112 protein-coding genes, 1 other RNA gene and 2 pseudogenes (1 of these 115 only partly in view) are annotated in these 109,569 nt (G+C 72.8%); 63 read left to right on the top strand and 52 right to left on the bottom strand.

Features of this window, described 5'->3' with window-relative positions:
* A partial coding sequence (locus tag NFU81_RS09395) for a P-loop NTPase family protein (RefSeq protein ID WP_251487368.1) occupies positions 1–1,577 on the bottom strand: 1,577 nt, incomplete at its 3' end.
* Complete coding sequence (locus NFU81_RS09400; RefSeq protein ID WP_251487849.1) at positions 1,574–2,833, bottom strand: glycosyltransferase family 4 protein; 1,260 nt, start codon at positions 2,831–2,833, stop codon at positions 1,574–1,576. The genes NFU81_RS09395 and NFU81_RS09400, both read right to left, overlap by 4 nt.
* 236 nt (positions 2,834–3,069) lie before the next feature.
* Between NFU81_RS09400 and NFU81_RS09405 the strand changes: the two genes are divergently transcribed.
* Positions 3,070–3,531, top strand: a complete 462-nt coding sequence (locus tag NFU81_RS09405) for an FAD synthase family protein (RefSeq protein WP_251487371.1) — start codon at positions 3,070–3,072, stop codon at positions 3,529–3,531.
* Here the strand turns inward: NFU81_RS09405 and NFU81_RS09410 are convergent.
* A complete protein-coding gene (locus NFU81_RS09410) occupies positions 3,509–4,183 on the bottom strand; it encodes a CDP-alcohol phosphatidyltransferase family protein (RefSeq protein WP_251487851.1) in 675 nt (224 codons plus the stop codon). The two genes, NFU81_RS09405 and NFU81_RS09410, sit on opposite strands and share 23 nt — an antisense overlap.
* 829 nt (positions 4,184–5,012) lie before the next feature.
* Between NFU81_RS09410 and NFU81_RS09415 the strand changes: the two genes are divergently transcribed.
* Both NFU81_RS09415 and NFU81_RS09420 read left to right on the top strand, forming a co-directional pair.
* Entirely contained in the window at positions 5,013–5,810 is a 798-nt protein-coding gene (locus NFU81_RS09415; RefSeq protein WP_251487374.1) for a polysaccharide deacetylase family protein, read from the top strand.
* Positions 5,810–7,036, top strand: coding sequence for a YVTN family beta-propeller repeat protein (locus NFU81_RS09420; RefSeq protein ID WP_251487377.1), 1,227 nt, complete (start codon positions 5,810–5,812; stop codon positions 7,034–7,036). Before NFU81_RS09415 ends, NFU81_RS09420 begins: the two co-directional genes overlap by 1 nt.
* 22 nt (positions 7,037–7,058) lie before the next feature.
* Here NFU81_RS09420 and NFU81_RS09425 read toward each other — a convergent pair whose 3' ends face one another.
* The 3 genes from NFU81_RS09425 to NFU81_RS09435 are packed head-to-tail and all read right to left on the bottom strand — an operon-like array spanning position 7,059 to position 9,658.
* Complete coding sequence (locus NFU81_RS09425) at positions 7,059–8,153, bottom strand: serine hydrolase domain-containing protein (RefSeq protein WP_251487379.1); 1,095 nt, start codon at positions 8,151–8,153, stop codon at positions 7,059–7,061.
* Positions 8,119–8,313: a hypothetical protein gene (locus NFU81_RS09430; protein WP_251487381.1), complete on the bottom strand. Its 195-nt coding sequence runs from the start codon at positions 8,311–8,313 to the stop codon at positions 8,119–8,121. Before NFU81_RS09430 ends, NFU81_RS09425 begins: the two co-directional genes overlap by 35 nt.
* Before the next feature lie 40 nt (positions 8,314–8,353).
* Complete coding sequence (locus tag NFU81_RS09435; RefSeq protein ID WP_251487383.1) at positions 8,354–9,658, bottom strand: multidrug effflux MFS transporter; 1,305 nt, start codon at positions 9,656–9,658, stop codon at positions 8,354–8,356.
* 69 nt (positions 9,659–9,727) lie between these two features.
* Here NFU81_RS09435 and NFU81_RS09440 point away from each other — a divergent pair, with 69 nt between their 5' ends.
* Positions 9,728–10,741, top strand: a complete 1,014-nt coding sequence (locus tag NFU81_RS09440) for a Gfo/Idh/MocA family protein (protein WP_251487385.1) — start codon at positions 9,728–9,730, stop codon at positions 10,739–10,741.
* A gap of 9 nt (positions 10,742–10,750) precedes the next feature.
* Here NFU81_RS09440 and NFU81_RS09445 read toward each other — a convergent pair whose 3' ends face one another.
* From NFU81_RS09445 to NFU81_RS09470, 6 genes are all read right to left on the bottom strand, one after another.
* On the bottom strand, positions 10,751–11,059 hold the full coding sequence (locus tag NFU81_RS09445; protein ID WP_251487387.1) for a 4a-hydroxytetrahydrobiopterin dehydratase: 309 nt from the start codon (positions 11,057–11,059) through the stop codon (positions 10,751–10,753).
* A 414-nt stretch (positions 11,060–11,473) separates the two neighbouring features.
* Complete coding sequence (locus tag NFU81_RS09450; protein WP_251487389.1) at positions 11,474–12,688, bottom strand: cytochrome P450 family protein; 1,215 nt, start codon at positions 12,686–12,688, stop codon at positions 11,474–11,476.
* Positions 12,685–13,227 carry a GTP-binding protein gene (locus tag NFU81_RS09455; protein WP_251487391.1) on the bottom strand — a complete coding sequence of 181 codons (543 nt, stop codon included), beginning with the start codon at positions 13,225–13,227 and terminating at the stop codon, positions 12,685–12,687. The genes NFU81_RS09450 and NFU81_RS09455 overlap by 4 nt, the downstream gene beginning before the upstream one ends.
* A gap of 109 nt (positions 13,228–13,336) precedes the next feature.
* Positions 13,337–13,750, bottom strand: a complete 414-nt coding sequence (locus NFU81_RS09460) for a DUF742 domain-containing protein (RefSeq protein WP_251487394.1) — start codon at positions 13,748–13,750, stop codon at positions 13,337–13,339.
* Positions 13,747–14,172 carry a roadblock/LC7 domain-containing protein gene (locus NFU81_RS09465; protein ID WP_251487397.1) on the bottom strand — a complete coding sequence of 142 codons (426 nt, stop codon included), beginning with the start codon at positions 14,170–14,172 and terminating at the stop codon, positions 13,747–13,749. Before NFU81_RS09465 ends, NFU81_RS09460 begins: the two co-directional genes overlap by 4 nt.
* The gene (locus NFU81_RS09470) at positions 14,169–15,521 is read right to left on the bottom strand and encodes an ATP-binding protein (protein ID WP_251487399.1); all 1,353 of its coding nucleotides are present in this window, start codon (positions 15,519–15,521) and stop codon (positions 14,169–14,171) included. Before NFU81_RS09470 ends, NFU81_RS09465 begins: the two co-directional genes overlap by 4 nt.
* 265 nt (positions 15,522–15,786) lie before the next feature.
* On the opposite strand from NFU81_RS09470, the gene NFU81_RS09475 reads away from it, so the two are divergent.
* Entirely contained in the window at positions 15,787–17,085 is a 1,299-nt protein-coding gene (locus tag NFU81_RS09475) for an ArsB/NhaD family transporter (RefSeq protein ID WP_251487403.1), read from the top strand.
* An 11-nt stretch (positions 17,086–17,096) separates the two neighbouring features.
* Here the strand turns inward: NFU81_RS09475 and NFU81_RS09480 are convergent, their stop codons facing one another.
* The 4 genes from NFU81_RS09480 to NFU81_RS09495 all read right to left on the bottom strand — a co-directional run bounded on the left by NFU81_RS09480 (position 17,097) and on the right by NFU81_RS09495 (position 23,472).
* Entirely contained in the window at positions 17,097–18,308 is a 1,212-nt protein-coding gene (locus NFU81_RS09480; RefSeq protein ID WP_251487407.1) for an ROK family protein, read from the bottom strand.
* Between the two features lie 82 nt (positions 18,309–18,390).
* A complete protein-coding gene (locus tag NFU81_RS09485) occupies positions 18,391–19,011 on the bottom strand; it encodes an ATP-binding protein (RefSeq protein WP_251487409.1) in 621 nt (206 codons plus the stop codon).
* A 394-nt stretch (positions 19,012–19,405) separates the two neighbouring features.
* Positions 19,406–22,594 (bottom strand): GH92 family glycosyl hydrolase, encoded by a 3,189-nt coding sequence (locus tag NFU81_RS09490; RefSeq protein ID WP_251487412.1) that lies wholly within the window; start codon positions 22,592–22,594, stop codon positions 19,406–19,408.
* A gap of 239 nt (positions 22,595–22,833) precedes the next feature.
* Positions 22,834–23,472 carry a helix-turn-helix domain-containing protein gene (locus NFU81_RS09495; protein WP_251487415.1) on the bottom strand — a complete coding sequence of 213 codons (639 nt, stop codon included), beginning with the start codon at positions 23,470–23,472 and terminating at the stop codon, positions 22,834–22,836.
* A gap of 405 nt (positions 23,473–23,877) precedes the next feature.
* Between NFU81_RS09495 and NFU81_RS09500 the strand changes: the two genes are divergently transcribed.
* Genes NFU81_RS09500 through NFU81_RS09510 form a run of 3 tightly spaced genes read left to right on the top strand, consistent with a single transcriptional unit; the run spans position 23,878 to position 25,993 of the window.
* Positions 23,878–24,639 carry a helix-turn-helix domain-containing protein gene (locus NFU81_RS09500; protein WP_251487419.1) on the top strand — a complete coding sequence of 254 codons (762 nt, stop codon included), beginning with the start codon at positions 23,878–23,880 and terminating at the stop codon, positions 24,637–24,639.
* Positions 24,640–24,660: 21 nt separating this feature from the next.
* Positions 24,661–25,188 (top strand): hypothetical protein, encoded by a 528-nt coding sequence (locus tag NFU81_RS09505; protein ID WP_251487421.1) that lies wholly within the window; start codon positions 24,661–24,663, stop codon positions 25,186–25,188.
* 58 nt (positions 25,189–25,246) lie between these two features.
* Positions 25,247–25,993: a VOC family protein gene (locus NFU81_RS09510; protein WP_251487424.1), complete on the top strand. Its 747-nt coding sequence runs from the start codon at positions 25,247–25,249 to the stop codon at positions 25,991–25,993.
* A gap of 196 nt (positions 25,994–26,189) precedes the next feature.
* On the opposite strand, the gene NFU81_RS40795 is transcribed toward NFU81_RS09510, so the two are convergent.
* Positions 26,190–26,324 (bottom strand): hypothetical protein, encoded by a 135-nt coding sequence (locus NFU81_RS40795; protein WP_274038105.1) that lies wholly within the window; start codon positions 26,322–26,324, stop codon positions 26,190–26,192.
* An 82-nt stretch (positions 26,325–26,406) separates the two neighbouring features.
* On the opposite strand from NFU81_RS40795, the gene NFU81_RS09515 reads away from it, so the two are divergent.
* Together NFU81_RS09515 and NFU81_RS09520 are read left to right on the top strand one after the other, a co-directional pair.
* Positions 26,407–26,991 carry a TetR/AcrR family transcriptional regulator gene (locus NFU81_RS09515; RefSeq protein WP_251487427.1) on the top strand — a complete coding sequence of 195 codons (585 nt, stop codon included), beginning with the start codon at positions 26,407–26,409 and terminating at the stop codon, positions 26,989–26,991.
* Positions 26,992–27,083: 92 nt separating this feature from the next.
* Complete coding sequence (locus NFU81_RS09520; protein WP_251487429.1) at positions 27,084–28,100, top strand: alcohol dehydrogenase catalytic domain-containing protein; 1,017 nt, start codon at positions 27,084–27,086, stop codon at positions 28,098–28,100.
* An 85-nt stretch (positions 28,101–28,185) separates the two neighbouring features.
* Here the strand turns inward: NFU81_RS09520 and NFU81_RS09525 are convergent, their stop codons facing one another.
* Complete coding sequence (locus NFU81_RS09525) at positions 28,186–29,577, bottom strand: glycoside hydrolase family 16 protein (protein WP_251487432.1); 1,392 nt, start codon at positions 29,575–29,577, stop codon at positions 28,186–28,188.
* Between the two features lie 502 nt (positions 29,578–30,079).
* Between NFU81_RS09525 and NFU81_RS09530 the strand changes: the two genes are divergently transcribed.
* Positions 30,080–31,609, top strand: coding sequence for a glycoside hydrolase family 64 protein (locus NFU81_RS09530; RefSeq protein ID WP_251487436.1), 1,530 nt, complete (start codon positions 30,080–30,082; stop codon positions 31,607–31,609).
* A gap of 139 nt (positions 31,610–31,748) precedes the next feature.
* On the opposite strand, the gene NFU81_RS09535 is transcribed toward NFU81_RS09530, so the two are convergent.
* Entirely contained in the window at positions 31,749–32,999 is a 1,251-nt protein-coding gene (locus NFU81_RS09535; RefSeq protein ID WP_251487439.1) for a PP2C family protein-serine/threonine phosphatase, read from the bottom strand.
* Positions 33,000–33,273: 274 nt separating this feature from the next.
* On the opposite strand from NFU81_RS09535, the gene NFU81_RS09540 reads away from it, so the two are divergent.
* The gene (locus tag NFU81_RS09540) at positions 33,274–34,476 is read left to right on the top strand and encodes a glycoside hydrolase family 12 protein (RefSeq protein WP_251487442.1); all 1,203 of its coding nucleotides are present in this window, start codon (positions 33,274–33,276) and stop codon (positions 34,474–34,476) included.
* 143 nt (positions 34,477–34,619) lie between these two features.
* The gene (locus tag NFU81_RS09545) at positions 34,620–35,540 is read left to right on the top strand and encodes a hypothetical protein (RefSeq protein WP_251487445.1); all 921 of its coding nucleotides are present in this window, start codon (positions 34,620–34,622) and stop codon (positions 35,538–35,540) included.
* A 382-nt stretch (positions 35,541–35,922) separates the two neighbouring features.
* On the opposite strand, the gene NFU81_RS09550 is transcribed toward NFU81_RS09545, so the two are convergent.
* From NFU81_RS09550 to NFU81_RS09560, 3 genes are all read right to left on the bottom strand, one after another.
* Complete coding sequence (locus NFU81_RS09550) at positions 35,923–37,824, bottom strand: right-handed parallel beta-helix repeat-containing protein (RefSeq protein WP_251487447.1); 1,902 nt, start codon at positions 37,822–37,824, stop codon at positions 35,923–35,925.
* A gap of 394 nt (positions 37,825–38,218) precedes the next feature.
* Positions 38,219–39,448, bottom strand: a complete 1,230-nt coding sequence (locus tag NFU81_RS09555) for an epoxide hydrolase family protein (RefSeq protein ID WP_251487449.1) — start codon at positions 39,446–39,448, stop codon at positions 38,219–38,221.
* A gap of 57 nt (positions 39,449–39,505) precedes the next feature.
* Positions 39,506–39,964, bottom strand: coding sequence for a nuclear transport factor 2 family protein (locus NFU81_RS09560; protein ID WP_251487452.1), 459 nt, complete (start codon positions 39,962–39,964; stop codon positions 39,506–39,508).
* A 244-nt stretch (positions 39,965–40,208) separates the two neighbouring features.
* Between NFU81_RS09560 and NFU81_RS09565 the strand changes: the two genes are divergently transcribed.
* On the top strand, positions 40,209–40,544 hold the full coding sequence (locus NFU81_RS09565) for a hypothetical protein (RefSeq protein ID WP_251487454.1): 336 nt from the start codon (positions 40,209–40,211) through the stop codon (positions 40,542–40,544).
* Positions 40,545–40,574: 30 nt separating this feature from the next.
* On the top strand, positions 40,575–42,059 hold the full coding sequence (locus tag NFU81_RS09570; protein ID WP_251487459.1) for an MFS transporter: 1,485 nt from the start codon (positions 40,575–40,577) through the stop codon (positions 42,057–42,059).
* Between the two features lie 27 nt (positions 42,060–42,086).
* Here the strand turns inward: NFU81_RS09570 and NFU81_RS09575 are convergent, their stop codons facing one another.
* Together NFU81_RS09575 and NFU81_RS09580 are read right to left on the bottom strand one after the other, a co-directional pair.
* Positions 42,087–42,719, bottom strand: a complete 633-nt coding sequence (locus NFU81_RS09575) for an NAD(P)-dependent oxidoreductase (RefSeq protein WP_251487473.1) — start codon at positions 42,717–42,719, stop codon at positions 42,087–42,089.
* 77 nt (positions 42,720–42,796) lie between these two features.
* Entirely contained in the window at positions 42,797–43,759 is a 963-nt protein-coding gene (locus NFU81_RS09580) for an EamA family transporter (RefSeq protein WP_251487476.1), read from the bottom strand.
* Between the two features lie 87 nt (positions 43,760–43,846).
* Here NFU81_RS09580 and NFU81_RS09585 point away from each other — a divergent pair, with 87 nt between their 5' ends.
* Positions 43,847–44,755 (top strand): LysR family transcriptional regulator, encoded by a 909-nt coding sequence (locus NFU81_RS09585; RefSeq protein WP_251487478.1) that lies wholly within the window; start codon positions 43,847–43,849, stop codon positions 44,753–44,755.
* Positions 44,752–44,961: a dehydrogenase gene (locus tag NFU81_RS09590; protein ID WP_251487479.1), complete on the top strand. Its 210-nt coding sequence runs from the start codon at positions 44,752–44,754 to the stop codon at positions 44,959–44,961. The genes NFU81_RS09585 and NFU81_RS09590 overlap by 4 nt, the downstream gene beginning before the upstream one ends.
* Before the next feature lie 9 nt (positions 44,962–44,970).
* Here NFU81_RS09590 and NFU81_RS09595 read toward each other — a convergent pair whose 3' ends face one another.
* Positions 44,971–45,462, bottom strand: coding sequence for a tetratricopeptide repeat protein (locus NFU81_RS09595; RefSeq protein ID WP_251487480.1), 492 nt, complete (start codon positions 45,460–45,462; stop codon positions 44,971–44,973).
* Positions 45,463–45,709: 247 nt separating this feature from the next.
* Positions 45,710–46,159: a hypothetical protein gene (locus tag NFU81_RS09600; RefSeq protein ID WP_251487481.1), complete on the bottom strand. Its 450-nt coding sequence runs from the start codon at positions 46,157–46,159 to the stop codon at positions 45,710–45,712.
* A gap of 221 nt (positions 46,160–46,380) precedes the next feature.
* Between NFU81_RS09600 and NFU81_RS09605 the strand changes: the two genes are divergently transcribed.
* The 3 genes from NFU81_RS09605 to NFU81_RS09615 all read left to right on the top strand — a co-directional run bounded on the left by NFU81_RS09605 (position 46,381) and on the right by NFU81_RS09615 (position 49,412).
* Positions 46,381–47,724: an AfsR/SARP family transcriptional regulator gene (locus NFU81_RS09605; protein ID WP_251487482.1), complete on the top strand. Its 1,344-nt coding sequence runs from the start codon at positions 46,381–46,383 to the stop codon at positions 47,722–47,724.
* A 384-nt stretch (positions 47,725–48,108) separates the two neighbouring features.
* The gene (locus NFU81_RS09610; RefSeq protein ID WP_251487483.1) at positions 48,109–48,705 is read left to right on the top strand and encodes an RNA polymerase sigma factor; all 597 of its coding nucleotides are present in this window, start codon (positions 48,109–48,111) and stop codon (positions 48,703–48,705) included.
* On the top strand, positions 48,702–49,412 hold the full coding sequence (locus NFU81_RS09615) for a hypothetical protein (RefSeq protein WP_251487484.1): 711 nt from the start codon (positions 48,702–48,704) through the stop codon (positions 49,410–49,412). Before NFU81_RS09610 ends, NFU81_RS09615 begins: the two co-directional genes overlap by 4 nt.
* A gap of 64 nt (positions 49,413–49,476) precedes the next feature.
* Here NFU81_RS09615 and NFU81_RS09620 read toward each other — a convergent pair whose 3' ends face one another.
* From NFU81_RS09620 to NFU81_RS09630, 3 genes are all read right to left on the bottom strand, one after another.
* The gene (locus NFU81_RS09620) at positions 49,477–50,355 is read right to left on the bottom strand and encodes a GNAT family N-acetyltransferase (protein ID WP_251487487.1); all 879 of its coding nucleotides are present in this window, start codon (positions 50,353–50,355) and stop codon (positions 49,477–49,479) included.
* A 340-nt stretch (positions 50,356–50,695) separates the two neighbouring features.
* Positions 50,696–51,098: RNase P RNA component class A (gene rnpB / locus NFU81_RS09625), an RNA gene on the bottom strand.
* Positions 51,099–51,123: 25 nt separating this feature from the next.
* Complete coding sequence (locus NFU81_RS09630; protein ID WP_251487488.1) at positions 51,124–52,569, bottom strand: RNB domain-containing ribonuclease; 1,446 nt, start codon at positions 52,567–52,569, stop codon at positions 51,124–51,126.
* A 99-nt stretch (positions 52,570–52,668) separates the two neighbouring features.
* Between NFU81_RS09630 and yaaA the strand changes: the two genes are divergently transcribed.
* Complete coding sequence (yaaA, locus tag NFU81_RS09635) at positions 52,669–53,445, top strand: peroxide stress protein YaaA (RefSeq protein ID WP_251487490.1); 777 nt, start codon at positions 52,669–52,671, stop codon at positions 53,443–53,445.
* A gap of 355 nt (positions 53,446–53,800) precedes the next feature.
* Positions 53,801–54,433, top strand: coding sequence for a bifunctional 4-hydroxy-2-oxoglutarate aldolase/2-dehydro-3-deoxy-phosphogluconate aldolase (gene eda / locus NFU81_RS09640; RefSeq protein ID WP_251487492.1), 633 nt, complete (start codon positions 53,801–53,803; stop codon positions 54,431–54,433).
* Here the strand turns inward: eda and NFU81_RS09645 are convergent.
* The 4 genes and pseudogenes from NFU81_RS09645 to NFU81_RS09660 all read right to left on the bottom strand — a co-directional run.
* Positions 54,408–55,016 (bottom strand): annotated as a pseudogene (locus tag NFU81_RS09645) (histidine phosphatase family protein); the annotation flags it as partial. The gene eda and the pseudogene NFU81_RS09645 sit on opposite strands and share 26 nt — an antisense overlap.
* A gap of 15 nt (positions 55,017–55,031) precedes the next feature.
* Positions 55,032–55,772, bottom strand: coding sequence for a zinc ribbon domain-containing protein (locus tag NFU81_RS09650; protein ID WP_251487854.1), 741 nt, complete (start codon positions 55,770–55,772; stop codon positions 55,032–55,034).
* Entirely contained in the window at positions 55,769–56,641 is an 873-nt protein-coding gene (locus tag NFU81_RS09655) for a Nif3-like dinuclear metal center hexameric protein (protein WP_251487494.1), read from the bottom strand. The genes NFU81_RS09650 and NFU81_RS09655 overlap by 4 nt, the downstream gene beginning before the upstream one ends.
* Before the next feature lie 70 nt (positions 56,642–56,711).
* Positions 56,712–57,764, bottom strand: coding sequence for an ABC transporter substrate-binding protein (locus NFU81_RS09660; protein WP_251487496.1), 1,053 nt, complete (start codon positions 57,762–57,764; stop codon positions 56,712–56,714).
* Positions 57,765–58,014: 250 nt separating this feature from the next.
* Here NFU81_RS09660 and NFU81_RS09665 point away from each other — a divergent pair, with 250 nt between their 5' ends.
* The 4 genes from NFU81_RS09665 (at position 58,015) to NFU81_RS09675 (ending at position 60,589) form a co-directional block, all read left to right on the top strand.
* Positions 58,015–59,190: a hypothetical protein gene (locus NFU81_RS09665; protein WP_251487498.1), complete on the top strand. Its 1,176-nt coding sequence runs from the start codon at positions 58,015–58,017 to the stop codon at positions 59,188–59,190.
* Between the two features lie 137 nt (positions 59,191–59,327).
* Complete coding sequence (locus NFU81_RS40800) at positions 59,328–59,450, top strand: hypothetical protein (RefSeq protein WP_274038106.1); 123 nt, start codon at positions 59,328–59,330, stop codon at positions 59,448–59,450.
* A 119-nt stretch (positions 59,451–59,569) separates the two neighbouring features.
* Positions 59,570–60,136, top strand: coding sequence for a DUF234 domain-containing protein (locus NFU81_RS09670; RefSeq protein ID WP_251487502.1), 567 nt, complete (start codon positions 59,570–59,572; stop codon positions 60,134–60,136).
* 9 nt (positions 60,137–60,145) lie between these two features.
* On the top strand, positions 60,146–60,589 hold the full coding sequence (locus tag NFU81_RS09675; protein WP_251487505.1) for an ASCH domain-containing protein: 444 nt from the start codon (positions 60,146–60,148) through the stop codon (positions 60,587–60,589).
* Between the two features lie 6 nt (positions 60,590–60,595).
* Here the strand turns inward: NFU81_RS09675 and NFU81_RS09680 are convergent, their stop codons facing one another.
* Together NFU81_RS09680 and NFU81_RS09685 are read right to left on the bottom strand one after the other, a co-directional pair.
* Positions 60,596–61,819, bottom strand: coding sequence for a sensor histidine kinase (locus NFU81_RS09680; protein ID WP_251487508.1), 1,224 nt, complete (start codon positions 61,817–61,819; stop codon positions 60,596–60,598).
* A 283-nt stretch (positions 61,820–62,102) separates the two neighbouring features.
* Positions 62,103–62,843, bottom strand: coding sequence for an SDR family oxidoreductase (locus NFU81_RS09685; RefSeq protein WP_251487512.1), 741 nt, complete (start codon positions 62,841–62,843; stop codon positions 62,103–62,105).
* Positions 62,844–62,964: 121 nt separating this feature from the next.
* Here NFU81_RS09685 and NFU81_RS09690 point away from each other — a divergent pair, with 121 nt between their 5' ends.
* On the top strand, positions 62,965–63,588 hold the full coding sequence (locus NFU81_RS09690; protein WP_274038108.1) for a response regulator transcription factor: 624 nt from the start codon (positions 62,965–62,967) through the stop codon (positions 63,586–63,588).
* 16 nt (positions 63,589–63,604) lie between these two features.
* Here the strand turns inward: NFU81_RS09690 and NFU81_RS09695 are convergent, their stop codons facing one another.
* The gene (locus tag NFU81_RS09695; protein WP_251487515.1) at positions 63,605–63,916 is read right to left on the bottom strand and encodes an MFS transporter; all 312 of its coding nucleotides are present in this window, start codon (positions 63,914–63,916) and stop codon (positions 63,605–63,607) included.
* 164 nt (positions 63,917–64,080) lie between these two features.
* Between NFU81_RS09695 and NFU81_RS09700 the strand changes: the two genes are divergently transcribed.
* The 4 genes from NFU81_RS09700 to NFU81_RS09715 all read left to right on the top strand — a co-directional run bounded on the left by NFU81_RS09700 (position 64,081) and on the right by NFU81_RS09715 (position 67,106).
* Positions 64,081–64,719 carry a class I SAM-dependent methyltransferase gene (locus tag NFU81_RS09700; RefSeq protein WP_251487518.1) on the top strand — a complete coding sequence of 213 codons (639 nt, stop codon included), beginning with the start codon at positions 64,081–64,083 and terminating at the stop codon, positions 64,717–64,719.
* A gap of 75 nt (positions 64,720–64,794) precedes the next feature.
* Entirely contained in the window at positions 64,795–65,739 is a 945-nt protein-coding gene (locus NFU81_RS09705) for an N-acetylmuramoyl-L-alanine amidase (RefSeq protein WP_251487521.1), read from the top strand.
* Positions 65,740–65,877: 138 nt separating this feature from the next.
* Positions 65,878–66,693 (top strand): hypothetical protein, encoded by an 816-nt coding sequence (locus tag NFU81_RS09710; protein ID WP_251487524.1) that lies wholly within the window; start codon positions 65,878–65,880, stop codon positions 66,691–66,693.
* Positions 66,694–66,818: 125 nt separating this feature from the next.
* Positions 66,819–67,106, top strand: coding sequence for a hypothetical protein (locus NFU81_RS09715; RefSeq protein WP_251487527.1), 288 nt, complete (start codon positions 66,819–66,821; stop codon positions 67,104–67,106).
* 15 nt (positions 67,107–67,121) lie between these two features.
* Here the strand turns inward: NFU81_RS09715 and NFU81_RS09720 are convergent, their stop codons facing one another.
* The 3 genes and pseudogenes from NFU81_RS09720 to NFU81_RS09730 all read right to left on the bottom strand — a co-directional run.
* Positions 67,122–68,159, bottom strand: a complete 1,038-nt coding sequence (locus NFU81_RS09720; protein WP_251487858.1) for a prenyltransferase/squalene oxidase repeat-containing protein — start codon at positions 68,157–68,159, stop codon at positions 67,122–67,124.
* A gap of 59 nt (positions 68,160–68,218) precedes the next feature.
* Entirely contained in the window at positions 68,219–68,953 is a 735-nt protein-coding gene (locus NFU81_RS09725) for a class I SAM-dependent methyltransferase (protein WP_251487529.1), read from the bottom strand.
* 428 nt (positions 68,954–69,381) lie between these two features.
* A pseudogene (locus NFU81_RS09730) lies at positions 69,382–70,753 on the bottom strand (glycosyltransferase family 4 protein); the annotation flags it as partial.
* Positions 70,754–70,825: 72 nt separating this feature from the next.
* Between NFU81_RS09730 and NFU81_RS09735 the strand changes: the two are divergent.
* A complete protein-coding gene (locus NFU81_RS09735) occupies positions 70,826–71,416 on the top strand; it encodes a TetR family transcriptional regulator (RefSeq protein ID WP_251487535.1) in 591 nt (196 codons plus the stop codon).
* A gap of 78 nt (positions 71,417–71,494) precedes the next feature.
* Here the strand turns inward: NFU81_RS09735 and NFU81_RS09740 are convergent, their stop codons facing one another.
* Positions 71,495–72,355 (bottom strand): SDR family NAD(P)-dependent oxidoreductase, encoded by an 861-nt coding sequence (locus NFU81_RS09740; RefSeq protein WP_251487538.1) that lies wholly within the window; start codon positions 72,353–72,355, stop codon positions 71,495–71,497.
* A 111-nt stretch (positions 72,356–72,466) separates the two neighbouring features.
* Between NFU81_RS09740 and NFU81_RS09745 the strand changes: the two genes are divergently transcribed.
* A complete protein-coding gene (locus NFU81_RS09745; RefSeq protein ID WP_251487542.1) occupies positions 72,467–73,357 on the top strand; it encodes a helix-turn-helix transcriptional regulator in 891 nt (296 codons plus the stop codon).
* A gap of 183 nt (positions 73,358–73,540) precedes the next feature.
* Entirely contained in the window at positions 73,541–74,155 is a 615-nt protein-coding gene (locus tag NFU81_RS09750) for a response regulator transcription factor (protein WP_274038109.1), read from the top strand.
* Positions 74,156–74,164: 9 nt separating this feature from the next.
* Here the strand turns inward: NFU81_RS09750 and NFU81_RS09755 are convergent, their stop codons facing one another.
* The 4 genes from NFU81_RS09755 to lanKC form a co-directional block, all read right to left on the bottom strand.
* Positions 74,165–75,994 (bottom strand): ATP-binding cassette domain-containing protein, encoded by a 1,830-nt coding sequence (locus NFU81_RS09755; protein ID WP_251487549.1) that lies wholly within the window; start codon positions 75,992–75,994, stop codon positions 74,165–74,167.
* Positions 75,987–77,663 carry an ABC transporter transmembrane domain-containing protein gene (locus NFU81_RS09760; RefSeq protein ID WP_251487552.1) on the bottom strand — a complete coding sequence of 559 codons (1,677 nt, stop codon included), beginning with the start codon at positions 77,661–77,663 and terminating at the stop codon, positions 75,987–75,989. Before NFU81_RS09760 ends, NFU81_RS09755 begins: the two co-directional genes overlap by 8 nt.
* Before the next feature lie 92 nt (positions 77,664–77,755).
* The gene (locus NFU81_RS09765) at positions 77,756–77,878 is read right to left on the bottom strand and encodes a SapB/AmfS family lanthipeptide (RefSeq protein WP_251487556.1); all 123 of its coding nucleotides are present in this window, start codon (positions 77,876–77,878) and stop codon (positions 77,756–77,758) included.
* Between the two features lie 69 nt (positions 77,879–77,947).
* Positions 77,948–80,611, bottom strand: a complete 2,664-nt coding sequence (gene lanKC / locus NFU81_RS09770; protein ID WP_251487559.1) for a class III lanthionine synthetase LanKC — start codon at positions 80,609–80,611, stop codon at positions 77,948–77,950.
* Positions 80,612–80,987: 376 nt separating this feature from the next.
* On the opposite strand from lanKC, the gene NFU81_RS09775 reads away from it, so the two are divergent.
* From NFU81_RS09775 to NFU81_RS09805, 7 genes are all read left to right on the top strand, one after another.
* The gene (locus NFU81_RS09775) at positions 80,988–81,842 is read left to right on the top strand and encodes a helix-turn-helix domain-containing protein (protein ID WP_251487561.1); all 855 of its coding nucleotides are present in this window, start codon (positions 80,988–80,990) and stop codon (positions 81,840–81,842) included.
* A 16-nt stretch (positions 81,843–81,858) separates the two neighbouring features.
* On the top strand, positions 81,859–82,053 hold the full coding sequence (locus NFU81_RS09780) for a DUF397 domain-containing protein (RefSeq protein ID WP_251487564.1): 195 nt from the start codon (positions 81,859–81,861) through the stop codon (positions 82,051–82,053).
* 99 nt (positions 82,054–82,152) lie between these two features.
* Positions 82,153–83,412, top strand: coding sequence for an SCO2321 family membrane protein (locus tag NFU81_RS09785; RefSeq protein ID WP_251487566.1), 1,260 nt, complete (start codon positions 82,153–82,155; stop codon positions 83,410–83,412).
* Complete coding sequence (locus NFU81_RS09790) at positions 83,412–84,032, top strand: SCO2322 family protein (protein WP_251487568.1); 621 nt, start codon at positions 83,412–83,414, stop codon at positions 84,030–84,032. The genes NFU81_RS09785 and NFU81_RS09790 overlap by 1 nt, the downstream gene beginning before the upstream one ends.
* Complete coding sequence (locus NFU81_RS09795; protein ID WP_251487570.1) at positions 84,029–85,132, top strand: energy-coupling factor transporter transmembrane protein EcfT; 1,104 nt, start codon at positions 84,029–84,031, stop codon at positions 85,130–85,132. Before NFU81_RS09790 ends, NFU81_RS09795 begins: the two co-directional genes overlap by 4 nt.
* A complete protein-coding gene (locus tag NFU81_RS09800; RefSeq protein WP_251487573.1) occupies positions 85,129–86,742 on the top strand; it encodes an ABC transporter ATP-binding protein in 1,614 nt (537 codons plus the stop codon). Before NFU81_RS09795 ends, NFU81_RS09800 begins: the two co-directional genes overlap by 4 nt.
* The gene (locus NFU81_RS09805) at positions 86,739–87,563 is read left to right on the top strand and encodes an ECF transporter S component (RefSeq protein WP_251487575.1); all 825 of its coding nucleotides are present in this window, start codon (positions 86,739–86,741) and stop codon (positions 87,561–87,563) included. The genes NFU81_RS09800 and NFU81_RS09805 overlap by 4 nt, the downstream gene beginning before the upstream one ends.
* A gap of 76 nt (positions 87,564–87,639) precedes the next feature.
* On the opposite strand, the gene NFU81_RS09810 is transcribed toward NFU81_RS09805, so the two are convergent.
* The 3 genes from NFU81_RS09810 to NFU81_RS09820 all read right to left on the bottom strand — a co-directional run bounded on the left by NFU81_RS09810 (position 87,640) and on the right by NFU81_RS09820 (position 91,053).
* A complete protein-coding gene (locus NFU81_RS09810) occupies positions 87,640–88,209 on the bottom strand; it encodes a hypothetical protein (RefSeq protein ID WP_251487576.1) in 570 nt (189 codons plus the stop codon).
* Positions 88,206–88,925 (bottom strand): hypothetical protein, encoded by a 720-nt coding sequence (locus tag NFU81_RS09815; protein ID WP_251487580.1) that lies wholly within the window; start codon positions 88,923–88,925, stop codon positions 88,206–88,208. The genes NFU81_RS09810 and NFU81_RS09815 overlap by 4 nt, the downstream gene beginning before the upstream one ends.
* A gap of 79 nt (positions 88,926–89,004) precedes the next feature.
* The gene (locus NFU81_RS09820) at positions 89,005–91,053 is read right to left on the bottom strand and encodes an MFS transporter (protein WP_251487583.1); all 2,049 of its coding nucleotides are present in this window, start codon (positions 91,051–91,053) and stop codon (positions 89,005–89,007) included.
* 179 nt (positions 91,054–91,232) lie between these two features.
* Here NFU81_RS09820 and NFU81_RS09825 point away from each other — a divergent pair, with 179 nt between their 5' ends.
* From NFU81_RS09825 to NFU81_RS09835, 3 genes are all read left to right on the top strand, one after another.
* A complete protein-coding gene (locus NFU81_RS09825; RefSeq protein WP_251487586.1) occupies positions 91,233–92,282 on the top strand; it encodes a peptidoglycan-binding domain-containing protein in 1,050 nt (349 codons plus the stop codon).
* A gap of 169 nt (positions 92,283–92,451) precedes the next feature.
* Positions 92,452–93,012, top strand: a complete 561-nt coding sequence (locus NFU81_RS09830) for a hypothetical protein (RefSeq protein ID WP_422665171.1) — start codon at positions 92,452–92,454, stop codon at positions 93,010–93,012.
* A 120-nt stretch (positions 93,013–93,132) separates the two neighbouring features.
* Entirely contained in the window at positions 93,133–93,783 is a 651-nt protein-coding gene (locus NFU81_RS09835) for an HAD-IA family hydrolase (protein WP_251487589.1), read from the top strand.
* 31 nt (positions 93,784–93,814) lie between these two features.
* Here NFU81_RS09835 and NFU81_RS09840 read toward each other — a convergent pair whose 3' ends face one another.
* Entirely contained in the window at positions 93,815–94,396 is a 582-nt protein-coding gene (locus NFU81_RS09840) for a TMEM165/GDT1 family protein (protein WP_251487594.1), read from the bottom strand.
* A gap of 669 nt (positions 94,397–95,065) precedes the next feature.
* Here NFU81_RS09840 and NFU81_RS09845 point away from each other — a divergent pair.
* The gene (locus tag NFU81_RS09845) at positions 95,066–95,752 is read left to right on the top strand and encodes a DedA family protein (RefSeq protein WP_251487596.1); all 687 of its coding nucleotides are present in this window, start codon (positions 95,066–95,068) and stop codon (positions 95,750–95,752) included.
* Positions 95,753–95,908: 156 nt separating this feature from the next.
* On the top strand, positions 95,909–97,327 hold the full coding sequence (locus NFU81_RS09850; protein ID WP_251487598.1) for a family 2B encapsulin nanocompartment shell protein: 1,419 nt from the start codon (positions 95,909–95,911) through the stop codon (positions 97,325–97,327).
* A gap of 90 nt (positions 97,328–97,417) precedes the next feature.
* Here NFU81_RS09850 and NFU81_RS09855 read toward each other — a convergent pair whose 3' ends face one another.
* The 4 genes from NFU81_RS09855 to NFU81_RS09870 all read right to left on the bottom strand — a co-directional run bounded on the left by NFU81_RS09855 (position 97,418) and on the right by NFU81_RS09870 (position 101,397).
* Positions 97,418–98,167 carry a bestrophin-like domain gene (locus NFU81_RS09855; protein WP_251487600.1) on the bottom strand — a complete coding sequence of 250 codons (750 nt, stop codon included), beginning with the start codon at positions 98,165–98,167 and terminating at the stop codon, positions 97,418–97,420.
* A 19-nt stretch (positions 98,168–98,186) separates the two neighbouring features.
* Entirely contained in the window at positions 98,187–99,035 is an 849-nt protein-coding gene (locus tag NFU81_RS09860) for a hypothetical protein (RefSeq protein WP_251487602.1), read from the bottom strand.
* Between the two features lie 258 nt (positions 99,036–99,293).
* Positions 99,294–100,535 carry a site-specific integrase gene (locus NFU81_RS09865; RefSeq protein WP_251487603.1) on the bottom strand — a complete coding sequence of 414 codons (1,242 nt, stop codon included), beginning with the start codon at positions 100,533–100,535 and terminating at the stop codon, positions 99,294–99,296.
* A gap of 361 nt (positions 100,536–100,896) precedes the next feature.
* Entirely contained in the window at positions 100,897–101,397 is a 501-nt protein-coding gene (locus NFU81_RS09870; protein WP_251487605.1) for a helix-turn-helix domain-containing protein, read from the bottom strand.
* Between the two features lie 213 nt (positions 101,398–101,610).
* Here NFU81_RS09870 and NFU81_RS41250 point away from each other — a divergent pair, with 213 nt between their 5' ends.
* The 17 genes from NFU81_RS41250 to NFU81_RS09950 form a co-directional block, all read left to right on the top strand.
* A complete protein-coding gene (locus tag NFU81_RS41250; RefSeq protein ID WP_422665172.1) occupies positions 101,611–101,829 on the top strand; it encodes a helix-turn-helix domain-containing protein in 219 nt (72 codons plus the stop codon).
* A complete protein-coding gene (locus NFU81_RS09875; RefSeq protein WP_251487607.1) occupies positions 101,826–102,077 on the top strand; it encodes a hypothetical protein in 252 nt (83 codons plus the stop codon). Before NFU81_RS41250 ends, NFU81_RS09875 begins: the two co-directional genes overlap by 4 nt.
* Positions 102,078–102,166: 89 nt before the next feature.
* On the top strand, positions 102,167–102,607 hold the full coding sequence (locus NFU81_RS09880) for a hypothetical protein (RefSeq protein ID WP_251487610.1): 441 nt from the start codon (positions 102,167–102,169) through the stop codon (positions 102,605–102,607).
* Positions 102,604–102,903: a hypothetical protein gene (locus tag NFU81_RS09885; protein ID WP_251487613.1), complete on the top strand. Its 300-nt coding sequence runs from the start codon at positions 102,604–102,606 to the stop codon at positions 102,901–102,903. Before NFU81_RS09880 ends, NFU81_RS09885 begins: the two co-directional genes overlap by 4 nt.
* Complete coding sequence (locus NFU81_RS09890; RefSeq protein WP_251487615.1) at positions 102,900–103,616, top strand: hypothetical protein; 717 nt, start codon at positions 102,900–102,902, stop codon at positions 103,614–103,616. The genes NFU81_RS09885 and NFU81_RS09890 overlap by 4 nt, the downstream gene beginning before the upstream one ends.
* Positions 103,613–103,834 carry a hypothetical protein gene (locus NFU81_RS09895; RefSeq protein WP_251487617.1) on the top strand — a complete coding sequence of 74 codons (222 nt, stop codon included), beginning with the start codon at positions 103,613–103,615 and terminating at the stop codon, positions 103,832–103,834. Before NFU81_RS09890 ends, NFU81_RS09895 begins: the two co-directional genes overlap by 4 nt.
* Complete coding sequence (locus NFU81_RS09900) at positions 103,831–104,265, top strand: hypothetical protein (protein ID WP_251487619.1); 435 nt, start codon at positions 103,831–103,833, stop codon at positions 104,263–104,265. The genes NFU81_RS09895 and NFU81_RS09900 overlap by 4 nt, the downstream gene beginning before the upstream one ends.
* On the top strand, positions 104,262–104,618 hold the full coding sequence (locus tag NFU81_RS09905; protein WP_251487622.1) for a hypothetical protein: 357 nt from the start codon (positions 104,262–104,264) through the stop codon (positions 104,616–104,618). Before NFU81_RS09900 ends, NFU81_RS09905 begins: the two co-directional genes overlap by 4 nt.
* Entirely contained in the window at positions 104,615–104,905 is a 291-nt protein-coding gene (locus NFU81_RS09910; RefSeq protein ID WP_251487625.1) for a hypothetical protein, read from the top strand. The genes NFU81_RS09905 and NFU81_RS09910 overlap by 4 nt, the downstream gene beginning before the upstream one ends.
* The gene (locus NFU81_RS09915; RefSeq protein WP_251487628.1) at positions 104,905–105,351 is read left to right on the top strand and encodes a hypothetical protein; all 447 of its coding nucleotides are present in this window, start codon (positions 104,905–104,907) and stop codon (positions 105,349–105,351) included. Before NFU81_RS09910 ends, NFU81_RS09915 begins: the two co-directional genes overlap by 1 nt.
* An 80-nt stretch (positions 105,352–105,431) precedes the next feature.
* Positions 105,432–106,295, top strand: a complete 864-nt coding sequence (locus NFU81_RS09920; protein ID WP_251487631.1) for a hypothetical protein — start codon at positions 105,432–105,434, stop codon at positions 106,293–106,295.
* 3 nt (positions 106,296–106,298) lie between these two features.
* On the top strand, positions 106,299–106,976 hold the full coding sequence (locus NFU81_RS09925; RefSeq protein ID WP_251487633.1) for a zinc finger domain-containing protein: 678 nt from the start codon (positions 106,299–106,301) through the stop codon (positions 106,974–106,976).
* Positions 106,973–108,706 (top strand): DNA cytosine methyltransferase, encoded by a 1,734-nt coding sequence (locus tag NFU81_RS09930; protein ID WP_251487637.1) that lies wholly within the window; start codon positions 106,973–106,975, stop codon positions 108,704–108,706. Before NFU81_RS09925 ends, NFU81_RS09930 begins: the two co-directional genes overlap by 4 nt.
* Entirely contained in the window at positions 108,703–108,897 is a 195-nt protein-coding gene (locus tag NFU81_RS09935) for a hypothetical protein (protein ID WP_251487640.1), read from the top strand. The genes NFU81_RS09930 and NFU81_RS09935 overlap by 4 nt, the downstream gene beginning before the upstream one ends.
* A complete protein-coding gene (locus tag NFU81_RS09940) occupies positions 108,894–109,292 on the top strand; it encodes a hypothetical protein (protein ID WP_251487643.1) in 399 nt (132 codons plus the stop codon). Before NFU81_RS09935 ends, NFU81_RS09940 begins: the two co-directional genes overlap by 4 nt.
* Positions 109,293–109,359: 67 nt before the next feature.
* Complete coding sequence (locus NFU81_RS09945) at positions 109,360–109,536, top strand: hypothetical protein (protein ID WP_251487646.1); 177 nt, start codon at positions 109,360–109,362, stop codon at positions 109,534–109,536.
* A gap of 16 nt (positions 109,537–109,552) precedes the next feature.
* Positions 109,553–109,569, top strand: the 5' portion of a protein-coding gene (locus NFU81_RS09950) for a hypothetical protein (RefSeq protein WP_251487649.1). It continues 598 nt past the right edge of the window; 17 of the gene's 615 nt are visible here — the first part of the coding sequence; the start codon lies at positions 109,553–109,555; the stop codon falls past the right edge of the window.

Below are 109,569 nucleotides of genomic sequence, written 5' to 3' on the forward strand. Positions count from 1 at the left end.
GGTCGGCGCAGCCCGAAGCGGCGCCCGGTGCCGGGCTCCGCGGGGTGCAGGACGACGCCGAGGACGGCGGCGCCGGCGGCGTCGACCAGTTCGCGTACGCGTTCCAGGTCGGCGCGGTGCACGGCCCGCGGGTCGCACACCACGACGACGCCGTCGACGCGGTCGGCCAGCGCGACGGCGTCGGCGTAGGCCAGGACGGGCGGCGCGAGGACGACGACGACGGAGCCGGGCTCGTCGGCCTCGGCGAAGAGCCGTCCGGCCGGGGAGGAGGTCAGCGCGCGGGCGACGTTGCGCACCCGGCGTCCCGGCACCAGGTCGAAGGAGCCGGACTCCCCCGCGTCGATGGGGATCTGCAGCCCCGCGGGCCAGCCGCCCTCGCCGAGGCCCGGCGCCCTGGCCCAGCCGGGCCGGGCGCCGTCCGCGGTGCGCAGCCGGGCGGACAGCGCGGGGGTGCGCAGGTCGGCCTCGACGAGCAGCACCTCCATGCCCATCTCGGCGAAGGAGGCGGCCAGGTTGACGGCGACGGCCGCGGGCGTCTCGCCGGTGCCGCGCGGGGCGACGACCAGCAGGCGGCGGCTCTCGGAGAAGCGCTTGTCGTGGGTGAGCCGGAAGGCGACCGCGCGGTACTCCTCGGCGAGCCGCCCGTCGCCGCGCCCGCCGGCGAGCAGGGTGCCGGTGCCGTTCGCGGCGGCCCGGCCGCGCAGCCGGGGCAGGGTGCCGAGCACGGGGGCGCCCAGCGCGCGGGTGACCTCGGCGTCGCTGCGCACGGTCGGGTCGAAGACCAGCCGCACCCAGGCCAGCAGCAGGCCGAGCGCGATACCGACGCCGCCGCCGAGGCCGAGCATCATCGACAGCCCGGGTCCCGAGGGCGCGGAGGGTGCGATGCCCGGCTTGATGACCACGCCGGGCGTGGTGTCCAGGGCGCGCAACCCGCTGATGTCGGAGTTGAGCTGGGTGATCCGGCTGAGCAGGTTGGTCTGCGAGGAGACCAGGGTGCCGACGACCTGGCTGCTCTTGGCGCGGGCGATCTGGTCGAGCAGGTCGTTGCGCTGGGTGACCATCGGGTCCAGCTGGGACTGGTAACTGGTCACCATCCGCGCGACGGTGGCCTTCGTCTGCGCCTGCCGGTCGTCCAGGTAGGCCTTGGTGAAGGCGTTCACCCAGTCCGCGGCGTGCTCTGCGGTGCCGGCCGTGCAGGTGAAGCGCAGCACGAGGGTGTTGGGCGGGTTGGTCACCTGGAGGCACTTGGACATCGTGGTGACCGGCGACCCCGCGGTCTTCGCCGCCGCGGCGGCGACGGTGCTGCTCAGCGCGCTCTGCCGCTCGGTGCCGATGTCGATGTTCTTGTCGGCGGTGGCCCCGGCCACGAAGGGGTCCTCGATGGCGGCCCTGACCCGCACCTCGCTGGTCGCCGTGTAGCTGTCGGCGCCGCTGAAGGCGAGGTAGGCGCCGCCGAGCAGGCCGATCAGCAACCCGGTCACCAGCAGCGCCCGGTAGCGGATCAGCTGGCGGAACTGGTCGCGCAGCAGGTCGGGTTCGTCCTGCGACGGCTGCTCTGCCCGCGTCACGTCGGTCACTTGGCCTCTGCCCCCTCGTCTTCCCCGGCCCCGGGCTCGCCCGCGGCCGCCCTGCGCGGGTGTTCGCCCAGCGCCTCGGCGAGCAGCGCGTCGATCCGCGCCAGGCCCGCCTCGCGACTCAGATGCTCGCGTACGTAGACCGGTCCGCGCGCCCCCAGCGCGTCGGCCCTGCCAGGATCATCGGACAGTGCGCGCACCGCGTCCAGCAGGGCGCGCGGGTCTTCCGGGGCGACCACGAGGCCGGCGCCCGAGCGCTCGACCTCCGCCGCGGTGCCGCCCGCCGCCGCGACCGAGGCGAGCACCGGGCGCCCGGCGGCGAAGTAGGAGGTGAGCTTGGACGGGATGCTCATGTCCAGCACCGACGCCCGCTGGGTGACCGCCAGGACGTCGGCGGCGGCCAGCACATCGGGGAAGTCCGCGTCGTCGGCGGGTGGTGCGAACTGCAGGTTGGGCAGTCCGCCCGCCAACTCCCGCAGCACCGAACGCTGGTTGCCGTCGCCCATGAGCACGACGAGCAGGTCCGGGTCCAGCCGGGCGGCCTCGACCAGGACTTCCAGGCCCTGCTTGAGGCCCATGTTGCCCGAGTGCAGCAGCACGGTCCGCCCGGGCCGCCAGCCGAGCCGGGCGCGCATCTCCTCCCGGGGGCGCGAAGGGCTGCGGACGTGCGACCAGTTGGGCACCAGCCGTATTCGCTCCTCGGGCACCCCGAGGGCGGCGACCTTCGGGACGAACGTCTCGTGTATCACCCCGACCAGGGTGGCCCGGCGCAGGGCGTACGACTCCGCGGCCCCGGCCGCCGCGGCGACCCGGCCGCCGCCGCGTATCCCGCTCTGCCTGGCCGCCGCGCCCATCAGGTCCTGCACCACGGGGACGTACGGCACGCGGTACCGGCGGGCCAGCCGGGCGCCGAGTATCCCGCCCGCCAGACTGGGGAGTTGGGCGACGACCGCGTCGGGCCTGCCCATCGCGGGCGGGGCGTAGACGCCGTGCGCGAGCACCGACGCCTCGAACAGCGCCCGGCGCACCGCGGTCTGCCGCGGCGGGACGGTGTGCCGCCGCCGGTGCACCCGTACCCCGGCGCGCTCCTCCTCCGCACGCCACACCCCCGCGTAGGCCGGATCGACCCGCCACGCCGGGTAGTGCGGCATCCCGGCGAGCACGTGCACCTCGGCGCCGCCAGCCGCCCAGTGCTCGGCGATCTGGGTGGCGTAAGGGCCTATTCCGGCGTGCTCGGGCGCGTAGTTGGTGGAGACCAGCAGCAGTCGGCGGCGCGTGCCGGAACCGGCCACGGCGTGTTCCTTCCCCCCAGACGAACAACCCACAGACGAACAACTGCCCACACTAGCCGTTCACCGGGGCATCACGCCCGGTGTTGCCAAGCGTTGGACTTTGGCAAATCGCCGCTTGACCGCGCGGCGGCCCGGCTATCGTCTGAGACTCCGCAACGCCGGGGAGCGTTGTACGGTTTTTCGTGCGACTGGGGGGTCGTGTCATGACACAGCGGATCGGTACGCACCGGGTCGGCTACGCACCGGGGGTCTACGACCTCTTCCACGTCGGGCACCTCAACATCCTGCGGCACGCCCGCAGCCAGTGCGACTACCTCGTGGCGGGCGTCGTCTCCGACGAGATGGCCCAACTCGCCAAGGGCCGGAGCCCGGTGGTGCCGCTGGTGGAGCGGCTGGAGATCGTCCGCAGCGTGCGGTTCGTGGACGCCGCCTTCGTGGAGACGGTGCCCGACAAGGTCGAGACCTGGCGGCAGGTCAGGTTCGACGTGCTGTTCAAGGGCGACGACTGGCGCGGCACGGACAAGGGCCTGCGGCTGGAGCGGGACTTCGCGGCGGTGGGGGTGGAGATCGTCTACTTCCCCTACACCGTGCACACGTCGAGCACCCAGCTGCGCCGGGCGCTCGACGTGCTGACCGAACCGGTCAGACCCTCCGAAGCTCTCTGAACCACTTCGTGAGGAAGGCCGCCAGGAAGACCGCGTGCACGGCGAACAGCGCGAGGTAGGCGTACCGGAAGGCGTCCTGGCTGCCGAGCAGCAGGAAGACGGCGCAGAAGACCCCGTAGTCCACGGGGAGCAGGGCGACGGCCCGCAGCCGTGACGGCACCGGGGCCGCCCCCGGGGCCGCCTTCGGCTTGAGCTTGTCGGTGAGCAGGCCACCGAAGAAGATCATGACTGCGGCGAGTTGGAAGCCGAGCGGGAGCAGGAGCCAGGTGTCGCCCGGGAGGGCGAAGTGGCGGTAGAAGGTGATCAGCACGGCCGCGTGCACCGCGGTGATCTTCGCGCAGTCCACGACGTGGTCCAGCCACTCGCCCGCAGGGCCGCCCGTGCCGAGCAGCCGGGCGAGCTGGCCGTCGGCCGAGTCGAAGGCGAAGCCGAGGGCCAGGGCGGCGTAGACCGCGGCCGCCAGGCCCCACGACGGTGCGGCCACCGCGAGCGCGGCGATGCCGCCGCCGCTGAAGGCCGCGCTCACCAGGGTGACCTGGTTGGGCGTCATCCCGGCGCGGTACGCCCCCGCCGCGAGCACCCGCCCTGCGGGCCGGTTGACGTACCGCGAGTACAACGACACGCCTTTGGCCGCTTTCTGCGCCGCCGCCAGGCGCCTCAGCGCCTGGCGATACGTCATCGCCTCCGCTGCGGACGCCGCGGACGCCGCGGACGCCGCGGACGCCGCCTGCGGCGCCGGGTCAGCCGGTGTCGTCACCTGATCCCCCACTCGCTTCTCCTCCCACCCCACCGCCGCGTTGCGGCGGGCCTCCACCACCACTGGGCGCGGCCCTTTGCGCACCCAGCTCCCCCACCGGCCGGTGGCCCGTCTCCGGCAGAAGCAGCCCCCTTCGGCCGGAGACGACCCGCGCCCCGGTCGGCGCTGGTCGCGCAGTCCCGCCCCCAGAGCCTCGCCTGGGGATACCCCCAGCGCCGCCTGACAAGCACCGCCCTCCGCAGAGGCACCCCCCACCACCCCGAAAACCGCCGCCCTCGGCACGAGAGGGCAACCACCAGGGGCGCGACGAACTGCGCGACCAGCCCACCACTCGCCGGTGGTCCGGCACGAACCGAACAGCCCCCTTCGGCCGGAGACGACCCGCACCCCGGTCGGGGCTGAGCGCGCCGTTCCTCCCCCAGAGCCTCGCCTGGGGGTACCCCCACCCGAGCTTCGCCTGGGGCCACCCCCAGCGCCGCCTGAAAACGCTCACCCTCTCCGTCAGAGGGCAGCCCTCAGGGGCGCGGGGAACTGCGCGCGCAACCCGCCACCAGCCGGTGGTCCGGCACAGACCGGGCAGCCCCCCCGGGTCGGGGACGACCCGTGCGCCCACGATGGGCAAAATCATGATGCCAGGGGCACGGCCCCTGGCGATGCGGCATTCGTGGGATCGTGCGGCCCCATCGGTCGGATAAATAAGACATTAGGCCCTAAAGTGACGCCGATGTCGATCTCTCGCCGCAACCTCCTCCAGGTGACCGCCTCCGAGGCGCTGCTGTCCGGCTGCACCGGCGGCAGGGCCGCCTCCACGGGGCCGGATCCCGCGACGCCGCCTGCCGCGGGTGCGCCGTCGGCCAAGAGCGGTGGCACGCCCGTGCCCGGCAGCACGACGGCGGGCCCGCTGCCGCCGCTGCCGCCCGGACTGCCCGACCAGATCGAGCACGGCCCGCGCACCCGGCCGCAGCTGGCCCTCACCTTCCATGGGCAGGGCGACCCCGCCCAGGCCGAAGCGCTGCTGAAGGCCGCCGAGCGGGCCGGCGCGCGGATCACCGTGCTGGCCGTCGGCAACTGGCTCGACGCGTATCCGCAGCTCGCCGCCCGCGTCCTGGCCGGCGGGCACGAGTTGGGCAACCACACGCAGACGCACGGCGACATCGGCGCCATGGACGCGGCCGCGGCCACCGCGGAGATCGAGGGCTGCGCCCGCCGGCTGCGGAAGCTGACCGGCACGCCGGGCCGCTGGTTCCGGCCCTCGCAGGCCCGGCTGACCACCGCGCTGGTGCTCTCGCTCGCGAAGAAGGCGGGCTACCCGCACCTGCTGTCGTACGACGTGGACCCGCTGGACTACACCGACCCCGGCCCGGAGGCGGTCCGCTCGGCCGTGGCCGAAAAAGCAGGACCCGGCTCGGTGGTCTCGCTGCACTTCGGGCACGCCGGCACCGTCGCCGCGCTGCCGGGAATCCTCGACGACCTGCACCGCCGCGGCCTGCGCGCGGTCACGACCTCGGAGCTGCTGACCTGATGCGCCGTCACTTCAGTCCCCTGCGCCGCGCGGCCGTCACCGCCGCGGTCACCACCGCCGCCGTCCTGGCCGCAGGGTGCGGCGACACCGGCACCCGGTCGCCGGCCCCCGCCCCCGCCGTGGCCGCCGTCGTCGCGCAGGCCTCCGCCGCCGCGTCGGCGGCCAAGGCGCAGCGGCTGGCCGCCGCCGCGCACCCGGGGCTGGCCGGCATGCCGCCGCTGGTCGACCAGCGCGACGTCTACGCCGCCGACCGCCCCAACGCGCTGTCCCCGGTGGTCCGGAACTTCCCCTCGCTGGTCTACGTGCCCAACAGCGAGTCCAACACCGTCTCGGTGATCGACCCGAAGACGTACAAGGTGGTCAGGACCATTCCGGTGGGCCTGCAGCCGCAGCACGTCGTGCCGTCGTGGGACCTGAGGACCCTGTGGGTCAACAACGACGTCGGCAACAGCCTGACCCCGATCGACCCGGCCACCGGCAGGGTCGGCGAGCCGGTCGACGTACACGACCCGTACAACCTGTACTTCACCCCGGACGGGAAGTACGCCATCGTGATGGCCTCGCTGGACCGCCAACTGGTCTTCAGGGACGCGCACACCATGGCGGTCAGGAAGGTCGTGCCGGTGAGCTGCTACGGCGTCAACCACGCCGACTTCTCGCCGGACGGCCGCTACTTCATCGTCTCCTGCGAGTTCTCCGGCGAGCTGCTGAAGGTCGACACCGCCGCGATGAAGATCGTCGGCCAGCAGCGGCTGCCGATGGAGGGCGCGATGCCGCAGGACGTCAAGATCTCGCCGGACGGCAGCACCTGGTACATCGCCGACATGGTCGCCAACGGCGTCTGGACGATGAACGGCGACACCTTCTCCAAGCCGGTGCTGCTGCCCACCGGCAAGGGCGCGCACGGCCTGTACGTCTCGCGCGACTCGAGGTACCTCTACGTCACCAACCGCGGCGAGGGCTCGGTCTCCCTGCTGGACTTCGCGACCGGCAGGCTCGTCACCAAGTGGCACATCGACGGCGGCGGCAGCCCCGACATGGGCGGTGTCTCCGCCGACGGCAAGGTGCTGTGGCTCACCGGCCGCTACAACGCCGAGGTCTACGCCCTGGACACCGCCACCGGCCGCACCCTGGCCAAGATCCCGGTCGGCTCGGGGCCGCACGGGCTGGCCGTCTACCCGCAGCCGGGCCGCTACTCCCTGGGCCACACCGGCATCTTCCGCTGAGCCGGCGAGGGGCCGCGCGCGGTCAGATCCCGGCGGGCAGCGCCCGGGCCAGCCGGGTGGCCGCGGCGGCCCGCGGCGCGCTGCCCTGGGTGTGCCGGACCGGGTGGACGGTGTTGGCCAGCAGCACCAGGAAGGCGCCGGACGCCGGGTCCAGGACCAGGCAGGTGCCGGTGAAGCCCGTGTGGCCCAGGGCGCCGCGCCCCGCGAGCTCGCCCATGAACCAGGGCTGGTCGGTCTCGAAGCCGAAGCCGGGCGTCAGCGGCAGGGTGCCGTCGAGCAGGGCGGCGGCGAAGAGCGCCAGGTCCCAGGCGGTGGAGAAGAGCCCGGCGTGGCCGGCGACCAGGCCCATGGCGTACGCGTTCTCGTCGTGGACGGTGCCGCGCACCATGCCGCGGTCGAGCTTGCCCCAGGGCCGCCGCTGGTCCTCGGTCGCCGCGGTGCGGCGCTGCCAGGACGGCGGCGGCGCGAAGCGGGTGGAGCGCATGCCCAGCGGCCTGGTGATGCCGTCGGCGACCAGCCGGTCCAGCGGGCGGCCGGTGACCTGCTCCAGCACGGTCTGGGTGAGCAGCAGGTTGAGGTCGGAGTAGCAGCGCTGCTCGCCGGGCGGGGTACGGGGCTGCTCGGTGGCCAGCGCGGCGAGCCGCTCCGCGGGGCCGGGGAGGTCGTAGAGCGGCAGCTCGGGTTGCAGCCCCGAGGTGTGGGTGAGCAGGTGGCGCAGGGAGATGCCGGGCTGCAGACCGGGGACGTACGCGCTGACCGGGGCGTCCGGGTCCAGGGCGCCGGCCTCGATCTGCTGGACGGCCACGGTCGCGGTGAAGAGCTTGGTGAGCGAGGCCAGGTCGAACACCGTTCCCTGCCGCATCGGCACCCGCTGCCCGGCCGGCAGCTCCACTCCCCGGCCGGACGGCGCGTCGTACGACCCGTAGCGCACCGCCCAGCCGACCGCCTCGTGCAGCGCGACGACACGGCCGCGCCCGGCGAGCACGACCGCGCCCGCGCACCACGCGGGGCCGGCCGCCGTGTCCAGCGCGGCGGTCAGCTCGGGGACGATCCTGCCGATCTCGTCGGCGTCGAGACCCGCCTCAGGGCAGGTACCTCTCGACAGCGGCGGGGCCATGCTCCTCCAGATCCTTGCGGGCCTTCTCGATCAGTTCCGGGGTGATGTCCCGGCCGGAGGCCATGACCAGGTCCTCCGGATCGACGGTGCTCTCGGCGCCGGTGTGCAGTGAGCTGTCGGCTGTCTTGAACGCCCAGGTGCGTTCGTCCGGATCGGACATCGCTTCCTCCTGATGGCCTCAGGCCGTTCCCCGCGTCGGCCTACGATCCCTCCACCGTACGTCGGCGCGGGACGCAGAGCCCGACGAAGGCCGCGCAGGCGATAAGTGTGCAGGTCAGCTGCGTGACGGCCATCGGGACCGCGGTGTCGTCGCCGGCGATCCCGGCGAGCGGCGCGATGAGCGCGCCGATCAGGAACGACGACGTGCCGATCAGCGCGGAGGCGGACCCGGCGTTGCGCTTGGTACGCAGCAGCGCCTGGGTGTTGGTGGTGGGCAGCACCAGGCCCATCGACGCCATCAGGACGAACAGCGCGGCGGCGACCTCGGCGAGCGAGGCCCTGCCGAAGACGCCGGTGGTCAGCAGCACCAGAGCCACGGACGCGGCGGTGATCAGTGCCAGGCCGACCGCGAGCACCCGGTCCATGGGGACCCGGCCGACCAGCACCTTGCCGTTGAGCTGGCCGATGCCGACGATACCGATGGAGTTCAGGCCGAACAGCAGGCTGAAGGTCTGCGCCGAGGCGCCGTAGATGTCCTGCACGACGAAGGACGACGCGGACACGTAGGTGAACAGGGCCGCGAAGCCGAAGCTGCCCGCGACGACGTAGCCGGTGAAGACCCGGTCGGCGAGCAGGCTGCGGAAGGCGCTGAAGGTGCCGGCCAGCTCGCCGGAGTGCCGCTCCTCTGGCGGCAGCGTCTCGCCGAGCCAGCGCCACACCACCGCGGTGAGCAGGATGCCGATGGCGGTGCAGACGACGAAGACGCCGCGCCAGTCGGTGAGCCGCAGGATCTGGCCGCCGATGACCGGGGCGACGATCGGGGCCACCCCGGAGATGAGCATCAGGGTGGAGAAGAAGCGCGCCATCTCCACCCCGTCGTAGAGGTCCCGCACGATCGCCCGGGAGATCACGATGCCGGCCGCGCCGGCCAGGCCCTGCAGCAGCCGGAAGCCGACCAGCAGCGGGGCGGTGGGCGCCAGGGCGCACACGGCGGTGGCCAGGACGTAGACGACCATGCCGATCAGCAGCGGGCGGCGGCGCCCGAAGCGGTCGCTGAGCGGGCCGACCACGAGCTGGCCGAGCGCCATGCCGGCCAGGCAGGCGGTGAGGGTGAGCTGGACGGTCGAGGAGTTGCTGTGCAGGGCGTCGGTGACCTGGGGCAGCGCGGGCAGGTACATGTCCATGGACAGCGGCGGCAGCGCGGTGAGACCGCCGAGGACCAGGGTGACGAGCAGGCCGACGCGGGCCTGGCGGCCGGCGGCGGGGGTGAGGGTGGCGGAAGCGGTCGGGGCGTTGGCCTGAGCGGGGGTTCTCGGCCCGGCGTCCTGCACGGTGGCACTCTCCATCAGGGTCGTTGAATCGTTGCCTATTCTTTCAGTGATCGGGGACGCCGAGACCACGTTTATGAGGCATCGATGAGTGACGTGCAGCGCACAATCCGCTGGGGCATCCTGGCGACCGGCGGTATCGCCGCGACCTTCACCGAGGCGCTGGCCACCGTGCCGGGCGCCGAGGTCGTCGCGGTCGGCTCGCGCAGCCAGGAGGGGGCCGAGGCCTTCGCCGAGCGGTTCGGAATCCCCCGGGCGTACGGCAGCTGGGCAGAACTGGCCGCGGACGACGCCGTGGACGTCGTCTACGTGGCCACCCCGCACTCCGCGCACCGGGCGGCGGCCGGGCTCTGCCTGGAGGCGGGCAAGGCGGTGCTGTGCGAGAAGGCGTTCACCATCAACTCGCGCGAGGCGCGCGAGTTGGTGGAACTCGCCGAGGAGCGCGGGCTGTTCCTGATGGAAGCCATGTGGACGTACTGCAACCCGCTGATACGGCACCTGGCCGCGGTCATCGCCGACGGGGTGATCGGCGAGATCCGCAACATCTCGGCCGACTTCGGCTTCGGCGGCGACTTCCCGCCCGACCACCGGCTGCGCGACCCCGCGCAGGGCGGCGGCGCGCTGCTGGACCTGGGCGTCTACCCGGTGTCCTTCGCGCAGCTGCTGCTCGGCGAGCCGGACACCGTGCAGGCCTGGGCGCACCTGACGCCCGAGCGCGTCGACGACAACACCGGGATACTGCTCGGCTGGAACGACGGTGCGCTGGCCACCTTGACCTGCACCTTCGCCGCGGACACCGGGGCGCCGGCGACGATCACCGGCACCCGGGGGCGGATCGAGATCCCCGAGGGCTTCTTCAACCCCGACCGCTTCACCCTGCACCGGCAGGGCGAGGCACCGCACACCGTGCACTTCGCCGACGTCACGGACGACGGCCTGGCCCGCGGCACGATGCGGTACGAGGCCGCCGAGGTCACACGCTGCCTCCAGCAGGGGCTGACGCAGTCCCCGCTGGTGCCGCTGGCCGGCTCGCTGTCGGTGATGCGCACGCTGGACGCGGTGCGCGAGCAGATCGGGGTCCGCTACCCCGGGGTCGACTGACCCCCGCTCCTACTGCGCGCCGTGGCCCGGCGCGACGGCGTCGATGCGGGCGGCCAGACCGAAGTCCTTGTCGGTCAGCCGTCCGCCGGCGGCGTGCGTGGTGATCGCCACGTGCAGCGTGTCGTAGCCGAGGGTGAGGTCGGAGTGGTGGTTCAGCTCCGCCTGGATGCCGGCGATGTGCACGGCGAAGATCGCCGCGGGCAGGTGCGCGAGCCGGTACGTCCGCTGCAGCGTCCGCCCCTCCTCCACCTCCCACCCGGGCAGCTGCCCGAGCCGCTCCTCGATCTCTTCCGCACTCAGCGCATCCGCGTATGCCATGCCTTCATCGTCCCACGCCCCCACGGACCTGCCACTTGCGCCGACAGCGCGCCCTCCGCCCGGTGGCCGTGCAGAGGCCCTGAGCGCAGGCGGACGCAGGCCAACAGGGGCGCGAGGAACTGCGCGCGCAACCACCACGCACCGAAAGGTGCAAGCCCACCGCAAGGGGCAGCCCCCCAGGGGCGCGGGGAACTGCGCGACACGCCACGACGGCGCAGTAGGCAAGCAACCCACCGCAAGGGGCAGGACCTGAAGGGGCGCGAGGAACTGCGCGCCCAACCACGACGCACCGAAAGGTGCAAGCCCACCGCAAGGGACAACCCCCAGGGGCGCGAGGAACTGCGCGCCCAGCCCGGACGGCGGGAAGGAGGCGACGCCACCGCAGGCGGCACCGGTCCCCCGGAAGGAGGAGAGCTATTCCTCCGCCGGAGGCGGTGGCTTGGGCGCCCACGGAGTGAAGTGCACCGGGAGGGTGGTCAGGGAGCGCTGGAAGGGACCCGGGCGCCATGGCAGCGTCGTGGCCGGGCGGCCGAGCCGCATGTCGCACAGCCGGCTGGTGAGCTGCTCGACCGCCGAGATGGCGATGAGAAGGGCCGGCTGCCGCGCCGGACAACTGTGCGGCCCCGCGCTCCACGCGAGATGCGCACTCTCGCTCGCCCCCCACGCGTCGGTCGCACCGCCCGGCGAGGACTGCCCGTTGGCCGCCGCGTAGGAGACCAGCACCAGCTGGCCCGCCTCCAGGGCCACCCCGTGGAAGGTCGTGTCGTACCGCACGTAGTAGCCGGACGACGTGGACTGCGGCGGGTTGCGCCACAGCACCTCGTTGATGGCCTCGTGCGCGGTCATGGCGCCGGCGTAGACGGAGCCGTCGTACCGCGGGTCGGCGAGCATGTGCAGCAGCGTGTTCGCGATGAGGTTCGCGGTGAACTCGTAGCCCCCGCTGAAGGTGACGGCGATCTGCATGACGGCCTCGGCGTCGTCGAGGCCGGCCGGGTGCTGCAGGAAGTACGAGGTCAGGTCGCGCTGCGGGCGGCGGCGCCGGTCGGCGACGAGGGCGCCGATCATCTCGTTCAGCTCGGCGGTCGCGGACTGCGCGTCCGCGCCGGAGGCGAACATCGACGCGAGCCGGTCGGCGAGCACCTCGCCCTCCGCGTCGGGCACGCCGAACCAGGTGTTGAACACCCGCAGCGGCACCTGCCTGGCGTACCCGGTGACCAGGTCGGCGCTGCCCGCGGCGGCGAACCGGCCGATGAGGGTGGCGGCGGCGTCGGCGACCTGGTTCTGCAGCAGGTGCGGGCCGAGCAGGCCGAGGCTCTCGCCGATGACCTTGCGGTGCCGCGCGTGGGTGTCGCCGTCGGAGAAGACGACCGAGGGCCGGTAGGCGAGCACCGAGCGGACCGGCGAGTCCTCCGGGATGGTGTCGGGCCAGGGCCGCGGGTCCTTGGAGAAGGTGTGCGTGTCGCGCAGCACGTCGAGTGCCGCCTGGTAGTCGGTGACGAGCACCGCCTCCGCGCCGGGGGCGATCTCGACCCGGGCCAGCGGCCCCTGCAGGCGCAGCTGTTCGTAGTGGCGCCCGGGATCGGCGGCGAAGTCCTCGCCGTACAGCGCGGGCAGCGTACCGGCGGTCATGGCGCGTCCTGGGTCAGTCGGGACAGTACGTACTCGCCGAGCGCGATGAGCGTGCCGATGCTGTCGCGTCGGTTGCGGGCGTCGCACTGCACGAGCGGCGTCTCGGGCGCCAGGTCGAGATGCCGGCGCAGCACCTCGTCGCTGTGCGCGGGTGCGCCGGGGAAGCGGTTGACGGCGACGGCGTAGGGCAGGCCCTGCTCCTCGACCATGTCCATCACCGGGAAGGAGTCGGCGAGCCGCCGGGTGTCGGCCATCACCAGGGCGCCCAGCGCGCCGCGGGCGATGTCCTGCCACAGCGGGAAGAAACGCTCCTGCCCGGGCGTGCCGAACAGGTAGAGCACCAGGTCGCCGGGGACGGTGAGCCGGCCGAAGTCGACGGCGACGGTGGTCGTGGCCTTCTCCGGCAGGCCGCGCAGGTCGTCGAGCCCCGCGCTGGAGGTGGTCATCACCTCCTCGGTGTGCAGGGTGGGGATCTCCGAGAGGGTGCGGATCAAGGTGGTCTTGCCCACGCCGAAGGGGCCGGTGACGACCAGCTTCATCAGGGTCTGCCCGGTCGAGGGCAGGTACCGGACCGTTCCGGGGCCCGGCTCGGGTCTCGACTCGGTCCGCGGCTCTGGCCGCGGTGCTGCGACCGGCGCGGTCGCCGGTTCAGGGGAGGGCACGGAGTCCAACGAGCAGCCTCTCGATGAGCGTTCGGTCGATCGCCTCGGCCTTGGGGACCGGGGACCGCGCGAGCAGGTGACCGCCGCCGACCAGGTCGGCGGCCAGGAAGACGGTGGCGCTGACCGGCAGGCCCAGGTGGGCCGCGCACTCCACCACGGTCAGCGCGCCGGGGCGCAGCAGTGTCCACAGCCTGCGGTGTTCCGGCCCGAAGTCCATCTCGGGCGGCCGCTGGTCGGTGGACACCAGCACGGTCAGCCGGTCGAAGTCGGCGGTCCCGCGCGGGCGTTCGCGGCCGCCGGTGGCCAGGTACGCCGGGACCAGGCGGCGGCCACGGCCGCCTGGCGTCCCGGGTTCCGGCGCGGCGGCAGCTCCTGAGGTGCCGGGCCTGCCGGGTGTCATGGCCGGCCGGCTGCGTCCGGCTCGCGGGCGGGTGCGCTCATCGCCCTGGCCAGCGCGGCGACCTGCACCTGCATCTGGTAGGCGATGTTGCCGAGTTGGGTGTCGGGTGCCGCGAAGACCGCGAGCGAGGTGTTCTGGCCCGCGGGCACGACGATGGCGAAGCCCTGCTCGGACTCCACCACGGTCTGCGCCAGGCGCGGCGCCTCGATCTCGGTGAAGGCGGTGGTGAAGGCGCGGGCCGAGGCGTGCAGGGTGGCGGTCATCGCGGCCACCCGCTCGGCGGCGGCCCGGTCCAGGCCGGGTGAGGACCCTTCCAGCAGGCCGTCGCCGGTGGCGATCAACGCGTGCTGGACGCCCGGGAGTTCGAGCAGCGGTTCCAGCACCCAGGCCAGGTCCTCGGCCATGGGTCGGCGGGTGGTCATGAAGGGTTGTCTCCTTGCTTGTCTGCTGCGGCGGTTCCCCCGGCCGCGGTCGTGCCGCTCCCTGCTGCGGACCTGCCGCTGCGGGTGCCGTCCTGGAGCGCGCCCCACAGCGCGCCCGCCTGCTCTGGTGTGCGCGCCACGGGCGCCTCCGCGGCCGGCGGCACCGGTGCGACGGGGCGTGCGGCGGCGGTTCTCGGGCTGCGGCGGCGGCGCGAGGGCAGCGGAGTGGCCTCGACCACCGTTCCCTCGTCGTCCGCCGGGTCCTCGGCGGGCCTGGCCGGGGCCGCGGTCTCGGCCGGGGCGGGCACCAGCACGGACAGCGTGTGCTCCTCGTCGAGTACCGTCAGCAACTCGGCTGGCACCCGCAGCATCGCGCGGACCCCGCCGTAGGGCGAGGACTCGACGTGGCAGGAGAAGCCGTACTGCCGCACCAGCCGGCCCACCACGGCGAACCCGGCCTGCGGCGGGTTGCCCAGTTCGGTCAGCAGCAGCACCTCGGGGCCTGCCAGCAGCCGCCGGGCGCGGGACAGCGTCTCCTCGTCCATGCCGATGCCGCCGTCGTCCACCACGATCAGCGCGCCGCGCCCACCGCTCTGCTGGATCGTCACCGGCACGGCGGTGTCGGGGTGCGAGTACGAGGTCGCGTTGGCGAGCAGTTCCGCGACCGCGATGGCCAGCGGTTCCGCGGCCCGTGCGACCACCGCCAGGCGCTGCTCGCGCAGGTGGTTGGACATCTTGATGCGGGCGTAGCCGGCCACCCGGGACTGCGCGCCGATCACGACCTCGGCGAGCGGCGAGTCGCTGCGGGCCAGTCCCGGCCAGGCCTCGCAGAGCACCGCGGTGGCCTGAATACGCCGTAGCGCCAGCTCGTTGCGGAAGTCGAGTTCGAGCAGCCGGGGGTCGTCCAGCTCGTGCTGGAGGTCCTGCAGCACGCTCTGCGTCTGGTAGAGCAGCGACTGCACCTTCGCGGTGGCGCCGCGCATCGCGGCCCTGGCGGCCGCGTCGACCCGGTCGCGCTCGCCCGCCGCGGCGGCGCCGGTCGCCGACAGCACGTCCCGCATCGCCTTGGCCAGCGTGGCGTTGGCCTCCTGCGGGTGCAGCAGGCCGGGGACGGGGGCGTGCTCGTGGGTCAGCGCGAGCACGGCGGCCGGGATGCGGTCGGTGGCGAGAAAGCGCAACTCCTCGATGGCGACCCGCAGTTGCTCCTCGGCGTTCTTGGCCCGCACCTCGGCGGTCTGGACGGTGGTGCGCGCCATCCGCACCAACTGGCGGTCCCGCACGTGTCTGAGGCCCGACCAGATGCCACCGACCACGGCGGCGACGAGAACACCGATGAATGCATAGAGCACGACGCGACCCCACCCTGGAACAGTCTTGAAGCGTGATTATGCCGTGGCGAAATCCCGCCACAAGGTTTGGCGTCAAAATTCGTCGCAGATTCGTGTGGTTCCGAAGGGTGGGGCACCAGGTCCGGATACCGGACGGTCACCGATCGACACGAAGGCGCCAAGAGGTGTCAAGAACGCGTGTAGATCGGGTAAGTTGGCTTGCGGTGTGCCGGGAAGTCTGGTCGGCGATGCGAGAGAGCTCTCTTCGTCGGCGGAAGGCGGTCCCATGCACGACTGGCACTCCTGGGCGGCCGTCGCCGTCTTCGCCGGCAGCTACGCGCTGATCATCAGCGAGCGGATACATCGGGTCGCCGCGGCCCTGGGCGGCGCGGGACTGATGCTGCTGGTGGGTGCCACCGACGACACCTCGGCCTTCTACTCGGTGGACTCCGGCATCGACTGGAACGTCGTCTTCCTGCTGATGGGCATGATGATGATCGTCGGAGTGCTCAGGCGCACCGGGCTGTTCGAGTACCTGGCGATCTGGTCGGCGAAGAGGGCCAGGGGGCGGCCCTTCCGGGTGATGGTGATGCTGGTGGTCATCACGGCCGTCGCGTCCGCGCTGCTGGACAACGTCACCACGGTGCTGCTGGTCGCGCCGGTCACCCTGCTGATCTGCGACCGGCTGGCGCTGCCCGTGGCTCCGTTCCTGATCGTGGAGGTCTTCGCCGCCAACATCGGCGGCCTGGCGACCCTGGTCGGCGATCCGCCGAACGTCATCATCGGCAGCCGCGCCGGGCTGACCTTCAACGACTTCCTGGTCCACCTCGCCCCGCTGGCCGCCGTGCTGGTGCTGGTGCTGATCGCGCTGGCCCGGGTGCTGTTCGGGCGGGAGCTCACCCATGACGCCGACCTGACCGCGGCGGTGATGGCCATGGACGAGCGCGCGGCCGTACGCGACCCGCGGATGCTCGCCCAGGGCCTGGCCGTACTGGCCCTGGTCGTCGCGGCGTTCGCGCTGCACCCGGTGCTGCACCTGGCGCCCAGCGTGGTGGCGCTGCTCGGCGCGGGGCTGCTGGTGGCGATCACGACCGTCGACACCGGCGAGGTCCTGGCCGAGGTCGAGTGGCCCACGCTCGCCTTCTTCGCGGGGCTGTTCGTGATGATCGGCGGCCTGACCGGGACCGGCGTCATCGCGCAGGTCTCCGACGCCCTCGCGAGCGCGGTCGGGGACCGGGAGGCGGGCGGTTCGATGCTGGTGCTCGGAGCCTCGGGGGTGCTGTCGGGGGTGGTGGACAACATCCCCTACGTCGCCACCATGGCCCCGGTCACCGCCGACCTCGTACGGCACCTCGGCGGCGGCTCCGGCGACGCCATGTGGTGGGCGCTGGCCGCCGGCGCGGGCCTGGGCGGGAACGCCACCGCGATCGGCGCCTCGGCCAACGTCGTCGTCCTGGGCATCGCGGAACGCGCGGGCAGGCCCATCTCCTTCTGGCAGTTCACCCGTTACGGCCTGGTCGTCACCGCCGCCACCCTCGGGGTGTCCGCGCTCTACCTGTGGCTGCGCTACTTCGCCTTCACCTGAGGGCCGCGCCCTCACGCCAGGGGCCGGCCCGAGCCGAGCGGGTCGTCGAGCAGCGGGGCCATGGCCAGTTCCGCCGCACCGACCAGCGGGGCGCGGTGGGCGAGCGCGGACCTGCGGTGGGTGTAGGGGGCGCGGCTGCGGGCCAGCCCTGTGGTGGCGCTGTACAGCTCGATCTGGTCGAAGGTGGCCTCGTAGATGTCCTGCAGCCCGCCGCCGAAGATCACCAGCCGGGGGCTCAGCACAGCGGCCAGGTTGCCGAGCCCGATCGCCAGCCAGCGGGCCGCGTCGTCCAGAGCGCGCACCGCCCGCTCGTCGCCGCCGGCCGCCGCCTCGACGACACCGGACAGCGAGTGGTCGTAGGGGACCTGGAGGCCGGCCGCCTCGATGATGACGTCGGTGCCGATCTCGGTCTCCCAGCAGCCGCGGGCACCGCAACGGCACTGCCGGCCCCGCGGGTTGACGATCATGTGGCCGATCTCGCCCGCGTAGCCGCGCTGCCCCGGCACCGGCCGCCCGCCGCAGAACAGGCCGCCGCCGACCCCCACGTTGGCCGAGATGTAGACGAAGTCGTCGTAGCCGCGGGCCGCTCCGCGGGCGTGCTCGCCGAGCGCGCCCAGGTCCGCGTCGTTGCCGACGGCGATCGGCACCTGTGACCAGGGCTGGGGCAGCCGCTCACTGAGGGCCGCGGCGAGCGGCTCGTCGGTCCACTGCAGGTTCGGCGCGAAGCGCACCAGGCCGTCCGCCCGCCGCACCAGGCCCGGCACGGCGATGCCGATCCCTGTGCAGTTCCCCGCGGCGGCGGCCGGCTCACCCAGCGATTCGACGAGGCCGGCCAGCCGGGCGACGGTCTCCTCGAAGGCGGCGGGGCCGTCGGTCGGCGGCAGCAGGGTGTGCTCGGCGAGCACCGTGCCGCCCAGGCCCACCCGCTCGGCCCTGATCCGCTCCACGCCCACCTCCAGGGCGATCACCTGGGCGCGCTCGGGAACGGGCAGCACCATCGGCGACGGGCGGCCGGCGGAGCGGTGGGTGCGCGGGATCTCCTCGCGCACCAGCCCCGCCCGGGCCAGGGCGGCGACCAGCGCGGCGGTCGTGCTGCGGTTGACGCCGGTGGCCCGGGTCAGCTCGGAGCGCGAGACGGCGCCTTCGGTGTGGACCCGGCGCAGCACCACGCTCAGGTTGTGGTGCCGCACCTCGGCCTGCGGAGGACCCGCGGGTACGGACATGGCGGCCTCCTCGCCGTGGGGGGTCGCGCGCGGACGCGGGTCGGGCGGCGGGGCCGCGGGGTGGCGCGGTCGGGCGGGGCGCTCAGGCGGGCGCGGGGCCGGCGAACTCGGCCCAGGCGAGGGTGCCCGTGGGGCCGACGTGGCGGCCGTGGGCCTGCGCGAGTGCCTGGACCAGCGCGAGGCCGCGCCCTCCGTCGCCGGGGTCGCGCTGCAGCGGGGACGCGCACGGGCCGCCGTCGGTGATCTCGACCCGCACGGTGCCGCAGGGCAGCCGCGACATGTGCAGGCAGACGGCGGGCAGCGCGTGGTTGAGTGCGTTGGTGACCAGTTCCGATATCACCAGCACGACGTCGGAGGCGGTCTCCTCCGGCAACTGCCAGCGGTCGAGCACGGCCTGCGCGGACCTGCGGGCGTCGCCGCCGGCCTCGGGGCGGTGCGGTAGCGGAAGGCAGCCGATCCCGGAGTCGGTGTCGGTGTCGGTGTCGGTTCCGGAGTCGTGGTCCGTTCCGGAGTCGGTGTCCGTTCCGGGGTCTGCGGCGGATTCCGTTCCGGCGCCGGATTCAGTGCCGCTGCGAGCGGGGTGCGGTACGCCGCCCCGGGAGCCGGCCGGCCACGCGAGGTGTGCCTGGCCGCGACCGGCCCACTTCGGCGAGGAAGCCGAGCGGACGGCCGAGGGTGCTGATTCGGGAGAAAGGATGCGCATGTCGGGTACCTGGGCATGTAGGCGGGTCCCGGTCCGCCGCCGGTCGGCGGTGGCTCGGCACTGGATGCGTGACGCTCTGCGTCGGAGCCGGTTTCGTCACCTCGTACGGGCGCGGTGGCGGCACATGGCCACGGGCGCGTACCACTACTGCTTCCGCCTGCGGCCTGATTTGTTGTCGATCACCACAATACGACTAATTACGAAAAACACACCCGCCTGACTGCCCGAATGTTCCGATCGAGCGCCCGAAAGGGCATCACCGCAGGTCAGCTCGGTACGGGCAGGCACGAAAGACAGCCGGCCCCCGCGTACCGGTGGGTATGTCCGTCCGGTACGCGGGGGCCGTCGGTCGCTGTCGGTGACCGCCCGCTGCGGTGGGTTCACCGCGACGCGGTCACCCGGCGTCCTCCGGGCACAGGTGCAGCGCCAGGACGTTGCCGCCGGTGACGGTCACGTGGACGCGGCCCAGCGTGCCGACGTCCCCGCTGTTGGCGACCCGGAAGTCGCTGCCGGCGTTCTCCCCGTTGTGGAAGGCCGCGTCGTCCAGCGTGAAGGTGGCGGTCTTCCAGGTGTCGGTGCCGGTCTTGGCCACCGAGGGCGACTGCTTGTACGCACCCGAGGTCGCGTCGTACTGCAGGCTCCAGCTGCCGGTGCCGTGGTCGTAGTAGTCGATGGTGACGGTCGCCTGGTAGGCGCCGCCGGGGACGATGGTGTTGTCGACGTCGAAGTACTCGAAGGGCGAGCCGTCGGTGGTGGAGCGCCCGCTGCGGCCGCCGAGGGTGACCGGCACGGTGTGCCCGTCGCCGTTGTCCCGGAAGCGCAGCCCGCACTCGGTGTCGGTGGCGCCCAGCGTGTCGCAGGCCGTCGCGGCGCCGTCCGCGGCCGGCACGGTCACCACGACCGCGCCGCCGGGCAGCGCCGTGCCGTCCGCCGCACGGAAGGCGACCTTCACCGGGTGGTAGCCCGAGGGCGTGTCCGCCGCGACCGCGACGGCGACCGGCACGGTGGCGCGGTCGGCGTGCCGCAGGTCGAGGGTGCCCGACGACGGGGTCACGGTGACCCCGGGCACGTCGGAGGAGGCGGTCCAGCGCACCGTGCCCGCGTGCCCGGCGAGGCCGGAGACGCCCACCGTCGCGGGCAGGCTGCTGCCGCCGGCCAGCACCTGCGTGCCGGTCGGAGTCAGGTAGCCGACCGCGGGCACCTCACCGGTGCGGTACGACGGCGGCGCCGCGTCGGCGCCGGTGGCCCAGCGGGTGTCGGGCCGGGTGGACAGGTCGACGTCGAGGGAGCCGCCGCGGGTCGCGAAGGACGCGGGCAGCGCGGTGGACTCGAAGTGCCGCCCGTCCAGCCGCATCCCGGTGACGTAGGGCGCGTCGTCCGCCGCCTTCGGCGCGTCGATCGTGATCCGGTGGCCGTTGCCGAGGCTGATCACCGCCCGCTTGACCAGCGGGCTGTTGAGCGCGAGCGTCGGGGTGCCGGGGGTGGCCGGCATCATGCCGAGCGCGGCCCACACGTATTCGGAGGACAGCGCCCCGTTGTCGTCGTTGCCGGGCAGCCCGTCCGGCGCGGTGGTGAACAGCTCGGTCTCGAACCGCCGGGTGACCTCCTGGGTCTTCCACGGCCGGCCGACGTAGTCGTACATCCACGGGGTGGTGGTGTCGATCTCGTTGCCCGCCCAGTCGTAGGGCGCGTTGCCGCCCGCGTTGAGCTGACCGAAGTAGTCGTCCAGGCGCGCGGCCACCCTGTCCTTGCCGCCCATCGCGGTGACCAGGCCGGCGATGTCCTGCTGCGCCGAGAAGTTGTACTGCGCCGCGTTGCCCTCGTCGTAGCCGTCCTGGCCGAACGCGCCGGCCGGCGGGGCCTGGAAGCCCGGTCCCGCGGGGAAGGCGCCGTTGTCGTCGCGCGGGCGCAGGTAGCCGGTGGCCGGGTCGAAGATGTTCTGCCAGTTGTTGCCGCGTACCGCGTACTCGGCAGCCGTCGCGCGGTCGCCGATCCCGGCGGCGAGCCGGCTGATGGTGAAGTCGTCGGTGGCCCACTCCAGGGTCTCCGAGGCGCCCTGCAGGCCGTGGTCGCCTTGCGAGGCGCTGTTGTTGGGCGCGTAGCCGAGCCGTACGTAGTCCTCGATCCCGGGGCGCTCCACCCAGCCCCAGCCGACCTTCTGCGACTGCGTCGCACCCTTCTTCATGATCGGCAGCGCATCCTTGACGTCCACACCGGTAGCGCCGAAGGCGACGTACTGCGCGAACAGCGGGACGCCGTTGTCGCCGTTCATGACGTTGCCCGTCATGTTCTGCGACGGCCACTTGGGCCACCAGCCGCCCTGCTGCTGGGCGTCCCGCAGCAGGGAGTTGGCCATGTCGCCGGCCTTGTCCGGGTAGAGCATCGTCTGCAGCGGGGCCAGCGAGCGGTAGATGTCCCAGTCGGAGAAGGTGGCGTACTGGGTGTGGCCGCGCGGGACCTGGTGGATGACGTCGTCGAACCCGATGTAGCGGCCGTCCACGTCGTTGAAGACACTCGGCGACTGCAGCGAGCGGTACAACGACGTGTAGAAGGTGGTCAGTTCGTCGTCGGAAGCACCGCCGACGGACACCTTGCGCAGGGCGTCGCGCCAGGCGTTCCCGGTCTGCGCCTGGACCTTGCCGACGCTCCACCCCGGTATCTCGGCCTCGGCGTTGGCCGCGGCACCGGACGTACTCACGTACGACATGCCGATCTTGGCGGTCACGCTGCGGTCGGTGCCGGTGTCGAAGGTGAGGTAGGCGCCGGAGCCCGAGCCGGTCGCGGTGCCCGCGCCCGGCGTGACGGCCGTGGCGCCGCTGCCGGTGCCGCCGCCGCGCTGCCAGGTGCCGTGGGCGGTGAACGGGCGGTCGAAGGTGATGTCGAAGTACATCGTGTACCGGCTGTTGTTGCACAGGCCGTGCGGTGTGGTGGTGCCGGAGATCTCGTGGTCGCTGACCACGTTCACCTCGGCGGCGTAGTCGCCGCCCAGGTTCGTCCCCGACTTGACCAGCACCTGGGCCGGCCCGCCGCCGGCCGGGTAGCCGAAGGTCGCGATGCCGGTGCGGGCGGTGGCACCGATGTCGACCTGCACGTCGGAGTCCTGCAGATGCACGTCGTACGAGCCGGGCGCCGCCTGCTCGTCGTCGTGCGAGAAGTGCTCGGTGCGCGCGGCGGGGTCACTGCCGACGTCGCCGGTCACCGGCAGCAGCGGGATGTCGCCGAAGGACGAGCAGCCGCCGGAGAAGTGGTCGAGGCTGAAGCCCTTGATGGCGGTGTCGGTGTATCCGTACCCGGTCGGCGCGGAGGTGGTGTCCGGGCTGAACTGCATCATCCCGAAGGGCGCGGTGACGCCGGGGAAGGTGTTCTCCCAGTCCACGCCCTTCTGGGTGCCGATGAACGTGTTGACGTAGGCGGTGGGGTCCGCCACGAGGGCGGTGCCGCCCCCGCCCCCGCCGGTCGGCCCCGCGGCCAGCGCCGACGGTACGGCCAGCAGGCCGAGCGCGGTCGCCGCCGCGGCGACGACGGCCAGGCGCCTGCGGCCGGGGCTGGCGGTGTCGCGGTGTTTCTCTCGGTGTCGGTACACGTGAGACCTTCCCTGTCACCCTGCACGGCTCTCTCACGAGGGCGGATGTTGTCAAATAACTCTCTTGACAACGTTGTCACCCCCACGCGCCCCGAGTGTTCCCCCACCCCTGAACCCCGTCAACCCCCCTCGCCCCACCCCGCGGAAGGCGTCTCCGGAGACCCACGCCGTAACCGCGGCCCCGCCCGCGCGAGGAGGCGCGGACGGCGCGGGCGGGGTGGCAGGACCGGGGCGGGCGGTCAGGTCGACGCCGCACGGCGGGAGCCGGAGTGCCTGCGTTCCAGGACGACGACCGGGCAGTTCAACGCCCGGGCGATCCTGGCCAGGTCGGCGGGGGTGGCGCTGCGCCGGCCGGACTCGACCTCACCCATCAACTGCTCCGAGATGCCGACCAGTTCGGCAAGCCGCCGCTTCGTCAGGCCGCTCTTCTCACGCGCCCAGGTCACGGCCTCCGGCTCCTGGTGCAGGCTGCGCGGACGCTCCCGCCTCCGCCCGCCCCGACCCGCACCGGACACCTCGTCACTGTCACCCTCGACCGCACACTCGGCCCACACGAGTTTCCCGACCCCCTCACGGCCGCTCACTCCCCAGCTCCCGCCGGTGAGCGCATCCACCAACGCCAGGCCGCGCCCGGACTCGGCGTCCGACGACGGCTGCCGCAACTCCGGCCTGCGGCTGCTCGCGTCATGCACCTCGATGAGCAGTCCGCCGTCGGGCAACGGCCGGAACCACGTCTCGACCAGGGTGTCCTCCGGGCCGTGCGCATGCCGCACGGCGTTGGTGACCAGCTCCGACACCACCAGTTCCGCGACGCCCGCCAGCCTGTCCATGCCCCACGCCTCCAGGTGCCACAGCAGCAGCCGCCGCGCCCAGACCACGCTGCGCGGGTCACGACGCCACCGGTACACCCGAGTTAGCGGCACGGCGCCCTGAACGCATTGACCACCACCCGTCGGAGCACCCACGAACTCGGTTGACTCTCCCGCCAATTCGAGAGCATCAGCCAGACGCGAGATGAACGAGTTCCCGCCGTCGGTGCTCAAGTAGCACGGCTTGCCGTCCTCACCCGTCCACGGCAGCGCCCGCAGCGGTTCCGGCCCGACTCCTCCCCTACCGCCGCTCACGTCGTGCTCCCGCGGGGTTCCTCACTGCATCGCATCGCTCATACCCCTAGACTGACGCCGAAATGTCGCCTCACGTAACGTCATTGGCGGTGTCGGAACGGCGACATCGGGGGCGTCATTTCGGTGCCATTGCCGCCGTCAGAGAGCTAGCGTGAACCCATGGCCACACCCAACAGCGCCCTGCGGGCGACCCGCATGGGCCTCCTCATGTCCCAGGACGACTTCGCCCGTGCCCTGCGCGAGGCCGGCCAGCGCGCAGGGGAGCCCAACGACGCGTCCAAGCGGCTCGTGCAGCGCTGGGAGGCGGGGATCTCCCTCTCGCCGCGACCGGCGTACGCGCGTGCCCTCGAAACCATCACCGGCCTGCCCATAGAAGCCCTCGGATTCGCACTCGCCGTTCCCCAGGCCCGCGTGAGCAGCGACGGCAACGGCGGCTACGACCTGGACAACCCGCCCACCGGGATAGCAGCCGTCCACGGCATGCCGACCACGCAACCGGCCCCACGGGGCAACTACTCAGGGATATGGCTCTCCCGCTACGAGTACGTCTCCTCCAGCAGGGACAACCAGGTCTTCACCGGCCTGCACCACGTGGTGATCCTCCAGCACGCCAACCGCCTGACCGTACGCAGCCTGCCCGGCTCGTCGGACTCACCGCTCACCATGGACCTCACCGCCGACGGCAACGTCGTCACCGGCACATGGGTCGAGCAGACGGCGGAGGAAGGCCACTACCGCGGCGCCCGCTACCACGGCGCCGTCCAGCTCCTCGGCGAACCCACCGGGCGCCGACTGACCGGCAAGTGGGTCGGCTTCGGCACGGAGATGGATGTCAACACCGGCCCCTGGGAGCTGATCTTCCATGACGCCTCCACCAACAAGGCCAGCATGGACAGGTACAACCGCCCCCCGAGCGCGTGACCGCCCGTTACCGTGGAACCCATGAGCGAACTGGCCGAGTTGGAGGAGTGGGTCACGCTCATCGATGCATGCGTCGAACCGCTCGCGAAGAGGCCGGTGGATCTCACCGACCCCGGCTGGGCCGAGAAGATGAGGAAGCGTCCGCATCCGCTGGACGAGGCCGGGGTCCGGCCGGAGGCCGAGGCGGCACTGCGGGAGGTGCTCTCCCGGTACGAGGAGGGCGGCGAGGACGCAAGGGTCGCGCTGCGTGCGCTTCTTGACCGGTGCGGCTCGTTCCGCTGGGCCACCTCGCTGCCCTACGAGCCCACGCAGCGGGGCTTCCGGCAGCGGCTGCTGGAGATCTCCGTCGAGGACCAGGGCATCGACGGGCGGGACATGATGGTCGGCCTGAACGGCCTGTCCGGGAAGGCGCGGGACGCCGGGGTCGACATCCGGCCGCTGCTGCGCGAAGTGGCCGCGCTCTCCAGTGACGTCGACGTCCAGGGGATGGGCTCCACGCGGAGCATCCTGCTCCGGGCCACGGAGATGGAGCCCCCCGCGCTGTGGTGAGCGTGCCGCACGGTGTGGGCCGGATGCCGTCGCGGAGCCGGTGCGTAGGATCGCCCGCATGGCGCTGCGACTTGTCCAGGTGAACATCAAGGCCGTCGACCACGCGGCGGTCGGGCGGTTCTGGGCGGACGCGCTCGGCTGGAGCGTGTTCAGCGGGGAATCGGGCCCGACGACCTACGCCGCCCCCGCGGGGGACCTCGTCTGGCCGCACCCGGAGGCCGTCTGCGTCGACGTCGTCGGCGTCCCGGAGGCCAAGACAGCGGTGAAGAACCGCGTGCACCTCGATCTGGCCAGCACCTCCGCGGCCCATCAGGCGGAGCTGGTCGCGCGCCTGAAGACGCTCGGTGCGACGCCCGCCGACGTGGGCCAGGGCGACGTGCCGTGGACGGTGCTCGCCGACCCCGAGGGCAACGAGTTCTGCGTGCTGGAGCCGCGGGAGGTCTACCGGGACACCGGGCCGATCGCCGCGGTGGTGGTCGACTGTGCGGACCCGCGGGCCATGGCCCGGTTCTGGGGTGCGGCGGTGGACTGGACCGTGCAGGAAGTGGCCGACGATTACGCCTCGTTGCGCTCCGCCAAGGGCACAGGCCCGTATCTTGAGTTCCTCCGCAAGTCCGACGGGAAGACCGTGCCGGACCGCGTCCACCTCGACCTGCTGCCGTACCCGGGGGACGACAAGGCGGCCGAGGTGGCCCGGATGCGCGCCCTCGGGGCCACCGACCTCGACATCGGCCAGGGCGACGTCCCGTGGACGTGCCTGACCGACCCGGACGGCCACGAGTTCTGCGTCCTCGCGCTGCCCTGAGGCGAAGCCCGAAGAGCCCCCGCGAACTCACAGGAGCCCGCGGGGACTTACCCGCGGCGCCCCGCCGAATGGATCGCCGCCAAGCCGCGGGGGAGCGCCGCCTCCTGCGGGCTCAGCGCGGCACAGAGTTCCGCCACCCGCCGTGCGATCTCCGCGGCACCGGGGTCGGTGACGCGGTGGCCCTCGTCCGTGAGGCTCACCAGCACCCCGCGCCCGTCGTGCGGCGACCGCCTGCGTACGAGCCCCGCTTCTCCGCGCGGGCCACGTGCCCGGTCAGCACGAGAGCGTCGACCGCGTCCAGCTCCCCGCCGGGCCACCGCGTCGTGCTCACGCCCGCAGGCCGACCGCGCCGCTTGACAGAGCTAAGACGACTGGTCATATTGGAGGAGTACCCGAGAACCGGAGGCGGGCCGATGGCCAGGCAGAGCATGCGCGAGGAGATCGTCGAGGCGGCGGCCGAGCGCTTCCACACGCACGGCTACAACGCGGCCGGCGTCAAGGACATCACCGCGGACGCCGGGGTGCCCAAGGGCTCGTTCTACAACCACTTCGCCAGCAAGGAAGCCCTCGCGCTCACCATCCTGGAGCGGTACGGCGCCTCCCGGCGGCTGGCCGAGCTGGCCGACCCCGCCGTCCCCCCGGTGGAGCGCCTGCGCCGCCACTTCACCTTCCTGCGCGACGAGCAGCAGGAGTACGGCTACAGCCGCGGCTGCCTGCTCGGCAACTTCGGCGCCGAGATCGCCGACCACAGCGGCACGCTGCGCGACGGGGTGGAGCACGGCTTCGACGGCTGGTCCCAGGCACTGAGCCGTGCGGTCGCCGACGCGGTCCGCGACGGCTCCGCCGACCCGGGCCTCGACCCGGACGACACCGCGCTGTTCCTGCTCTGCGCCTGGGAGGGCGCGATCCTTACGGCCCGGGCCGCCCGCTCCGACCGGCCCTTCACCGTCTTCTTCGCGCAGACCTTCGACCGCCTTCTCGCCGCCCCGCAGCGCTGACCCCTCCCCCGGGAACCCCCAGCGGTTCCTTGCGGCCATTTTTAAGACGACCGGTCATATAGGCCGGACCCCACCACGAGACGAGGACACCCATGTCTGACTACCGAGCCCTCCAGGTCACCGGCTCCCACAACTTCGCCGCCGTCCGCCGCAGGCGCCAGGAGCCCGGCGCAGGCGAAGTGCGGCTGCGGGTCGAGGCCTGCGGCGTCTGCCACACCGACGTGCTCGCCGCGGAGGGCGTGCGTGCCGACCCGGCACACCCGATCGTGCCGGGCCACGAGATCGTCGGCGTCGTCGACGCCGTGGGCGCGGGCGTGACCGCGTGGCGCGAAGGCGACCGGGTGGGCGTCGGCTTCCTCGGCGGCCACTGCGGCGAGTGCCGCAACTGCCGCCGCGGGGACTTCGTCAACTGCGAGAACCAGCCGCAGACCGGCACGACCGTGGACGGGGGCTACGCCGAGTCGGTCGTCACACGGGCCACCGGCCTCGTCCGCATCCCCGACGGGCTGTCCTCCGTCGACGCCGCGCCGCTGCTGTGCGCGGGGCTGACCTCGTACAAGGGCCTGGCAGCCGTCGACGCCGAGCCCGGCGCCCTGGTCGCGATCCAGGGCATCGGCGGGCTCGGGCACCTCGCCCTGCAGTACGCCCACCGGCTCGGCTACCGCGTCGCCGCCATCGCGCGGGGCGGCGAGAAGGCCGAGCTGGCGCGGGCGCTGGGCGCCGACCACTACATCGACAGCCTGGCCACCGACCCCGGCGAGGAGCTGCGCGGGCTCGGTGGCGCCGCCGCCGTCATCGCGACGGCCGCGAGCGGGGCCTCGATGACGCCGCTGATCTCCGGCCTGCGCGCCCGCGGGCAGCTGATCGTGCTGGGCGCCGCCCCCGACCCGCTCTCCGTGCAGACCGCCGACCTGATCTTCGGCACCCGCCGGATCAGCGGCAGCCTCACCGGCACGCCGATCGAGAACGAGGACAACCTGCAGTTCTGCCTGGCGCAGGGCATCCGCCCGAGCGTCGAGGTGATGCCGCTGTCCGCGGCGCCCGAGGCGTACGCGCACATGCTGTCGGGCCGCGCCCGCTTCCGGGTGGTCCTCGACGCCGCCGCGTGAGGCGGGTCCCCGGCGGATCGCCGCCTCAGTGAGACGGCGATCCCCCGCCGCCCGACGGCTCGGGCCGAGCGGCGGGGGCCGGCGGCTAGCCGCTGTAGGTGTACGTGAAGTGCGGGGTGTCGTACTGCGGCCCGCTCTTCTCGTACGTGAACCAGTACGTGACGACGCTGCCCGACGCCAGCCCGTTGATGCTCTGCGTCCAGGTGCCTCCGCTGTTGGCCATCCGGAAGTTCTGCTGGCCCGCGCCGTTGACCAGGTAGTGCACGTCCACGTAGGCGGCGGGCGTCGTCGGCACGAAGGTGAGCCGCACCTGCCCGGAACCGGTGGTCGCGGCGCTCGCGGTGTAGTCGGGCCCGGTCGTACTCCCGCCGCTGGAACCGCCGTTGGTGGTCCCGGTGGAGGTGCCCGTCGACGTACCGGTGGACGTGCCGGTGGACGTGCCGGTGGAGGTGCCCGTCGACGTGCCCGTCGACGTGCCCGTGGACGTACTGCCGCTGGTGGTCCGGTTGACGGCGATCCAGTCGACCGTCATGGCGGCGCCCGAGCTGATGTCGGCCGACGGCGAGGTGCAGCCGCAGACCTTGTTGGGGTACGAACCGCCGATCGCCACGTCGAAGATGGCGAAGAAGCCGTGGTCGACGGCCGCCTGCCAGGTGCCGGTGGAGACCTGGTTCTCGTTGACCGTGTACGTCACCTGGCCGTCCAGCAGGAACCGCAGCTGCTCGGCGGCGGTGTTGGTGCGGTCGATGACCACCGAGTACGTGTGGAAGCCGCTCTGGCAGCCGGAGCAGGCCTGGAGCCCGCTGCTGATGCCGTCGGGGTCGTGGCACTCGCCGGCCCACACACCGCAGTGGAAGGTGGTCGAGTGCTGGCTCAGCGCGTTGACGTCCTCCATGATGTCCAGCTCGCCGATGCTCGGCCAGTTGGTCGCGCCGACCGGCCGGGCGTCGGCGCCCATCGCCCAGAACGCGGGCCAGTAGCCGAGGCCCTGGGCCGGCGCGGGCTGCTTGAGCGACGCGCTGATCTCCAACTGGCCGCCCGCGGGTGCCGCGAAGTCCGTGCGCTGGGTCTCGATCCGGCCCGAAGTCCAGTGCCCTGACGCGTCCTTGATCGGCTTGATCACCAGGTGGCCGGAACCGTCCTGGTAGACGTTGGCGGTCGAGTCGGTGGCCGTCTCGATCTCGCCGGTGCCCCACATGGTGGCGGCGCCCGGGTAGCCGTAGCCCGTACCGGTGTCGTAGAGCCAGTCGGACCGGTTCAGGCCGCTGCCGGACGCGCCGTTGAAGTCGTCGCTGAAGATCGTGGTCCAGCCGGCCGGCGGCCCCGGCACCGCCGCCGCGGCCGAGCCGCCGGTGACCGAGAGCCCCAGGGCGCCGGCGAGAAGCAGCAGCAGCGCGCCGATCACGGCCGGAAGGGCGCGCCGGCTCCGGGGCGGGGCGCCCGGGGAGGCGGCGCTGGGATGTGCGTTCTTACTCATGGGCATGAGGACCTTTCTCCGATGGTGGGGGTTGGCCGAAGAGGTCAGAACGGGCACTGCGCGGGAAAACCCGAGGGAATCCCTTCCGTTCAGGAAGTGAACGAGATGTGCGGTCCGTACAGATCACGCCTACACGCCTCAATCGACGACAAGCGTCCTCCGTCGAGGAAACCTTCGAGTCAGCGGCTTGGAAGCGCTCTCACCCAACAGGATCGAGATGGAGTCTCAGTGCGTGACGCGCACTCGTCAATAACTTGAACAAGATCAACTTAACAACGCACGCCGACCTGCCCGTTTCCGCCGGCGGCGGCAACGGCGGCGACGGCGCACGAAACCCGGTCCAGACCTTTTCGGTCGGCGCTCTTGACCCGCCCACCGGCGGGGTCGCACATTGTCCGCACAGCACGACCTGAGAGCGCTCTCAATGTTCACGCCGAGAGCGCCGGCGCCGCCGGCCACGGCGCCGGCGCTCCCTCATCCGACCCCGCGCGGAAGGGCACCCATGACTCCCCCCACCTGGCTCACCCCGGCACGGCGCAGGCTGCTCGGCGCGCTCCTCACCGTTCTGGCCGTTCTCGGCCTCGGGCTGACCTGCGTGTCCGGTGCGCACGCCGCCGACGATTACACGCAAGGGGTCGTGCAGACCGGCAGCGGCTCGGTCCAGATCTGGTTCACCCCCACCACCCCCGCGTCGCTCGTCGACGTCCACTACCTGCCCGGCGGCGGCCTCGGCGAGCAGGACTTCCGGATGGCAGCCAGTGGCGGCACCTGGCGGCAGAACGTCGCGGGGCTGGCCGCGGGCTTCAGCCTCGAGTACTGGTTCACCTACGAGAAGGCCGGCCCGCTCTACGACACCCCGCACTTCCGCTACACCGTCGGGACCGGCGGCACAGGGGGGACCGGCGGCACAGGCGGCACAGGGGGCGGTGGGACCGGGAGCTTCCCGATCGCGTTCCAGAACAACACCCGCGGTACGTTCAGCGACTCGCAGGTCTACGTCACCGTGCTGGGCCAGGTGACGCCCGGCCAGTGGTCGTACATGAAGCCGGACGGGTCGATGGCCCACATCAACCACCTGGACGCCACCGCCCCCGGCCATCTCACCAAGAACGGCGTGAACTACCCCGCCATGTCCTTCACGTTGGCCCAGGCGCACACCGTCGCCTCCCCCGGCCAGATCCGCGGCGGGCGGATCTACATCTCCCTCGGCTCGCCGCTCTACATCCCGGTCTCCCCGGACGACCAGGGGTGGGGCGGACCCGACCTGCGCAATCCGGCCGACCCCAACAGCGATGTCCCCTACGACTGGTACGAGTACACCTATGTCGCCGGCCAGGTGGCCTTCGGCGGTAACACGACCCAGGTCGACCAGTTCGGCTTCCCCATGACCTCCCGGCTGCAACAGACCTCCAGCGGCTACGACAACACCGCCGGCATCACCCTCACCCGGGCACAGGTGATGTCGCAGTACGCCGCGTCGGTCGGCGCCCCGTTCAAGGCGCTGCAGAACACCTACCGGATCGTGGCCCCCCGCTCGTCCGGTGCGTTCCTCGCCGGCGGTTCGCAGGCGAACTACCTGCAGCCCGCTGTCGACCAGGCCTGGTCCTACTACACCTCGCACCAGTTCACCCTCACCAGGCTCGGCGAGACCTTCACCGGGCGGGTCAGCGCCACCACCCTGACCTTCACGAAGAACGGCGTCGGCCCGTTCCGGCTCGACAAGCCCACCTCACCGGACGTGATGGCCTGCGCCGGCACCCTGGCCTCGGGCAGCGACACGGAGAAGCAGCTCGGCGCCGAATTCTGCGCCGCGTTCAACCGCGGCGTCGCACTCGACACTTCGCAGTGGTACACCCCGTCCGCCTACTACACGGGAAGCGTGAAGAACGACTACGCCGGCTTCTTCCACACGATCAGCCTCAACAGCCGCTCTTACGGCTTCCCTTACGACGACATCAACGACCAGTCGTCCGTGCAGATCCTCGCTGACGCCAACGCGCCGACGAGTCTGACCCTCGGTATCGGCTGGTGACGCGAGGCACTGTCACGTTCGCCCGCGGCCGGGCCGCGCGCGGTCGGCGTGGCCGCCGCGGGCAGCCTCATCGACCTGGACGGGCAGGGCCGCAACCGGGCTGCTGACCCGCGGGCAACCGCCGCGGCGGGGCCGGGGCTCAGAGCCGGGTCACCATCAAGGAGATGTCGTCCTGCTGGCCGTCGGGGTTGGCCAGGGCGTGCAGCAGGCCGTCGGCCAGGTCCTCGGGCGGCAGGTCGCGGAGTTCCTGTGTGACGGCGACCAGGCGGTCCAGGCCCGCGTCGATGTCCTCGCCGCGGCGTTCGATCAGGCCGTCGGTGTACATCACCAGCAGGTCGCCCCGGCTGTATTCGACGGAAGCCTGCGGCCTCGGGACGTGTTCGATCCGTACGCCGAGCGGCGGGTCGGTGGCGCCGTCCAGCAGGTGGTGCGTGCCGTCGGCGTGCATCAGCACGGGCGGGGGGTGGCCGGCGTTGCTGTAGGTCAGCAACCGGCTGACCGGGAAGATCTGGCAGGCGAAGGTCGTGGTGGCCGTCGCGCCGTCCAGGGAGCGCGAGTACAGTCCCAGCGCCTCCAGCGCACCGCTGGGCCCGTCGGCGACCCGGATGGCGGCGCTGAGCGCGCTGCGCAGCATGCCCATGGTGCTGGCGGCGTTCACCCCGTGGCCCACCACGTCGCCGACGGTCAGGCCGAGCCGCCCCTCGGGCAGGTCCACCACGTCGTACCAGTCACCGCAGGCGTTCATTCCGCGCATCGCCGGCCGGTAGCGCACCGCGATCTCGGGGTGCCCCCTCAGGTCGGGAGTGGCGAGCATGGCCTGCTGGAGAGTGAGCGCCACGTCGTGGCTGTGGGCCGTCGACCTCTGCAGCCGGGTGTGGGCCTGCCCCAACTGCTCTGCCCGGCTGAAGAGTTCCGCATGCGGCGCGGCTGCCCGCTCCCCGTCGGGCGCGGGTCCGGCAGTCACGCGCTCGGACCTGACGAAGGCGGTGACGTCCTCGACGCGGTGGATGATCAGATCGACCTGCCCGTCGGCCCCGATGAGCGGCCGGTTCACCACGTTCCACCAGCGCGGCTCGAACTCACCCGCCCGGCCGGCCCGGGGAATCGCGAAGCGCTGCAGGAGCAGCATGTTGCCACGCCGCGAGGCCAGCACCGCTTCGAGCGAGTCGCGCTGGGCCTCGACTCCACGCGCCGTCGGGTCACCCGGATCGGGCGGGAAGGCGTCGAAGAAGGACCGCCCGGTCAGTTCGGCCGCCGGGCGCCCGGTGACCTCGGTGTACGCGTCGTTGGTGGCGACGATCGTCAGTTCGCGGTCGAGCACCACGCAGGCCGCGGGCACCGCGGCGAAGAGGGCCGCGTAGTCCAGCCCGGCACCCTCGCGTCCCGCCACCCCTGGCCCCCTCCCTTGCGCTCACCCGCCCGCGGGTACTCGTGTGACGGCCAGTCAACCCCGCCCGCGCGGCCGCCCTCCGCAGGCACACGCGCAACTCGTCCGTACAGCCGATACGGACGTAACTCTTGCCACGTGCCCGGCGGCCGCCTATCGTCCCGTGCTCGGAGCGGTGTGGGAGCGCTCCCATAATCGAATTCGTCGAAACCGAATGGGACAACTCCTCCCAACGCTTGCACATCCCCCCACCTCCGTGCCTGTCGAAAGGGACAGCATGAAGTCTCTGCAGCAAGCTCTCAGATCCACCCGCAAGGCCGCCGTCGCAGCCCTGGCGGCCCTCGGCCTCGCCGTGGGCGGCCTGATCACGCTGACCGCGGCGCCCGCGGCCCACGCCGACACCCAGATCTGCACGCAGTACGGCAGCACCACGATCCAGGGCCGCTACGTCGTGCAGAACAACCGCTGGGGCACCAGCGAGGCCCAGTGCATCAACGTCACGAGCACCGGCTTCCAGGTCACCCAGGCCGACGGTTCCGTGCCCCTCAACGGCGCCCCCAAGGCGTACCCGTCGATCTTCAACGGCTGCCACTACACCAACTGCTCCCCGGGCACCAACCTGCCCGCCCAGCTCAGCGCCATCGGCAGCGCCCCCACCAGCATCTCGTACGGCTTCGTCGGCAACGCGGTCTTCGACGCGGCGTACGACATCTGGCTCGACCCGACGCCCAAGAAGGACGGCGTCAACAAGACCGAGATCATGGTGTGGTTCAACCACGTCGGCCAGGTCCAGCCGGTGGGCTCGAAAGTGGGCGCCGCCAGTGTGGGCGGGCGTAGTTGGGACGTGTGGACCGGCAACAACGGCGGCAACGACGTCATCTCCTTCGTCGCGCCCTCGGCGATCGACAGCTGGAGCTTCGACGTCAAGGACTTCGCCAACGAGACGATCAACCGGGGCCTGGCCCAGAACTCCTGGTACCTCACCAGCGTCCAGGCCGGTTTCGAGCCCTGGCAGAACGGCGCGGGCCTGGCCGTCAACTCCTTCTCGTCGACGGTGAACATCGGCGGCGGTTCGACCAACGGCGGGACGACGAGCGGCGGGACGACGAACGGCGGAACCACCAACGGCGGCACCACGACCGGCGGCACCACCGGCGGCTCCGGCTCGTCCGGCTGCAAGGTGACCGTCACCCCGCAGAGCTGGTCGGGCGGCTTCACCGCGAACGTCACCGTGGCCAACACCGGTTCCAGCGCCGTCAACGGCTGGAAGCTCGGCTTCACCCTCCCCTCGGGCCAGACGATCACCAGCGCCTGGAACGCCACCGTGACGCCGTCCTCCGGCGCCGTCACCGCCTCCGGCCTGTCCTACAACGCCCAGATCCCGGCCGGCGGCTCCCAGTCGTTCGGCTTCCAGGGCAACTCCAGCGGGGCGTACGCGGCCCCGACCGGCTTCACCCTGAACGGAACCACCTGCTCCTGACCGCTGAGCCCGCGCGACGCCGCCCACCCACCGGGCGGGCGGCGTTCGCGTTCCGGTCCCGCCCCGGGTGAGGGGCGGGGCCGTCACCCGGGGCCGGGAATTTGACGTGAGGTCAGCAGGGGGGCGTCATAGACTCCGCTGCCATGCGCATAGCACCGAGAACTCCTGGCAGTCCCGCTCACGCCCATACCCCCGCCGTTGCGGCCGTCGCGGCCGTCGCGCTCCTTGCCGCCGTCGCCGGTTGCTCGTCGGGTTCCGGCGGTGGGACGGAGTCGCTGAAGGCACTGCGGCACATGGCCGACGCCACCGCCTCGAAGCAGGTGACGTACGTCGACGGCGTCCAGGTGCGGAAGTTGCGGGGGGTCGACGCGAAGCGCTTCACGACCATAGGGGACCCGGCCAGCTCGGTGCTGAACACCTACCGGGCCGCGCCGTGGGAGGAGAGCCTCAAGCTGAGCCAGATCGACACCGCGGTCGACACCAGCGACGCGGGGCACTGGGACGGCACGTTCGACCCGGCGGCCATCACCGCGACGCTGAAGAAGAACGGCTACACGTCGGGCAAGCAGGACGGCAAGGAGGCCTGGAAGGCGCCGGACGGCTCCGGGCCGATCTTCGTCATCACGAAGGACGAGATCAGGTACGCAACGGAAGCCAAGGGGTTCTCCCCGTCCGACCCCGGCCACGGCGACTCGCTGGCCGACACCGAGGAGTACAAGCTCGTCGCGAACTGCATGGGCGAGGTGTACCGCGCCGACTTCAACCCGCTGTCCACCGGCAAGCCGGTCCGGCTGTCGGCCCTCGGCCAGCAGGCGGACGACGCGGGCAAGAACACCGAGGTGCTGTGCGTGGCCGTCAAGGACCAGGCGACCGCCGACAAGCTGGCGGCCAAGCTCCGTGCCGTCGTCAAGGACAAGGCCCCGCGGTTCGCCGGTACGGAGGTGACCGTGGCCAAGGGCGACCGGCCGGTCGTGCGCGCGTCCGTCCCCGACACCTCCTCCCAGCGCCCGGGCCGGCTGATGGTCTCCGACGTCCAACTGTGGATGGCCATAGGCGACATGTGACCCGGCCGGTAGCCGGCGGTTTTACGGGACGCGCCGTCGGCGCGGGCCAGGAGGGCGTCCGTACCGCGGCGGTACGTACCGCTGCCGGCGCCGGGACGTAGGAGGTCTCCTCGAAGATGGCCGGCGCGGCGCGGTGGTCCACCAGGCCCTGCGCGTACTCATGCTGCTCGTCGGCGAGGTGGCCGAGTGCCCGCGACAGTGCCGGGTCGGGCTCCTCCACCGCCCGCTGCTGGCGCACCGCGAACCCGACGGTCACCGGCGCCGGCACGGCCACCAGCGGCCATGCCCACCCCCCACCCCCGCAGCCGGACAACCGGCCCGGGGAGTGACGAGGCGGTCTTCGCCGCGCCGGCCGTGGCCTCGGCACGACCCGGGCGGCGCGTCAGGAGCCGGTGGCGATCCAGCTGACCGACGTGGCCGTGGTGTTGGTGCGGGTCAGCCAGATGTCGACCTGGGTCGGGGTGCGGCTGCCGATGCCCACTCCGGTGACCTCGTTGCCGGGGAGGCTCGTCTCGGCCGTGGCGACGACGACCGGGGCCACGGTGAACAGCCCGGCCGGGAAGGTGACGGTGACCTTCGTGGGGGTGTTCGCCGCACTGGGGGTGATCACGATTCTTCCGCCGGCGGTGACCGTCGCCACTCCGACCGGTGTGCCGTCCACGAAGTTGTCGCCGCACGTGGTCGGGGCGGCGCCGGTGAAGTCGTGGAAGACGGCCGCCTGCCCCTGCGGTGCGGAGATGGCCAGCTCGCACAGCGGGTTGGAAGCGGGGTCGACGCCCAGCCACGTCGAGGCGACCAGGCCGCTGCCGGCGGTCCCGGTGACGCTGCTGGCGCAGTCGTTCTGCGAGATGACCGTCCGCGCGACGTCCCGGCACGAGAAGGCGTTCGTGAAGGACGTGCCCATGATCTTGTTGCCGGTCAGCACGCACGCGGAGGCCCCGTTGAGCCGGATCGCGGAGGTGACGTCGGAGTACACCCTGTTGTCCTTCACGGTGACGGACTCGACGGCGTACTTCGCGTCCGCCGAACTCTCGCCGATCTGGATGCAGTGGTTCGCCGCGGTCTGGACCTTGATGACCTCGTTGTTCGAGATGCTGCCGACGAGGCAGGCCGAGAGGTAGATCCCGTTGGAGGACGACCCGTAGATCTGGTTGCCGTCGATGTCGACGTAGGACCAGCTCCCGCTGCTGGCCGGGCCGTCCGTGGTGACCGGGTCCACGCGGATACCGCCGCGGGCCGCGTTCTTGACGATGTTGTTGCGGACGATGAGCCGGGAACCGGACACGCTGGGTCCCAGCCCCGCGTAGATGCCGTGGCCCCCCGGACTCTCGACGAGGTTGCCTTCGATGATCGACTCGGACCAGGAGTAGGCGTGGATCGCCGAGTCCAGAACGTTGTCGGCGACGTTGTCGAGTACGCGGATACGGCTGTGCGGTCCGGTTCCCTGCGTGTGGCAGTCCACCAGCCGCCCCCACGGCCCCGACTCCCCGGCGACCGGTGAGGCTCCGGCATAGCAGTTCTGGATCGTGACGTCGTCGCACGGGTTCGCGTCGCCCGACTCGGTGCCGCTGTCGATCTGGACCGGGCCGCGGGGGAAGGTGCTGCTGCCCTGCACGTAGCCTTCGAACCGGCAGTTCTCGACCCGTATGTGCTGGATGCCCTGGATATCGATCGCGTGGAAGGACGCGATGTTGCGGATCGTGACATCGCGGAACAGGTAGTTGCGGCCGTGGTTGATCGTGAAGCCCTGCGTCGCGGTGGACTTGCCGTCCCACGTGCCGCCGACCACCCCGATGTCCCGGTGGGCGGTGTAGCCGCTGTAGGAGCCGTAGCCGCCGTCACCGGAGTCGTTCATCAGGGTCGCCGTCTTCCCGCCCCCCATGAACAGGTAGGCGCCGTAGGCGACGACCGTGGTGCCGGAGAAGACGGCCAGCGTGGCGGACAGCTTGTACGAGTACCCACCGGGAATGAGCACGATCCCGCCGTGCGCGGCTTTCGCGGCGTTCAGCGCCCCCTGGATCGCCGCCGTGTCGTCGGCCGACCCGTCACCCACCGCCCCGTAGTCGAACGGGTTGAACAGCCCGGACTGGCTGCCGGTTGCGGCGTCCGCGTGCTGCTCGCTCAGCGCGCCGAGCACGCCGACGCCGGCGGCGGTGGCGAGCCCGCCGCGCCACAGCATCCCGCGCCGGCTGAGACCGGCCGTGTTCCCGTCCTCCCCCGACGGTCCCGCGGACGCGCGGTCGGTGGGGGTGGTGTGCTTCGAACTCTCATGACGACGGCTCACTCCGGTGCTCCTCCTCGAAGGCGAACGTTCATCGCGACCGCGGCACGCGCGACGAGGAGAAGGCCGGCCGCGCTGCGAGCGCGCCGGATGGTGCCGGTGAACGCCTACCGGAGAACGACCAGGCCGGTGCTGTGCGGGGCACGCAGCGCAGAGCCCGCCGCGACCGCAACTCCCCCTGTCTTCGCGCCGCCCCCTCCGATTCCCCCGCCCGCCCCGCCCCCCTCGCCGCACAGCACATCTGACGCCACGACATGCTCAACGGACTCGTACATCCGTACCACCGCGGTTGCCCGCCGAAACCAGCCGCGGACTCACCGAGACCAAGGCGTGCGCGGAACCGGGCGGCCGTGCCCCTCCCCAGGGTGGTGGGTGCCGGGGTACGGCGACCGGGCGGTCACCGTAGCTTGCGGTAGGTGGTGCGGAGGTCGTGGATCCAGGCTTCGGGGTTCTCGTAGGGCCCGAAGTGGCCGCCTTTGTCGTGGACGTTGACGTCGCGGATGTCGGCGTAGAACTGGGCGCCGCCGGCTTTGAAGATCGCGATGCGTTCTTCGGCGGTCTCGGCGCCGGGCGAGGCGTCGCCGAGCAGGAAGGTGAAGCCGGCAGGGGCCTGGACGTAGGGCTTCAGGTCGTTGACAGGCTTCGGCGGGTAGAGGCTGGCGTTCTTGTAGGCGCGGATGGAGGAGCCGATGGCCTGGTTGACCCAGTAGATGGTGGCGAAGGTGAGGATGTCGTCGGCGGGCCAGGTGGCGTCGAAGTCGGCGTTCCGGTCGCTCCAGGTCTTCCAGCGCTTGAGGACCCATGCCAGCATGCCGGCCGGGGAGTCGTTCAGCCCGTGGGTGATGGTCTGGCCGTCGAGCAGGTGTGCTGCCACGTGGGAGACGTAGGTCTTGTTGCGGCGCAGGATCCGGGCCCTGGCGGCCTCGGGCAGGTCCTCGGTGCGCTGACCGCCGGTCAGGTCCCAGAAGCGGTCGCCCTGGAACATCGCGGGCGGCATCTCGTTGCCGAGGTGGATGCCGTAGAGGGAGTCGGCGTACTTGTGTCCGAGCCGGGCGCCGACGAGTGCGCCGTAGTCGGCCGCGCCGACGCCGTACCTGCCGTAGCCGAGCACGTCGGTCATCAGGGTGTGGAAGCGGTCGGCCATGTCGGCGTAGTTCTCGCGGGGGTTGGCCAGGGGGGTGGAGAAGCCGAAGCCGGGCAGGGAGGGGATGATCACGTCGAAGGCGTCGGCGGGGTCGCCGCCGTGTGCTGCGGGGTCGGTGAGCGGGCCGATGACCTTGTGCCAGTGGTGGTGGGTCCACGGCCAGCCGTGCATCAGGAGCAGCGGGATCGGCGCCGGGCCCTTGCCCCGTTCGTGGATGAAGTGCACCGGGCTGCCGTCGACGTCCAGGCGGTGCTGGTTGAAGGCGTTCAGTTTCGCCTCGGCGGCCCGCCAGTCGTAGCCGTCGGCCCAGTACTCGATCAGGGGCCTGAGGTAGGCGGTGCTCAGACCGTAGGTCTCGTCGTCGTTCTCCGGGTCGGACGCGAAGCGGGTGGCCTTCAGCCGGGCACGGAGGTCGTCCACGACCTCCTGCGGGACGTCGACGACGAACGGCTCCAGATCACGGGGGGAATGGGTGCTGCTCACGATGGCGATTCCTTCTTTCGGGGATGATCGGCCCCGGCAACGGGGCCGGTGGTCTTGTCAGTACTCGAGGTCCATCCGGACCCGGGTCAGTACGAGCTCGGCGATCTTCCAGACCCCGTCGACCTTGGCGAACCGGGGGCGGTAGTGCCCGAAGCCGTGCATGGAGGTGAACCGCGGCCTGCCGTCGGGCCCGGTACTCGCGGGGCGTTCGATCAGGTCCTCCATCGCCCACACCCCGCGGGCGGAGGTCTCGGACTCGACGTCGATCTCGTCGGAGAACAGGTGGTGGACCACCACTGCCTCGGGGCCGACGTTCGCCGGAATCGACTCGGCGATCTGCGACCGGCCCTCCATGCGGGCCGCGACGGAACCGTCGACGTTGTGCGGGGTGAACGTGCCGTCGGCGGTGAAAAGCGACGCCAGGTCTTCCCAGCGCTGCAGGTCGGCGTTGTAGACGTAGCGCGCCATCAGGCGGCGCAGGTCCTCAATCGTGCTCAGGCGTTCGATGACATCCATCGGTCGTACCTCCGTCGTTCTCATCACCCTGCGGCCGTCCTCGGCATGGATCGGTGCTCTTCCACGTTGAAAGGGCGGTGAGGCCACCCAGGGAGCTCATTTCTGGACTTGCCGGTCCATTGAAGTGTGTACCGCTTGTGACTGGACCGTCAAGTCCAATCTTGGGCCGTACCGCGGCGGGATCTTTGACAGAGAGCACCCTGCGGCCCGTACGGCCCCGCGGGGCGGTCACGGACGATCCGACTTGCTCATCGCCGTGGCCGAGCACGAAGCCGAACAGGTCCTTGAGGCTCAGCAGCCGCACCTCGGCGGCCTGACGGCCTGGGAGTCCTGGCAGAAGTGGCGTGAGGCCGTGATCAACCGCCTGATCAACCGCTACGCGGAACCGGGACAGCGCTGCCCGCCGGGCAGTCTCACGTCCGAACTCGGAAAGTCCTCACCCCAGGCGCGCGCGGTGGCATCCAAGCCGTACGACGCATGGAAGGAGGCGCCGCTGCGCGGCGTGGAGGCGCTCACGTCCGCACGCCGCCTCGCCCGGAGGGCGGCACATACCCGGCCTCGGCGGCTAGAATGGACTTGACGGTCCTATTTTTGTAGGCATCATTGGACTATGAAGTCCATTCTAGCGGCCCCGAACAACTCCGTGCCGACGCCTGAGCCCCGCGCGCGCAGCGCAGGAATCACGCTCGCCACTCTGTCCATTGCGACCGTGTCCTACGCGCTGGTGCAGTCGATGGTGAATCCCGGGCTGGAGGCGCTGCGCGGACGCGTGCACACCGACCAGGTCGGAGTGAGCTGGGTACTCACCGCGTTCCTGCTGTCCAGCGCTGTTCTCACTCCCGTGCTGGGGCGGCTGGGAGATCGGGTCGGCAAGCGCAGCACCATGATCGCCATGCTCGGGGTCCTGGCGGCCGGCAGCGTGATCGCGGCGCTGGCCACCAGCCTGCCGGTGCTGGTCGTCGGCCGTGTGGTCCAGGGCGCGGGAGGTGCGACACTCCCGCTGGCTTTCGGCATCGTCCGTGACCTGGTGCCCCGGGCGAAGGTCGGGGCCACCGTCGGGATGATCGCGGCGACGAGTTCGGTGGGCGGCGCGATCGGCGTGCTCGTGACGGGCCCGATCATCACCCATCTCGGTGTGCCCTGGCTCTTCTGGCTTCCGGCCATCGCCAACGCCATCGTGGCCCTTGCCGTCTTCCTGTTCATCCCCCGCACCGGGTCGACGGCCGAGGGGCGGATGAACTGGCCGGCGGCCCTCGCACTCGCCGCGGCGCTGGTTCTGCTGCTGCTTCCCCTGAGCCTCGGAGAGGAGTGGGGCTGGGGATCGGCCAGGACGCTGGTCCTGTTCGCCGCCGCGATCGTGGCCGGAGGAATCTGGGCCACGGTGGAGACCCGCTCCCGCCACCCGCTGATCGACATGCGGGTGTTCCGGCTTCGACCGGTGTGGACCGCGAACGTCGCCTCGTTCCTCTTCGGCGTCACCCTGTACTCGTCCTTCGGCTTCATCCCGTCGTTCCTGCAAGTCCCGACCAGTACGGGCTACGGACTCGGCAAGTCGATCGCGGTCTCCGGCCTGTTGTTCCTGCCGATCACGGTGACCCAGTTGATCAGCGGCTTCGCCGCCGGCCCCCTGGCCAGGATCATTCCGACGAAGATCCTGCTCATCCTGGGATCCGTCCCCGTGATCGTCTCCTTCTCACTGATCTCGGCATTTCATGAGCAGGTGTGGCAGATCGTTGTCGCGACCTCCATAGGCGGGATCGGGTTCGGTATCGGGCTCTCCGCCCTCTCGGCGGTGGTGGTCCACGCCGTCCCCGCCGAACACACCGGCGCGGCCAGCGGGATGAACGCGAACATCCGCACCATCGGCGGTGCGGTCGGCGCCGCCCTCGTCTCCAGCGTCCTCACCTCCAGCACCACCAGCGGGGGATTCCCCAGTGACGGCGGATACACCGCGGCATTCGCACTGCTGGCCGTGGCCGCGGTCGCCGGACTGGCCTCCTGTCTGCTGATCCCGGGCCGCAGGCCCACGGTGCACAGCCAGGGCACCCCCGCGCAGCGCGTCGCCGAACCCACTGACCAGCGCAGCCCCTTCTGACCGGCACCCCGGTATCTAGCCGGCGGTTCAGTAGCCGACGGTGAAGTGCCGCTCGCCGCCCGGGCGTTCGATCTCGTCCAGGACCGCCACCGCCAGGTCCTCCGCCGAGATACGGGACGTGCCGTCGGGGCGGACCAGGAGGGCGTCCGTGCCGCGGCGGTACGTGCCGGTGCGGGCGCCGGGTTCGAGGAGGGCGGGCGGGCTGAGGTAGACCCAGTCGGCCATGTGGGCGCGGCAGGCGTCGAGTTGGGCGGCGCTGGCCGCAGCGGCTGCGCGGTACTCCGCCGGTACGTACACCGGGCTGTCGGCGACCAGCCGGCCGGAGTCCCCGGGTATCCGCAGCGGTGCCGCGCCGCCGACGACGAGGATGCGCGCGCCGGCGGCATCGGCCGCGTCGAGCAGCGCGGTCGTGGTGGCGACGAGGGTGGGTTCCCGGCCGGCCGGCGGGCGGGTCGCGGCAACGACGACGTCGGTACCGTCGAGCAGCCGGCCCATGCGGGCGGGGTCGTCCGCGTCGCCCTCGACGGCGGTCGCACCCGGCGGCAGGGCGCCGGGCCGCCGCGTGCGGAAGACCGCGACGAGGTCGTGGCCCCGGCGGGCGGCCTCGGCGAGGACACGCGAGCCGACCATGCCTGCGGCTCCGACGACGGTGATCCTCAACGGGGTGTCCTCTTCCGTTCTGTTGGCTTCAGCGAGTTGGTTCACTTCGGCGGGTCTGGTCACTTCAGCGGGTCTGGTCACTTCAGCGGGTCTGTTCGCTTCGGTGAGCGGGTGGGTGCGGGGAGCTGCCCCGCGACGAGGGCGGCCAAGGCCAGGGCGAACCCGAGGAGTTGGACCAGCCCCAGGGTCTGGCCGAGCACGGCGGCGCCGAGGACGGCGGCGACCAGCGGCGAGAGCAGGCCGAGCAGCGCCGCGGAGGTGACCGGCAGCGTGGTGACGCCCTGGAACCACAGGACGTAGGTGATCAGCCCGCCCACCAGCCCCAGCCACAGGTAGCCGAGGGCGGCCTTCGGGCCGATCTCCGGCGGCGCCCCCTCGACGAGGAAGGTGACGGGCAGCAGGAAGAGGCCGCCCGCGGTGAGCTGCCAGCCGGCGAAGGCGGTGGGGCTGACGCCGGCCGGGCGCCCCCAGCGCCGGGTGAGCGTCACGCCGAGCGCCATCGTGGCCGCGCCGGCCAGGCCCGCGGCGATGCCGACGCCGTCGAGCGCCGCGTTCGGGCCGATCACCACCAGGCCGACGCCGGCAACGCCGACCACCCCCCACAACAGCCGCCGGCCGGAGAGGCGTTCACCGAGCACGGCGACGGCCAGGAAGGCGACGACGAGCGGCTGCGCGGCCCCCAGGGTCGCTGCCACGCCGCCCGGCAGCCGCTCGGCGGCGGTGAACAGCAGCGGCAGGAAGAGCCCGATGTTCAGCACCCCGAGGGCGGCGGCCTTCCCCCACCACGCGCCGCGCGGCAGCGTCCTGGTGAAGGCGAGCGCGATCAGTCCCGCGGGCAGCGCCCGCAGCAGGCCCGCGAACAACGGGTGCCCGTCGGGGAGGAATTCGGTCGTGACGATGTAGGTCGTGCCCCACACCGAGGGCGCGAGGGCGGTCAGCGCGATACGCGGCAGGTTCGCGGGGCGGGCCGCCCCGCCGCTTCCGCGGACCCCGCCGCCCCCACTGCCCCCGCCGGCCCGCTGGAATGTCTGGCTTGTCATGGGCACAAGTCTCTTCGCCCGGTGATCGATGAGTCCAACACATCCTTGTCACGCCATCGATCGCGATACGTGATGGATGATGGACCCATGGAGCTCCAGCAGATGCGGTACGTCGTCGCCGTGGCCGAGACGAACAGCTTCACCCGGGCCGCGGAGCGGTGCCTGGTCGTCCAGTCCGCCCTGAGCCACCAGGTCGCCCGGCTGGAGAAGGAGTTGGGCGCGCGGCTCTTCGAGCGGACCAGCCGCCGTGTACGGCTGACCCCGGCAGGCGAGGCCTTCCTGCCGGCCGCCCGCCAGTGCCTGGACGCCGCGGAGCGGGCCGCCGCCGAGGTCGCGGCGGCCGTCGGCGAGGTGCGGGGCCGGCTCGTGGTGGGGCTGATCCCCACGGTCACCGCCGTCGACGTCCCCGCGGCGCTGCGCGACTTCCACGAGCGCCACCCGCAGGTGCGCATCAGCCTGCGGGTGGGAGCGAGCGACGACCTCGTCGAGCAGACCGCGGAGGGAGCCCTCGACGTGGCCTTCCTCGGGCTGCCCACCACCAAGCAGCCGCGCGGCGTCGCCGCCCACGAACTGGCCCGCGGCAACCTGCTCGCCGTGGTCGCCCCCGACCACCGGCTGGCCGGCCGGCCCTCGGTCAGCCTGCGCCGCCTGTCCCGCGAGGTGTTCGTCGACTTCCCGGCGGGCACCGCCGGCCGTGCCCAGTCCGACCAGGCCTTCGCCGCGGCCGGTTTGACCCGCGACGTCGCCTACGAGGTCACCAACGCGGACTTCATCACCCGCCTCGTCGGCCCCGGCCTCGGCGTCGCCCTGCTCCCCTCCGCCTACACCCCGTACCTGACGGGCGTGTCCACGATCGAGGTCACCGACGCCCCGGCCCGCGTCGAGTACGTCGTCTGGAGCCGCACCGCCCCCACCCCGGCGGCCACCGCCTTCCTCACCCTCCTGGCCAGGGACGCGCCCGGCATCCCGACGCCGGGCGCTACCGTCACGCCGTGACCGCGACCGGCCCGGCCCCCCGCTGCCCGTCCTGCGACGGGCCGGTGACCTTCACCGCCCTGGTCCTCGCCCACAGGGAGGAGGACGGCAAGCGCGTCTGCCGCGGCGTGTGGCAGTGCGCCGACCGCCACCTCTGGTGGAGCTGGGCAGACCGCCCGGGCGACCCCCTGGAGCCCTGCCCCTACCCCGACCTCTTCGGAGCCTGACAGCCCACATCATCGGCTGAACGCTTCAGGGAGAGGGCGACGGCAGTAGTGCCCGGACCTCCTCCGCGTCCGGGAGGTCGATGCCGGCGAGGATCGTCTCGGCCTCGGCGCGGCAGGCCGCGGCCTCGGCGGCCTGGTGGGCGGCGACGCCTCCAAGTGCTCCGCGGCCTCGTCGTAACGGCCGCCGTCACGCAGGAGGTTGCCCAGTTCGCGGCGGGCGTCGGCGCTCCGGTCCGGGTCGCCCACCGCCTCCCACAGCGCGACGGACTGCCGCAGCAGCACGACCCCGCGCTCGACGCGGCCTTCGTGGTCGTAGCTCTGCCCCAGCCTGAGCAGGGCGTCCGCGGTCGCCCGGTCGTCACCCAGGGGCTGTACTGCCACGAGCGGCCATGCCCACCCCCGCAGCCAGACAACCGGCCCGGGGAGCGTGCCCCCGGTCGCCACGTTCACCGCCACCGCGAGCAGCACCGAGAACACGCTTGATGCCGATGCCAGCACCATCACCACATGACGCCGCCGCACGATCCCCCCTCTCCCCGGCGTCTTCAGTGTGGCAGTGGCATCGCCACCGTGGCCGAGCCCGGCAGGCGCGAACCGCGGATCGCTTCCGGAGTTCCAGCGCCGGTGCCGCAGCAGCGACCCGAGTGCCAGGCCGGCGCCCAGGCGGACCAGGGCGCCGGCCGATGTCCGCCGTGCGGGCGACGACAAGGGCGACGGCACCGGAGCCGTGCCCCGGCAGCCGAGCGGCTCAGCCGATTCGTGAGCACAGCTCGTCGGTCGAGCCGTGCACCATGGTCAGGGTCTTGTATCCGGTGGGGCTGAACTCCAGCGTGTACACGCCGTCGATGGTGTACAGGCCTCGGGCCAGGGTGCCGCTGTTCTCGCCGAACCCGATCAGCACCGGCCCGAGCACGTACCAGAGCTGGGAGCCGTCGGTGCGGTAGTCGACGACGGCCGTGCCGCCGGCGTCGGCGTCGTAGAAGGCGCCGGTATCGGTGTTGGTGAGCCGTACGACCAGGTCGCCCTTGTACGCGATCCGCTTCGCGGTGCCGTCGGGATACGTGTCGAGGACGCGCTGTACGACGTCGTCGACGACGGGTTCGCCGTGGACGGGGAAGTCGCACCGAAGACCGGCCGCCTTGTCCCACGGCGCCGACGGCGCGGGGACCCAGCCGGCAGCGGCGTCCCCGGCGTTCAACGCGGGCGTGGGCGCTTTCGCGGGAGCGGATGCGGATGCGGATGCGGATGCGGATGCGTTGGAAACGGGTGCCGCGCCGATGGCGACGGCGGCAAGTACCGACAGGGCAATGGAAGTTCGTCGCATGCTTCTTCCCGGGTGAGGTGGTGGAGTTCCGGGCCTCATCCTCACCCTCGCCGCTGACCGGATTCTCACCACGGCGCCCTAGGATGAGGCCAGCCATGGAGTTCCAGTTGCTCGGACCGTTCGAGGGCCGCCACGAGGGCGAGCGCGTCATGCTCGGCGAGCGCCGCCAGGAACGCTGCCTGCTGGCGATCCTGCTGCTGGACGCCGGCCGCGTGGTGACGACCGCACGCCTCATCGACCTGCTGTGGAACGGCTCCCCGCCCGTCTCTGCCCGCGGCACCGTGCACACGTACATCGGCAGGGTGCGGGCCCGGCTCAGGGCGTACGGGCTTCTCATCGAGACCCGCCACGACGGCTACGTGCTCGACCCCGGCCACCACACGATCGACGCACAGGAGTTTCTGAAGTTCGTCGGGGAGGCGGCCATGGCCGGCGATCCCGAGGAACAGACGCGCTGGAACGACCGGGCGCTGGCACTGTGGCACGGCCCGCTGCTCGCCGACGTCATCGACGATGAGCTCCGCGGCCGGCTCGGCGGCCGGCTCACCGAGTTGCGGTTGTCCGCTCTGGAGCAGCGGGCGGAGGTACGGCTCACCATGGGCCTGCACGAGCGGGTCCTGGCGGATCTGGCGCCCCTGGCCCACGAACTCCCCTCGCGGGAGCGGCTCGTCGTCGCCCGGATGACCGCCCTGTACCGAAGTGGCCGTCGGGCGGAGGCCCTTGAGGTCTACCGGCATGCGCGCCGCGTGCTGGTGACCGAGCTGGGCATCGAGCCGGGCCCCGCGCTGGCCACGCTGCACGACCGCATACTCCGGGCCGACCCGCGGCTGGACCGCCCGCCTGCCCCCTTGTACGCCGTGCGGGTGGGCGAAGAGTGGCTGCCGTGGAGCACCAGCGGGCATCCGGCTCTGGAGTTCTGCAACACGTACGCGGGCTGGGGTAACCCGGGGCTTCCCGGTGCGGAGTGGTTGCGCCGCTACTCCACCCTCGCCGTGTGGGCGGGCCACATGGACCTGGCGGACGACCCGGTCGTCGACCGGCTGCTCCAGCGGGCGCGGGAGTTTCCCGAGGAGGCCACCGCCGCGTTGGAGGAGGCCCGGCTCTTCCGCAAGCAGCTCTACGCCTGCCTGACCGACCCGCACGACGCCCGCGCGTTCAACGCCGTGGCCGCCGTCGTGCAGGACGCGGCCGGCTCCGCGGTCTTCACCCTGGGAGACGACGGCCTGGGCCGATGGCGGCTGTCCCCGGCCGCAGGCCTGCGGCTGCCCGTGCTCGCCACCGCCCGCGGTGCCGCGGAGCTCCTGGCCGACCCGCGGCGCTTCACGATCCGCTCCTGCGCCAGTGACGACTGCGGTTGGGTCTTCCTCGACCACAGCGGTCGCCGTCGCTGGTGCAGTCTTGCGACCTGCGGCAGCCGCCGGGCGCCGGCCGGGGGCTGAGCGGGGCGCCCCCGGTACTCGCATCGAGCCGACTCATCTGTCTTCTCCTCAGGCCTCTGTGCGCCTGGCCGCTCCCCCAGCGGTCCACTTCAGCCGCCTGCAAGGCAGCCAGAGGGAGCCGAGCACCGTCACTCCCCACGGCTCTCACTCACCCCAGCGGCCGCGGCCGCACTGGCCATCGGCACCGCCTTGCCTTCCGCGGCGGACGCGGCCGAACCGGCGGCGGCGCCGGGCACGGCAAAGCGTCCGCGGCCGGCCGACAGCGGCTGATTCGGGGAGGTCGGGGCCGCCGCCGTCAGGTGGGGCTGAAGGGCAGCGTGTAACGCTCCGGCCGCAGGACGCCAAGAGGAGTGAAGGCAACGCAAGAGACCAGAGGGAGTCGATGTGAGGCATCCGCCGGGCAGTTACGAGGTGGCGCGGATCGGTGAGGATCCGGAGGCGTTCGAGGCGTTCTACCGAGAGCACATGGAGGCGGTGCTGAGGTACGCGACCCGCCGCAGCCGTGATCCGCACGCCGCGGCAGACCTTGTGGCCGACGTATTTCTCGCGGCGATCTCCGCGGCGGCCGGTTACCGGGAGGAGCTGGGCAGCCAGATCGCGTGGCTGCACGGCATCGCCCGCAACGTCGCGGCGGCCGAGAACCGACGAGCCGCCCGAGCGCGGGTGGCCGAAGGCCGGATCTCCGGCCGTCGGTATTTGGACGCCGACGACATCGCCCGGCTGGAAGAACGCATCGACGCCGAACGGGAGGGCCGCGCGCTGATCGAGCGCATGGCCTCGCTGCCGGCCGGCCAGCGTGCCGTGCTGGAACTGGTCGCAGTGGACGGCCTGACCGTCGCGGAGGCCGCCACGGCGCTCGGCATCAACGGGGTGGCCGCCCGGGTGCGCCTGCACCGCGCCCGGTCTGCCCTGAAGGACACAGCGGTACCGGTGGTCCCTGAAACCCTCCCGCCCTTCCCGTCCCTGATGGAGGTCCGATGAACACCGAAGGCTTTGAGGATCGGTTGATGCACGAGCTGAAGGACCATGTCCGGCAGAGCGCCCAGCATGTGAATACCGAAGAGACCGACGGCGCCCGCCCGGTCCGCAGCCGCCGGGTGCGCTGGGTACCGGTCGGGCTTGTCGCCGGGCTGGCCGCCACGGTGGCGGCCACCACGCTCATCGTCGGCCAGTCCGCCTCCCCGGGCGCTCCCGGCGGCCTGACGGCTTCCGCAGACGGCGGTCGTTCTCTGAACCGGATCACGAACGCCGCCTACACCCTGGAAAAGGAGCCGGCCGGTGGGGTCAAACTGACCATCGAGAACTCGTCGGGCAAGCCGGACATCGAGGGCATGCGGAACGACCTGGCCCGCATGGGCGTGCGCGCCAAGGTACTCGCGGGAGACCCGAGCTGCTCCGCTGATAGTGGTGCCTCGGGCGATCCGATTCCCGAACCGTCCAACGGGCACGCGGGGGAGGTCGCTCCCTATTTCCACCTCAGGGGTGCGGCTGGCAGGCTCGTTGCCTACATCTACCCTGCCAAGGTGCCGGCCGGCAGCACGCTCACGCTCGGGTTTCCGTTCGCTGAGGTTCGCCCGGACCACGCTCTGGATGTCTTGGTGATCAGCGCGTCCAAGGGCGACGGCCCGAAGTGCATCCCGGCGGGGACCGAAGACGACATCCGCCACGAACCTACGGCAGTGCGCTAGGCCTGTTGTGACATGCGGACGGGACGGACGAGGTGATGCCCAGGTCCGGCCCGTCCGCTCGTCTCTACAGGTCGAGCTGGTACTGCAGTGTCGTGTGCGTGGGCAGGTAGCCGAGGCTGTCGCTGATGTGTCTCATGTGCGTGTTGCTGTCGGCGGTGTCGGTCAGGAGGCCGCCGAGGTCCGGGTAGTGCCCGTGGGCTTGTCGGATCGACTCGGCCTTCATCCAGCGGCCGAGCCCGTGTCCGCGGTGCTCGGGAAGCACGCCGGTGCCGTAGTGCTGGGCATCACCTGTGCCGCCGCCGGGCACGACGAGTTCGGTGAACCCGGCGATCGAGCCGTCGGAGGTGTCGATGGCGACGACGGTGTGCAGGTGGTCGCCGCGCTGTTCGACGGCCTTCGCCGCAGCCCGGACCCGGTCCACGTCCCAGGTCGTGGTGCCGTGGTCGGTGTCCTCCATGGGCATGTCGTCCATGGCGCGACGTGAGTCGGCGAAGGTCTGGGCGAGATCGTCCGGGACGGTTCCCTGCCAGGATGCCAACCGGTAGCCGGAATACGGACCTTCAATGATCTCTGCCAGGGAGGGGATGTCCACATCGGCCAGGGGCAGGCGGGAGTACCTCAGGGTGAGGACCTTGCGGAAGCCGCGGGCCGGCAGGAAGTGGTCGCCGGGCGATCCCGCCCCGGCCTGCGCTACGACGCAGCGCCGGGTGTTGTCCCGGGCGGCGGCCACGGCAGTGTCGAGTAGCCGGGAGCCGACGCCCTTGCGGCGCTCCACGGGATGGACGTGGAGGTTCAGTTCGGCCAGGTGCTTTTGCCCGCCATCGAACAGGCGCAGAAAGGCCGTCCCGACAGGGATGGAATCGGCGTCGGACGCCAGCCATGCAAGACGTCGGCTGTGCGCACCGTGAGCGGGGTCGGTCAGTGGGGTGATGCGGAGCGACAAGGTGTCTCCGTCGTGAGGAGGTGGCAAAGGTCAGTACGCGGGCTCAACTGCTGGGCACTCCTGCGCATGTGCTCCACACCTCCTCGTCGACAGAGCCGGTCCGGATCAACCTGGACGGCTGGGAGAACGTAGCTCGTCCATCGGCTCCTCGGCAAAGGGTTAACTGAAAGCTGCTGCGGCCGCGGGGTCACACGGGATATCCGCAGGTCAGCCGCTGTCATGCGAAGGGTCTCCGCACCGCGCGACGGAACAAATTCGCCGCTAGATTCGACCCAGATTCGACCCGGGCAGATTCGAGACGAGTGAGAAGGTGCTCTGACCTGGGGCGGAAGGTGAGCGGCAGACGAGTCGGGCTGTAGGCCGGGTTCTGTACCCGGGGGCCTCGCGGCCCGCCGGGTGGCGGCCATCCATCTAGGGCTGCCGTTGCCGGCAGCCTCGTGCGGTCTACCCGCGGACTCGGGCGGGCAGCCCTCGAACGTCCGCGCGGGCGGCGTATCGCTACGACGCCCTCTTGACCTTGCTCCGGGTGGGGTTTACCTAGCTGCCCAGGTCGCCCTGGGCACTGGTGGTCTCTTACACCACCGTTTCACCCTTACCGGGGACCGAGATCCCCGGCGGTCTGTTTTCTGTGGCACTGTCCCGCGGGTCACCCCGGGTGGCCGTTAGCCATCACCCTGCCCTGTGGAGCCCGGACCTTCCTCGGCAGGACCCTGGGGTCCTGACGCGGTCGCCCGCCCGGCTCGTCTGCCGTAGGGCCATCGTAGTGGATCAGGCGGGGGCGAAGAGCACGCCGGGACGGGCCGGGTCGGCCTCGGTGAGGCGGACCCGCAGGTGGTGGCCGAGCGGGAGGGGCGGGGCGCCGGGGGGCGACTCGACGGGGGCCACGACCGCCGGGGCGTCGAGGTGGACGGTGCCGGCGGTGGGGCGGGCGTCCCTGACGTCGATGACGACGGCGTCGAAGACCTCGCCGACCCGGTCCCTGAGCAGCGCGGCCTCCACCAGGTCCAGGCTCGCCCGTTCCGCCTGGGCGGCCCGCCGGAAGCCGCCGGCCATCTCGGCCGGCAGCGCGTCGAGCGCGCCGAGTGCCCAGCCGGGCGGCGGCGTACCGGCGGCGGCCGCCACGCACAGCTCGCCGGCGTAGCGGTCGACGAGCCGCCGCAGCGGGGCGGTGACGTGCGTGTACGGGGCCGCGACGGCGGCGTGCACCGCGTGGTCGGGGACGTGGCCGTCGCGGAAGACGGTGTAGCCGGCGCCGCGCAGCAGCGTCGTGCACTCCTGCGCGAAGGCGGCGTCCCGGGTGCGGCGCGGGTCGAGGGCGCGGACGACGGCGGAGTACGGGGTGCCGTCCGGCCAGTCCACGCCGAGCGCGTGCGCGACCCGGCGCAGCCGGGCCACCGAGCCGTCGGGGGCGCTCGGCAGCGTACGCAGGATGCCGGTGCCGGAGCGCAGCATCAGGTCGGCCGCGGCCATGCCGGTGAGCAGCGAGACCTGGGCGTTCCAGGCGCCGGCGGGCAGCGGGGCGCGGTAGCCGAGGACGTAGCTGCCGCCGCTGCGGGTGATCTCCTGCTCGGGGACGCTCAGCGAGATGCCGCCGCGGGCGGCCTCCAGGGCAGCTCGCCGCACGCCGATGTCCCTGAGCAGGGCGACCGGTTCCTCCGCAGTGCCGTCGTCGACGGTGCGCTGCACGGTCGCGTAGTCCAGCCGGGCGCGGCTGCGGACCCTCGCGCGGCGGACGTCGGCGGTGAGCAGGTCGCCGTCCTGGTCGAGGTCGAACCGCCACAGCAGCGCCGGCCGCACCTCGCCCGGCAGCAGGCTCGCCGCGCCCTCGCCCAGCACCGGCGGGTGCAGCGGGACGCGGCCGTCGGGGAAGTACAGCGTCATCGCCCGCCGGTGCGCCTCGTCGTCCAGGGCGGCGCCCGGGGTGACGAAGGCGGCGACGTCGGCGATGGCGTAGTGCACGCGGTAGCCGCCGGCGGTACGGGCCAGGTGCATCGCCTGGTCCAGGTCGCGGGAGCCGGGCGGGTCGACGGTGAACAGGGCCAGGCCCGTCGCGTCCTCCTCCGGCATCCGGGGCGCCCGGACCGCCGCGTCGGCCGCCGCCAGCACCTCGGGCGGGAAGTCACCCGGTACTCCCGGGGCGGTACGCAGCGCGGCCAGCGCGGTCCGCAGCGCGGTGGCGTCTTGCACGGGAACGTGCAGGTGGCGGCGGGGCATGCGGCGACCCTACGGCCGCCCGCCCGGTGCGCAGGGGCACCACACCGCCGGGCCGCGCCGCGTAGGCTGGCGCGGGTCCGTCCGTGTGAAGGAGATGCCGTGCTCGTCCTGCTGCCGCCGTCCGAAGGGAAGGCCACCGCCGTACGCGGGCGGCCGGTCGCGCTCGACGGGCTGTCGCTGCCCGGGCTGAGCGCGGCGCGCGAGGCGCTGCTCGACGAACTCGTCGCCCTGTGCGCCGCGGACGAGGACAAGGCGGCGGACGTGCTGGGGCTCAGCCCCGGGCTGCGCGGCGAGGTCGCCAGGAACGCCGGGCTGCGCGCCGCCCCCGCGATGCCCGCCGGGCGGCTCTACACGGGTGTCCTCTACGACGCGCTCGGCCTCGCCACGCTGGACGCCGCCGCCAAGCGGCGGGCCGGGAAGTCGCTGCTGGTCTTCTCCGGGCTGTGGGGTGCGGTGCGGCCGGCCGACCGCATTCCGGCCTACCGCTGCTCGATGGCGGTACGGCTGCCGGCCGCCGGGGGGCTCGCCGGGTACTGGAAGCCGCACATGGAGCGGGTGCTGCCGGAGGCGGCGGGGGGCGGGCTCGTGCTCGACCTGCGCTCTTCGGCTTACGCCGGGGCTTGGCGGCCGCAGGGCCAGGTCGGGGCGCGCACCGCGACGGTGCGGGTGCTTCAGGTGGCGGTGGTCGACGGGGTCGAGCGGCGGAGCGTGGTGTCGCACTTCAACAAGGCGACGAAGGGGCGGCTGGTGCGGGCGCTCCTCACGTCCGGGGCCTCGCCCCGGACCCCGGAGGCGCTGGCCTCCGACCTCCGTGACCTCGGTTTCACCGTCGAGGCGTCGGGCTCGCGCCTCGACGTCCTGGTGCGCGAGGTCTAGCGACTGCCCCTTGCGGTTCCCCGCGCCCCCGGGTGATTGCCCCTTGCGGCCGGCTCGCACCCTCCGGTGCGTCGTGGTTACGCGCGCAGTTCCCCGCGCCTCTTCAGGTCCTGCCCCCTGCGGTGGGCGGTCACCTTCCCCGCCGTCCCGGCTGAGCGCGCAGTTCCCCGCGCCCCTATAGGTTGCCCTCTGCGCGGAGGGTGGGCGTTCTTCAGGCGGCGCTGGGGGCGGAACTGCGCGCCAGCCCCCCACCCGGCGCGGCCGGGGATTCGTGTGCTGGCCCCGGGGGGGAACGCGCGTTGCGCGGAGTGCAATGGGCGTTGCAGGGGGTGGTCCGGGGGGACAGGATGGGGGGATGGACTCCGTGCTTGGCCTCACGCCAGTGATACCTGTCGTCGTCGTCGAGGACGCCGACGACGCCGTACCGCTCGCGCGAGCGCTGCTCGCCGGCGGGCTCGGCGCCATCGAGATCACGTTGCGGACGCCGGCCGCCCTGGAGGCGATCCAGGTCGTGGCGCACGAGGTGCCGGACGCGGTGGTGGGCGCCGGGACCGTGCTGACGCCGGACCACGCGGCGGCAGCCGCCGCCGCGGGGGCGCGGTTCCTGGTCAGCCCGGGGTGGACGGAGCGGCTGCTCGACGCGATGTGCGGTACGGGGCTGCCGTATCTGCCGGGCGTCTCGACGCCGTCCGAAGTGATCGACCTGCTCGAACGCGGCGTCACCGACATGAAGTTCTTCCCCGCGGAGGCCGCCGGCGGCGTACCGTTCCTGCGGTCGCTGGCCTCGCCGCTGCCGCAGGCGCGGTTCTGCCCGACCGGCGGGATCGACGCGGCCCGGGCGCCGGAGTATCTGGCGTTGCCGAACGTCGCCTGCGTGGGCGGGAGTTGGATGCTGCCCAAGGAGCTGCTGGCGGCCCGGGACTGGGAGGGCGTCACCGCGCTGGCCAAGGAGGCCGCGGCGCTCAGGCCAGGTGCGCGGTGGAGTTGAGGAACCGCACGGACGCGTTGCCGTCCGCGTAGTGCGCCACCGCCGAGAGGGACGCGGGGGCGAGGTCCATCCGGAAGACGGCCTCGTGCGGCGCGCCCAGCGCGAGGCGTACCAGCGTCTTGACCGGGGTCACATGGCTGACCAGCAGCACCGTACGCCCGCGGTGCGCGGCCAGCAGCTCGTCACGGGTGCGGGCCACCCGGGCCGTGACGTCGTCGAAGCTCTCGCCGCCGGGGGGTGCGGCGGCCGGTGAGGCGAACCAGGCGTCCAGCTCGGCGGGGAAGCGCGCCCGCACCTCGGCGAAGGTCAGGCCTTCCCACGCCCCGAACGCCGTCTCGCGCAGCCCGTCCGCGACCTCGACCGGCAGGCCGAGCCGGTCGGCCGCCGCCTGCGCGGTCTGCCGGCAGCGGGCCAGCGGCGAGGTGACGACGGCCTGGACCGGGCCGAGCGAGGTGGCGGCGGCCGCCTGCCGGGCCTGCTCGCGGCCGCGCTCCGACAGCGCGGGATCGGCCCCGCCGCTGCCGGAGAAGCGCCGCTGCTCGGTGTGCGCGGTCTCGCCGTGCCGCAGCAGCACCAGGACGGTCGCGTCCGCCACCGGCTACAGTCCGGAGTCCGCCGTACGCACCAGGATGCGGCGGCAGTTCTCGCAGCGCACGACCTGGTTGGCGGGGGCGGCCCGCACCTCGTTCAGCTCGGTGATGTTCAGCTCCAGGCGGCAGCCCTCGCAGCGCTTCTGGTAGAGCCGCGCGGCGCCGACGCCGCCCTGCTGGGCGCGGAGCTTGTCGTAGAGCTTGATCAGGTCCTCGGGCACGGTGCCGGCGAGCACCTCTCGCTGCTTGGCCGCGGTGAAGCCCTCCGCGTCGATGCCTTCCAGGGCCGCGGACTTGCGGGCCTCGGCCTCCGCGGACTCGGCCTGCAGCGCCTCGACCCGGCCGGCCAGCTCGGTGGCCCGCTCCTGGGCGGCCTCGCGGCGCTCCATGACGTCGAGCACGACGTCCTCCAGGTCGGACTGCCGCCTGGCCAGCGAGGTCAGCTCGCGCTGCACGTTCTCCAGGTCCTTCGCACCGAGGGCGCCGGAGTCGAGGCGCTGCTGGTCGCGTACGGCACGCTGGCGGACCTGGTCGACGTCCTGCTCGGCCTTGGTCTGCTCGCGTGCGGTGTCGCTCTCCTCGGTCTGCGCGGCGACCAGCAGGTCGCGCAGCTGGGCGAGGTCGGCGCCGAGCCGTTCCAGCTCGGTGTGCTCGGGAAGGGTCCTGCTTTTGTGGTCCAGCTGCGCGATGCGCGCGTCGAGTGCCTGGACTTCGAGGAGGCGGATCTGGTCGGCGGGCTCGGCGTTCAGCGGGGGGCTCCTGGGCTGCTGGAAGGGACGGGAGAAGCGGAGGGTGCGTGCGCCGTCCACGGGTCGGTGACGGCGTGCGAGACCTGGGTGCTCAGCGCCCAGCCGTACTGCTCGGCGAGCGCGTCGACCTCGCGGGCGGCCTGCGGGCACCACGGCCACTCGGTGGCCCAGTGCGCGGCGTCGAGCAGCGCGGGCGGTCCTGCCTGGCGGGCCTCGGACGCCGGGTGGTGGCGCAGGTCGGCGGTCAGGTACGCGTCCACGCCGGCGGCCCTGACCTGCTCGAAGAGGCTGTCGCCCGACCCGCCGCACACCGCGACGGTACGGATCGGCGCCGCCGGGTCGCCGGCGATGCGCAGGCCGGTGGCGGTGGCGGGCAGCCCGCGGGCGGCCTGCGCGGCGAACTCGGCCAGGCTCAGCGGGGGGTCGAGGGTGCCGATGCGGCCGAGGCCGCGGCGGCCCTCGGGGTCGGCGGGGTCGGGCACCAGCGGTCCGGTGACCCGCAGGCCCACCGCGGCGGCCAGGGCGTCGGAGACGCCGGGGTCAGCGCGGTCGGCGTTGGTGTGCGCGACGTAGAGGGCGACGCCGCCCCGGATGAGGTCGTGGACGACCCGGCCCTTGAAGCCGGCCGGGCCGACCGGTGCGACGGTCGTGGTGCCGCGCAGATACAGCGGGTGGTGGGTGACCAGCAGGCCGGCGCCGGCCGCGACCGCCTCGTCCACGACCTCCTGTACGGGGTCGACGGCGAAGACGATCCGGCCGACCTCGGCGTCAGGGTCGCCGCACACCAGGCCGACGGCGTCCCAGGACTCGGCCAGTGCCGGGGGCCACAGGGCGTCGAGGGCGGCGATGACGTCGGAAAGGCGGGGCACGTATGAAGGTTACCCGGGATGCCGGCCGGGCTGCCGCGCCCCGGCCCCCGCCCCGGCCCCGCCCGCGGCGTCAGCCCGCCAGGTAGTGGGTCAGGTCGGCCACGACCTGGTCGGCGGCGGTGACGCCGAGGCCCAGGTACCAGGTCTCGTCGGGGACGTCGAAGGCGTGGCCGGCCTTGACGGCGCGGAGGTTCTTCCACAGCGGGTTGGCCTGGGCGCGGGACTTGTCCGTGGTGCCGGGGTCGCCGTAGACGCCGGTGAAGATGTAGTCGCCGTCGGCCTTGTCGATGTTCTCGGCCGAGATCTCCGCCGCGAGGTCGTCGATGTCCTGGATCTTGGGCCGCGGGATGCCGGCGTCCTTGAGGATCGTGCCGATGAAGGACGCGTTGCCGTAGAGCCGGGTCTTGCCGTCCTGCATGTAGCGGACCATCGACACGACGGGCTTGTGCGCGCCCAGCTTCGCGTCCAGCGCCCTGATCCGGGTGTCGTAGTCGGCGAGCTTCGCCTTCGCCTCCGCGGTCTTGTCCAGGGCGGCGGCGTTGAGCAGGTAGTTCTGCTTCCACGTGAAGCCGGGGCGGATGGAGAAGACGGTCGGCGCGATCTTGCTGAGCGCCGCGTACTGCGGGGCGGCACGCAGCTGGCTGCCGAGGATGAGGTCGGGGTGGAGGCCCGCGATGGCCTCCAGGTTGAGGCTGTTGATGGTGCCGACGCTCTTCGGCTGCCCCCCGTCCTTCTTCAGGTACGAGGGCAGCTCGGGCGACCCCTCACTGGGCGCGAAGCCGACCGGCTTGACGCCGAGGGAGACGACGTTGTCCAGCTCGCCGACGTCCAGGACCACGACCCGGGTGGGCTGCGCCTTGATGACGGTGGTGCCCATGGCGTGCGTGATGGTCCGCGGGAACTGGCCGGGCTTGGCGTCGGTGCCCATCGCTGCGGTCTTCTCGGCGGCCGAACCGAAGTCCTTGCCGCCCTTGGCGACGGACTGCTTGTCCTTGCCCTTGGCGGCGGTGCCGTTGCCGCTGCCGCTGCCCGCGCCGTCGGAGGAGCTTCCGCAGGCGGCGAGGGACAGGCCCGCCGCGACGGCGAGGGCGACGACGGCGGTGTAGCGGCGCCGATGAGACATGGGAGCACTCCTGGAACGGTTCTCAGCAATTTCTTAGGTGAGCCTAACCTGAGTGCCCGGAGGGGTGTGCCCCACCCCCCTCCCGCCACCCCCTCGGGAGCACAAGAGCCCCGCCCCCGCGGCGAAATCACGTGAACCGGCACCCTTACGTGTGAACTGCCCCCACTCGCGTTGATCGTCCGGACGTACGAAAAGTACGGTCCTGAGCCGGAGGTGGACAATTCATATGACCGTCAGTGCAGTTGGCGCCATGAGCGCGCTCCGTACGGCGGGTGCACCGCGTACGGTGCGCCGGTCGGGATTCACCATCGCCGCGGACGGCTCGTACGCGGCCTGCCTCGCGGAGACCGTCCTGCCCGAGGAGGGGCTCGGCGGCGGGCTGCTCGCCGAGCGGTGGACGCTCGGCGGACCCGAGCCGTACGCCGTGCCCCTGCCGGGGGCGCAGCCGGAGGAGCCCGGCACCCAGGTGCTGCCGCTGACCGACGGGCGGGTGCTGATCAGGCGCCGGGTCGCCGACCGGCACGACCTGGCCCTGCTCTACCCCAGCGGTCCCGACACCGGGTCGCTGGCGGTGGGCTCGCTCATCGGCGCGGACGTGCGGTTGCTGCCACCCGCGCCGGGCGGCTGCGCGTACGCCCTCGCATACGACGAGGACGGCGACCAGACCGGGGTCTGGCGGGTGCACGGCACGTCCGGCGGCCTGCCCGAACCCGTCATGGCGGTGCCGGGGCGCTGTACCGGCGGGGTCTGGCTGGACCGTGCCGGGCGGCTGCTCGCGGTGGACCGCGAACTCGACGGGCGGACGAAGGCGGTCGCCGCCGACCTGCACACCGGGCGCACCAGCCCGCTGCTGCAGATCACCGACGACAGCGACGACCGGCTGCTGCTCTCCGAGCCCGACAGCGGACTGCTGCTGCTGCGCAGCGACGCCACCGGTGAGGCGCGGCTCGGCTGGGGGGTGCTGGGCAGCAGGCTCCCGGTGCGCTTCCCCGACGCGCTGCGGGTGCCGGGCGTGCTGCTCACCCCGGTCGCCGCGCAGCCCGGGCAGATCCTGACGCCCGAGGCGTCGGTGGTGGCGCTGCGGGCGGAGGTGCCGGGCGGGGCGGAGTCGCTGGCGCTGTGGCGGCCGGGCGAACGCCGGCTGCACTGGCGGGCGTCGCCGCCCGGGTGGCTGGGGGCGGCCGGGATGTGGCTGCCGCGGGACGAGCTGCGGCTGCCGTACGCCGAGGGCGACCACCTGTGCGGGCTCGCCGCGTACGACCCGCCGGCGAGCTGGCCCGAGCGGCGCACCGCCGCTGCGGGGGTCGTGGTCCACGGGCAGGCCCGGGCGCTTCCCGCGCTGCCGGCTCGACCCGCGCTGCCCGCCCTGCCCGCTCGCCGGGAGTGGTGCGTGCTGCCCTTGCAGCAGGCGCCGCTCGCGGGGTGACCCGCATGACGGGGGTGCTGCGCCCGTCAGTAGACTCGCCACTCGCCGTCGCGGGCCGGGGTACCCGACGTGACCACGGGTTCTTCCTGCTCGCACGCTTTCGGCGGCGCCATCGCTTTTCCACGGGGAGTACGACCATGTCCGACAGCACCGCCGCCGAGCAGCAGCCGGGCCGCCACCGCGGCCCCGCCTCCGCCGAGCCCCAGGACGCCCCTCCCCCGCCGCCGCCCGGCCGCCACCGCAGGCCCGCGGAGGACTGACCCGGCCGCCCCTCCCGCCGCACGGCGCCCTTCCACTGACCGGGCAGGGCGAGCCCCTCTGAGGCGGCAGGCAGAGCGGGCTCGCCTCGGGGGCACTGTCTCCGCTGCTGCACCGCCTGGTGGCCGAGAAGCGCGTGCTCTCGGTCGACCTGCCACTGTCCACCAAGCCGGGAAAACCCGCCCTCTACCGAGTGGCGGACAGCAATCTGCGCCTCTACCTTGCGGCTCTTCGCTCCGCCCAGGAGCAGGCCCGCCGGGGCAGGCCGGACTCCGCCTTCGACGTGGTGCTGCGCCGTTGGCCGGCCTGGCGCGGCCGGGCGGTCGAGCCGCTGGTCAGGGAATCCCTGGAGCCGGCGGCCATCGCAGGCGATCTGCCGTGGGCGGACACCGAGGCCGTCGGCGGGTGGTGGAACCGCCGTTTCGACCCCGAGGTCGACCTCGTCGGCGCCGATCGCCCGCCCGTCGCCGGCAGCGTGCACTTCGCCGGTTCGATCAAGTGGCCGGACTCCGCCTTCGACGCCCACGACCTCGCCGCCCTCACCCGGGCCGCGCCCCAGATCCCCGGCTTCGTCCCGGGGACCAGCGGCCTGGTGGTCGCCTCCCGCTCGGGCGTCGCTCTGCCACCGGGAGCGGTGGACGTGGTCTGGTCCCCGGCCGATGTCCTCGCAGCCTGGCCCGCCGGTTAGCGTGGGGCCATGACGAACGGAGCGGGGCTGGACCTCGCGGGGCTGGACAAGGCGCAGTTCGGGTTTCCCGGGGAGCTGCGGGATCAGCTGGTCGGGGCGGTGCTGGACGGGAGCAAGACGTCGACCACCGGGGTCGTGGCGGACTACGAGCACCACGACGAGGCGCTGCCCGAGGCCGGGGAGCGCCTCGTCGTGGTGGATTCCGGCGACCGGCCGGTCGCCGTCATCGAGACGACCGAGGTGCGGGTGGTGCCGCTGCGGGAGGTGGACCTCGCGCACGCCGTGGACGAGGGCGAGGGCTACGACAGCGTCGCCGCCTGGCGTCGCGGCCACGAGGAGTTCTGGCACAGCCCCGAGATGCGGGCCGCGATGGACGACCCGGATTTCACCGTGGACGACGACACCCCGCTCGTCCTGCAGCGCTTCCGGATGATCGCCGACCTCAGGGCCTGACCGCGGTCAGCCGTCCTCGCCCACCGGCAGCACCGCCGCGACCCGGAAACCGCCCGCGGGCGAGGGACCCGAGGTCAGCGAGCCGCCGGCGGCGGCGAGGCGCTCGGTCAGGCCGCGCAGCCCGGTACCGGTCCTGGTGGACTGGAGCGTCGCCGTCGTACCGGAGGCAGCAGAAGCGGCAGGACCCTGGCCGTTGTCGGTGATCGTGAGGTGCACCAGGCCCTCGGCGCACCGCAGTTCGATGCGGGTCAGGGTCGCGCCGCTGTGGCGTACGACGTTGGTGACCCCCTCGCGTACCACCCAGCCCAGCAGCGCCTCGGTCTGCGGCGGCAGCGGCGGACCCGACTCCTGGAGGACGACCTCGATGTCGGAGGCGGCCAGCGCCGAGCGCGCCCGGTCCAGCTCGGTGGACAGGCTGCCCTCCCGGTAGCCGGTGACGGCCTCGCGGATCTCGGTGAGCGCCTGCCTGCCGACCGACTCGATGTCGCCGACCTGCGTGAGTGCCGCCTCCAGGTTGCGCGGCGCCAGCCGCCGTGCGGCCTCGGCCTTCACCACGACCACCGACAGCGTGTGGCCCAGCAGGTCGTGCAGGTCGCGGGAGAACCGCAGCCGCTCCTCGGCGACGGCGTTGCGGGCCAGCTCCTGCCGGGTGGACTTGAGCTGGTCCACCGCGTGGAAGAGCGTGATGATCACCGAGACGACGAGACCGGACAGGAACGTGCCGTACGACAGGCTCGCCGTGCTCCAGAAGCCCTCGTGGTGCAGTCCCGACACGATGCCGGCCGCGGCGCTGAGCGGGATCAGCATCAGGCCCAGCGCGCGGCGGCTGCGCGACACGCAGCCCGCGCACAGCGACACCAGCACGAACAGCAGCATGAAGTTGCCGCCGTAGCCGATCGACAGCGACAGCACGAGCGCCGCGAGCGCGCCCAGCAGCTCGTAGGGCAGCCGGCCGGTCCGCCACCGCGGGCTGAACGCGGCCTTGATCGTGGACACGTACAGCCCGCAGAAGGCGGCCAGGCCGGACGCGGCCAGCCACGGCATCGGCACCTCGCCCTTGATCACGTCGGTGGCCGGGCCGAGGACCATCAGCATCCACGGGATCAGCGCTCCGCCGTCCGGCGCCTTGAGATTCTCGATCTCCTGCTCGAACTCGTTCGGGCCGCGTTTCCACCACGCCCTGCGGCACTGTTCCTCGGCCGGATCGTCCTTCGTCGCCTTCTTCGCCATGTCGGTCCCCGTCCCCGTCGGCACTGCGTCCATCGCGCGCCCGCCGGGGAGCGGAGGCCTCACGCCGTCCGTGCGCTCCGCCGGTGGGAGAGCACAGCGTAACCGGCGAAAAGTGTCGGCCAAAGGCCCGGCACACGGACCGTGACAGGCCCGGGAGTGCGTGGTCCGGCACGCTCCGGCCCAGGTCACCGAAGCGGTTGGCCGGTGCCGAGCGGGAGACCGCGGCCGGCCGGCGCGGGAAGACGTCGCCCCTCCGCGACACCGGTGGAGCGTCGCCGCCACGCTAACCCGCCTCGGCGCCGACCCACTCGTCGAAGGTGGTCTTCCCGCGGGGGCCGGGGGCCGTGGGCAGGAGCGCGCCGCCGACCATCTCCCTGCCGACCTTGCCGGGCAGCTTCAGCGGCAGGACGGGACGGCGGCCGCCGCGCGCCCGGTGCAGTTGCCTGACCATCTGCACCATGTCGCGCTCCTCGGGGCCGGCGAGGTCGGGGGCGAGGCCCTGGGGGGCGCCGAGGGCCAACTCCACCAGCGCGTCGGCGACTTCCCTGGCCGCCACCGGCTGGCAGCGCATCCGGGGGGCGATGGCGAACGGGCCGCCCCGCGCCAGCATCTGCGCCGCGAACTCGTGGAACTGCGTGGCGCGCAGCACGCTGGAGGGCACGTCGGAGTCGGCGGCGAGGGATTCCTGGGCGCGCTTGCCGGCGTAGTAGCCGTAGTCGACCCGGTCGATCCCCACGATGGACAGCACCACGTGGTGGCTGACTCCCGCCGCCTGCCCCGCGCGCAGCAGATGGGACGTGGCCGCCTCGAAGAAGGCCACCGACCTGGAGCGGCCGGTGGTCACGATGTTGCTTGCGTCGATGACCCGCTCGACGCCGTCCAGGGCACGTTCGAGACCGCGCCCCGTGGTGAGGTCGACGCCCTCGGAGCGCGAGATCACCCGCGGTTCGTGCCCGGCCTCCCTGACGGCCGAGACGACCAGCTTCCCGACCCATCCGGTACCGCCTGCGACTGCGATGCGCATTTCCTTGTGCCTTTCGTCTCGGATCTCCGGCATGGGGACGCCGCGGCACCGGAAAGTGTGACACCACCGCGTGGGCGTCGCCCGCGCCGAGGGACGCCACCTGGCTGGATACGCTGGGCGGGTGACGGATGAGGGCAAGGCGGTGCGGGTGCTGCTCGCCGAGGACCAGGGGATGCTGCGGGGGGCGCTGGCGCTGCTGCTCGACCTGGAGGACGACATGGAGGTCGTCGCGCAGGTCGCCGCGGGCGACCGGATCGTCGAGGAGGCGCTCGCCGCCCGGCCCGACGTGGCGTTGCTCGACATCGAACTGCCGGGGCGCAGCGGGCTGGACGCCGCCGCGGAGCTGCACGAGCGGCTGCCGGAGTGCCGGGTGCTGATCCTGACGACGTTCGGGCGGCCGGGCTATCTGCGGCGGGCGATGGAGGCGGGGGCGGCGGGCTTCCTGGTGAAGGACGGGCCGGTGGAGGAGCTGGCCGGGGTGATCAGGCGGGTGCTGCGCGGGGAGCGGGTGATCGACCCGGCGCTGGCCGCCGCGGCGCTCAGCGCGGGGCCGAGCCCGCTCACCCAGCGCGAGCAGGACGTGCTCAACGCCGCGGGGGACGGCGCCACCGTCGCCGACATCGCGGGGCGGCTGTTCCTGTCGGAGTCGACGGTACGGAACTACCTGTCGGCCGCGATCGGCAAGACCGGCACCCGCAACCGCATGGAGGCACTGCGGGCCGCCCGGCAGAACGGCTGGCTCTGAGGTCGGGTGAACGGCCTCAGGAGGCGGGCCGCGGGGCCCGCTTCGGCAGCAGCGCCACCAGGCACGTACCGACCGCGAGGAAGCCCGCGCAGATCAGGAACGCCAGGCCGTAGCCCGCGGACAGCGCGTCGGCGGGAGCGGCGCCGCCGGCCGCGCGGTCGGCCATCCGGGACGCGGCGGCCGTCGCCAGGACCGTCAGGCCCAGGGCGCCGCCGAGCTGGCGTGCGGTGTTGAGCAGGCCGGAGACCAGGCCCTGTTCGCCGCGGCCGGCCGGGCCGGCGGGGTGGGTGGTGGCGGTGGGGCTGCGCTGTCCGAGGATCTCGTTCACGGCCCTCATGCTTCCGTGGCGGCCGCCGCCGGGGCATCGGGATTTCGCCCTACGACCTGCGGCCCCGTCCCGGCGGCCCACGTCTCCAGGCCCGGGTCCGTCCACGTGTCCGCCGCCGCGGGACCCGGCGCGACCGGGCGCGGCCTCCTTCGTAGGATGCCGGGATGACTGACGTGCTCGCGGCGTTCGAGGCCGCCAAGGGGTTCATGCCCGCAGACGAGGGCATGGCGCTCCACGAGGCTGCCCGCAAGGCCACCGCGGACCTGGGGCTGCCGCTGCTGGAGGTCGGCACCTACTGCGGGCGGTCCACGATCCTGCTGGCGGACGCGGCCCGGCAGGCGGGCACGGTCGTGGTGACGGTGGACCACCACCGGGGCAGCGAGGAGCAGCAGCCGGGCTGGGAGTACCACGACCCGTCGCTGGTGGACCCGCACACCGGCCTGATCGACACCGTGCCGCACTTCCGCCGCACCCTGCACGCGGCGGGCCTGGAGGACCACGTGGTCGCGGTGGTGGGACGGTCGCCGCAGGTGGCGGCGCTGTGGACGCAGCCGTTCAGCCTGGTGTTCATCGACGGCGGGCACACCGACGAGCACGCGACGGCCGACTACGAGGGGTGGGCGCCCCGGGTCGCGCCCGGCGGGCTGCTGGCGATCCACGACGTGTTCGCGGACCCGGCGGACGGCGGCCAGGCGCCGTACCGCATCTACCGCCGCGCGCTGGAGTCCGGCGCGTTCGTGAGCGAGTCGTCGACGCGCTCGCTCCAGTTGTTGCGCTCCGTGACCGGCGGCGGCGTACGGTAGTACGCCGCCGCGGTGCGCGGGCCGGTTCGCCGGGGGCCGTGCGGGGCGGCGAGACGGGCCGATAGAGTCGCGGGCGTGTTCAGCAACGAGTCACACGGGGGCGCTCGGAGCCGGTCGCTGGTCGTCACCGCACTGGTGGTGGCCGCGGCACTGGCGGCGGGCTGGTTCGTGTACGACGCACAGCGCGGGTCAGGCTCCGGCCCGGTGGCCGGCCGCGGCCCCGCCGGGGCGTCGTCCGCGGCGCCCGCGAGGGGCGGCTCCCCGGTGGCGGACGGTGACGCGAGCGCAGCTCCGGGGAAGAGCGCCGTGCCCGGTGCGACCTCGGCCGCCGCGCCCCGCAGCAAGGAGCTGGCGGGCAGGACCGTCGTCATCGACCCGGGCCACAACCTGGGCAACGCGGAGCACACCGCCGAGATCGACCGGCTGGTCGACATCGGCACCAACCGCAAGGCGTGCGACACCACCGGCACCTCGACCAACGCCGGTTATCCGGAGGCGACTTATACCCTGGACGTAGCCCACCGGGTACGGGTGCTGCTGCAGGCGCGCGGTGCGAAGGTCGTGCTGACCTACGACGGCGACCGGGCGTACGGCCCGTGCGTGGACGAGCGGGCCAGGACAGGGAACGCCGCGCACGCGGACGCGGCCCTGTCGATCCACGCCGACGGCGCACCCGCCGACAAGTTCGGCTTCCATGTGATCGCGCCCAAGTCGGTGCACAAGGGCGCGGCGGACACCCGCGCCATCGCGGCGCCCTCGCTGCGGCTGGCGACCACCCTGCGGTCGCACTTCCACGCCGTCACGGGCGAGCCGCTGGCCAACTACCTGGGCGGCAAGGGGCTGACGATCCGCGACGACCTCGGCGGACTCAACCTCTCGACCGTGCCGAAGGTCTTCATCGAGTGCGGCAACATGCGCAACGCGCACGACGCCGCCGCGTTGACGAACGCCGCCTGGCGGCAGCAGGCTGCGGAGGGGATCGCCGACGGGATCACCGCCTTCCTTGAAGGGAAGAGGTGACAGGGCTGTAGCAGTCCGGTATGGATCGTGCACCAATGCCCATACCCGGCCACCCGGTCAAGATCACCCTCGTACCATGGGGCACCGCCCCGAGTGACCCAAGAGAACTGACAGAACTGACAAAGGACAGGACCTGACGTGAACATCCGCTCCCTGACCCGAGGAGACGGCGCGGTGATCGGAGCAGCGGTGCTGCTCCTGATCGCTTCCTTCCTGCCGTTCTACAGCGTGGGGTCCGAGTCCCGTAACCTGTGGCACTCGGACTGGTTCCCGACCCTGCCGTCGGTGACGCTCGCTGCGCTCGTGGCCGCCGGTGCCGTACTCATGGCACGTGCACCGCAGTTCAACGGCAAGCAGGTGCTCGGGCTGTCGTTCGAGCAGTGGGCCGTCTCGCTGTCGATCTTCGTCGGCTGGTCCGCGGTGTGGGCGACGCTCTTCCACAACCCCGAGGGCGTCGACAAGGGCTCCGGCAACTGGCTGACCCTGCTGTTCGGCCTGGCCATCGCCGTCGCCGCGCCGCTGTCGAGCCGGCTGCCCGCGCTCAAGGCCCCGCTGATGGGTGCCCCTTCGCCGGCCGCCCAGCAGCAGCCGTACGCGGTGGGCGGTGCGGCCCCGTACGGTGCCGCGCCGCAGCAGGCCGGTTACGGCTACCCGGGCGGCGCGCAGTCGGTCGACCCGGCGTTCGGCCAGCAGCCGTACGGTGCGCAGGCCGCGGCCCCGCAGCCGACGCCCGCCGCGGCTCCGGCGCCCGCGTCGGACTTCACCGCGTTCTGGTTCGCGGTGCCGGTGCCGCGCCCGCTGTTCGCGGAGGACAACTCCGGTGCGCAGATCGCCGAGCTGACCCCGGGCACCTGGTACCTGGCCGTCGACCAGCGCGGTGCCGCGCTGATCGCGCAGACCCAGGACGGCCGCCGCGGCGTGCTGCAGGACAGCAGCGGCATCCAGCGCGGCTGAACCGTATCTCCACCACGACGGCCGGCCACCCTCCAGGGGGTGGCCGGCCGTCGTGCTGCGACACCTGTGCGAGCAGGGCGCGGTCGAACGGGTTTCGACCATCCGATCGGGGCAAGACGGCCGTCATGGCCAGACGGTATGGCGGCAACCCCGCCGCGGCGATCATCCTTGTCGCCGCAGACATCGCTGCATTGATCCTCGTCCTGTGGATCCTCTTCTTCGTCTTCGACGCCAACCGGGCGAACGACCTGGTCAACTGGGTCCACCACTCGGCCGACTGGTTGGCGGGCTGGTCGAAGGACCTGTTCACACCGGACAACGCCAAGTGGCGCACCGTGCTCAACTACGGTCTGCCCGCGGTCGTCTACATGCTGATCGCCCATGCGATCGCGGGCCGGGTCAACCGGGCCTGAAGGCCCGTCTGCCCCTCACAGCCGGGGCGGACAGCAGCCGGGCGCAAGGCCGTTCGGCAGCCGCTCCGCCCCGAAGACGGCGGTGGTCGCCTCGTCCCCCCCGAGAGCGGCCACCGCCAACAGGAGCGCGCCCGCCGTCCAGGTGGTGCGCTCCGCGGGCCACACGGCGTCGTCCTCGAAGACGTAGCCGGTCCAGTACAGGCCGTCGTCCGCCCGCAGGTGCTGCATGTCGGCGAGGATGGTCACCGCACGGTCGGACTCCCCCACCGCCCAGAGCGCCAGGGCGAGTTCGGCGGTCTCGCCGCCGGTCACCCAGGGGTTGGGCGACACGCAGCGGACACCGAGACCGGGCACCACGAAGCGCTGCCAGCCCTCCTCGATCCGCGCCAGGGCGCGCGGGCCGCGCAGCGCGCCGGACAGCACCGGGTAGTACCAGTCCATCGAGTAGCGGCTCTTGTCGAGGAACCGCTCGGGGTGCCGGCGGATCGCGTGGCCCAGCGCGCCGGTCGCCAACTCCCAGTCCGGCTGCGGCTCCTCGCGGTGCTCGGCGATCGCCAGCGCGCAGCGCAGTGCCTGGTGCACCGACGAACTCCCGGTCAGCAGCGCGTCGGTGACGGCCGCACCGCCGTCCTCGGCCGCCTCGCGCTTCCAGCCGATCTGCCCGCCGGGCTGCTGGAGCGCCAGCACGAACTCCACCGCGGACACCACCGTCGGCCAGATCCGCTCGATGAACGCGTCGTCACCCGTGGACAGGTAGTGGTGCCAGGCGCCGACCGCCAGGTACGCGCAGAAGTTGGACTCCCGCGAGCGGTCGGTCGGCCGGGCCGGGTCGCCGTCCTGGTAGGCGGCGAACCACCCGCCCCCCGGCTCCTGGTGGCGTACCAGCCAGTCGTACGCGGCCTCGGCGGCGTCGTGTTCGCCCGCCGCGTCCAGCGCCATGGCCGCCTCGATGTGGTCCCACGGGTCGAGGTGGTGGCCGGGGAACCACGGGATGGCGCCGTCCGGGCGCTGCACGGCGAGCATCGCGTCGACGGTCCGCGCGGCCTGCTCCATGGTGAGCACTCCGGGCAGCGCCAGCCGTTCCGTCCTGCGCTGCCCGCGGTCGGCGCGGGTCACGTGGTCGCGTCCAGCGGCAGCCGGGGCTTGGTCGCGTACGCCACGAAGCTCTTGCCGATCAGCGGGTTGAGCGCCTGCTCGGCGACCCTGGTGGCCAGCGGCTTCTTCATGATGTCCCAGACCAGCAGCTTGTGGTACAGCTTCACCGGCAGGGCCTTGTCGTTGTCGACGCCGACCGCGCACTTGATCCACCAGTACGGTGCGTGCAGCCCGTGCGCGTGGTGCGTGCCGTACGGGCGCAGGCCCGCCTCGCGCATCCGCTCCAGCAGCTGGTCGGCCTTGTAGATGCGGATGTGGCCGCCCTCGACCTCGTGGTACGCGTCGGACAGCGCCCAGCACACCTTCTCCGGGCCGTAGCGCGGCACGGTCACCGCGATGCGGCCGCCGGGCCGCAGCACCCGCACCATCTCGGCGAGCACGCCCTTGTCGTCGGGGATGTGCTCCATCACCTCGGAGATGATGACGACGTCGAAGCTGTCGTCGGCGAAGGGGAGGTTGAGGGCGTCGCCCTGCATGGCCGTCGCGGACGCCCCCGCGGGGGCCTCGCCGGCCTCCTTCATCGCCGCGAACCACTTCGCGACCTCGCGGATCTCGTCGCCGTTGCGGTCCAACGCGGTGACGCGGGCGCCGCGCCGGTAGCACTCGAAGGCGTGCCGGCCGCCTCCGCACCCCAGGTCCAGCACGGTGTCGCCGGCGGCGACCGGGAAGCGAGTGAAGTCGACGGTCAGCATGCGCGGTTCCCCGTTCCGGGTGCGATCCCGGGTGCCCCGGGTACGTCTGCGATCTGCGCCTTGCCCCCTGCGGGGGTGCTCCTGCGTTCCGGCGCCCCCTCTGCAAGGGTGCCGATACGCTCGGGCGCCTCCCCGGCGGGGGTGCCGATGCGCTCGGGCACGGGCTTTTCCCCGGCGGGGGTGCTGATGCGTTCCGGCACGGGCTTTCCCCCGGCGGGGGTGCCGATACGCTCGGGCGCCCCCTCTGCGAGGGTGCTGATGCGTTCCGGCGCGGGCTTTTCCCCGGCGGGGGTGCTGATGCGCTCGGGCGCGGGCTTTTCAGGGGCGCGGGGGACTGCGCGGCCGGCCACTGACGGCCGGTGGTCCGGATGCGACAGCGACTGCCCCTTCGGGACGGTGACGACCCGCGCCCGGGATGCGGGCCGGGCGCGCAGTCCCGCCCCCGGCGCACCCTGGGAGGCAATGGCTTGGCGGTAGAGCGCGGCGGTGGCCGCAGCCGCTCGGGTCCAGGTGAAGGCGGCCAGGACGCGGGCGCGGCCCGCGGCCGCGAGGCGGCGGCGGAGAACGGGGTCGCCCAAGGCCAGTTCGAGGGCCGCGGCCAGAGCGCCCGCGTCACCCGGGGCAACCGCGAGGCACGTCTCGCCGTCGCGGCCGGCGACCTCCGGCACGGCGCCGCCGGTGGTGGCGACCAGCGCCGTACCCGTCGCCATCGCCTCCGCCGCGGGCAGCGAGAAGCCCTCGTAGAGCGACGGCACGCACGCGACCTCGGCGCTGCGGATCAGGTCGACGAGCTCCGCGTCGCTGATGCCCTTGACGAAGTCGACCGCGCCCTCCAGCCCGAAGGCCTCGATCGCCTCGGCGACCGGCCCGCTGTCCGGGCGGTTGCCGACCACGACCAGATGCGCGTCCGGGTGCTGCACCCGGACCTTGGCCAGCGCCTCGACCAGGAAGACCAGGCCCTTGAGCGGCACGTCCGCGCTTGACGTGGTGACGATACGTCCCGGCACCTCCGCCACCGCGGGGTCCGGCGCGAAGAGCCGGGTGTCCGCGCCGATCGGCACGGTGTGGATGCGCTCGGGGCGTACCCCGAGGTCCGCGGTGATCTCGGCGCTCGACGAGCCCGACACGGTGAGCACCGACGGCAGCCGCCCGGCCACCCGCTTCTGCATGCGCGTGAAGCCGTACCAGCGCCGTATCGACGCCCGCCGCTTCCAGTCGGGCGCCGCCGCCAGGTCCAGCCGGCGGTCCACGGTGATCGGGTGGTGCACGGTGGTGACCAGCGGCAGGCCGATACCGAGCAGCCCGTAGCCGAGCGTCTGGTTGTCGTGCACGACGTCGAAGTCGCCGCGCCGGGCCGCCAGATGCCGCCTGGCCCGCAGGCTGAAGGTCAGCGGCTCGGGGAAGCCGCCGGTCCACATGGTCGCGACCTCCAGGAGGTCGATCCAGTCCCGGTACTCCTCGCGCTTCGGCGTACGGAACGGGTCCGGCTGCCGGTAGAGGTCCAGGCTGGGCAGTTCCGTGAGGGTGACGCCGTCGCCGAGAGCGTCCAGTACGGGGTACGGCTGCGCGCCGATGACCTCGACGCTGTGGCCGAGGGCGGCCAGCTCACGGGACAGGTGCCGGACGTACACGCCCTGGCCGCCGCAGTAGGGATTGCCCTTGTAGCTGAGCAGTGCGATCCGTAGCGGCCTGGCCTCTGCCGTCACTCCCGGCCCCCTTCTCAGCGATAGAGCCGGAGCGTAACCGGTCGCGCTAATCTAGAACAAGTTTCAGACTCGATGGTACAGACGGCGAGTCCACCGGGAAGCGGACGGGGTCCTCGGCCCCCGTCCGAGCGCATGCCGGTGCCGCGCGTGACGGATGGATGTACGAATGGGCCGCATCACCGCTTTGACCGTACGGCAGGAGGCCAGGCGGCGGCGCATCCTGGACGCCAGCACCCGGCTCGCCGCCGGCGGCGGCTTCGACGCGGTCCAGATGCGGGAGGTCGCCGAGGAGTCGGGGGTGGCCCTCGGCACGCTCTACCGCTACTTCCCCTCCAAGGTCCACCTGCTGGTCGCCGTCATGCAGGACCAGCTCGGGCAGCTGCACGACACGCTCCGCGACCGGCCGCCGAGTGCGGCGTCGCCGGGCGAGCGGGTCGCGGAGACCCTGCTGAGAGCTTTCCGCGCGCTGCAGCGCGAGCCGTTGCTCGCCGACGCGATGGTGCGCGCGGTGATCTTCGCGGACCGGTCGGTCCGCGCGGAGGTCGACACGGTGTCCGTGCTCACCCGGGCGATCATCCTCGACGCGATGCGGATCGGCTCCGAGCCGTCCGCGGACATGCTGTCCGCGGTTCGTGTCGTCGAGCACACCTGGCATGCGACGCTCGTCAGCTGGCTCGCCGACCGCTCCCCGGTCGACCAGGTCCGCGAAGACCTCCGGACCGTCTGCCGCCTCATCCCTCCGGGGGTTGCGGGGTAGGCGGGGGCGCCTTGCGGTGGGATCGCACCTTTCCCCCGGTGGGGGAAAGGACCCGGGACGGACAGGACCGGGCAGGGCTCAGGGGCCGAAGGACGCCGGCGTGAGCCGAAGCGCGGAGAGGAGTGCGCGGTCGCGCACCGCCGTGGGGAGGCGCCGCGCCACGCGGATCGTGCGGGCGTCGGGGCCGACGAGATAGCGCGTGCGCGGCCGCCGCGCGGTGAGCGCGTGGTGGACGGCGTCCACCGCGTCGTCCACCGGCCGGAGCTTCGTGGCGGCCACCGACTCCGCCGCCGCGGCGGCGGCACGTGCGTACTGCCGCTCGACGTCCGGCCCGCCGGCCGCCCCGTCGGCGCGCGCGGACCTGACCGCCCGGTCGAAGATCTCCGTCCGCATCGCCCCGGGCTCGACGAGCGCGACCTTCACCCCCTGGTGCCGCAGCTCGATCCGCAGGGAGTCCGTCATCGAGGCCAGCGCCGCCTTGGACGCGGCGATCGGGCCGAAGAAGGGCAGCGCGACCAGCGAGCTGAGGGCGCCGATGTTGACGACCCGCCCGCGGCTCGCGCGCAGCGCGGGGAGGAACGTGCGGGTCACCGCCATGAGCCCGAGGACGTTGACGTCGAACTGCCGGCGCAGCGCCGCCGCGGGCACCTGCTCCCAGAACCCCTGGACGATCAGCCCCGCGCTGTTGACCAGGGCGTCCAGCGAACCGCCGACCTGGTCAGCGGCGGCGGCCACGCTCGCCTCGTCGGTGACGTCGAACGTGACGGGGCGGATGTCGCCGGGCAGGTCGGCGAGCCGCAGGGCGTCGGCCTGGTTGCGTACCGCCGCGTGGACCGTCCAGCCCTCGGCGGCGAGCCGGCGGGTCACGGCGGTGCCGAGGCCGCCGGAGGCCCCGGTGACGAGCACGGACCGGGCGGACGGGGTGGGAGAGTGCGACACGGAACACCCTTTCGGACGTGCGGGATTGCGGACGTGGGCCTTCGGACGAAGGTGATCTCCCTTCCACCCTCGGGGCGGCCGTGGCCGCCGTGAAGAGTGCGGGTTTTACTGGTGGCGGCGACACCAGCATCCGGCAGCGGGAGGCCCACCCTGAGCGAGTACAGCCGCAAGGAACTCGGCGCCTTCCTGCGCTCCCGGCGCGAGCGCAGCGAGCCCTCGGCGCTCGCGGCGGGCCTGCCGGCCGGCGGCCGGCGGCGGACGCCGGGGCTGCGCCGGGAGGAGGTCTCGCTGCTGTCGGGCGTCAGCCTGACCTGGTACACATGGCTTGAGCAGGGCAGGGACATCAACGTCTCGCCGCAGATCCTGCGGGCGCTGGCCCGGGCACTGTCGCTCGACGGCGTCGAGCGCGACCATCTGTTCCGGCTGGCCGGAGCCGAACCGCCGCCCGCGGTCCGCACGGCCGCCCCGTCGCCGGTGAGCCCGGCGCTGCGCGCCTTCCTCGACGCCCAGTCGCCGAACCCGGCCTTCGTCATCGACCGCTGCTTCGACGTCCTGGCGTGGAACGACGCGGAGGAGGCGCTGGTGGCGGGCCGGCTGGACGTCGACCGGCCGCAGGCCGAACTCAACGTGCTGTGGCTGATGTTCACCGAGCCCGGCCTCACGGAGCTGTTCGACGACTGGGACGGCGAGGTGCGCTGGCTGACCGCGATGCTGCGCGGGCAGGCGGCGTACGAGATGGACAACCCGCGGTTCGCCGAGCTGATCGAGGCGCTGCTCGGGGCGAGCCCGCTCTTCCGCGAGCTGTGGGCGGCGCACGACGTGCAGGCCTTCCGGTCCTCGACCCGCCGCTTCCACCACCCGGTGGTCGGCCGGCTCGACCTGTCGTACGTGCGGTTGGCGGTGGAGGACGATCCCGGCCGCAGCGTGGTGGTGCATTTCCCCGAGCCGGGCTCGGCGACGCAGGAGCGGCTGCGGCGACTGGTGGGGCGCCCGGCGTTGTGAACCCTCGCCAGACAGGGCGCGTTCGGGTCCACCCCGCACGCCCCCCGAGCGCAACTGGCCGCTCTCGACTGCTCCCGTATGACTGAAAACCGGGTCCTCCGCGACATCTCGCCGGGGTAGAACCGGGGGGCAATGAAGCGTTGCTGCGGGGATCGGTGCGACAACACAAGGGGAAAATCCGACGTGATACGCGTTCTGGTGGCCCATGACACAAGCCTGCTGCGGTCCGCTCTCGCGGCGCTGCTCGTCAGGGAGCCCGACTTCGAGGTGACGGATACCGGATGGCACGGGTTGAGCGAGAACGGGCGATTACTCGGGCCCCATGTGTGCGTGGTCGACGCGGACTGTCCCGGCTGGCGCCGGCACACCGACAGGGCAGCGGCCCCGCCGGCCGGCGCCCGTGGGGCCGGCGTCGGCAGTGGGCTGATCGTCCTCACCAACGGGGGGAAACCGGGGAATCTGCGCCGGGCCTACACGGCCGACGCGTTGGGCTTCGTGAACAAGGACCGCTCGGCCGACCGGCTGCCCGCCGCGGTGCGGCAGGTGGCACAGGGGAAACGGTTCGTCGACGAGTCGCTGGCGGTGGAGTTCCTGCAGGCCGCCGATATGCCCCTCACAAAGCGGGAGTTGAGCGTGCTGTCGCTGAGCGCGGAAGGCGCCTCCGTCGCGGAGATCGCGCGCAGCCTGCATCTGTGCAACGGCACGGTGCGCAACTACCTGGCGGCGATCACCCGCAAGACCGGTGCGCGCAACCGGGTCGACGCCATCCGGATCTCCCGCTTCGCGGGCTGGCTCTGAGCCGCAGGTCTAAGGGCCGGTCGTCGCGGCCGCCCAGGCGGCGGCCAGGTCGCGGTAGAGCGGGGAGCCGGCGAGCAGGTCGGCGTGCGGGCCGCAGGTGGTGTCGGCGCCGTCCAGGACGAGGGTGCGGTCCGCGCGGCGCGCGGAGCTGATCCGGTGGGCGATGACGACCAGGGTGGTCGCGGGCCGGTCGGCGAAGGCGCGTTCCGCGAACGCCTCGGCCGCCGGGTCGAGATGGCAGGTGGCCTCGTCCAGCACGACGACCCCGGCGGGGGCGAGGTAGGTGCGGGCCAGGGCGAGCAGCTGCCGCTCGCCGGTGGACAGCGCGGCCGGGTCGACCTGCGCGTCGGGGCCGCCGAGCGCGTCGACCAGTCCTGCGGCGCCCACCGCGGCCGCCGCGGCGGTGACCAGGGCGGGGGTGGTGTGCGCGCGGAGGTAGCCGATGTTCTCCCCGACGGTGCCGCGGAAGACGTAGGCCTCCTGCGGCACGAGGGCGACCGCCCCCGCCCGCCGCACCACCCCCGCGCTCGGCACCAGCAACCCGGCGATCAGGCCCGCGAGCGTGGACTTCCCCACCCCGCTCGGCCCGACGACGGCCAGATGCTCCCCGCCCCCGACCGCCAGGTCCAACTCCCGCACCACCGGCTCGGCGCCGACCCCGTAGGCGAACGTGACCCCGCGCAAATCCAGCACAACGCCTTTTGGGGCAGGGGCTGTCGACCGACCGCCCCGGACGCCGTCCGGCAGCGGCGGCCCCGCGGGCTCGCCCGGAGCGCCGCCCCCTGGCAGCGGAACGGATGCGGCCAGAAAGCCGCGTGCGGGTCCACTCCCCACCGCTGCCGGCGGCCCCGCGGGCTCGGGCACGGTGCTCTCGGGAGGTGGTGGCGGGGTGCTGGTGAGGTGGGTCAGGACGACGGTCAGGCGGGTGCCGGAGGTCGCGAGGGTGTGGAGCAGGGCCTGGAGGGCGGGTTGCAGGGACTGGGTCAGGTAGGCGAAGGCGCCGAGCAGCGCGCCGGGGGTGATGCGGTGGGAGGACAGCAGCCAGGGGGTCGCCACCAGCAGCAGCACGATCGGGAGTTGGCCGGCGACGGCGAGTGCGCCGGTGCGGGCCACGCCCCACGTGGCGAGCGCGCGGGACGCGCGCAGCGCGGCCGCGATGCGGGTGTCGGCCCGCTCGGCCATCGGCTGCTGCGCCCCGCACGCGGTGATGTCGCGCAGCCCGCCGGCGAGCGCACCGCACTCCTCGGCGACCGCCTCGTCCGCGGCGAGGAAGCGCCGCTGGCGCCTGGCCAGCGGGCGCAGGGCCAGGGCGAAGAGCGCCGTGCCCACCGCCAGCGGCGGCAGCACCACCAGCAGCAGCACCGGCGCGAGCGTGATCATGCCGGCCACGACGCCCGCTGCCGTGAAGGCGAAGGACCGCAGCACCATCACGATGCCGCCCAGCGAATCCCTGGCGATCTCGACCTGGTGGGTGAGCCGGGAGACCACCGCGGAGTCCGCGGGCTGCCCCCCGCCGCGGGCCGCGGCACGGACCGCGCCGGCCAGGCCGCCCCGCACCACCCGCCGCACCAGCCGGTCCCGCAGCGGTTCGACCAGGTCGGCGATGCCGCGGAAGACCCGCGCGGTGCCGTACGCGCCGACCGGTACGGCCGCCGCGGCGAGCGCCAGCCACCACAGGCCTGTGCCCTGCCGGCCGCGCAGGAAACCCTGGTCCAGGGCGTGGGCCAGGGCGAAGCCGAACAGGAAGGTCTGCCCGGCTTCGAGCACCGACCAGCCGAGCAGCACCGCGACGACGGCGCCGCGGCCGCGTACGCAGTCCCTGATCCGTAGCTCACGCATCGGCGGCGTCCCCGAACAGCGCCCGGTAGTCGGCGTCGGCCCACAGCACGTCGTGCGGTGCCAGCGCGCGGATGCGCCCGGCGTCGAGCCAGGCGACCAGGTCGGCGCGGGCGGCGGTGGCCGCGCGGTGGGTGGTGAGCAGCCGGGTGCGGTGTGCGTGGTCGTGGAAGAGGGCGCGGGCGACCCGGACTTCGGTGACGGTGTCGAGGCTCGATGTCGCGTCGTCGAGGACGAGCAGCCGCCCGGGGCGGGCGAACGCCCGCGCCAGGCCGAGGCGTTGGATCTCGCCGCCGGAGAAGGGCGCCCGGCTCCGGGCGGTGGCGTAGCCGTCGGGCAGCAGGCGCACGAAGCCGTCCGCCTCCGCGGCCCGCGCGCCCCGCGTGACGTGCTCGAAGGGCAGCGGGCGCGGCCCGAAGGCGATGGCGTCGCCGACGGTGTCGCCGAGCAGCGCCGGGCGCTCGAAGGCGTAGCCGACGGCGTCCCGCAGCTCGGCGGCCGTCAGTTCGGGCAGCGGGCAGTCGTCGAGCAGGACGGTGCCGCCGTCGGGGTCGGCCAACCGCCCGGCGAGCGCGGCCAGTACGGACTTGCCGGCGCCGGAGCGTCCGACGACGGCCACGCAGCTCCCGCCGGGCACGGTGAGGTCGAGCCGGTCCAGTACGGTGTCGGCGCCGCGGACCGCGGTGACCGCGCGCAGCTCCAGGGCGCCGGGGCCGTGCCGCGGCAACTGCCGTGTGCCGTGGGCGGGTACGGGGACGGCCAGCACCTCGTCGACCCGGGTCGCGGCGGCCCTGCCCTTGACGACGGCTCCCAACTGGCCGACGAGGACGCCGATTCCGGTGGCCAGCAGGACGTAGCGGCTGGCGGCGAGCAGGTCGCCGACGCTGAGCGCGCCGACGGACAGCCTGATGCCGCCGACCGCGAGGACGGTGAGCTGGAGCAGCGGCACCAGGACCGCGGCCTGGGCGGTCGCACGGCCCTGGACGCGCCACATCCGCCGCCCCTGCGTGCCGAGTTCGGGCAGCGGGGCCAGGATCCGGGCGTTCTCCCGCTCCTCGGTTCCGGCGGCGGCGATGGTCCGCGCCCCGCCCAGCGCCTCGACCAGCAGGGTGGCGATACGGCCCTGGGCGTTCTGGTAGCCGATGACGGAGTCCGCGGAGGCGCGGGCGAAGCGGTGCACGAGCAGTGCCAGCAGCGGTGCGCCGGCGAGGAAGGCGACGGCGAGCCACACGTCGGTCAGGCCGAGTGCGACGATGCCGCCGACCGGTGCGGCGAGCGCCGCGGGCAGTGCGGCGGCGGCCGCGGGGGTCGCGGCGGCGTCCGAGGCGTTCCCGACCACCCGGGTGACCAGGTCCCCGGTCCCCTTCCCCGCCGCACGCGGCCCCGCGGCCAGCATGTGCCGCACGGTCCGCCGCCGTATCCGGGCGGCGGACCGTGCGGTGGTGAGTCCGGCGAGCAGGTCCTCCCCGGCCCCGGTCGCCGTCTGCGCGGCGATGAGCCCCCCGCACGCCGCGACCCACCATCCGGCAGCCGCCCCCCGCAGCAGCAGGTCGAGTGCGTGCCCGAGCGCGTACGGCAGCGCCAGCGCCACCGCCGCGGAGAGCAGGCCGAGCACGGTGATCCCCACGACCCGTCCGGCGTCCTGCCGCCCGGTCTCGACGACGACCGCCATGTGCTCGCTCCTTCGGCAGATCCGGCCGGCCCGACCCGGCAGGGTGGAGCCCCGGGCGGCCCGGTGGACCGGGCCGCCCGGGGCTGGTTGCCTCAGAGGCAGACGAGGAAGCTCACGGAGCTGATGCAGCCGATCAGGCTCAGCGAGCTGGCGGGGGCGCCGCCGCCGTTGTGACCGTTCTCCGGCTCCATGTTCTGCAGGTCGAGAAGTGCCATGTCAGTGTCCTTTCAATGGGTTGACAACAGAGGTGGTGCACGGCTCCGGCCGGGGCGGCCGGACCCGGATCAGGAGCCGCCGGTCAGCGGCGGCAGGAAGGGCAGCCCGGCGGCGGAGCCGCCGTGGGCCGAGCCCAGTGCGAGCAGGCACCCGGCGGTGCCGGTGCCCAGGTCCATCGACAGCCGCATCATCTGGTTGCCGGGGAAGGCGAGCCCGTCGCGGTACGGCATGCCGTACCAGCCGAGCGCGTCGATCTGCGCGGCGAGCGCGCCCGGGGGCACCGCGGGCGCGCTGGTGCGGGCCAGGTGCAGGATGATGCCGGCCCGGCCGGCGAGCAGCCCGGGTTGGGCGTAGAGCCGCAGGGTGGACGCGCGGACGATGTCGGTGCGGGCCTGCTCGAAGCGTGCCCCCACCTCGGGGTCGAGGTCGCCGGCGCGGCGGGCGAGCGGCAGGAAGTCGTCGAGGACGAGTCCGATGCCCGCGCTGCCGTCGCCGAGGTACGGCATGGTCCGCCAGCCCTCGTCCACGTCGAGCCCGCCGGCAGCGGTGTGCACGCAGCGGTCGAGGTCGAGTTGCAGGGCGCGGGCGGCGTGGCCGAGGAGTGCGGGTGCGCCGATGCGCTCGTAGAGCCGTACGAAGAGCAGGGCCGCTCCGGTGGCGCCGCGCATCAGCCCGGCGCGCGAGGTTCCGGCGGCGGCGAGGCGGGCGGCGACCAGTCCTGCGGCTTCCAACGCCCGCTCCTGCAGGGCGGCTTCGCCGGTGCTGTGGGCGAGGTGGTCCAGGACGAGGCCGATGCCGGCCAGGCCGCCGGACAGGTCGGAGCCGGACTGCTGCCACTTCTCGGCGAGCAGCAGGTGGGCCAGTTCCAGGGCGCGTTCGGTGTGGCCGAGCCGGTCGAGGGCGTACGCGATACCGGCGATGCCGTCGTAGAGGCCGAGCGGGGTGCCGCTGGGCGGTGGTGCGGTGCGGGCCAGCAGCCAGCGTTCGCCGTCCTCGTAGCGGGGCAGGCCGGTCTCGGCCAGGGCGAGCAGGACGCCGGCGGCGCCGTGGGCGAGGCCGAGGCCGCCGCCGTCGGAGAACTGCGCGATGTCGCCGGGGAAGAGCCGGTCGTCGCGGTCCGGCGTGGCGGAGGCGAGGATCGCGCCGGCCATGGCGTCCCTGGCGGCGGGCCAGTCGGTGGTCGCGGCGGGCAGGTAGCCGGGCGCCGCGGACCGCGGACCGCTGGAGCCGGCGGACCGCACCGGGGGCTCCGCCGCGGGCAGGCCGCGGGTGATCTCGGTGACGGCCTCCTCCAGGAAGGTGCGCGGCACCGGGAACTGCGCGGCGATGACGTCGGCGAGGTGCGCGGCCTTGGTGCGGTCCACCGCGAACAGCGTGGTGACCGGCAGGAAGAGGGCCAGGCGCAGGCAGGCCAGGGCGTAGTGGTCGACGGCGGTGCCGCGGCGGTCGGGCGGGGCCATGAAGCCCGGGTGGGCGACCGACTGGCGGACGTTGTCGGTGGCGGCCGCGGCGGCCTCGAAGTCCAGCAGCCGCACGGACTCGCCGTCGTCACCGATCATGATGTTGTACATGTGCAGGTCGTTGAAGACGATCCCGCGGGAGTGGACCGCGGCGACCGCCCGCTCCACACCGGCGTGGACGCGCAGCGCCCAGCGGGTGTAGTCGGCGACCTCGGCGGGGTCGGGGTCCGGGGTGAGCAGCGGGTGGCGGTGGCCGAAGAAGGTGTTGAGCGGCTTGCCGTCGAGGAACTCCATGACCAGGAAGCGGTGGTCGCCGAGGGTGAACCAGTCGCGTACCTCGGGTGCGACGCCGAGCCCCGACAGCCGCTGCAGGGCGTCCCGTTCGCGTTCCAGGCGGGTGACGGCGTCGGCGCCGTCGGAGGCGAGCCCGGCGTGCGGGCGGCCTTCCTTGAGGACGACCTTCTCGCCGCTGCGGGTGTCGGTGCCGACGTAGACGCCGCCGCCGTTGGAGAAGTGCAGCGCCGACTCGATGCGGTAGGGAAGTTCGCCGACGGTCGTGCTGTTGCGCGCCTGCAAGTGCGGACGCAGGAAGTCCGGCAGCGTCACCCACTCGGGTACATGGAAGGCGGGGGCCCGGCTGTCGGGCACGAGATGCCCTTCTGCGTCCTCGATCGCGGAGACCAGGGTGCCGTGGTCGCCCACGCAGAAGCGCTTGGCGAATGCGCCGTAGCGCACGTAGAGCGGCCCTTCCCGCCAGCGCAGATCCGTGAGGATGTAGGGGCCAGGTTCCCCGTCGAGCAATTCGCCGAGTTCTTCCAGCACCGCGTGCAGTTGCGACTCGTCGCGCGGATAGATCGTGACGAATTTCCCGCTGGTGTCGCGGCCCGCGTATTTGGAGTTCCGCAGGTGGAGCAGTTGCGGACTCGGCACGAATTTGAACGGAATGCCGCGCGGCACGCAGTGGTCCCAGACCTTGGCCGCCACCTTGTCCGCGTTGCCGAGGCCGGCCGACGCGTGGACCTTCCAGCCTTGCAGCGGGCGGTCTTCCTGCCCCGAACCCGGCGTCGGGTCGAGGTGCAGCCAGTCGCCGGTCCGCACCGTGCGCCAGCCGGCCGGCACATCGCGCTGGGCGGTCTCGAAGTTCTCCACGAGCGGCGCGCTGCGCTGCCCGGAGGGCGCACCGGAATCGTCGCGGGAAGCGCCCGGGAGCCGGTCGAGACTCTCGTAGAAGTACCGGTCGGCAAGACAGAATATCTCGTACCGATTGTCCATCGATCCCCCCAGTGGCGGTGACGGACAAAGATTTACATATCGGCGCGTGAATGGTGAAGTAACCGTTGTCACCTCATGGCCGTGCAGAACGCACGATTGCGGCGGGCGCACTGAACGCCCGCGGCGGCGGGCGGGGGGCGCGAGGCGATGGCGGCGAGGCGCGAAGGCGCAGGCGGGGGCCGGGTATCACCGTAACCGCGCACCCCTGTCAACGGCCGTGCACGGCAAGGGAGTTGACTGTTCATGTACGCATGCCCCACAGGACCTTATGGGGCAATAGTGCCCCTCTGCAACCTTGTCTCCGAAATTTCCAGAAACGATCTGGACCCGAGGTAAGAGGAACGGCACACTCGAACCAGCATCAAGAAGGGACACCATGCCGCTCAGAAGCACCGCAACCGCCCGCCAGGAGCGCCTCGGTGCGGAGCTACGGAAAATGCGCGAGGCAGCCGGCATCACGGCTCGCGACACCGCCCGTCTGCTCGGCACCGACCCGGCCAAGGTCAGTCACATCGAGGCCGGGCGGCTCGGGGTCAGCGAGGAGCGGCTGCGGCGGCTCGCGTCGTTCTACGAATGCGGCGACACCGAACTGATCGACGCCCTGGTCGTGATGGCCAACGGCCTGGGCCGCAAGGGCTGGTGGGAGGCCTACCGCGGGGTGGTGCCCGCCGCACTGCTGGACATCGCCGAGTTGGAGTTCCACGCCACCGCGCTGCGCACCATCCAGATCACCCACATCCCCGGGGTGCTGCAGACCGAGGACTACACCCGTACGGTCTTCGGCTACGCGATCCCCCCGCTGCCGCCCGGCGAGTTGGAGGCCAGGGTCGCCCAGCGCATGGAGCGCTCCAGCGTGCTCTACCGCGATTCCGCCCCGCCCTACGAGGCGGTGGTCCACGAGGCGGCGCTGCGGATGCGGTTCGGCGGGGGCAAGGTCGCCCGCGCCCAGCTCGAACACCTGATGGAATTGAGCCACCTGCCGCACATACGAGTCCGGGTGATCCCCTTCGCCGCGGACGGCCACATCGGTTCAGGCCACGCGATGCTCTACACCAGCGGCGCCGTCCGCGCCCTCGACACCGTGCAGATCGACTCCGCCCACGGCGTCACCTTCCTGCACGCGGCATCGCAACTGGCCAACTACCGCACCCTGTACAACACACTCGCCGCGGTCGCGCTCGACGAGTCCCACTCGCGGGACTTCATCCTCAGCGCCTCCCGAGAACTCTGAGACCGGAAGGCAGCCGATGACCGCGCCGACGCTGATCTGGCAGAAGTCCACGTATTCGCAGGAGCAGGGCGACTGCGTGGAGCTGGCCGCCACGGCCGGTGGTGCGGTGCTGATACGGGAGAGCGACGACCCGGGCGTCGTGCTCTCCACCACACCGTCGGCGCTGGCCCGCTTCCTCCAGGCGATCAAGCACGGAGCCTCGGGCACATAGCACCCGGCGGCGGCTCAGGGGTGCCGGAGGTCACCCCGGGCGACCCGCCGCCGCACGTTAGGGTGAGGGCTCCCCCGGACCAGGAAAGGCCACGACCTCATGCCCTTGCGCCGCCGCGCCGCCCTCGTGGCGGCCGCCGCCACGACGCTCACCGCTCTGACGGCGCCGATCGCACTCGCGGACACCACCGCGCCGGCGGCGGCCACCACCACGGCGGCGCCGTCCGGCGGCGACCTGTACGGCACGGCCGACCCGACCTACGACGGGGTGTGGCGGCAGTCGTACGCCGAGATAGCCGTGGCGCGGTCCGGCTACTTCGTGAACGGGTCCGCGACCGCCTGGCTGCTGGCCCAGCAGTGCGCGGACGGCGGCTGGCCCTCGTACCGCAAGGACACCGCCAAGGCCTGCGACCCCAAGACCGAGGACACCAACGCCACAGGCCTGGCCGTGCAGGCCCTCGGCGCCGTACAGAGCTCGCAGTCCGGTGCCGCCTCGAAGCGTGCCGTCGCATGGCTGCACACCGTGCAGAACGCCGACGGCGGCTGGTCGTACAACCCGGGCGGCCCCTCCGACCCCGACTCCACCGCCGTCGTCATCGGCGCCCTGGGCCGCGAGGCGAGCCTCGCGCCCAACGCCAAGGGCAAGTCGCCCTACGACGCGCTGCTCGGCTTCCAGTTCGGCTGCGACGCCAAGCCCGCCGACCGGGGGTCGTTCGGCTACCCCGGCACCGACGGGAAGCTGACCCCCAACGCCAAGGCCACCGCCGACGCCGTCCACGGCCTGGCGGCGGGCGGCCTCGCCGGCTCCGCGTACGCCAGCCCGTCCACCGCGGCGGCCCCGCCCAAGTCGGCGGACTGCGACGGCAACCCGCAGGCGTACGCCAAGCTCGACCCGAACGCGGCCGCGTCCGCCGGCGCCGACTGGCTGCTCGCGCAGCTCCGCGCGGGCGGCGGCCACCTCACCGCCGTCACCCCGGGCGCCGACACCCCGACCCCGGACTACGGCACCACCGCGGACGCGGTCATCGCGCTCGACGGGATCGGCCGCTCCACCGACGCGAAGGCCACCAGCACCTGGCTGGGCGCCAACTCCGCGGCCTGGTCCAAGGGCAACCCGGCCGCGCTGGCCCAGCTCGTGCTGTCCGGCGCCGACCGCTTCGCCACCGGCGGCACCGCCCCGCTCCAGCAGCTCATCGCCCTCGGCCCGGCCCCCACCAAGCGGCCGACCGGCGCGAGCGTCAAGGCCGACGAGAAGCACGACTCGTCCTCCCGCACCGTCTGGATCGTCGTCGGCGTCCTCTTCGTCGCCGGCATCGGCGCGGGCCTCCTGCTCAGCGCCCGCAAGCGGCGGAAGAGCTGATGCGCTGCCGCAGCCTCGCCGCACTCCCGGCCGCCGCCGCGGCCCTGCTGCTGCTCGCCGTCGCCGCCCCCGCGCACGCCGCCGGTTACCGCTACTGGTCCTACTGGCTGCGCTCCGGGAGCAGTTGGACGTACGCGCAGACCGGCCCCGCGATGCACATACCCGCCGACGGCAGCGTCGAGGGCTGGCGCTTCGCGGTCAGCGAGGACGCGGCGGCGACCGCGGCGCAGCCGCGCGGCACCGCGGACTTCGCCCGCGTCTGCGCCGGCCACCCGGCGGCACCGGGCCGCAAGCGCGTCGCCCTGCTCATCGACCCGGGCACCGCCGCCGACGCCCCCGGCTCCGCCACCCCGCCCTCCCCCCGCACCGCCTGCGCCCAGATCCCCGCGAGCGCCTCCTCCGCCGACGCCCTGGCCGCGGTCGCCAAGCCGCTGCGCTACAACTCGGCGGGCATCGTCTGCGCCATCACCGGCTACCCCGCCACGGGCTGCGGCGACGAGATCTCCGCCACCTCGCACTCCTCCCACGACGGCCCCTCCGTCGGCCTGATCGCCGGGGGCGCCGCGATCGCCGCCCTGGCCGTCGCCGCCACCTGGCAGTCCCGCCGCCGCCGCCGATGACCCCGCCGACTCCGCCCCGGACGGGGAGGCCCGGCGCGAACCTGCACGCCGGCGCCTGGTGGATCTGGGCGCTGGGCCTGGCCACAGCCGCGAGCAGGACGACCAACGTCCTGCTCCTGGCGCTGCTCACGGCGGTGGCCGGCTACGTCGTGGCGGCCCGCAGGACGGACGCGCCCTGGGCGCGCTCCTACGGCACCTTCCTGCGGCTGGGGCTCGCCGTCCTGGCGATCCGCCTGGTCTTCGCGATCGTGCTCGGCTCGCCGATCCCCGGCACCCACACCCTCTTCACCCTCCCCGAGGTCCCGCTGCCCGGCTGGGCGCAGGGCGTCCGCCTCGGCGGCAGGGTCACCGCGGAGTCGGTGGTCTTCGCGCTGCGCGACGGCATGAAGCTGGCCACCCTGCTGGTGTGCGTCGGCGCCGCCAACTCCCTGGCGAACCCGGCCCGGTTGCTCAAGTCGCTGCCGGGCGCGCTGTACGAGGCAGGCGTCGCCGTCGTCGTGGCGATGACCTTCGCCCCGCACCTGGTCGCCGACGTGGCGCGGCTGCGGGCCGCGCGCCGGCTGCGCGGCCGCGACGACCGCGGCGTCCGGGCGATGCTCCAGGTCGGACTTCCGGTCCTGGAGGGCGCGTTGGAGCGCTCGGTCGCACTGGCCGCGGCCATGGACGCGCGCGGCTACGGGCGGACCGCCGACGTGCCGCCCGCCGTCCGCCGGACGACCGCCGCGCTGACCGTCGGCGGCCTGCTGGGCATCTGCGCGGGCACGTACGGGCTGCTCGCCGCCGGCGGCGCCGGCGCGGGCTACGGGCTGCCGTTGCTGCTGCTGGGCCTGGCCGCGGCGGTCGCGGGGCTGCGGCTGGGCGGGCGGCGCTCGCCGCGCACCCGCTACCGGCCCGACGCGTGGGGCGCCCGCGCCTGGCTGGTCGCGGGCTCGGGGGCAGCGGTCGCGGCCGCGATGATCGCCGCGGCGACCTACGCGCCCGCCGCGCTCGACCCGCCCGCGGTGCCGCTGGCCGCGCCCACCCTCCCGCTGTGGCCGGCTGCCTGCGTGCTGCTCGGGCTCCTCCCCGCCGTCGCCGCCCCGAAGGGAGCCTTGCGGTGATCCGTTTCGAGCAGGTCTCCTTCCGCTACGCGGACACCGCGGCGCCCGCCCTCCAGGGCGTCGACATCGAGGTGCCCGAGGGTGAGTTGTGCCTCGTCGTGGGGCCGTCGGGGGTCGGCAAGTCCACCCTGCTCGGCGCGGTGAGCGGCCTGGTGCCGCACTTCACCGGCGGGCACCTCACCGGAAGGGTGACCGTCGCGGGCCGCGACACCCGCACCCACCGGCCGCGCGAACTCGCCGACGTCGTCGGCACGGTGGGGCAGGACCCGCTCTCGCACTTCGTGACCGACACCGTCGAGGACGAACTCGCCTACGGCATGGAGTCGCTGGGCATCGCCCCCGAGACGATGCGGCGCCGCGTCGAGGAGACCCTCGACCTGCTGGGCCTGGCCGAGCTGCGCGACCGCCCGATCGCGACGCTGTCCGGCGGGCAGCAGCAGCGGGTCGCCATCGGCTCGGTGCTGACCGTGCACCCCCGCGTCCTCGTCCTCGACGAGCCCACCTCCGCGCTCGACCCGGGCGCGGCCGAGGAGGTGCTCGCCGTGCTGCAGCGCCTCGTGCACGACCTCGGGACGACCGTGCTGCTCGCCGAGCACCGCCTGGAGCGCGTCGTGCAGTACGCCGACCAGGTCATCCTGCTGCCCTCCCCCGGCGCCCCGCCGGTCGTCGGAGCGCCCGCCGACATCATGGCCGTCTCCCCCGTCCACCCCCCGGTGGTGGCGCTCGGCCGCCTCGCCGGCTGGTCACCGCTGCCGCTGTCGATACGTGACGCCCGCCGCGCCGCGGGACCGCTGCGCGAACGCCTCGCGGACCGTACGCCCGGCACGTCGGGTCCCGCCGCTCCCGGTGAACTCCTGGTGTGCGCCGAGCGGTTGGGGGTGCGCCGCGGCCGGGTCGAGGCGCTGCGGGGCGTGGACCTGGCCGTACGGGCGGGCGAGACGGTCGCGCTCATGGGGCGCAACGGCGCCGGCAAGTCCACCCTGCTGTCCACCCTGGTCGGCCTGCACACCCCGGCCGCGGGCACGGTCACCGTCGGCGGCGCGGTCCCGCACCGCACCCGGCCCGCGGAACTGCTCCGCCGGGTCGGCCTGGTCCCGCAGGAGCCGCGCGACCTGCTCTACGCCGACACCGTCGACGCCGAGTGCGCCGCCGCCGACCGGGACGCCGCCGCGCCGCCCGGCACCTGCCGCGGCCTGGTCGCCGAGCTGCTGCCCGGCATACCCGGCGACGTCCACCCGCGGGACCTGTCCGAGGGCCAGCGGCTGTCGCTGGCGCTGGCGATCGTGCTGACCGCGAGCCCGCCGGTGCTGCTGCTCGACGAGCCGACCCGCGGCCTGGACTACGCGGCCAAGTCCCGGCTGGTCGGCCAGCTGCGGGCGCTGGCCGCCGCGGGTCACGCGATCGTGCTCGCCACCCATGACGTGGAACTGGCCGCCGACCTCGCGCACCGGGTGGTGATCCTCGCGGACGGCGAGATCGTCGCCGACGGCCCGGCCGCCGACGTCGTCCTGTCCTCGCCGGCGTTCGCACCGCAGACCGCGAAGGTGCTGGCACCCGCGCCCTGGCTGACCGTCACGCAGGTGACCCGCGCGCTGGAGGCCACGCCGTGACGCCCGAGGCGCCCCGCACCGACCCGGTGCGGCTCGGACCGCGCGCGGTCGTCGTCCTCACCCTGGTCTCGCTGACCGGGCTGGCCGCCTTCTGCTGGCCGCTGCTGGCCGCGCACGGCTCCGCGGTCGCCGCGCACAGCGCCGACGCACCCTGGCTGTTCGCGGCGCTGCTGCCACTGCTGGTCGCCGTCGTCATCGCCACGATCGCCGACAACGGCGTGGACCCCAAGGCCGTCGCGATGCTCGGCATGCTCGCCGCCGCGGGCGCGGCACTGCGCCCGCTGGGCGCGGGGACCGCCGGGATCGAGCCGATGTTCTTCCTGATGGTGCTGTCCGGCCGGGTCCTCGGACCCGGCTTCGGCTTCGCCCTGGGTTCGCTGACGATGTTCGCCTCGGCGCTGCTGACCGGGGGCGTCGGGCCGTGGCTGCCGTTCCAGATGCTGGCGATGGGGTGGGTGACGATGGGGGCGGGCCTGCTGCCCAGGCCCTCGCTGCGCGGGCGCCCCGAGCTGCTGATGCTCGCGGTGTACGGGGCGGTGGCAGCGGTGGCGTACGGCACGGTGATGAACCTTCAGGGCTGGCCCTACATCGCGGGCCTGGCCTCCGACGTGAGCTACTCCCCGCACCTGTCGCTGGGCGCGAACCTGGCCCGCTTCGCCACGTACTGCCTGACGACCTCGCTCGGCTGGGACCTGCCGCGCGCGGCCCTGACCGCCGTGCTCTCCTTCACCCTCGGCCCCACCCTCCTCAAGGCGCTGCGCCGCGCCACCCGGCACGCCTCCTTCTCGCCCACCACGACCTTCACCCCGCCGGCGGGCTGAGGCAGGCAGGCGGCAGGTGCGGCAGGCGGCCGTCCCCGGCCCTGCCGCACCTGCGGTGCGGTGCGTGCACTGCGGATCAGAAGGCGATGAGCCGGTCGGTCAGGTCGCGGTAGCGGGTGAGGGCCACCCGCAGCTCCTCGGTGTCAGCACCGTCCTTGCTGCCCGTGCGGAGCGCCGTCCTGCGGCTCTCGACGAGCTGCTGCATGTGCCTGATCGCCTCGTCCAGCACGTCGTCCGCCTCCCGCACGGCCCGCCGCGGGTCGTCCACGAAGCCGCCGATCGCGTGCTCCATCCGACGCCCGAGCCGGCCCGCCGCGTCCGCTCCGGGCGCGGCGCCGGTGGAGGCCGCGGGGGCGGCCGCCGTGTGCGGGACGGCGGTCCTGTCCTGGCCCGCGGGCTCCGCCTGCTCGGTGTGCTTGTCCTGCCGGGCCGTCCTGTCGAGGCCGCCGGGCCTGTCCTGGCTCGCGGGCCTCGCCCGGTCGGCGGACCTGTCCTGGCTCGCCGGCCTGTCCTGGCCCGCCCGCCTGTCCTGGCCTGCGGGCCTCGCCTGCTCGGCCGTCCTGTCCTGGCCCGCGCGCTTGTCGTCCCGCTCGACGGGCTTGTCCTGCTCGGAGTTCCGGGTCGGGTCGACCTGTGTCTCACTCACCGTTCTGCCTCCGTACGTCCGCGCCCCGTGAGCGCGGCAAGTCGCTTGCCGAGTACCGGCTTGGATTCGCTCGGCCCGGCCGCCTCCTGCGCCTCCCGCTCGGACGCGGGCTCCGCAGCCTCAGGCTCCTGCGCCTGCTCCTGCTCCTGCTCCTGCTCCGCGGCGGCCTTGTCGCGGGCGCTGCCGCTGACGTGCAGCATGTCGTCGAACATCCCCCGCGCGGAGACCAGCGCCTTGCGCAGGTCCTCGGTACCGCGCCGCGCACCGCCGGCGGTGGCGGCGTGCACCTCCCGGTAGCCGTTGACGTAGTGCGGGTGGTGCACCGACAGCGCGTCCATGTGCTCGGGCGAGTCCGCCGCCGGGTAGCCGCGTTCCGCGGCGAGTCGGGCGATCAGCTCGTCAGCGGAACCGACCGCCGCGGCCGGGTCGTCCACGAACTTCGACTGGACCGCGGACCATCGGGCCGCGTACCGCTCCTGCACCTGCTCGGGCAGCACCCGCTGCTCGATACCGCCGTACCGCTTCACGCGCTCGGTCAGCTCGCGCCGGGTGGCGCGGCTGTCCCCGTCGTGCCGCGCCAGCGTCCGTTCGTACTCGGGGCCGAAGCGTCGTTTGAGCCCGGGGCTTCCCGCGCCGCGCTGCATCGCCACCACCGCGGCGATCGCGGCCACGATGATGACCGCCGCCACGACGGCGACAATCGCTCCTGTGGACATGCCGTGCCTCCTTCCGTCCGGTGTCACCCGTCCAGTCGGTCGGCTTGCCGCGGATGGGCGGCGCAAACCCGTGTGCCCGTTATACGGCCTCCCCGGCGGCGGCCGGCTTCGTACGGGAACGGCGGTCGGGGTGGTCGGTGTCGCCGCCGCACAACTCGCTGCTCAATTTCTTCACCAGCGCCGCCAGTTCGGAATGGACGGCCGGGTCCCAGTCGCCGAGCAGGCCGGCCAGGACCGAGCGCCTGGCCTCGGTGAGCCGGTCGGCGACGGCCCGGCCCGACTCGGTGAGGACCAGCGGGTTGCCCTCGCGTACGGCGAGGCCGCGGGACTCCGCCTCGACGGCCGCCTTCTCGATGACCTCGGCGGGCACGGTGGTCAGGCGGGCGAGTTCCACCGGGTCGGCGCGGCCGTCGTGGGCCAGCCTGAGCAGCAGCCAGCTGGTGGCGGGGTATATGTCGAGGCCGGCCAGCCGGGTGATGCGGGTGTAGAGGTCGCGGCGGGCGTCCCGGCTGCCGAGCAGCGACAGGCAGCGGGCGATCTCGTCCAGCGAGGACCGCTCGACGGGGTTGACGCCGACCGTCTCGCTGGCGTCCGGAACGGTCACGCTGCCGCGCAGCGGCTGCTCCTTGAGCAGCCAGGCCATCGCGAAGCCGAGCAGCGCGATCGGGACCGCGTAGAGGAAGACCGTGGTGATGGACTCCGAGTACGCGTGCACCACCGGCGTCTTGATGGCGGTCGGCAGGCCCGCGATGGCCTTGGGGTCGGCCTGCAGCTGCCCGGGGTCGAAGCCGGGCGGCACCGGGACCCCGCGCAGTGCGGCGGTCAGCTTGTCCCTGAGCTGGTTGGTGAAGACGGTGCCGAAGACCGAGACGCCGAAGGACGCGCCGATGGACCGGAAGAAGGTCGCCCCTGAGGTGGCGGAGCCCAGGTCCTCGTAGCCGACGGCGTTCTGCACGGCGAGCACCAGCACCTGCATCACCATGCCGAGCCCGAAGCCGAAGATGAAGAAGTACAGGCTCATCAGCCAGACCGCGGTGTGCTCGTCGAGCTGGTGCAGCAGCAGCAGGCCGACCGCGGTCACGGCGGTGCCGAGGATCGGGAAGATCTTGTAGCGGCCGGTGCGGCTGATGATCTGCCCCGAGCCGGTGGAGGCGATCAGCAGGCCGACGACCATCGGGATCATGTGGACGCCAGAGAGCGTCGGCGAGTAGCCGCGGACGACCTGGAGGAAGGTCGGCAGGTACGTCATGGCGCCGAACATCGCGAAGCCGATGATGAAGGAGATCACCGAGCACACCACGAAGGTCCGCCCCCGGAAGAGCCGCGGCGGCAGCACCGGCTCCTGCGCGTGGCGCTCGACCAGGACGAAGACGGCGACCAGGGCGACGCCGACCACCGCGAGGCTGATGATGGCGGGCGAGCCCCAGTCCAGGGTGGTGCCGCCGAGCGAGGTGACCAGCACCAGGCAGGTGGCGGCCGCGGCCACCGCGGCCATGCCGACGTAGTCGATGCGGTGCGAGGTACGGCGTACCGGGATGTGCAGGACGGCGGCGATGACGATGAGCGCGACGACGCCGATCGGCAGGTTGATGTAGAACACCCAGCGCCAGGACAGCTGTTCGGTGAACACCCCGCCGAGCAGCGGCCCGAGCACGCTGGCGGCGCCGAACACCCCGCCGAACACGCCCTGGTAGCGGCCCCGGTCGCGGGGCGGCACGATGTCGCCGACGATCGCCATGGACAGCGCGATCAACCCGCCGCCGCCCAGGCCCTGGAGGGCGCGGAAGGCGATCAGCTGGCTCATGCTCTGGGCGACTCCGCACAGCACGGAGCCGATAAGGAAGATCACGATGACGGTCTGGAACAGCCGCTTGCGGCCGTACATGTCGCCGAGCTTGCCCCACAGCGGGGTGGCGGCGGTCGACGCGAGCAGGTAGGCGGTGACCACCCAGGAGAGGTGGTCGATACCGCCCAGTTCGCTGACGATGGTGGGCAGCGCGGTCGAGACGATGGTCTGGTCGAGGGCGGCGAGCAGCAGCCCGAGGGCGAGGGCACCGATGGCGATCCGTACCTGGCGCCGGTCCTGTTCCGCACCGGGCGCCACCGCGGTACTGGTGTCCTGCGCCATGAAACGGCTCCTCGCGTCGCCCCCCGACGGTCGGACTCTCATATTGGCACCGTTTGTACGGATACGACCTGTGGGAATGGGCCAGCGGGGAGGGGACCGGGTGTGCGACGGCATGGGGTATCGGCATAATCACTGAGACGTCTTTGCGAACGCGCGAACGACGGCGGGAGGGGAACCCAGTGGCGCCGCACGAGCCGGACCTCACAGCAGGGCCGTACGAGCCTGACGACACCGGTGTGACCGGTGTGACCAGCGAGTACGCCGAGGCCATCGGGGACGGCGGCGACGTCGACGGCGAGGTCAGGGCCGCCGAGCGCTCCGCCGAGCGGGCCGCCGCCTTCGCGGTGACCGAGGGCTTCCACCCGCTGCGGGTACGCCCCTACGTCGCGGGCGACCAGGACGACACCTTCGGCGGCGGCGCGACCACCGCGCGGCCGCTGATCGACACGGACGGCGGGGCGGACGGAGGTCCTGCGACGCAGGACCTCGGGCTCTTCCCCGCGGCGCATGCCGCGATGGCGGCGGCGCAGGAGTACCCGGCCGACGACGGCTACGCCCAGGAGACGGCTGCCGCCGCCGCGGCGGCGCACGGCCGGCACCGCAGGCGCAGACGCGGCATCGTGGTGGCCGCGGCGGCCGTCGCCGCGTCCGCGCTGGCCGCGGGCGCGGTGGCCGTCACGGGCTCGGTGATGGGCGAGGAGCAGGGCGGCACCGACCGGGCACTGCCCGAGCCCGCCTCGGCCGCACCCGACGTCACCCTTCCCGCGGACGCGGCTCCCGGCGCGGTCACCGAGCCGGTGAAGGTGACCACGGCGCCGCACCACCCGATGCGGGCGACGACGACGCCCGCGCCGAAGGTGACGCCGTCGACGACGGCGCCGCCCTCCTCGGCGCCCGCGTCCCCGTCCCCGTCCGTGTCGGCCTCCGCCACGACGACGGCGACGGCGCCGCCGTCGAGCACTCCGCCGCCCGGGGACGCCTCCACGCAGCCGGGCGTCCTGCAGGTCGGGGCGAGCGGCCCCGAGGTCGAGGACCTCCAGCAGAGGCTGACCGCGGTGTGGGTCTACCACGGCCCCGTGGACGGGCAGTACGACTCGCACGTCGAGCACTCGGTGGCGATGTTCCAGGTCTGGTACGGCGTCCAGGGCGACCCCTCGGGCGTCTACGGCCCCGCCACCCGCGCGGCCCTGGAAGCCGCCACCCAGACCACCCCCGCCGCCCACCACTGACCTCCGGCCGGCCCCGAGCCCCTGCCCCCTGCGGCGGCCCCGCGACCTCCTGTCGGTGAGTGGCTGGGCGCGCAGCTCTGGGGGGCGGAACCGCGCGCCCGGCCACGGCGGCGGGAAGAAGGAAACGCCACAGCAAGTGGCACCCACCCCCACAGGTAACGTCACAGGCGTGCCGTACTTCGGACCCGCCCACTTCCAGCTGGCCCTGTTGCGCAGGATGGCCGACCACCACCCCGACCTGGTGGACGGCGCCCTCCGCTCGCTGAACGCCTCGCACGCGGACCTGCGCGAAGCCCACCGCGCCTGGCAGGCGCGACTGCACAGCCGGACCTTCCCGCGCGGTGAGCGCGGGTACCGGCTGCTGCTCGGGCCGCCCGAGCAGGAGGTCGAGCGCCGGGTCGGCGACCTGACGTGCCGCGCGCTGCTGTGGCCGCTGCCGCTGTGGCCGGACCTGCGCTGGGAGGTGCTGTGCGCCCCTGGCGGCACCGCGGTGTGGAACGAGTGGCTGGTCCGCGCCCCCGGCACGGAGCCCCCGCGGCTGAGCCGCGTCGAGGACCTGACCCCCTGGTCGTGCGTCGTGGACGACGTGGCCCGCGCGTTCCCGCCCGCGACCCCGCTGCCCGCGGACGCCCCGAGCCGCGCCCGCCTCGCGGTCACCGCACCCGCCACGGGCGAGCGGATCGTCGCGCATTTCACCTGGGGTCTGCTGCAGTTCACCGACCCGCCGTGAGGACGGGGTGGCGCGGCCCCCGAATATTTTGTATCTTCGAGGAACAAAGTGGTTCCGCCCGCTCACCCTGACCGGCGGGCGGAACCACTGAGTACGCCCCGCGCCGTCCCAGGGAGCCCCATGCCGTCCGTGTTCACCGCCCGCGCCCTGCTGCTCGACATGGACGGGACGCTCGTCGACTCCGACGCGGTGGTGGAGCGCTGCTGGAGCCGCTGGGCGATCCGGCAGGGCCTGGACCCGGCCGCCGTCCTGAAGGTGGTCCACGGCAGGCAGGGCCACGCCACGATGGCCGCGCTCCTCCCGCACCGCCCGATGGCGCAGAACTTCGCCGAGAACGCGGTGATGCTCGCCGAGGAGACCGCCGACCTCGACGGCGTCGTCCCGGTCCCCGGCGCCCCCGCCTTCCTCGCCTCGCTGGCCGGCCGCCCGCACGCCCTGGTGACCTCGGCCGGCGAGAAGCTGGCCCTGGCCAGGATGGGCGCCGCCGGACTGCCGCTGCCGCCGGTCATGGTGACCGCCGAGCGGGTGGGCGCCAGCAAGCCGGACCCCGAGGGCTTCCTCAAGGGCGCCGCGGAGCTGGGCTTCGCCCCCGAGGAGTGCCTGGTCTTCGAGGACGCCGAGGTCGGCATCGCCGCGGCCCGTGCCGCAGGCATGCGGGTCATCGGCGTCGGACCGCGCGCCGCCGCCTTCGAGCCGTCCGCCCACGCCCCGTCCCTGGAGGACGTCCGCGTGACGGCCGCGGACGGCCTCCTGACGGTCACGGTGGGCTGAACCCCGGCCCACCGTCCCCGCCCGCGCCCGCTCAGCCCACCGCGGCCTCGTACAGGCTGAAACCGGCCAGCAGCACCATCACCCCTGCGGCGATCTTCGTGATCAGCGCCAGCGGCACCCGCTTCATCAGCATCTTGCCGCCGAAGATCCCCAGGCCCGCGACCGCCCACAGACCCAGCACCGCACCGATGCCCACGGAGACCGGGTCGTCGTAGCGGGCGGCGAGGTTGGCGGTCATGATCTGCGTGAGGTCGCCGAACTCGGCGACCAGGATCAGCATGAAGCCGGCGCCCGCGACCTTCCAGAAGCTCTGGTCGGCGGGCGGCTTGACGGTCTCCTCGCCCTCGTCCTTGTGCAGCAGCAGCATGGCCGCGCCACCGAGGAAGAGCAGCCCCACCACGCCCTGCACCAAGCGGTGCGGCAGCAGCGTCAGCAGGCTGCCGGCGGCGATGGCGAGCGCGACATGGACCACGAAGGCCGCCGCGACGCCCGCGAAGACGTAGGAGGCGCGGTAACGGGTACCGAGCATGAGGCTGGCGAGCGCCGTCTTGTCGGGGAGTTCGGCCAGGAAGATCACGCCGAAGACGACGGCGATGACGGTGATGCTGAACACGGGTCGGATTCCTCGATCGGTAGGGGACTGCCCTGCCGAGAGAGACCTGCGGAAAAGGGTCGCTTCGGCACGGCAGCGTCGGAACACTGCGGCCGAAGGTCTCGCTGGCCGCGTCACGTTTCCGTATCGCTGCCTCCGGGCGCCGGCCCCGGTCCCATGCCGCGCCTTTCGGCGCCGCAGGCGAACCCGGGCAGTATGTCGACGGTCCGGCGAAGAGCTACTCCCCTTCTGCTGCCCACCAGTGTACGGGACGCGCCACCTGGGCAGATTTCAGTATCGGCACTTTCACGGCGCCCGCGGGAGCCGGACCGGTGCCGCCGTCAACTGCCGCGGCGCGGCACATTCCCGGAGGGCGGACCATTCCCGAGGGAAAGTATTCCTGCCGTGACAACGTCGTGATTGTCTCGTACGTCACGCACCCTGACCGGTGCCGACGGCCCATGCTGGCGTACGCTGTACGGCTGACGGTGGATGAAGATCCGCCGCCGTTGACGCGAGACCGGCACTGACAGCTCCGCAAGGCCTTGACCAGCACAGACGAGCACAAAGCACGGATGTGACACGGTACGGATCAAGCACCGCCAGGCATCGGCACGCTCCCAGCGGCATTGCAGGACCCGACAGGACCCGACAACGACGCGTAGGACTGGCGAAGGACGAGGAGGCGCGGTGCTGCAAGGCCTGGGCTCTCTTTTCGAGTGGCCGTGGATCTACCTGCTCGTCGCGCTGTCGGTTCTCCTCGACGTCTTCGTGCCGGTGCTGCCCAGCGGCGTGCTGGTGGTCAGCGCGGCGTCCGCGGGCTCGTCCGGTACGAGTGACGACATCCTCGACATCGTGGCCCTGCTGGCCTGCGCCGCCGTGGCGTCCTGCCTCGGCGACGCGATCGCCTACCGGCTGGCCTTCCGCGGCGGGGACTGGTTCCACCGCCGGATGGCGTCCTCGCGGCGCCTGTCGGCCGCCCACGAACGGCTCGGCCAGGTGCTGGCGAGCGGTGGCGGCGCCCTGGTGGTGCTCGCCCGCTTCGCGCCCGCGGGCCGCAGCGTGGTCAGCCTGGGCGCGGGCACGGCCCGCCGCCGCCCCCGGGAGTTCCTGCCGTGGTCCGCGCTGGCCGGCGTCTGCTGGGCGACCTACAGCGTGGGCCTGGGCTGGATCGGCGGCGAGTGGCTCGGCGCCAGCTGGCTCGGCACTCTGATGTCCGTCGTCGCCCTGCTGGGCGCGGGCGCCTTCGCCGCGTACGTCTTCCGCCGCGAGCGCCGTACGGCGATGGCCGCGGCCGCCTACGCGGCGGTGCCGCTGGCGATCCCGCCGCAGGCCGCCGCGGGTCCCGACCGCAGCTCGGTCGTCGAAGCCCTCTGACCGCCCGCCGGCGCCCCAAGTGGCCGCCCGCGGGCGGTTTTTCGTGGCACTCCCCCACCGACGTCAAAAGTATTCTCACTCGATACGGCAATAGGCAGCACCCAGCGTGACGGAAAGAATACTCCCGTATCACCCCCATACGGGAAGGACATCCACATGTCGGTTGATGCGGGCCAGGACACCGCACACGGCAATCCGCAGGACGCCGCGCGTACGAGCCTCGACACGGCCGCGGCGCGGAATCTGGCCACGACGACCAAGTCCACGCCCCAGATGCAGGGCATCTCGTCCCGGTGGCTGCTGAAGGTGCTGCCCTGGGTGCAGGTCAACGCGGGCACGTACCGGGTCAACCGGCGGCTGAGCTACGCCGTCGGGGACGGGCGGGTGACGTTCGTCAAGACCGGGTCGCAGGTCCGGGTCATCCCGCAGGAGCTGGGCGAGATCGCCCACCTGCGGTCCTTCGAGGACGGGGAGGCGCTGACCGCGCTCGCGGACCGCTTCGTCCAGCGGGAGTTCGCGCCCGGCGAGGTGCTGGCCGAGGTGGGGCAGCCGGCCGACACCGTCTATCTGATCGCCCACGGAAAGGTCGAGAAGCTCAGCGAGGGCTCGTACGGCGAGCAGAACCGCCTCGGCACCCTGGCCGACGGCGACCACTTCGGCGAGCAGGTGCTGCTCAGCGGGGACGGCGAGTGGGCCTTCACCGCCCGCGCGGTGGCGGCCACCACCGTACTGGCGCTGCCCCGGCAGGCCCTGGAGCAGCTGCTCGCCCAGGCGACGTCGCTGCGCGAGCACCTGGATGCGGTCCTGGTGATCCCGCAGCAGCGGGCCAACAGGCGCGGCGAGGCGAACATCGAACTCGCCTCGGGGCACCGGGGTGAGGCCCAGCTGCCCGGCACCTACGTCGACTACGAGGTCAAGCCCCGCGAGTACGAACTGAGCGTCGCCCAGACCGTCCTGCGCGTCCACAGCCGCGTCGCCGACCTCTACAACGAACCGATGAACCAGACCGAGCAGCAACTCAAGCTCACTGTCGAGGCGTTGCGGGAGCGCCAGGAGCACGAGCTGATCAACAACCCGGAGTTCGGGCTGCTCAACAACGCGGAGTACGAGCAGCGCATCCAGCCGCACGCCGGCCCGCCGCTGCCCGACGACCTGGACGAGCTGATCAGCCGCCGCCGCGGCACCCGCTACCTGCTGGCCAACCCCAGGACGATCGCTGCCATCGCCCGGGAGTGGACCCGGGCCGGCATCTACCCCGACCCGGTCGAGTGCCTCGGCTCCACCGTCCCCGCCTGGCGCGGCATCCCGATCCTGAGCTGCAACAAGATCCCGGTCACCGAGGCCCGCACCAGCTCGATCATCGCGATCCGTACCGGCGAGGACAACCAGGGCGTGATCGGCCTCAACCAGACCGGCCTGCCCGACGAGTACGAACCCGGCCTGAACGTGCGCTTCATGGGCGTGGACGAGAAGGCCATCATCAGCTACCTGGTCAGCACGTACTTCTCCGCGGCCGTCCTGGTGCCCGACGCGCTGGGCGTGCTGGAGAACGTGAACGTGTCCAACTGGCGCTGACTAGCGGCGCCGAGCGCCCGTGAAAAGGCCCCGCCGCCCGGTCAGGTCCGGGCGGCGGGGCCGCTTCATGCGCGGAGCCGCTTCATGCGCTCACAGCAGCTGGCGGAAGAGGTCGGAGGAGACCGCGAGACCGCTTCCGAAGGGCGCGTCGAGGTCCCAGATCAGGAACAGCAGGAAGGCGATCAGCGCGCTGAAGAGCCCGGCGAGCAGCAACTCCTTCGCCGACCGCCTGATCTGCAGCGTGAAGATCAGCCCGACCGTCACCAGCGCCCCGGCGATCAGCCCGAACCACACCACCCCCGGCATCGTCGAGCCGGCGTTCTGCCCGCGCGAGGCCCGCGCCGTGTCGGCCGCGGCGACCTCGTCCACCACCGGCTGGTACGCCTGCGCCGCCAGATCGCTCTTCGGGTCGAAGGTCGTGACGTCGGTGCGCACCTGGTTGAGCAACTCCGTCCCCCGCGGCGAGAGTTCGCCGTGGTCGCGCATGTAGGACCACTCCTTGTCGGCGACGAACGCGGCATAGGCGTCGACGTCCGCCCGTACCTTGTCCCTGACCCCGGCCGGGTAGACCTGCACCCGGGCCTTGACCTCGTGCAGCGCCTGCGTCTCGGCCAGCACGTCGGCCTGCGCCCCGCCCATCCCCTCCCACACTCCGGCGATCGCCAGGCCCAGCACGATCGCGTAGATCACCCCGATCATCATGACCATGTACTCGATGACGTCCGGCGTCTCGCTCGGGTCGTCGTCCTCGGAGATCCTGCGGTGCCTGAGGACGACGACGGAGACGACGACCGCGCAGACCGCGGCCATCGCGATCAGCAGTACCACCCATTGCGACATGTGAACTCCCCCTCGCGTCCTACCGGTTGTTCCTGCGATACGCCCCGGACCCGGGCTTGAGCACGGCAGCGGCCAGCAGTCCCGGCACCGTCGTGAGCAGCAGCGTGGTCGTGAGCTTGCGCCGGTGCGGCTCCGGCGCCGCCGCCTGCGCGACCTTCTGCCGCGGCCAGTGCACGACGGCCGGCGGCGCCTGGTGCGGCGCGGGCCTGACGACGGGCTTCGGCTTCGGCTTCGGCTTCGGTGCGGGCGGCTTGGGGGCGGGCTTGACCACCGGCTTCGGAACGACCTTCACCACCGGTTTCGGCTTCGGCTTCGGTGCGGGCTCAGGCGCGGGTTTCACCACCGGTTTCGGCACGGGCTTCGGCGTCGGCTTGACCGGCGGTTCGACCGGCGGCTTCGTCGGCGGCACCGGCTTGTGGCAGTGCAGCGGCGGGGGCCACTGCCAGTGCGGATGCCACCGCCCGCACCAGTACGCGGGCCGCGGCTTGTGCACGTGCGGCTTGTGCGGCTTGTGCGGCTTGTGCGGCTTGTGCGGCTTGTGCGGCTTGTGGATGTGCGGTTCGTGCGGCGGCTTCGGTCGGTGGATGTGCGGCAGGCGCGGCGGCTTCGGCAGGTGGATCTGCGGCGGCCTGGGCGCGTGGATCTTCGGCGGCTTCGGACGGTCGGCGGACACGGGAACACGCACATGCGCGGGTATCGGTACGGGCAGGCGTACGGACGCGGCGGCAGGCAGGCCGGCGGGCGCCGGCGGGTCCGCAGGCCCGGGGTCGGCCGCGGCGACACCGCAGAACCCCCACGACCCCACGGCCGCCGTGACCACGGCAAGTGCCGCCCACGCGCGGATGCGCTTCCCCCTAGAAGTGCTCACGCGTTCATCGTCAGCACCCCGGCACCCGACGCGCCCGCATACTCCCGCCGTTCCCCGAAAGGAGTAACGGAGCGCCCAAACACTCGATCATCCGTGCGAGCCGGCGCGGGGGAGTCCGGGACATACCCGGGTAGGAGAAGAGGGGGTGGGCGTGGACGGTTTCGAACCGCCGACATCCGCCTTGTAAGGGCGGCGCTCTTTCTCTGTTGACCTGCCAAGTGTCCCTAGATGGAGATCATTTGGGAGATTTTCGGGAGATCAACTTTCCTCCCACACTCTCGACCACCCAAGCGCCCGCATCCCGCGCTCGTAGATCCCCTGGAGCCCTTCCAGCCTAGCGCGTCGCATGTCCGGAGTGGGGTGCTGATACACGGCCTTGATCCCGGGGCGCTTGTGGCCGGCCTGCTCGAAGGCCAACGCGGGCTTCACGCCTATCTCGTCCTGGTAGGTGTCGTGGGTGTGCCGGAGGGCGCGCATGGTCAGGCCCGGCATGATCGGCTCCCAGGCGCTGCGCGGCGCGTGGCCCTTGCTCGCCGCCAGTGCCTCGCGACCGTCGGATGCCGGACGAACCACCTGCCGGCCGAAGTTGCCGCGCCGCCAGTGGCCGCCAGCTCGCGTGCAGAACAGGAACTCGGTCCGGCACGCGGCGGCATGAGTCGCCAGCAGCTCGGCGAGGAACGGGGGCAAGTCGATCGAGCGCTTCGACTCCGCGGTCTTCACCGGCTCCAGGCCGAGGAAGAGGCCCAGGCGCTCGCCGTCCGGGCCGCGCTGGGTGTACTCGGCGACTTCCTCGGCGACCGCCAGCGTGGGGCAGGTGAAGCCGCGCTCACGCCGCTCCCCCAGCGAGGCAGGCCGCAACGCCAGGGACTCGCCCCACCGGACGCCGGCGAACGCCGTGGTGATGATGTGCAGACCGTCGAGCGGGCCGACGCGTCGGGCGAGCTGGAGTACGACCTCCGGCGGTGCCCACATCTCCGCCGTGTCCTTCGCGTGCAGGGTCTCCTTCACGGCGGCTGGCCTCGACCGGCGCCGGTTCGCCAGCGGGTTGACGAGCAGGCGCTTCGCGTCGACTGCGCCGGTGAGAATCTGCGACATGATCGTGAGGCACTTCGTCGCCGTGCTGTCGTCACAGCCCAGTCCGTTGGCCCAGTTCTCCGCGTCGTACCAAGTGATGCCCTGCAAGGGCGTGTGCTCCCACCGGGGCAGAATGTGGGTCTCCAGCTTCTCCCACATGGTGCCGCGGGTGCGGCCGCGCGGCTCCCGGTCCGCCATGTACTTCCGCGCCCACGCGCCGAAGGGGCCGCGCGCGAGGGCGGGGTCGATCCACCGACCCTCGCGGATTGCCGCCTCTTGAGCGTCTCCCCACTCGATCGCGGTGCGCTTCGTCGGGAACCCGGGCTCACTGCCCCAGGTCCCGTCAGGTTTCAGGTACCGGGAGCGCCAGGTCACCTTGCCCTTGCTGCCCTTGGCGGTGCTGACGCGCTTCTCGGCATACGCCATCGGATCACCTCTTGGGGGTGCTGCGTGTGTGGTTGGGGACGGCGGCCAGATTCCCCCCTGGCCGCCGATCTCCCCTCGGCAGGACCGCATTGAGCGGCCCTTGGTGAGGTCTCAGTCTGCCTTCCACGGCGACACGGCGCCGTGGTCAAGCAGCTGCTCGCTCACGTACATCACGTGGCCGGTCAAGACCGGCCTCACCCACAGCAGCACCCCAAGCGGCATGCTGGACACGCGTAGAACACGGACCATAGTGCGGCCCTTCACCCCGAACTGGGCGGCCCCCTCATCGGTCCGGTCATGCTGCCACGGGCGCGTGCGCTGCGTACACCCTTTCTAGCCATCTGATGACCAGAAAGGTCAATCACTGATTATCTGATGAATCGTCCGCTACTTCTCCGAGCCGGTCGAGGTGCCCCTCCTGGCGCTCCCACTCGCGCAAGATGGCGCGTTTCTCCTCGTCGGTCGCACCCTCGCGACCCTTGACGATGATCACGATCTCGCCACCTGACCCGATGGTCTTGAGTCGGGTGTCCAGCGCCGTGCCGTCAGCGAGGGCCTGGGCGATTCGGTACGGCAACCCTTCGAGGCTCGCCACGGCGGCGGCCTGCGTGGTTTCTGGTGCTGGCGCTGGAGTGGGCTCGCCGCCATCGAGGATGGCCTGCACCGACCCCTCGGCCCACCCGATCGCAGCCTCGACTGCGCGTAGCGTCGGTGTGACCTTCTGGAACTCCTGGCCTCGCTCGATGGCTCGAATGGTGCCGGCGCTGACGTCGGCGCGGGCGGCGAGTTCGGCCTGCGTCAGTTCCTGCGCTTTGCGGGCAGCGCGGAGCGCAGTGCCGACTCGCGCCCAAGGTGTCTCCATGGTGGTCCATCATGCAACACCTTGATGCAACAGGGGAGTGGCAATCCGGCCCTTTGACCTGCGCGTAGGGGTTTCTTTCGGCGCACGGGTGTTGCATGGCGCGCGCCCCCTGCGCCCCGAGCGTCACGACCTGACGCTCCGCAGCGTCAGAATCTGACGCGAGATTCCGCGAGGTTCTTGCAGATTCCACGCGCACAGCGTTAGATTCTGACGGTGACAGCGAACGGCACTGCTATCCGCAGCATCCGAGAAGCGCAGAATCTATCCCTGCGTGGTCTCGCTCGCGCGACCAAGCGTCAGCCCAGCCATATCTCCCGCCTGGAGCGGGGACTGTGCGGGGCGTCCGGCGACACGGTCGAGCGGATCGCGGCGGCTCTGGGAGTGCCGGTCGATGCCATCGCCCCGCCCGCCCCCACTGAGGAGACGCAGTGACCGCCAAGGCCACGCGCAAGCCCCCGGTCAAGGACCCCGTCATCGACATCCGGACGCTGGAGCGCTTCACGCCCGAGCAGGTCGAAGAGCTGAAGCTCTCGCCCTACACGGCCGCGACGCTCCGGAAGAAGGCGCAGCGTCGCGAGATTCACCACCACCGCGACGGCATGAAGATCACGTTCACGCGCGATGACCTGCAGCGCAACGCGGACCTGGGCGCCACCGCCCCGCTCGCGATCGGCGCCTGACCCCCCACGTGCAAAGGGGCCGCCCGGACGGCAATCCCGGCGACCCCCACGGCTCCACCTCACCCAACGCAGATCAGAGAGGTTTCGCCATGTCCGAACAGAGTATCCAGCGTCCGACGGTCGTCGCCGTCTTCGACGCCTTCATCGAGGAGCTGCTCGCCGACCCGGTGACCGCGCCCCTGACACACGACGCCAACTGGTCGATGCGCAGCAGCTCCCTGGGCTCCTACATCCAGGTCATCCAGCACGTGCACGCCGAGGACCCGCAGGCGGTGCTCAGCGCCGTGGCGTGGCGGTTCGGTGGCGAGTTCGCGGTCGGCGGCCCCGCCAGCCCGGGGACCGTCTGGCACGAACTGGAGACAACGTGGGAGGGCGTGCAGCTGACGCTGAAGCTCGCCGCGCCGGGCATGAGCGCCGAGGACGCGCTGCGGGCCAGGGTCGCCGAACTGGAGCAGCAGCTCGCCGCCGGCACACCGCCCGAGCCGGCCGCCGTCCGCACACTGGCCGACGCGCAGGGCGGTGCGGTGTGAGCAGCCAGATCACGGTCTTCCTAGACAAACACGCGGACGCCCGCGGCTCCGGCGCACTCGGAGCCCTGTGGTTGTACTCCGATGGCAAGCAGAGCACGTCCGTCACGCTCCAGTTCCCCAGCGGTACCCCCCTGGCCGATCAGGTCAAGGCTGCCGAGTCGCTGTTGCGGGGCGTCCAGCGGTGGCGTGACGACCTGGTGGCCTACGACGAGCGCCAGCGCACGGCACAGGACGAACTCGTCGAGGCCCGCGCGGAGATCGCCCGACTCAAGGCCGAGGCAGGTGAAGGCGAATGAGCGCCCCGCTGAGCGAGCAGACGCTCGCCGCGATCCGCGCCGACTTGGCCGCCGTGCCCGCGCCGCCGTGGCGCTGGATCGGCGTCCGCGGTGCCGGCGGCCCGCAGCTCGTCACCGACCACTCCGGCCGCCAGTACCTGCTGCGCGCGGCCAAGCCGGTCGACGGCCGCGGTGACGAAGTGCTGGATCCCGCGACCGACTACCCGGTGTATGGCGACCTGGAGTTCCGCGACCAGCGCAACGGCGAGCAGTACCCGACGATGCGGGCCGGCGACCGACTCGCCGTCGGCCGCACGTCGTACGACGAGGACTCGATCATCGACGTTGACAACCCGGTGGCTCGGTGGGTGGAGCGGTCCGCCGCGCACGCCGCTGCGCTGCTGGCAGAGGTCGACCGGTTGGCCGAGCAGCGAGACCGGCGGCGTGGCCGGCTGGTCAAGCTCCAGAACGACGCCCTGAACATGCGCGGCGCACTCTCCCCTGATGGCGAGCCACGGAAGGTCCCGTTTCCGCTGGGCGAGACGTTGACGCCCGCCGTGGAGTGGCTGATCGCACGCGTCGCCGAGCTGGAGCAGCAGGCTGCGGAGGTGCGCGCCGCCGGGGCTGAGATCGTCCGGTCGCTTCTACCGACTCAGCCGGACAACGAGACCGACGAGGGCATTGCGTGGGCGCTCAACCTAGCGGCCGACGCTGTGGAGCGGGAGCATCGATGACCGGCCTGCTCACCGCCGGAGCGTGCTTCCTTGCCGCCGCGCTCGTCTACCGCCTCGACCGTCTGCGTGTCCGCCGGACGGCCCGCGAACGGACGCAGGCCGCCGGCCCCGCGCTGCTGCTGTACATCCCGCAGCAGGTCCAGGCCACCACCGAGGGCGACTGCCTCGACTGCGACCTGCCCCGGACCCGCAACCACGTCTGCAAGGACCGCACATGAAGCTGACCCGCGGCCGCCGTCGGCCGTCCCCGGCCGATCTGGCGCCGGTTCCCGTCCCGCTCAAGTCCGCCCCGCCCGCCGAGCACACCGTGCCGTGGTTCGAGCGTCCGGAGGCGCAGCTCACGCCGCCGCCCACCCCGGCCGGCGCCACGCCCGCCCCGGTATTCCAGCCCAGCCGCTACGTCGTCCAGTACGACCGTCTCGGCCAGGTCGGCGACCGTCTCACGGGCCTGCGGCGCACGCCGCCCCCGCTGACCACGCACGCCGACTCGGCCGCCGACCTGGCGGAGCAGATCCGCACGGACGTCGACCCGTGGATCGGCGGGGGTGCCCGCATCGAGGTCACCATCGACATGGCCGTCTCGGGCGGCATGATCCGCGCCGGTGTTGTGGGCGGCGCGTTCAAGTTCACCCGCGGCGGCCTCCGGTGACCGCCGTACAGCTGCGGTTCCCCGCGGTCGTCGAGGGCACGGTCGACCCGGCCAGCGGGGAGCGGGCGAAGGCCCGCGGGATGCGCCAGGCCGCCGGCGCGACCCCGCCGCCGTGGGCCGACGCCTGCGACGCCGCGATCCGAGTACTGGCCGCCCGGGGCGTCGAGTTCCAGGCCGCGGACCTCATCGCCGAGGGCCTGGTCGACGAGCCCGTCAGCCCGTCGCAGTGGGGGCCGCGGTTCCAGGCCGCAGCCCGCGATGGCGTCATCGAGGCCGCCGGGGTGGCCCGCTCCAAGCGGGCCACGGTCCGCGCGTCGCTGTGCCTGGTCTGGCGCGGGACGGGGGCGGCATGAAGCGCCGTCTGTCGCCCCCGTGCCAGACCCCGGAGCCGCGGCACTCCCTGACCCGGGCGCGGCTGTACCCGTCCGGCTGGGAGTGCGACCGGCACGCCCCGTGGGCGCGGAAGGGCCTGCCCGAGCCCCTGCCGGGTCCCGGCTGGCCGTCCGCCGCCTGGACCACTCCGGCCGGGCAGGGCGTCGCCTCGCTGATCGACGAGCGGGCCATCGCCCGCGGCAAGCGCCGAGCCTCCCAGACCGACTACCGCGCCGCCCAGGCCGCGGTCACCTCGAAGGGCCGCTGATGGACACCAACACCGCATCCGACCTCGTCATGGAAGCGCTGGCCCACGCCGTCGCCGGCGACGCCGACGAGGCCACCGTCGCGCTTATGACGCTCGGCCAGCAGGGCGACGGGAACCTCATGTACGGCGTCTGCTGCGCCCTGGCCTCCGCCGGAGAGCACGGGCTCCGCACCGTCTACGGCGACCGCGCGCCCCGCCGCGAGAACGGCGACATGTGGGTCATGCAGGAGCTGGCGCCGAGCTCGCTGAGCGAGGACCCGCCGAAGGCGTTCGCGATGCGGTTCGTCGTCGCCTACGCCAACCGAGACATGCCCGCCTGCCTGGCCCTCTACGAGGCCGCGTTCAAGGCGAGCGACGAGGAGTACGCCGACTCGATCTGCGCACTGCTGGCCGAAGTCGCCGGGGTTCTCCGGCTTGCCCGCGAGCAGCGCGAGAAGCGCACCTGACCGGTCCGGGGGCGGCTGGTCACCAGATCGCCGCCCCCGGACGCACCACCGCACCTGCCCCGCTGAACGAAGGACAGCTGTTGAGCATCGACGCCATGCACTGGGTGTGGACACACTCCCAGGCCAAGGGGAACGCCCGGTTGGCGTTGCTGGCTGTCGCCGACAAGGCGCCGGGGCCTGACTGCGTCGTCCGTATGGGCACCACCGAGTTCCGGCAGCGCCTGAATGCGTCGAAGTCCGCGGTCGTCGTCGCGGTCGACAAGGCGATCGAGACGGGCGAGTTGGAGATCGTCGAGCCTGCCGTCGGGAGCCGCGCCGCGGCGTACCGGCTGCCTCGCGCAGTCGGTTACGTCCGCCCGACGCCCGGCGCTAGGGGTCCGGAATCCGGACCGGTAATCGCCGCCCAGGGGTCCGGAATCCGGACCGGTAGCGATGACGAGGGGTCCGGAATCGAGACCCCTAACGATTCGGTTAGGGGTCCGGAATCAGGACCGGGGGGGTCCGGAATCCGGACCCCTTTGGGTCCGGATTCCGGACCCCTCTACCAAACCACTCCTACCAGGAGTGGTAGCAAGCAAGCTGGAGAGCCCGCCGCGCCCGACCTCGGCCCTGGGATCCCAGAGGCCTCCCGCCCGCTGGTCGACTCGATCACCGCCGCCGGCGTCGTCGTCCGCTGGAACCTCAGCAGTGCCGAATGGTTCACCGTCGAAGCGCTCATCAAGCGCTCCGGCGCCCCGGCCCTCGCCGCCTACGCGCAGCAGCAGGCCGCCCGCCGGGAGATCACCTACGCCCGGTACTTCCTGCCCGGCTGGCGCGAACTGCCGCCGCTGCCCGCCGCCTCGGCCTTCGGGCCTGACGGCGACGTGATTCCGCTCACCGGCCGGCCGCGCACCCGTGCCGAGCAGGCCGCTGACTTCTACCGCAACGCCGCCCAGAAGGGCTGAGCCATGACCCGTGACCAGATCATTGCGCTGCTGGCCTACGCCGCGCGCCTCGACCCCCGCACCGCCCCCACCAACCAGGCGGAGGCGGACGACCGCCTCGACCAGTGGCGCGACCTGCTTTCCGATGTGCCGCCGACCGGCGCCCGCGGATGGGACGCCGCCCACATCGTCCGCCAGCACATCGCGTCGTCGCCGTACCCGATCATCCCCGCCGACATCGCCCGCGCCTGGCACACCCACCGCAAGGACGCCATCGGCCGGCACACCGACCCGGCGCCCGCCGCCGACCCCGACAATCCACAGCTGTGGATGACCGCGCTGCGCGCTGACCGGGCCGCCGTCGCCACCGGCGAGACCGGCCCCGCCGGGCACCGCGCCGCCCTCGGCGGCCGCCCGCCCCTCGCCGCCCTCACCGGCGCCATCGGCCGCGGCCCCGGCTATATCCCGCCCGGCGCCCGCCAGCAGCTCGCCCAGACCCTGCCCGGTCGCGCCGCCCGCGAGACCGCGGTCGCCACCGGCGACCCCGACGCGCTGACCGTGCTCTGCCCCTGGTGCAAGTCCGGCCCCGGTGCCGCCTGCCAGCGCGGCGGACGCCCCGGCGCCGGCCGCGCCATGGCCACACCCCACCCCAGCCGCACCGAGGCCGCGCACGCCGCCGTCAGCGCCCAGGAGGCGTCATGAAGTCATCCACGAAGAAGAGCCGCACGGCCGCGCACCGGCCGGCCGTTCGGCGGCGCCGGTTCCGACACGACGACCACACCGCGGTCGACCTGTTCTCCGGGTTCGGGGGCTTCACCCAGGCCGCCAAAAGGGCCGGGTTCACCACGATCATGGCCGCGAACCACAACGCCTACAAGGTCGAGGTCCACGAGGCGAACCACCCCGACGCCGAGCACTGGATCGCCGACCTGGTCGACCCGGACGCCGCGGACTACCACTCCGCCCGGGACCTTCCCGCCGCCGACCTGCTGCTCGCCGGCGTGAGCTGCGTCAACCACTCGCAGGCCAACACCCAGAAGGCCTACCAGCAGAGCCTGTCCCTGTTCGACCTGGACGACCCCGACTTCGAGGAGAGGGTCACCCGGAGCGAGAGGGACAGGGCCACGGCGAACTGCGTCCTGCACTACGCCGCCCAGCACCACCCGAGGCTGATCCTCATCGAGTGCACCACCGAACTCACCTCGTGGGGCCCGGCGATCCCCAACAAGCCGAAGATCGGCGACGGCAGCACCTACCGGTGGTGGCTCAAGCAGTTCGACCTCCTCAACTACGACCACCGGGTGCTGTACCTCAACTCCCAGTTCTTCGGTGTGCCGCAGTCCCGCGACCGGCTATACATCGCGTTCTGGGACAAGTCTCTGCCCGCACCCGACCTCGACCACCGGCCCGTGTCGCGGTGCCACCACTGCGACAAGGACGTCGAAGCGGTGTGGACGTGGAAGACCGGCATCCCGCCGACCGGGTCAGTGCGCTACGGCAAGCAGTACGAGTACCGGTGCCCGTCCTGCCGCACCCCCGTGGTCCCGCCGATGACGCCTTCGCTGGTCGCCCTCGACCTGAGCGACCTGGGCATCCGCATCGGTGACAAGCCGATCAAGGAGTTCACGGACAAGAAGACCGGCATCGTCACCAGGGGGCCGCTCGCTCCCGCCACGATGGCCCGCGCGGAGCGCTGCCGTCAGCGGTTCGCAGACTTCCCCGCGGTGCTGATGCCCGCCAAGGCCGTGCACGGCTCCGAGCGGCACCCCTGGCAGCCCATGTCGACGCAGACCAGCCAACAGGAGACGTCGATCCTTTCGACCGGACCGCTGGTCCAGTCGCTGTGGAACCAGGACCCCGCCACTGGCCTGGCCACGCCAATAGCGATCGCCGTAGACAACTACCAGGGCACCCCCCGTGGGGCCGGTGAGCCGCTGCCCACCCAGGTCGGCTCGGAGACCCTCGCCGTGGTGAGCAGCGGCGTCGTCCCCTACCGGCAGAACACGGTGCCCACCATTCACAGCGAGGCGATGCCCACGTTCACCTCGGACCAGATCCCGGGGCTCCTCACCGCCGCCAGCTGGTACAAGCAGAACGGCTCCACGGGGAACGAGACCGCGCCGCACCCGCTCACCGACCCCCTCGGCACCATCACCGCCCACGACACCACAGCGCTGCTCATGGCCCAGTGGCGGGCCGCTCTGCGGGATCTGCCGCTAGAGGACTGCTACTTCCGGATGATGCGGGCGTACGAGGTCGGCCGCGGCTGCGGCTTCGACGTCGACTTCCCCGGCCACGAAGGCACCTTCATCGTCTGGGGATCCGCCCGGAACCAGGTCGACGGGTTCGGCAACGCCGTATCCGAGCAGGTCGGCGACTGGCTCGCATCCCAACTTCGGGCCACCCTCCACACCGCCAGGGACGCGGCATGACAACCGCCTTGCCCGCGATCCCCGCCGCCGCCGTCGCCGTCATCGCCGCCGCGCTCGAGGACCACCGGCTCACCGCCGACCCGGTCACCGACACCCCGCACGCCGCCGCCGAGGACATCGCGCTGTACCTCGCCAGCAGCGGCTACGCCCTCGTGCCCGCCAGCGAGACCGGGGCGGGAGGTGCGCGGTGACCCCGCGGGAGCGCCGCGCGGCCCTTCAGGTGGCTGCCCGCGCCGTCAACACGGCGGAGTGCCTGGACCTGCTGCGCATGCTCGGGCTGGCCCCGATGGCGGAGCAAGGGAGCGAGCGCCGAGGCGGGATCGCGCCCGACGCCTCCGCGGGGCACCAGCGGGGATGTCGCTGCGATGCCTGCAAGGCCGCTGCGGCAGCGCGGTCCGCGGCGTGGCGCGACAAGGTCCACGGCGACGCTGAGGCCGCCGACCGGGCCGGCCACGGCAAGCAGGGCACGTACAAGAACTACGGCTGTCGCTGCGATCGGTGTCTCGCCGCCCACGACGCCCACCTCGCCGCCCGCCGGGCGCGGCGCGCAACCCGCGCCGCCGACGGCACGGCGGTGCCCCGGTGAGCGCCGCCGTGTGCCGGGGCTGGTTCCCCGGCGGCAGCGAAGAGCCTGAGCCCGACCAGGAGCAGCGGTGAAGCGGCGCCGGTACGGCCGGCGTCGCAGCTGCGGCCACAAGGTCGCGCACACCAGCCAGGCCGCCGCCGCGCACCGCGACGCACTTCTAGACCTCGGCGCCACCAGCCTCACCGTCTACCGCTGCCGGTACTGCGGCCACCTTCGCGTTGGCCACCGATCCAAGACCCGCTGAACCACCAGGAGAACCCGTGCCCTGCGAGATGTG

The sequence above is a fragment of the Actinacidiphila cocklensis genome, from assembly GCF_907177275.1.
Lineage (GTDB): Bacteria > Actinomycetota > Actinomycetes > Streptomycetales > Streptomycetaceae > Actinacidiphila > Actinacidiphila cocklensis.

Excerpts from the sequence above, each read along its gene's own strand:
- NFU81_RS09405 (WP_251487371.1), top strand. The coding sequence starts at position 3,070 with ATGACACAGCGGATCGGTACGCACCGGGTCGGCTACGCACCGGGGGTC.
- NFU81_RS09415 (WP_251487374.1), top strand. The coding sequence starts at position 5,013 with ATGTCGATCTCTCGCCGCAACCTCCTCCAGGTGACCGCCTCCGAGGCG.
- NFU81_RS09420 (WP_251487377.1), top strand. The coding sequence starts at position 5,810 with ATGCGCCGTCACTTCAGTCCCCTGCGCCGCGCGGCCGTCACCGCCGCG.
- NFU81_RS09425 (WP_251487379.1), bottom strand. The coding sequence starts at position 8,153 with ATGGCCCCGCCGCTGTCGAGAGGTACCTGCCCTGAGGCGGGTCTCGAC.
- NFU81_RS09430 (WP_251487381.1), bottom strand. The coding sequence starts at position 8,313 with ATGTCCGATCCGGACGAACGCACCTGGGCGTTCAAGACAGCCGACAGC.
- NFU81_RS09435 (WP_251487383.1), bottom strand. The coding sequence starts at position 9,658 with ATGGAGAGTGCCACCGTGCAGGACGCCGGGCCGAGAACCCCCGCTCAG.
- NFU81_RS09440 (WP_251487385.1), top strand. The coding sequence starts at position 9,728 with ATGAGTGACGTGCAGCGCACAATCCGCTGGGGCATCCTGGCGACCGGC.
- NFU81_RS09445 (WP_251487387.1), bottom strand. The coding sequence starts at position 11,059 with ATGGCATACGCGGATGCGCTGAGTGCGGAAGAGATCGAGGAGCGGCTC.
- NFU81_RS09450 (WP_251487389.1), bottom strand. The coding sequence starts at position 12,688 with ATGACCGCCGGTACGCTGCCCGCGCTGTACGGCGAGGACTTCGCCGCC.
- NFU81_RS09455 (WP_251487391.1), bottom strand. The coding sequence starts at position 13,227 with ATGAAGCTGGTCGTCACCGGCCCCTTCGGCGTGGGCAAGACCACCTTG.
- NFU81_RS09460 (WP_251487394.1), bottom strand. The coding sequence starts at position 13,750 with ATGACACCCGGCAGGCCCGGCACCTCAGGAGCTGCCGCCGCGCCGGAA.
- NFU81_RS09465 (WP_251487397.1), bottom strand. The coding sequence starts at position 14,172 with ATGACCACCCGCCGACCCATGGCCGAGGACCTGGCCTGGGTGCTGGAA.
- NFU81_RS09475 (WP_251487403.1), top strand. The coding sequence starts at position 15,787 with ATGCACGACTGGCACTCCTGGGCGGCCGTCGCCGTCTTCGCCGGCAGC.
- NFU81_RS09480 (WP_251487407.1), bottom strand. The coding sequence starts at position 18,308 with ATGTCCGTACCCGCGGGTCCTCCGCAGGCCGAGGTGCGGCACCACAAC.
- NFU81_RS09485 (WP_251487409.1), bottom strand. The coding sequence starts at position 19,011 with ATGCGCATCCTTTCTCCCGAATCAGCACCCTCGGCCGTCCGCTCGGCT.
- NFU81_RS09500 (WP_251487419.1), top strand. The coding sequence starts at position 23,878 with ATGGCCACACCCAACAGCGCCCTGCGGGCGACCCGCATGGGCCTCCTC.
- NFU81_RS09505 (WP_251487421.1), top strand. The coding sequence starts at position 24,661 with ATGAGCGAACTGGCCGAGTTGGAGGAGTGGGTCACGCTCATCGATGCA.
- NFU81_RS09510 (WP_251487424.1), top strand. The coding sequence starts at position 25,247 with ATGGCGCTGCGACTTGTCCAGGTGAACATCAAGGCCGTCGACCACGCG.
- NFU81_RS09515 (WP_251487427.1), top strand. The coding sequence starts at position 26,407 with ATGGCCAGGCAGAGCATGCGCGAGGAGATCGTCGAGGCGGCGGCCGAG.
- NFU81_RS09520 (WP_251487429.1), top strand. The coding sequence starts at position 27,084 with ATGTCTGACTACCGAGCCCTCCAGGTCACCGGCTCCCACAACTTCGCC.
- NFU81_RS09525 (WP_251487432.1), bottom strand. The coding sequence starts at position 29,577 with ATGAGTAAGAACGCACATCCCAGCGCCGCCTCCCCGGGCGCCCCGCCC.
- NFU81_RS09530 (WP_251487436.1), top strand. The coding sequence starts at position 30,080 with ATGACTCCCCCCACCTGGCTCACCCCGGCACGGCGCAGGCTGCTCGGC.
- NFU81_RS09540 (WP_251487442.1), top strand. The coding sequence starts at position 33,274 with ATGAAGTCTCTGCAGCAAGCTCTCAGATCCACCCGCAAGGCCGCCGTC.
- NFU81_RS09545 (WP_251487445.1), top strand. The coding sequence starts at position 34,620 with ATGCGCATAGCACCGAGAACTCCTGGCAGTCCCGCTCACGCCCATACC.
- NFU81_RS09560 (WP_251487452.1), bottom strand. The coding sequence starts at position 39,964 with ATGGATGTCATCGAACGCCTGAGCACGATTGAGGACCTGCGCCGCCTG.
- NFU81_RS09570 (WP_251487459.1), top strand. The coding sequence starts at position 40,575 with ATGAAGTCCATTCTAGCGGCCCCGAACAACTCCGTGCCGACGCCTGAG.
- NFU81_RS09580 (WP_251487476.1), bottom strand. The coding sequence starts at position 43,759 with ATGACAAGCCAGACATTCCAGCGGGCCGGCGGGGGCAGTGGGGGCGGC.
- NFU81_RS09585 (WP_251487478.1), top strand. The coding sequence starts at position 43,847 with ATGGAGCTCCAGCAGATGCGGTACGTCGTCGCCGTGGCCGAGACGAAC.
- NFU81_RS09595 (WP_251487480.1), bottom strand. The coding sequence starts at position 45,462 with ATGGTGCTGGCATCGGCATCAAGCGTGTTCTCGGTGCTGCTCGCGGTG.
- NFU81_RS09605 (WP_251487482.1), top strand. The coding sequence starts at position 46,381 with ATGGAGTTCCAGTTGCTCGGACCGTTCGAGGGCCGCCACGAGGGCGAG.
- NFU81_RS09615 (WP_251487484.1), top strand. The coding sequence starts at position 48,702 with ATGAACACCGAAGGCTTTGAGGATCGGTTGATGCACGAGCTGAAGGAC.
- NFU81_RS09630 (WP_251487488.1), bottom strand. The coding sequence starts at position 52,569 with ATGCCCCGCCGCCACCTGCACGTTCCCGTGCAAGACGCCACCGCGCTG.
- eda (WP_251487492.1), top strand. The coding sequence starts at position 53,801 with ATGGACTCCGTGCTTGGCCTCACGCCAGTGATACCTGTCGTCGTCGTC.
- NFU81_RS09660 (WP_251487496.1), bottom strand. The coding sequence starts at position 57,764 with ATGTCTCATCGGCGCCGCTACACCGCCGTCGTCGCCCTCGCCGTCGCG.
- NFU81_RS09665 (WP_251487498.1), top strand. The coding sequence starts at position 58,015 with ATGAGCGCGCTCCGTACGGCGGGTGCACCGCGTACGGTGCGCCGGTCG.
- NFU81_RS40800 (WP_274038106.1), top strand. The coding sequence starts at position 59,328 with ATGTCCGACAGCACCGCCGCCGAGCAGCAGCCGGGCCGCCACCGCGGC.
- NFU81_RS09675 (WP_251487505.1), top strand. The coding sequence starts at position 60,146 with ATGACGAACGGAGCGGGGCTGGACCTCGCGGGGCTGGACAAGGCGCAG.
- NFU81_RS09680 (WP_251487508.1), bottom strand. The coding sequence starts at position 61,819 with ATGGCGAAGAAGGCGACGAAGGACGATCCGGCCGAGGAACAGTGCCGC.
- NFU81_RS09685 (WP_251487512.1), bottom strand. The coding sequence starts at position 62,843 with ATGCGCATCGCAGTCGCAGGCGGTACCGGATGGGTCGGGAAGCTGGTC.
- NFU81_RS09700 (WP_251487518.1), top strand. The coding sequence starts at position 64,081 with ATGACTGACGTGCTCGCGGCGTTCGAGGCCGCCAAGGGGTTCATGCCC.
- NFU81_RS09715 (WP_251487527.1), top strand. The coding sequence starts at position 66,819 with ATGGCCAGACGGTATGGCGGCAACCCCGCCGCGGCGATCATCCTTGTC.
- NFU81_RS09720 (WP_251487858.1), bottom strand. The coding sequence starts at position 68,159 with ATGGAGCAGGCCGCGCGGACCGTCGACGCGATGCTCGCCGTGCAGCGC.
- NFU81_RS09725 (WP_251487529.1), bottom strand. The coding sequence starts at position 68,953 with ATGCTGACCGTCGACTTCACTCGCTTCCCGGTCGCCGCCGGCGACACC.
- NFU81_RS09735 (WP_251487535.1), top strand. The coding sequence starts at position 70,826 with ATGGGCCGCATCACCGCTTTGACCGTACGGCAGGAGGCCAGGCGGCGG.
- NFU81_RS09755 (WP_251487549.1), bottom strand. The coding sequence starts at position 75,994 with ATGCGTGAGCTACGGATCAGGGACTGCGTACGCGGCCGCGGCGCCGTC.
- NFU81_RS09760 (WP_251487552.1), bottom strand. The coding sequence starts at position 77,663 with ATGGCGGTCGTCGTCGAGACCGGGCGGCAGGACGCCGGACGGGTCGTG.
- NFU81_RS09765 (WP_251487556.1), bottom strand. The coding sequence starts at position 77,878 with ATGGCACTTCTCGACCTGCAGAACATGGAGCCGGAGAACGGTCACAAC.
- lanKC (WP_251487559.1), bottom strand. The coding sequence starts at position 80,611 with ATGGACAATCGGTACGAGATATTCTGTCTTGCCGACCGGTACTTCTAC.
- NFU81_RS09775 (WP_251487561.1), top strand. The coding sequence starts at position 80,988 with ATGCCGCTCAGAAGCACCGCAACCGCCCGCCAGGAGCGCCTCGGTGCG.
- NFU81_RS09780 (WP_251487564.1), top strand. The coding sequence starts at position 81,859 with ATGACCGCGCCGACGCTGATCTGGCAGAAGTCCACGTATTCGCAGGAG.
- NFU81_RS09785 (WP_251487566.1), top strand. The coding sequence starts at position 82,153 with ATGCCCTTGCGCCGCCGCGCCGCCCTCGTGGCGGCCGCCGCCACGACG.
- NFU81_RS09790 (WP_251487568.1), top strand. The coding sequence starts at position 83,412 with ATGCGCTGCCGCAGCCTCGCCGCACTCCCGGCCGCCGCCGCGGCCCTG.
- NFU81_RS09795 (WP_251487570.1), top strand. The coding sequence starts at position 84,029 with ATGACCCCGCCGACTCCGCCCCGGACGGGGAGGCCCGGCGCGAACCTG.
- NFU81_RS09815 (WP_251487580.1), bottom strand. The coding sequence starts at position 88,925 with ATGTCCACAGGAGCGATTGTCGCCGTCGTGGCGGCGGTCATCATCGTG.
- NFU81_RS09820 (WP_251487583.1), bottom strand. The coding sequence starts at position 91,053 with ATGGCGCAGGACACCAGTACCGCGGTGGCGCCCGGTGCGGAACAGGAC.
- NFU81_RS09835 (WP_251487589.1), top strand. The coding sequence starts at position 93,133 with ATGCCGTCCGTGTTCACCGCCCGCGCCCTGCTGCTCGACATGGACGGG.
- NFU81_RS09850 (WP_251487598.1), top strand. The coding sequence starts at position 95,909 with ATGTCGGTTGATGCGGGCCAGGACACCGCACACGGCAATCCGCAGGAC.
- NFU81_RS09855 (WP_251487600.1), bottom strand. The coding sequence starts at position 98,167 with ATGTCGCAATGGGTGGTACTGCTGATCGCGATGGCCGCGGTCTGCGCG.
- NFU81_RS09865 (WP_251487603.1), bottom strand. The coding sequence starts at position 100,535 with ATGGCGTATGCCGAGAAGCGCGTCAGCACCGCCAAGGGCAGCAAGGGC.
- NFU81_RS09870 (WP_251487605.1), bottom strand. The coding sequence starts at position 101,397 with ATGGAGACACCTTGGGCGCGAGTCGGCACTGCGCTCCGCGCTGCCCGC.
- NFU81_RS09880 (WP_251487610.1), top strand. The coding sequence starts at position 102,167 with ATGTCCGAACAGAGTATCCAGCGTCCGACGGTCGTCGCCGTCTTCGAC.
- NFU81_RS09890 (WP_251487615.1), top strand. The coding sequence starts at position 102,900 with ATGAGCGCCCCGCTGAGCGAGCAGACGCTCGCCGCGATCCGCGCCGAC.
- NFU81_RS09895 (WP_251487617.1), top strand. The coding sequence starts at position 103,613 with ATGACCGGCCTGCTCACCGCCGGAGCGTGCTTCCTTGCCGCCGCGCTC.
- NFU81_RS09900 (WP_251487619.1), top strand. The coding sequence starts at position 103,831 with ATGAAGCTGACCCGCGGCCGCCGTCGGCCGTCCCCGGCCGATCTGGCG.
- NFU81_RS09910 (WP_251487625.1), top strand. The coding sequence starts at position 104,615 with ATGAAGCGCCGTCTGTCGCCCCCGTGCCAGACCCCGGAGCCGCGGCAC.
- NFU81_RS09915 (WP_251487628.1), top strand. The coding sequence starts at position 104,905 with ATGGACACCAACACCGCATCCGACCTCGTCATGGAAGCGCTGGCCCAC.
- NFU81_RS09925 (WP_251487633.1), top strand. The coding sequence starts at position 106,299 with ATGACCCGTGACCAGATCATTGCGCTGCTGGCCTACGCCGCGCGCCTC.
- NFU81_RS09930 (WP_251487637.1), top strand. The coding sequence starts at position 106,973 with ATGAAGTCATCCACGAAGAAGAGCCGCACGGCCGCGCACCGGCCGGCC.
- NFU81_RS09935 (WP_251487640.1), top strand. The coding sequence starts at position 108,703 with ATGACAACCGCCTTGCCCGCGATCCCCGCCGCCGCCGTCGCCGTCATC.